The 109952-nt window shown below is 69.3% G+C and carries 110 protein-coding genes, 1 tRNA gene and 3 pseudogenes (2 of these 114 only partly in view); 40 read left to right on the forward strand and 74 right to left on the reverse strand.

Features of this window, described 5'->3' with window-relative positions; all coding sequences use genetic code 11:
- Nucleotides 1-745, forward strand: partial view of a GNAT family N-acetyltransferase gene (locus tag BLW27_RS04780; RefSeq protein WP_089880071.1) — the 3' portion only. The gene continues 146 nt to the left of window position 1, outside the view; 745 of the gene's 891 nt are visible here — the last part of the coding sequence; the start codon falls outside the window, past its left edge; its stop codon occupies nt 743-745.
- Between the two features lie 306 nt (nt 746-1051).
- Here BLW27_RS04780 and BLW27_RS04785 read toward each other — a convergent pair whose 3' ends face one another.
- Both BLW27_RS04785 and BLW27_RS04790 read right to left on the reverse strand, forming a co-directional pair.
- Nucleotides 1052-1615 carry a peptidylprolyl isomerase gene (locus BLW27_RS04785; protein WP_089880073.1) on the reverse strand — a complete coding sequence of 188 codons (564 nt, stop codon included), beginning with the start codon at nt 1613-1615 and terminating at the stop codon, nt 1052-1054.
- A complete protein-coding gene (locus BLW27_RS04790) occupies nt 1608-2117 on the reverse strand; it encodes a peptidylprolyl isomerase (RefSeq protein ID WP_089880076.1) in 510 nt (169 codons plus the stop codon). Before BLW27_RS04790 ends, BLW27_RS04785 begins: the two co-directional genes overlap by 8 nt.
- Nucleotides 2118-2259: 142 nt before the next feature.
- Between BLW27_RS04790 and BLW27_RS04795 the strand changes: the two genes are divergently transcribed.
- Entirely contained in the window at nt 2260-3453 is a 1194-nt protein-coding gene (locus BLW27_RS04795; RefSeq protein ID WP_089880078.1) for a phosphoglycerate kinase, read from the forward strand.
- Between the two features lie 143 nt (nt 3454-3596).
- The gene (locus BLW27_RS04800) at nt 3597-3899 is read left to right on the forward strand and encodes an FtsB family cell division protein (RefSeq protein ID WP_089880081.1); all 303 of its coding nucleotides are present in this window, start codon (nt 3597-3599) and stop codon (nt 3897-3899) included.
- A gap of 13 nt (nt 3900-3912) precedes the next feature.
- On the opposite strand, the gene cysE is transcribed toward BLW27_RS04800, so the two are convergent.
- The 19 genes from cysE to BLW27_RS04895 form a co-directional block, all read right to left on the reverse strand.
- Nucleotides 3913-4722, reverse strand: coding sequence for a serine O-acetyltransferase (gene cysE, locus BLW27_RS04805; RefSeq protein ID WP_089880084.1), 810 nt, complete (start codon nt 4720-4722; stop codon nt 3913-3915).
- 213 nt (nt 4723-4935) lie between these two features.
- Nucleotides 4936-5265 (reverse strand): DUF7742 family protein, encoded by a 330-nt coding sequence (locus tag BLW27_RS04810; RefSeq protein WP_177177822.1) that lies wholly within the window; start codon nt 5263-5265, stop codon nt 4936-4938.
- Nucleotides 5262-9194 (reverse strand): baseplate multidomain protein megatron, encoded by a 3933-nt coding sequence (locus BLW27_RS04815; RefSeq protein ID WP_089880086.1) that lies wholly within the window; start codon nt 9192-9194, stop codon nt 5262-5264. Before BLW27_RS04815 ends, BLW27_RS04810 begins: the two co-directional genes overlap by 4 nt.
- On the reverse strand, nt 9194-9628 hold the full coding sequence (locus BLW27_RS04820) for an NlpC/P60 family protein (protein ID WP_089880089.1): 435 nt from the start codon (nt 9626-9628) through the stop codon (nt 9194-9196). Before BLW27_RS04820 ends, BLW27_RS04815 begins: the two co-directional genes overlap by 1 nt.
- The gene (locus BLW27_RS04825) at nt 9625-10512 is read right to left on the reverse strand and encodes a DUF2163 domain-containing protein (protein WP_089880092.1); all 888 of its coding nucleotides are present in this window, start codon (nt 10510-10512) and stop codon (nt 9625-9627) included. Before BLW27_RS04825 ends, BLW27_RS04820 begins: the two co-directional genes overlap by 4 nt.
- Nucleotides 10512-11144, reverse strand: coding sequence for a DUF2460 domain-containing protein (locus BLW27_RS04830; protein ID WP_089880097.1), 633 nt, complete (start codon nt 11142-11144; stop codon nt 10512-10514). The genes BLW27_RS04825 and BLW27_RS04830 overlap by 1 nt, the downstream gene beginning before the upstream one ends.
- A 12-nt stretch (nt 11145-11156) precedes the next feature.
- A complete protein-coding gene (locus tag BLW27_RS04835) occupies nt 11157-11813 on the reverse strand; it encodes a phage tail tape measure protein (protein ID WP_089880100.1) in 657 nt (218 codons plus the stop codon).
- Nucleotides 11813-12010, reverse strand: a complete 198-nt coding sequence (locus tag BLW27_RS04840) for a rcc01693 family protein (RefSeq protein WP_089880102.1) — start codon at nt 12008-12010, stop codon at nt 11813-11815. Before BLW27_RS04840 ends, BLW27_RS04835 begins: the two co-directional genes overlap by 1 nt.
- Nucleotides 11997-12329 (reverse strand): gene transfer agent family protein, encoded by a 333-nt coding sequence (locus BLW27_RS04845; RefSeq protein WP_089880105.1) that lies wholly within the window; start codon nt 12327-12329, stop codon nt 11997-11999. Before BLW27_RS04845 ends, BLW27_RS04840 begins: the two co-directional genes overlap by 14 nt.
- Nucleotides 12330-12331: 2 nt before the next feature.
- Complete coding sequence (locus BLW27_RS04850) at nt 12332-12751, reverse strand: phage major tail protein, TP901-1 family (RefSeq protein WP_089880107.1); 420 nt, start codon at nt 12749-12751, stop codon at nt 12332-12334.
- Nucleotides 12752-12802: 51 nt separating this feature from the next.
- Nucleotides 12803-13207 carry a DUF3168 domain-containing protein gene (locus BLW27_RS04855; protein ID WP_089880111.1) on the reverse strand — a complete coding sequence of 135 codons (405 nt, stop codon included), beginning with the start codon at nt 13205-13207 and terminating at the stop codon, nt 12803-12805.
- Complete coding sequence (locus BLW27_RS04860) at nt 13204-13545, reverse strand: head-tail adaptor protein (RefSeq protein ID WP_089880114.1); 342 nt, start codon at nt 13543-13545, stop codon at nt 13204-13206. The genes BLW27_RS04855 and BLW27_RS04860 overlap by 4 nt, the downstream gene beginning before the upstream one ends.
- A complete protein-coding gene (locus tag BLW27_RS04865) occupies nt 13542-14138 on the reverse strand; it encodes a head-tail connector protein (RefSeq protein WP_089880755.1) in 597 nt (198 codons plus the stop codon). The genes BLW27_RS04860 and BLW27_RS04865 overlap by 4 nt, the downstream gene beginning before the upstream one ends.
- 162 nt (nt 14139-14300) lie before the next feature.
- Nucleotides 14301-15482, reverse strand: a complete 1182-nt coding sequence (locus BLW27_RS04870) for a phage major capsid protein (protein WP_089880759.1) — start codon at nt 15480-15482, stop codon at nt 14301-14303.
- A gap of 30 nt (nt 15483-15512) precedes the next feature.
- A complete protein-coding gene (locus BLW27_RS04875) occupies nt 15513-16055 on the reverse strand; it encodes an HK97 family phage prohead protease (protein ID WP_089880117.1) in 543 nt (180 codons plus the stop codon).
- Between the two features lie 85 nt (nt 16056-16140).
- Complete coding sequence (locus tag BLW27_RS04880) at nt 16141-16368, reverse strand: GTA head formation protein, RCAP_rcc01685 family (RefSeq protein ID WP_089880119.1); 228 nt, start codon at nt 16366-16368, stop codon at nt 16141-16143.
- Complete coding sequence (locus tag BLW27_RS04885) at nt 16361-17575, reverse strand: phage portal protein (protein WP_089880122.1); 1215 nt, start codon at nt 17573-17575, stop codon at nt 16361-16363. The genes BLW27_RS04880 and BLW27_RS04885 overlap by 8 nt, the downstream gene beginning before the upstream one ends.
- A 168-nt stretch (nt 17576-17743) precedes the next feature.
- Nucleotides 17744-19024, reverse strand: a complete 1281-nt coding sequence (locus BLW27_RS04890) for a DNA-packaging protein (protein WP_089880125.1) — start codon at nt 19022-19024, stop codon at nt 17744-17746.
- A gap of 1 nt (nt 19025) precedes the next feature.
- Nucleotides 19026-19424 carry a hypothetical protein gene (locus BLW27_RS04895; protein ID WP_089880127.1) on the reverse strand — a complete coding sequence of 133 codons (399 nt, stop codon included), beginning with the start codon at nt 19422-19424 and terminating at the stop codon, nt 19026-19028.
- 265 nt (nt 19425-19689) lie between these two features.
- Between BLW27_RS04895 and BLW27_RS04900 the strand changes: the two genes are divergently transcribed.
- From BLW27_RS04900 to BLW27_RS04915, 4 genes are read left to right on the forward strand one after another with little or no spacing between them, the layout of a single operon-like run.
- A complete protein-coding gene (locus BLW27_RS04900) occupies nt 19690-20877 on the forward strand; it encodes a pyridoxal phosphate-dependent aminotransferase (RefSeq protein ID WP_089880130.1) in 1188 nt (395 codons plus the stop codon).
- Nucleotides 20878-20881: 4 nt separating this feature from the next.
- The gene (locus BLW27_RS04905) at nt 20882-21223 is read left to right on the forward strand and encodes a TfoX/Sxy family protein (protein ID WP_089880132.1); all 342 of its coding nucleotides are present in this window, start codon (nt 20882-20884) and stop codon (nt 21221-21223) included.
- 55 nt (nt 21224-21278) lie between these two features.
- A complete protein-coding gene (locus BLW27_RS04910; RefSeq protein ID WP_089880135.1) occupies nt 21279-21458 on the forward strand; it encodes a YqaE/Pmp3 family membrane protein in 180 nt (59 codons plus the stop codon).
- A 3-nt stretch (nt 21459-21461) separates the two neighbouring features.
- Nucleotides 21462-21938: a DUF4112 domain-containing protein gene (locus BLW27_RS04915; protein ID WP_089880138.1), complete on the forward strand. Its 477-nt coding sequence runs from the start codon at nt 21462-21464 to the stop codon at nt 21936-21938.
- A gap of 76 nt (nt 21939-22014) precedes the next feature.
- On the opposite strand, the gene ndk is transcribed toward BLW27_RS04915, so the two are convergent.
- Complete coding sequence (gene ndk / locus BLW27_RS04920; RefSeq protein ID WP_089880140.1) at nt 22015-22437, reverse strand: nucleoside-diphosphate kinase; 423 nt, start codon at nt 22435-22437, stop codon at nt 22015-22017.
- Between the two features lie 277 nt (nt 22438-22714).
- On the opposite strand from ndk, the gene BLW27_RS04925 reads away from it, so the two are divergent.
- The 3 genes from BLW27_RS04925 to BLW27_RS04935 are packed head-to-tail and all read left to right on the forward strand — an operon-like array spanning nt 22715 to nt 25891.
- Nucleotides 22715-24589, forward strand: a complete 1875-nt coding sequence (locus tag BLW27_RS04925; RefSeq protein ID WP_089880143.1) for an ABC-F family ATP-binding cassette domain-containing protein — start codon at nt 22715-22717, stop codon at nt 24587-24589.
- A 38-nt stretch (nt 24590-24627) separates the two neighbouring features.
- Nucleotides 24628-25248, forward strand: a complete 621-nt coding sequence (locus BLW27_RS04930) for a MarC family protein (RefSeq protein ID WP_089880145.1) — start codon at nt 24628-24630, stop codon at nt 25246-25248.
- A 58-nt stretch (nt 25249-25306) separates the two neighbouring features.
- Entirely contained in the window at nt 25307-25891 is a 585-nt protein-coding gene (locus tag BLW27_RS04935) for a retropepsin-like aspartic protease family protein (RefSeq protein WP_089880148.1), read from the forward strand.
- Between the two features lie 4 nt (nt 25892-25895).
- On the opposite strand, the gene BLW27_RS04940 is transcribed toward BLW27_RS04935, so the two are convergent.
- Together BLW27_RS04940 and BLW27_RS04945 are read right to left on the reverse strand one after the other, a co-directional pair.
- Nucleotides 25896-26351: a DNA polymerase III subunit chi gene (locus tag BLW27_RS04940; RefSeq protein WP_089880150.1), complete on the reverse strand. Its 456-nt coding sequence runs from the start codon at nt 26349-26351 to the stop codon at nt 25896-25898.
- Between the two features lies 1 nt (nt 26352).
- Entirely contained in the window at nt 26353-27816 is a 1464-nt protein-coding gene (locus BLW27_RS04945; protein ID WP_089880152.1) for a leucyl aminopeptidase, read from the reverse strand.
- 127 nt (nt 27817-27943) lie between these two features.
- Here BLW27_RS04945 and lptF point away from each other — a divergent pair, with 127 nt between their 5' ends.
- From lptF to rsmA, 6 genes are read left to right on the forward strand one after another with little or no spacing between them, the layout of a single operon-like run.
- Nucleotides 27944-29074, forward strand: a complete 1131-nt coding sequence (gene lptF, locus BLW27_RS04950; RefSeq protein ID WP_089880155.1) for an LPS export ABC transporter permease LptF — start codon at nt 27944-27946, stop codon at nt 29072-29074.
- The gene (gene lptG, locus BLW27_RS04955; RefSeq protein WP_089880157.1) at nt 29071-30165 is read left to right on the forward strand and encodes an LPS export ABC transporter permease LptG; all 1095 of its coding nucleotides are present in this window, start codon (nt 29071-29073) and stop codon (nt 30163-30165) included. Before lptF ends, lptG begins: the two co-directional genes overlap by 4 nt.
- Before the next feature lie 2 nt (nt 30166-30167).
- A complete protein-coding gene (locus tag BLW27_RS04960) occupies nt 30168-32315 on the forward strand; it encodes an LPS-assembly protein LptD (RefSeq protein ID WP_089880160.1) in 2148 nt (715 codons plus the stop codon).
- On the forward strand, nt 32306-33559 hold the full coding sequence (locus BLW27_RS04965; protein WP_089880164.1) for a peptidylprolyl isomerase: 1254 nt from the start codon (nt 32306-32308) through the stop codon (nt 33557-33559). The genes BLW27_RS04960 and BLW27_RS04965 overlap by 10 nt, the downstream gene beginning before the upstream one ends.
- A complete protein-coding gene (gene pdxA, locus BLW27_RS04970) occupies nt 33556-34524 on the forward strand; it encodes a 4-hydroxythreonine-4-phosphate dehydrogenase PdxA (RefSeq protein ID WP_089880167.1) in 969 nt (322 codons plus the stop codon). Before BLW27_RS04965 ends, pdxA begins: the two co-directional genes overlap by 4 nt.
- Before the next feature lie 34 nt (nt 34525-34558).
- Nucleotides 34559-35395: a 16S rRNA (adenine(1518)-N(6)/adenine(1519)-N(6))-dimethyltransferase RsmA gene (gene rsmA / locus BLW27_RS04975; RefSeq protein ID WP_089880171.1), complete on the forward strand. Its 837-nt coding sequence runs from the start codon at nt 34559-34561 to the stop codon at nt 35393-35395.
- Nucleotides 35396-35463: 68 nt separating this feature from the next.
- On the opposite strand, the gene BLW27_RS04980 is transcribed toward rsmA, so the two are convergent.
- The 5 genes from BLW27_RS04980 to speB form a co-directional block, all read right to left on the reverse strand.
- Nucleotides 35464-36273, reverse strand: coding sequence for a DUF4167 domain-containing protein (locus BLW27_RS04980; RefSeq protein ID WP_089880174.1), 810 nt, complete (start codon nt 36271-36273; stop codon nt 35464-35466).
- A gap of 214 nt (nt 36274-36487) precedes the next feature.
- Nucleotides 36488-37336: a peptide chain release factor N(5)-glutamine methyltransferase gene (prmC, locus tag BLW27_RS04985; protein ID WP_089880177.1), complete on the reverse strand. Its 849-nt coding sequence runs from the start codon at nt 37334-37336 to the stop codon at nt 36488-36490.
- Nucleotides 37337-37340: 4 nt separating this feature from the next.
- Nucleotides 37341-38390: a peptide chain release factor 1 gene (prfA, locus tag BLW27_RS04990; RefSeq protein ID WP_089880178.1), complete on the reverse strand. Its 1050-nt coding sequence runs from the start codon at nt 38388-38390 to the stop codon at nt 37341-37343.
- Between the two features lie 31 nt (nt 38391-38421).
- Nucleotides 38422-38901: a DUF1499 domain-containing protein gene (locus BLW27_RS04995; protein ID WP_245710776.1), complete on the reverse strand. Its 480-nt coding sequence runs from the start codon at nt 38899-38901 to the stop codon at nt 38422-38424.
- A 54-nt stretch (nt 38902-38955) separates the two neighbouring features.
- Nucleotides 38956-39915, reverse strand: a complete 960-nt coding sequence (gene speB / locus BLW27_RS05000) for an agmatinase (RefSeq protein ID WP_089880181.1) — start codon at nt 39913-39915, stop codon at nt 38956-38958.
- A 124-nt stretch (nt 39916-40039) separates the two neighbouring features.
- Here speB and mazG point away from each other — a divergent pair, with 124 nt between their 5' ends.
- Nucleotides 40040-40861, forward strand: a complete 822-nt coding sequence (gene mazG, locus BLW27_RS05005; protein WP_089880184.1) for a nucleoside triphosphate pyrophosphohydrolase — start codon at nt 40040-40042, stop codon at nt 40859-40861.
- 236 nt (nt 40862-41097) lie between these two features.
- Here mazG and BLW27_RS05010 read toward each other — a convergent pair whose 3' ends face one another.
- From BLW27_RS05010 to fabD, 3 genes are all read right to left on the reverse strand, one after another.
- On the reverse strand, nt 41098-41331 hold the full coding sequence (locus tag BLW27_RS05010; protein ID WP_089880186.1) for an acyl carrier protein: 234 nt from the start codon (nt 41329-41331) through the stop codon (nt 41098-41100).
- Between the two features lie 203 nt (nt 41332-41534).
- The gene (fabG, locus tag BLW27_RS05015) at nt 41535-42272 is read right to left on the reverse strand and encodes a 3-oxoacyl-ACP reductase FabG (protein ID WP_089880189.1); all 738 of its coding nucleotides are present in this window, start codon (nt 42270-42272) and stop codon (nt 41535-41537) included.
- Nucleotides 42273-42294: 22 nt separating this feature from the next.
- Nucleotides 42295-43236, reverse strand: a complete 942-nt coding sequence (gene fabD / locus BLW27_RS05020; protein ID WP_089880192.1) for an ACP S-malonyltransferase — start codon at nt 43234-43236, stop codon at nt 42295-42297.
- A 235-nt stretch (nt 43237-43471) separates the two neighbouring features.
- Between fabD and rpsF the strand changes: the two genes are divergently transcribed.
- The 3 genes from rpsF to rplI are packed head-to-tail and all read left to right on the forward strand — an operon-like array spanning nt 43472 to nt 44713.
- Nucleotides 43472-43828, forward strand: a complete 357-nt coding sequence (gene rpsF, locus BLW27_RS05025) for a 30S ribosomal protein S6 (protein WP_089880767.1) — start codon at nt 43472-43474, stop codon at nt 43826-43828.
- Nucleotides 43829-43848: 20 nt separating this feature from the next.
- Nucleotides 43849-44076, forward strand: a complete 228-nt coding sequence (rpsR, locus tag BLW27_RS05030; RefSeq protein WP_089880194.1) for a 30S ribosomal protein S18 — start codon at nt 43849-43851, stop codon at nt 44074-44076.
- A gap of 10 nt (nt 44077-44086) precedes the next feature.
- Entirely contained in the window at nt 44087-44713 is a 627-nt protein-coding gene (rplI, locus tag BLW27_RS05035; protein ID WP_089880197.1) for a 50S ribosomal protein L9, read from the forward strand.
- 495 nt (nt 44714-45208) lie between these two features.
- Here rplI and tig read toward each other — a convergent pair whose 3' ends face one another.
- A complete protein-coding gene (gene tig, locus BLW27_RS05040) occupies nt 45209-46540 on the reverse strand; it encodes a trigger factor (protein ID WP_089880200.1) in 1332 nt (443 codons plus the stop codon).
- Between the two features lie 158 nt (nt 46541-46698).
- Nucleotides 46699-46783 (reverse strand) — tRNA-Leu (locus BLW27_RS05045).
- 248 nt (nt 46784-47031) lie between these two features.
- Between BLW27_RS05045 and BLW27_RS05050 the strand changes: the two genes are divergently transcribed.
- On the forward strand, nt 47032-47598 hold the full coding sequence (locus tag BLW27_RS05050; protein ID WP_218141085.1) for a Hint domain-containing protein: 567 nt from the start codon (nt 47032-47034) through the stop codon (nt 47596-47598).
- Here BLW27_RS05050 and BLW27_RS05055 read toward each other — a convergent pair.
- Nucleotides 47534-49093, reverse strand: a complete 1560-nt coding sequence (locus BLW27_RS05055) for an NAD(P)H-hydrate dehydratase (RefSeq protein ID WP_089880206.1) — start codon at nt 49091-49093, stop codon at nt 47534-47536. The two genes, BLW27_RS05050 and BLW27_RS05055, sit on opposite strands and share 65 nt — an antisense overlap.
- Before the next feature lie 171 nt (nt 49094-49264).
- Here BLW27_RS05055 and BLW27_RS05060 point away from each other — a divergent pair, with 171 nt between their 5' ends.
- The 3 genes from BLW27_RS05060 to BLW27_RS05070 all read left to right on the forward strand — a co-directional run bounded on the left by BLW27_RS05060 (nt 49265) and on the right by BLW27_RS05070 (nt 52092).
- A complete protein-coding gene (locus tag BLW27_RS05060; protein WP_089880209.1) occupies nt 49265-49603 on the forward strand; it encodes a P-II family nitrogen regulator in 339 nt (112 codons plus the stop codon).
- Between the two features lie 51 nt (nt 49604-49654).
- Nucleotides 49655-51061: a type I glutamate--ammonia ligase gene (glnA, locus tag BLW27_RS05065; protein ID WP_089880212.1), complete on the forward strand. Its 1407-nt coding sequence runs from the start codon at nt 49655-49657 to the stop codon at nt 51059-51061.
- A gap of 281 nt (nt 51062-51342) precedes the next feature.
- The gene (locus BLW27_RS05070; protein ID WP_089880215.1) at nt 51343-52092 is read left to right on the forward strand and encodes a hypothetical protein; all 750 of its coding nucleotides are present in this window, start codon (nt 51343-51345) and stop codon (nt 52090-52092) included.
- Between the two features lie 70 nt (nt 52093-52162).
- Here the strand turns inward: BLW27_RS05070 and BLW27_RS05075 are convergent, their stop codons facing one another.
- From BLW27_RS05075 to BLW27_RS05100, 6 genes are all read right to left on the reverse strand, one after another.
- A complete protein-coding gene (locus BLW27_RS05075; protein ID WP_089880218.1) occupies nt 52163-52951 on the reverse strand; it encodes a heme-dependent oxidative N-demethylase family protein in 789 nt (262 codons plus the stop codon).
- A 112-nt stretch (nt 52952-53063) separates the two neighbouring features.
- The gene (locus tag BLW27_RS05080; protein WP_089880221.1) at nt 53064-53660 is read right to left on the reverse strand and encodes a biotin transporter BioY; all 597 of its coding nucleotides are present in this window, start codon (nt 53658-53660) and stop codon (nt 53064-53066) included.
- A 164-nt stretch (nt 53661-53824) separates the two neighbouring features.
- Nucleotides 53825-55258, reverse strand: a complete 1434-nt coding sequence (locus BLW27_RS05085) for an NAD(P)(+) transhydrogenase (Re/Si-specific) subunit beta (RefSeq protein ID WP_089880224.1) — start codon at nt 55256-55258, stop codon at nt 53825-53827.
- Nucleotides 55259-55273: 15 nt separating this feature from the next.
- A complete protein-coding gene (locus BLW27_RS05090) occupies nt 55274-56848 on the reverse strand; it encodes a Re/Si-specific NAD(P)(+) transhydrogenase subunit alpha (protein ID WP_089880227.1) in 1575 nt (524 codons plus the stop codon).
- A 130-nt stretch (nt 56849-56978) separates the two neighbouring features.
- Nucleotides 56979-57428, reverse strand: coding sequence for a methyltransferase family protein (locus tag BLW27_RS05095; protein ID WP_177177823.1), 450 nt, complete (start codon nt 57426-57428; stop codon nt 56979-56981).
- A gap of 46 nt (nt 57429-57474) precedes the next feature.
- Complete coding sequence (locus BLW27_RS05100) at nt 57475-58419, reverse strand: MBL fold metallo-hydrolase (RefSeq protein WP_089880232.1); 945 nt, start codon at nt 58417-58419, stop codon at nt 57475-57477.
- A gap of 146 nt (nt 58420-58565) precedes the next feature.
- On the opposite strand from BLW27_RS05100, the gene kynU reads away from it, so the two are divergent.
- From kynU to BLW27_RS05120, 4 genes are all read left to right on the forward strand, one after another.
- Nucleotides 58566-59759 carry a kynureninase gene (gene kynU, locus BLW27_RS05105; RefSeq protein ID WP_089880235.1) on the forward strand — a complete coding sequence of 398 codons (1194 nt, stop codon included), beginning with the start codon at nt 58566-58568 and terminating at the stop codon, nt 59757-59759.
- 91 nt (nt 59760-59850) lie between these two features.
- Nucleotides 59851-60306 carry a (2Fe-2S)-binding protein gene (locus BLW27_RS05110; protein ID WP_089880238.1) on the forward strand — a complete coding sequence of 152 codons (456 nt, stop codon included), beginning with the start codon at nt 59851-59853 and terminating at the stop codon, nt 60304-60306.
- A 3-nt stretch (nt 60307-60309) separates the two neighbouring features.
- Nucleotides 60310-62550 (forward strand): xanthine dehydrogenase family protein molybdopterin-binding subunit, encoded by a 2241-nt coding sequence (locus tag BLW27_RS05115; RefSeq protein WP_089880241.1) that lies wholly within the window; start codon nt 60310-60312, stop codon nt 62548-62550.
- Between the two features lie 49 nt (nt 62551-62599).
- Nucleotides 62600-63490 (forward strand): DMT family transporter, encoded by an 891-nt coding sequence (locus BLW27_RS05120; RefSeq protein WP_089880246.1) that lies wholly within the window; start codon nt 62600-62602, stop codon nt 63488-63490.
- Between the two features lie 165 nt (nt 63491-63655).
- Here BLW27_RS05120 and BLW27_RS05125 read toward each other — a convergent pair whose 3' ends face one another.
- The 4 genes from BLW27_RS05125 to BLW27_RS21645 all read right to left on the reverse strand — a co-directional run bounded on the left by BLW27_RS05125 (nt 63656) and on the right by BLW27_RS21645 (nt 71176).
- A complete protein-coding gene (locus BLW27_RS05125) occupies nt 63656-64432 on the reverse strand; it encodes a gamma-glutamyl-gamma-aminobutyrate hydrolase family protein (protein ID WP_089880249.1) in 777 nt (258 codons plus the stop codon).
- A 273-nt stretch (nt 64433-64705) separates the two neighbouring features.
- Nucleotides 64706-66859 carry a malate synthase G gene (locus BLW27_RS05130; RefSeq protein WP_089880253.1) on the reverse strand — a complete coding sequence of 718 codons (2154 nt, stop codon included), beginning with the start codon at nt 66857-66859 and terminating at the stop codon, nt 64706-64708.
- A 160-nt stretch (nt 66860-67019) separates the two neighbouring features.
- Nucleotides 67020-68930: an ABCB family ABC transporter ATP-binding protein/permease gene (locus tag BLW27_RS05135; protein WP_089880256.1), complete on the reverse strand. Its 1911-nt coding sequence runs from the start codon at nt 68928-68930 to the stop codon at nt 67020-67022.
- Nucleotides 68931-69001: 71 nt separating this feature from the next.
- Nucleotides 69002-71176 (reverse strand): LysM peptidoglycan-binding domain-containing protein, encoded by a 2175-nt coding sequence (locus BLW27_RS21645; RefSeq protein WP_245710777.1) that lies wholly within the window; start codon nt 71174-71176, stop codon nt 69002-69004.
- 126 nt (nt 71177-71302) lie between these two features.
- Here BLW27_RS21645 and BLW27_RS05150 point away from each other — a divergent pair, with 126 nt between their 5' ends.
- Nucleotides 71303-71875 (forward strand): LOG family protein, encoded by a 573-nt coding sequence (locus tag BLW27_RS05150; RefSeq protein WP_089880264.1) that lies wholly within the window; start codon nt 71303-71305, stop codon nt 71873-71875.
- Between the two features lie 77 nt (nt 71876-71952).
- Here the strand turns inward: BLW27_RS05150 and rarD are convergent.
- The 7 genes and pseudogenes from rarD to BLW27_RS05185 all read right to left on the reverse strand — a co-directional run.
- Nucleotides 71953-72711: pseudogene (gene rarD / locus BLW27_RS05155) on the reverse strand (EamA family transporter RarD); the annotation flags it as partial.
- 183 nt (nt 72712-72894) lie between these two features.
- Complete coding sequence (locus tag BLW27_RS05160; RefSeq protein WP_089880267.1) at nt 72895-73503, reverse strand: superoxide dismutase; 609 nt, start codon at nt 73501-73503, stop codon at nt 72895-72897.
- 276 nt (nt 73504-73779) lie between these two features.
- Complete coding sequence (locus tag BLW27_RS05165) at nt 73780-74349, reverse strand: sarcosine oxidase subunit gamma (protein ID WP_089880269.1); 570 nt, start codon at nt 74347-74349, stop codon at nt 73780-73782.
- Nucleotides 74342-77362 carry a sarcosine oxidase subunit alpha family protein gene (locus BLW27_RS05170; protein ID WP_089880272.1) on the reverse strand — a complete coding sequence of 1007 codons (3021 nt, stop codon included), beginning with the start codon at nt 77360-77362 and terminating at the stop codon, nt 74342-74344. Before BLW27_RS05170 ends, BLW27_RS05165 begins: the two co-directional genes overlap by 8 nt.
- Nucleotides 77359-77688, reverse strand: coding sequence for a sarcosine oxidase subunit delta (locus BLW27_RS05175; RefSeq protein WP_089880275.1), 330 nt, complete (start codon nt 77686-77688; stop codon nt 77359-77361). Before BLW27_RS05175 ends, BLW27_RS05170 begins: the two co-directional genes overlap by 4 nt.
- 96 nt (nt 77689-77784) lie before the next feature.
- The gene (locus BLW27_RS05180; protein WP_089880277.1) at nt 77785-77979 is read right to left on the reverse strand and encodes a hypothetical protein; all 195 of its coding nucleotides are present in this window, start codon (nt 77977-77979) and stop codon (nt 77785-77787) included.
- A 157-nt stretch (nt 77980-78136) separates the two neighbouring features.
- The gene (locus BLW27_RS05185; RefSeq protein WP_089880280.1) at nt 78137-79381 is read right to left on the reverse strand and encodes a sarcosine oxidase subunit beta family protein; all 1245 of its coding nucleotides are present in this window, start codon (nt 79379-79381) and stop codon (nt 78137-78139) included.
- Between the two features lie 202 nt (nt 79382-79583).
- Here BLW27_RS05185 and ccmI point away from each other — a divergent pair, with 202 nt between their 5' ends.
- The 3 genes from ccmI (at nt 79584) to BLW27_RS05200 (ending at nt 81689) form a co-directional block, all read left to right on the forward strand.
- On the forward strand, nt 79584-80837 hold the full coding sequence (gene ccmI / locus BLW27_RS05190) for a c-type cytochrome biogenesis protein CcmI (RefSeq protein ID WP_089880284.1): 1254 nt from the start codon (nt 79584-79586) through the stop codon (nt 80835-80837).
- 112 nt (nt 80838-80949) lie between these two features.
- Nucleotides 80950-81435 (forward strand): Holliday junction resolvase RuvX, encoded by a 486-nt coding sequence (gene ruvX, locus BLW27_RS05195; RefSeq protein WP_089880287.1) that lies wholly within the window; start codon nt 80950-80952, stop codon nt 81433-81435.
- The gene (locus tag BLW27_RS05200; protein WP_089880290.1) at nt 81432-81689 is read left to right on the forward strand and encodes a DUF1289 domain-containing protein; all 258 of its coding nucleotides are present in this window, start codon (nt 81432-81434) and stop codon (nt 81687-81689) included. Before ruvX ends, BLW27_RS05200 begins: the two co-directional genes overlap by 4 nt.
- Before the next feature lie 30 nt (nt 81690-81719).
- On the opposite strand, the gene BLW27_RS05205 is transcribed toward BLW27_RS05200, so the two are convergent.
- The 17 genes and pseudogenes from BLW27_RS05205 to BLW27_RS05275 form a co-directional block, all read right to left on the reverse strand.
- Nucleotides 81720-82538 carry a sulfite exporter TauE/SafE family protein gene (locus tag BLW27_RS05205; RefSeq protein WP_425429277.1) on the reverse strand — a complete coding sequence of 273 codons (819 nt, stop codon included), beginning with the start codon at nt 82536-82538 and terminating at the stop codon, nt 81720-81722.
- Nucleotides 82538-83560 (reverse strand): tRNA dihydrouridine(20/20a) synthase DusA, encoded by a 1023-nt coding sequence (gene dusA, locus BLW27_RS05210; RefSeq protein ID WP_089880296.1) that lies wholly within the window; start codon nt 83558-83560, stop codon nt 82538-82540. The genes BLW27_RS05205 and dusA overlap by 1 nt, the downstream gene beginning before the upstream one ends.
- 266 nt (nt 83561-83826) lie before the next feature.
- Nucleotides 83827-84615, reverse strand: coding sequence for an SDR family NAD(P)-dependent oxidoreductase (locus BLW27_RS05215; RefSeq protein WP_089880299.1), 789 nt, complete (start codon nt 84613-84615; stop codon nt 83827-83829).
- A complete protein-coding gene (locus BLW27_RS05220) occupies nt 84608-85399 on the reverse strand; it encodes an SDR family NAD(P)-dependent oxidoreductase (protein WP_089880301.1) in 792 nt (263 codons plus the stop codon). Before BLW27_RS05220 ends, BLW27_RS05215 begins: the two co-directional genes overlap by 8 nt.
- 89 nt (nt 85400-85488) lie before the next feature.
- The gene (locus tag BLW27_RS05225; RefSeq protein WP_089880305.1) at nt 85489-86124 is read right to left on the reverse strand and encodes a flavodoxin family protein; all 636 of its coding nucleotides are present in this window, start codon (nt 86122-86124) and stop codon (nt 85489-85491) included.
- 78 nt (nt 86125-86202) lie between these two features.
- Nucleotides 86203-86799, reverse strand: a complete 597-nt coding sequence (locus BLW27_RS21140) for a hemerythrin domain-containing protein (RefSeq protein ID WP_245710793.1) — start codon at nt 86797-86799, stop codon at nt 86203-86205.
- 81 nt (nt 86800-86880) lie between these two features.
- A pseudogene (locus tag BLW27_RS22065) lies at nt 86881-87195 on the reverse strand (Rieske (2Fe-2S) protein); the annotation flags it as partial.
- Nucleotides 87156-87677, reverse strand: a pseudogene (locus BLW27_RS22070) (DUF2231 domain-containing protein); the annotation flags it as partial. The pseudogenes BLW27_RS22065 and BLW27_RS22070, both read right to left, overlap by 40 nt.
- Before the next feature lie 315 nt (nt 87678-87992).
- A complete protein-coding gene (soxA, locus tag BLW27_RS05235; RefSeq protein ID WP_089880311.1) occupies nt 87993-88745 on the reverse strand; it encodes a sulfur oxidation c-type cytochrome SoxA in 753 nt (250 codons plus the stop codon).
- Nucleotides 88742-89059, reverse strand: coding sequence for a thiosulfate oxidation carrier complex protein SoxZ (soxZ, locus tag BLW27_RS05240; protein ID WP_089880314.1), 318 nt, complete (start codon nt 89057-89059; stop codon nt 88742-88744). The genes soxA and soxZ overlap by 4 nt, the downstream gene beginning before the upstream one ends.
- Complete coding sequence (locus BLW27_RS05245; protein ID WP_218141087.1) at nt 89060-89506, reverse strand: thiosulfate oxidation carrier protein SoxY; 447 nt, start codon at nt 89504-89506, stop codon at nt 89060-89062. It lies immediately after the preceding gene.
- A complete protein-coding gene (gene soxX / locus BLW27_RS05250) occupies nt 89503-89877 on the reverse strand; it encodes a sulfur oxidation c-type cytochrome SoxX (protein WP_245710779.1) in 375 nt (124 codons plus the stop codon). Before soxX ends, BLW27_RS05245 begins: the two co-directional genes overlap by 4 nt.
- A gap of 25 nt (nt 89878-89902) precedes the next feature.
- Nucleotides 89903-91057, reverse strand: coding sequence for an NAD(P)/FAD-dependent oxidoreductase (locus tag BLW27_RS05255; protein ID WP_245710780.1), 1155 nt, complete (start codon nt 91055-91057; stop codon nt 89903-89905).
- Nucleotides 91058-91152: 95 nt separating this feature from the next.
- Complete coding sequence (locus BLW27_RS05260; RefSeq protein WP_089880324.1) at nt 91153-91446, reverse strand: c-type cytochrome; 294 nt, start codon at nt 91444-91446, stop codon at nt 91153-91155.
- 56 nt (nt 91447-91502) lie between these two features.
- Nucleotides 91503-93680 (reverse strand): xanthine dehydrogenase family protein molybdopterin-binding subunit, encoded by a 2178-nt coding sequence (locus BLW27_RS05265; protein WP_089880328.1) that lies wholly within the window; start codon nt 93678-93680, stop codon nt 91503-91505.
- 14 nt (nt 93681-93694) lie between these two features.
- Nucleotides 93695-94147 (reverse strand): (2Fe-2S)-binding protein, encoded by a 453-nt coding sequence (locus tag BLW27_RS05270; RefSeq protein ID WP_089880331.1) that lies wholly within the window; start codon nt 94145-94147, stop codon nt 93695-93697.
- A gap of 298 nt (nt 94148-94445) precedes the next feature.
- The gene (locus tag BLW27_RS05275) at nt 94446-96113 is read right to left on the reverse strand and encodes a phospholipase D-like domain-containing protein (RefSeq protein WP_089880335.1); all 1668 of its coding nucleotides are present in this window, start codon (nt 96111-96113) and stop codon (nt 94446-94448) included.
- A gap of 253 nt (nt 96114-96366) precedes the next feature.
- Between BLW27_RS05275 and BLW27_RS05280 the strand changes: the two genes are divergently transcribed.
- From BLW27_RS05280 to BLW27_RS21930, 3 genes are read left to right on the forward strand one after another with little or no spacing between them, the layout of a single operon-like run.
- Nucleotides 96367-97077 (forward strand): nitroreductase family protein, encoded by a 711-nt coding sequence (locus tag BLW27_RS05280; protein WP_089880338.1) that lies wholly within the window; start codon nt 96367-96369, stop codon nt 97075-97077.
- 47 nt (nt 97078-97124) lie between these two features.
- A complete protein-coding gene (locus BLW27_RS21420) occupies nt 97125-97349 on the forward strand; it encodes a hypothetical protein (protein ID WP_089880341.1) in 225 nt (74 codons plus the stop codon).
- A gap of 21 nt (nt 97350-97370) precedes the next feature.
- Complete coding sequence (locus tag BLW27_RS21930; RefSeq protein WP_281242718.1) at nt 97371-97502, forward strand: hypothetical protein; 132 nt, start codon at nt 97371-97373, stop codon at nt 97500-97502.
- Between the two features lie 142 nt (nt 97503-97644).
- On the opposite strand, the gene BLW27_RS05290 is transcribed toward BLW27_RS21930, so the two are convergent.
- The 5 genes from BLW27_RS05290 to BLW27_RS05310 all read right to left on the reverse strand — a co-directional run bounded on the left by BLW27_RS05290 (nt 97645) and on the right by BLW27_RS05310 (nt 103374).
- Nucleotides 97645-99531, reverse strand: a complete 1887-nt coding sequence (locus BLW27_RS05290; protein ID WP_089880344.1) for a bifunctional sugar phosphate isomerase/epimerase/4-hydroxyphenylpyruvate dioxygenase family protein — start codon at nt 99529-99531, stop codon at nt 97645-97647.
- Between the two features lie 27 nt (nt 99532-99558).
- The gene (locus BLW27_RS05295; protein WP_089880346.1) at nt 99559-100833 is read right to left on the reverse strand and encodes a TRAP transporter large permease; all 1275 of its coding nucleotides are present in this window, start codon (nt 100831-100833) and stop codon (nt 99559-99561) included.
- A gap of 1 nt (nt 100834) precedes the next feature.
- Nucleotides 100835-101353: a TRAP transporter small permease gene (locus BLW27_RS05300; protein WP_245710781.1), complete on the reverse strand. Its 519-nt coding sequence runs from the start codon at nt 101351-101353 to the stop codon at nt 100835-100837.
- Between the two features lie 100 nt (nt 101354-101453).
- Nucleotides 101454-102461: a DctP family TRAP transporter solute-binding subunit gene (locus BLW27_RS05305; RefSeq protein WP_089880352.1), complete on the reverse strand. Its 1008-nt coding sequence runs from the start codon at nt 102459-102461 to the stop codon at nt 101454-101456.
- A gap of 43 nt (nt 102462-102504) precedes the next feature.
- Nucleotides 102505-103374 carry a shikimate dehydrogenase gene (locus tag BLW27_RS05310; protein ID WP_089880357.1) on the reverse strand — a complete coding sequence of 290 codons (870 nt, stop codon included), beginning with the start codon at nt 103372-103374 and terminating at the stop codon, nt 102505-102507.
- A gap of 138 nt (nt 103375-103512) precedes the next feature.
- On the opposite strand from BLW27_RS05310, the gene BLW27_RS05315 reads away from it, so the two are divergent.
- The 5 genes from BLW27_RS05315 to BLW27_RS05335 all read left to right on the forward strand — a co-directional run.
- Nucleotides 103513-104217: a TetR/AcrR family transcriptional regulator gene (locus BLW27_RS05315; RefSeq protein ID WP_089880360.1), complete on the forward strand. Its 705-nt coding sequence runs from the start codon at nt 103513-103515 to the stop codon at nt 104215-104217.
- 85 nt (nt 104218-104302) lie between these two features.
- The gene (locus tag BLW27_RS05320; RefSeq protein ID WP_089880363.1) at nt 104303-105727 is read left to right on the forward strand and encodes a multicopper oxidase family protein; all 1425 of its coding nucleotides are present in this window, start codon (nt 104303-104305) and stop codon (nt 105725-105727) included.
- A 164-nt stretch (nt 105728-105891) separates the two neighbouring features.
- Entirely contained in the window at nt 105892-106596 is a 705-nt protein-coding gene (locus BLW27_RS05325; RefSeq protein WP_089880367.1) for a paraquat-inducible protein A, read from the forward strand.
- Nucleotides 106593-107210 (forward strand): paraquat-inducible protein A, encoded by a 618-nt coding sequence (locus BLW27_RS05330; protein WP_089880371.1) that lies wholly within the window; start codon nt 106593-106595, stop codon nt 107208-107210. Before BLW27_RS05325 ends, BLW27_RS05330 begins: the two co-directional genes overlap by 4 nt.
- A protein-coding gene (locus tag BLW27_RS05335; protein WP_177177825.1) for an MlaD family protein crosses the window boundary here: on the forward strand, nt 107207-109952 show its 5' portion. The gene runs 368 nt beyond the window's last position; 2746 of the gene's 3114 nt are visible here — the first part of the coding sequence; the start codon lies at nt 107207-107209; its stop codon lies beyond the right edge, outside the window. Before BLW27_RS05330 ends, BLW27_RS05335 begins: the two co-directional genes overlap by 4 nt.

Here is a 109952-nt window from a genome sequence, read left to right on the forward strand (position 1 = left end):
CGAGCGGCGCGCTGGTATTGCCGTCATCTCGCGCGGGCCCGTGGGGGCCGAAGCGGACCGCCACGCGTGGCTTGCGTCGATCGCGCGGCACCAGCCGGGGACGGTGCTGCTGGAGGCGGACGGCTTCGGGCCCGAGGCCCTGCGGCAGGCCGGGTTCTGGCCGCTGGTCACGCCGGCGAGCCTGGCGATGCTGCCCTTGGGTGACAACGGCGCGATGCGCGCCGCGATGCACCAGAAGTGGCGCAACCGGCTGGTCCGGGCCGAGCGCGCGGGGCTTCAGATCATCCGCAAACCGTTGGAACGCGGCCACTGGCTGTTGGGCGCCGACGCGGCGCAGGCGCGCGCGCGGGGTTACCGGCCGCTGCCGCACGCGGTCTCGGTGGCATTCGCGCAGGCCAATCCCGGCGGCGCGGTCGTGTTCGAGGCCCGAAAGGCCGGCCTGCCGGTGGCGGCGATCCTGGTCCTGCGGCACGGGGCGATGGCGACGTGGCAGACCGGGCATGCGACACCCTCAGGCCGGCGCTTGAACGCGATGAACCTGCTGCTGTGGCACGCGATGACCGCGTTGGCCGAGGACTGCCACGCGATGCTGGACCTCGGGCTGGTCAACGGCGACGACGCGCCGGGCATCGCGCGGTTCAAGCTGGGGACCGGGGCGCGGCTGCACCGGCTATCGGGAAGCTGGCTGCGCTTCAGCGCGCTGGCGCCGGTGGCGCGGCGTCTGCCGTTGCGGTTGGCGGGGTGAGGACGGACGCGAGCGGGTCGCGTACAGCCCTAGGCGGGTGCGGCCAAGGACTTCTGCCCCAGCGCCGCGGATGTTCCCCGGGGCATTTTTTGAACGAAAGAAGCATCTGCGGCGGCGTGCCGGAGGGACTGTCATGCGTGCTTAAAGGCAGCGGGGAAGCGGCCTGTTTTCCCTTGGCGCGTCGGCGACTGCGGAACGGCGAAAGACGGTGACGGCGGAAACGCGAAGGCCGGGCGCTTCGGGGCGCTTTCAAGCGCGCCCGGAGCGGGCCCGGCCTTCGATCCGACGGGGCGTGCGCCCGCGCCGCTACTCTTCGGTGACGCGGACGTCGGTCATGACGTCGGGCTCACCGGTGACGGCGCCGTTGGGGCCGTCACCGCGCTTGATCGCGTCGACCACGTCCATTCCTTGCGTCACTTCGCCGACGACGGTGTACTCGCCGTTCAGGAAGGGGCCGGGCTCGAACATGATAAAGAACTGCGAGTTCGCGCTGTCGGGGCTACCACCGCGGGCCATGCCGACGACGCCACGCTCGAAGGCGAGGTCGCTGAACTCGGCCGGCAGGTCGGGCAGGTCGGACGCGCCGCGCCCGGCCATGCGCATGTCGAAGTCCTCGGCCGAGGAATCGCCGAACTGCACGTCGCCGGTCTGGGCCATGAAGCCGTCGATCACGCGGTGGAAGACGACGCCGTCATAGGCGCCTTCCTCGGCCAGGGTGGTGATGCGCTCGACATGCTGGGGCGCCACGTCCTCGAACAGGTCGATGGTGACGGTGCCGTTGGCCTCGCCGGCGACGTCGATCTCGATCTCGGTGGCGAAGGCGGGGGCTGCGAGCAGCGCGAGCGGGGCGATGAGGCTGAGTTTAAGCATCGGCGGCCACCTTCACGGAAATCATGCGGTCGGGGTTGGCGGGCGGCTCGCCCTTGGTGATGGCATCCACGTGCTCCATCCCGGAGACGACGCGGCCATAGACCGTGTACTGCCCGTTGAGGAAGTGGTTGTCCTTGAAGTTGATGAAGAACTGCGAGTTCGCCGAGTTCGGGTTCTGGCTGCGCGCGGCGCCCAGCGTGCCCCGGTCGTGCGGCAGCTTCGAGAACTCCGCCGGCAAGTCGGGCTTGTCCGAGCCGCCGGTGCCGGCGCGGCGGAGGTTGAAGCCGTCGCTTTCTGCGTTGCCGTGCTCGACGTCGCCGGTCTGGGCCATGAAGCCGTCGATCACGCGGTGGAAGACGACGCCGTCATAGGCGCCCTCGCGCGCGAGCTCCTTCATGCGCGCGGCATGCTGGGGGGCCACGTCGGGCAGCAGCTCGATCGTGACGGTGCCGCCCTTGAGTTCGAGCAGAATGGTGTTTTCCGGGTCCTTGATCTCGGCCATCGGTCTCTCCTGTCTGTGTCGCATCACACCTAGTGTCCGGCGGCGGCGATGCCAAGCGGGCGTTGACGCAAGGCCCCGGACGCGGCAGACACCCGCCAGAACGCCGGAAACGGGACGCCCGCAACGCGAGAGAGGACACCACATGGCCTGGAAGACGCTGGACGACATGGATCTGCGCGGCAAGCGCGTGCTGACGCGGGTCGACATCAACGTGCCGGTGCGCGACGGCGAGGTGACCGACGCCACCCGGATTGAGCGCATCGCGGCGACCGTGCAGGACATCCTCGAGCGTGGCGGCAAGCCGGTTCTGCTGGCGCATTTCGGCCGCCCCAAGGGCGAGCGGCGCGACGACATGAGCCTGCAGCCGCTGATCCCCGCGCTGGAGCGCGTGCTGGGAACGCGGGTGGTCTTCGCCGCCGATTGCGTCGGCGCGGGCGCGCAGGCGGTGGTGGACAACCTCGGCGAGGACGAGGTGGCGCTGCTGGAGAACACGCGCTTCCACCCGGGCGAGGAGAAGAACGACGACGCGCTGGCCGAGCAGATGGCGCAGCTGGGCGACGTCTACTGCAACGACGCGTTCTCGGCCGCGCACCGGGCGCATGCCTCGACCGAGGCGCTGGCGCGCAAGCTGCCGGCCTGCGCCGGTCGGCTGATGCAGGCGGAACTGCAGGCGCTGGACAGCGCGTTGGGCAACCCGGAGCGCCCGGTGCTGGCGGTGGTGGGCGGGGCCAAGGTTTCGACCAAGCTGGACCTACTGTCGAACCTGGTCGAGAAGGTCGACATCCTGGTGATCGGCGGCGGCATGGCCAACACGTTCCTGGCCGCGCAGGGCATCGACGTGGGCAAGTCGCTGGCCGAGCACGACATGGCGCAGACCGCGCGCGACATCGCCGAGAAGGCCGCCGCGAAGGGCTGCGAGCTGCTGCTGCCGCGCGACGTGGTGGTGGCGCGCGAGTTCAAGGAAGGCGCCGACAGCCAGGTCGTGCCGGTCGAGGACTGCCCCGCCGACGCGATGATCCTGGATGCCGGCCCCGACAGCGTGGCGCACGTGAAGGGTGCGATCGAGCGGGCGAAGACGCTGATCTGGAACGGGCCCCTGGGGGCGTTCGAGATCCCGCCCTTCGACGCGGCCACCAACGCCGCCGCCGCCTTTGCCGCCGAGCGCAGCGCCGAGGGCAGGCTCGTGTCGGTCGCGGGCGGCGGCGACACGGTCTCGGCCCTGAACAAGGCGGGCGCGGCGGAAGATTTCAGCTACGTCTCGACCGCCGGGGGCGCGTTCCTGGAATGGATGGAGGGCAAGACCCTGCCGGGGGTCGCGGCGCTGGATCAGGGCTGAGGCGGCGTGGCGGCCGTGCAGGAATGCCACGGTCGGCGGGCCGGTTCGCGCCGCCACGCGGTCAACGCTTTTTCCGCCGCGCGCGGTCTGGCACTTCTGGGTGAGCGCCCGGACAAGAGGCGCGTGGACGAGGTCGCAGCAGAATGAGCAACCGCAAGGCCAGCCCGGCGATCGGAGTGCTGATCTTCTTCGCCGTCGCCCTGTCGTTGTCTTCCTATTTCATCTTCGCCGCGGTGCAGGGCGATTACGGCCTGTTCCGTCGCGCCGAGATCGCGACCGAGGCCGCCCGCCTGGAGGTCGAGCTGGCCCGACTGAGCGCGGACGTCAAACGGATGGAGAACCTCACCCACCGGCTGTCGGACGAGGCACTGGATCTCGACCTGCTGGACCAGCAGGCGCGCGATGTTCTGGGGCTGGTGCGGACCGACGAGATCGTCGTCCACTGACCCGTACGCCCGCCTAGGGCTCGTTGCGCAAAAGTTGATCCATGTTGACCGCGGGCTGAGAGCATCCGGCTTCTCCCACAATGCGCGCGGGCACGCCGGCGACCGTCTTGCACGGCGGCACCGGGTCGAGCACGACCGAACCGGCCGCGATGCGCGAGCAATGGCCGACGGTGATGTTGCCCAGAACCTTGGCCCCCGCACCGATCAGCACTCCGTCACCGATCTTGGGATGGCGGTCTTCCTCTTCCTTGCCGGTGCCGCCCAGCGTCACCGAATGCAGCATCGAGACGTTGTCGCCCACCACGGCCGTCTCGCCGATGACGATGGAATGGGCGTGGTCGATCATGATCCCCTTGCCGAGCCGGGCGGCCGGATGGATGTCGACGCCGAAGACTTCGGAACTGCGCATCTGGAAGAAGTAGGCAAGGTCCCGGCGTCCCTCGCGCCACAGCCAGTTGGCGAGGCGGTAGGCCTGCACGGCCTGAAAGCCCTTGAAGAACAGCATCGGCTGCAGGAAGCGGTGGCAGGCGGGATCACGTTCGTAAGTGGCGGCGATGTCCGCGCGCGCGGCCAGGCTCAGGTCCGGGTCGGATGCGTAGGCTTCCTCGCAGATCTCGCGCAGGATCTGTTCGCTCATTTCGCCGTTGGCGAGTTTCAACGAGGTCCGGAAGCTGAGCGCGCGTTCTATCGTGGGGTGGTGCAGGATCGAGTAATGCACCATGCCGCCCAGCAGCGGCTCGTCGGCGACCGCTTCGCGCGCCTCACGCGTGATGCGCGCCCAGACCGGATCGGCTTCTGCGAGGTTCGTGCGTGTGACTGCCATCCGATTGCTCCTTCCGCGCGCATTCCTAGCAGATAGGACGCGAAAACCGAAACGGCAATTCGGAACTGGATCGCCTGCGGAACGTGGCGCGCGCGGAAGGGCGTGGTCCGGCCGGTGCGCAAACGGCACCCGATCGCCAAGGGCAGGCATATGAAAAACGCCGCGCGAGGGCGCGGCGTTTCCGGGACGGCTGCGTGCCGCCATGCGTTGCGGTCAGGCGACTCTCGCCCGAAGCCGATGGGACGCCGCAGGTTGCGCGGACCGCGCCGTGTCCGCCAGAAGCGCGTCGATCATCAGCCCCAGACACGACAGGTAGTCGCGGTTGTCCAGCATGGGCTCGGGCGCAGGGCCATGTGCCAGCGCGGCCGACATCAAGGTCCCGTTCCCCAGCTTCGGATGCGCGCGGCCGGTGAGCAGGCGGTAGGCGTCTGCGCACGCTGCCTCGTGGATCATGCGTGCGGCCAGCGCGTGCCGGCATTGCGGCGGCACGGTCAGCAGCACGCGCGCGGCGGTCGTCACGTCGCCGTGAACCAGCGGTCTCATGCCGCCAGCCTTGCGAACGGGCCCGGCCCGTACCGGTCCGAGATCTGCGCCACGGCGATCTCGACCGAACCGCCCTCGCCGTCCCGCGCGCGGTCCGACGCGCGGTAGGTCCAGTGCGGCGCCGCGGTGGCGACCTCTCGCAGGACCGATCCGCCGCGCATGACGCGCACCAGGTAGGCCTCGCGCTCTTCGCCCAGCGGAACGTCGTAGCCATCCCACCCGTCGCCGTCGACCCGGGTGCGGCGTACCCAGCTGACCAGAAGGTCCGCACCGTCGGCCCGCGCGCGCAGGTGCGCCGGGCGGTATGGCCGCAAGCCGTTGCCGTCGAAGGTGCCCCTCAGGTGCGTGAAGCTCGGATCGTCGTAGCCACGCTGAGCGGGACCGATGCGGAAATGCCGCTGGACGCGCCGCTGCGCCGACGACAGCGCGATCTGCCGCGGTGCCCCGTTCAGGACGACGACAAGCGAACCGGCCGGCCAGACCTCGGGCATCAGGCCATCGCTGCCTGCCTGCCCGCGCAGGCGGTGCGACAGCGACCAGCGATCCTGCGCCAGCAGGCTGGCGTCGCGGAACTGCAGCAGCTCCCAGTTGCCGGGCGAACCGTCGCCGATCGCCAGCAGGTTGCCGCCCGCCAATAGCTGCGTATCCGAAATCGACTGCAGGGCGCCCGAGAACAGCCGCACCTCGAGCGGCGCACCGCGGTCGATCAGCCCCGATCGCGCAGCTAAAAGGGCCGTCTCGGTTACGCCGATCACGGACTGCGCAGGGACGATCCCGTTCAGCGCATAACCTTCGTCCTGCGCCGCATCATATAGCGCGACTGATCCCGGCCACGGCGTCGCCGTCACCGCGATGTGGGGCGCATGGGGCAGCTCGTCCCCGGTCATCAGCGGCAGGTCCAGAAACACCGGCGACACGGGTACGGCGGGTGTGAAGGGCCGCAGCGGCGCGCTGTCCTCGGGGAAATCCGAGGGCCGGAACACGTCCGGTTCGATCCGCACCGCGTCGATGATCTGCCGGTCAGTGACCTCGACCCGGTCGACGCGCGCCAGCACTGGCCCGGAGGTCGCCTGGACCCGGATCACGTCGCCCGCACCGATCGCAAGCTGCGAGGGCGGCAGCGCGAAGCGCATCGTGTCGCGGGCGATGCGAGCCTCGGACAGCCAACGTTCAACCGTCTGGCGGCCTTCTGCACGCGTCAGCGCAAGTGGAAGCTCGCTTTGCGAGACCGCGTGGGTGCGCTCGTCGGGCAGGATGGCCTCTTCGGCCGCCACCTGGTGGTCGGCGTCGGCCAGCACGAACTTCAGCCTGACCCGCCCGGTCATTTCCGCTTCACCCTCGCGCGACTCGAGGATCGCGCCGTCGATCTCGTCGAGGTCGGCCATCTCGTCCGGCGACAGGTCGATGGCGCCGGCGCCGGACCGCATGCGGAACACCAGTGCGCCGTCGCGCTCGATCGCGTCGAACCCATAGGCCAGCATCAGCGGTTGCAGCGCCTGGCGCGCATCCGCGAGATCGGGGATCACGTAGCCGCGGATGAAGCCGTGCAGCGCCGTCGTATCAATCCGCATGAGGCCCGCGCGCGCGCAGATCTCGGTCACGACCGAGGCCAGCGTACGGCCGGACGCCCGACCGTTGAGCCAGTGACCGCGGCAATAGTTCGGGCCGTCGGTCCATAGCGTCTCGCTGCTCGGGAACCACGGATAGGGGCGCGCGTCCCATGCCCACACGAAGGCGCGCTCGATGTCCAGCATCGAGCCGCCGTAGAGGTCGGACACCGGATTGTTGTCCGGGTCGCTCCAGTATTCGAGCGTCGCCGCCAGATACTGGTGCTGGATCAGCTCGTCCCGCAACCCGTTCGAATGATGCGGCAGATCGCTTTCCGAGCTTTTCGCGTCGAGGAACTTGTTGGGCTGGTTGGCGCCCTTGTCGATCGCGGCGCAGCCGAACTCGGTGAACCAGAACGGCTTGGACCGCGGAATCCACGCAGTCGGCTCGGACTGGCGAATGCCGCCGATGCGCTCGTGATGGTGGTTGTCCCACCAGCCGCGAAGGTCCTTGTAGCGCCAGATCCACGGCTCGTCATGCGCGCCGTCCTCGATCGGGATACGACGCTGGGCCGCACGAGACTCGGGGCCGGAATAGTACCAGTCGTATCCCTCGCCGCCCTCGATGTTCGATTTCAGATAGGCGAGGTTGTAGATCGACCCCCACTCGGCATCGGCATGATCGTCGCCGTCGCGCCAATCGGACAGCGGCATGTAATTGTCGATCCCTACGAAATCGATATTGCCGTCACCCCAGAGAGGGTCGAGGTGAAAGTAGACGTCGCCGCTACCGTCCTGCAGATGGTAGCCGAAGTATTCCGTCCAATCCGCGGCGTAGCCGATCTTCACCTCAGGCCCGAGAAGCTTGCGGCATTCGGCCGCCAGCGTGCGAAGCGCGTCCACCGCGGGAAAGCCCGACGCGCCGCGGATCTGCGTCAGACCGCGCATTTCCGAGCCGATGCAGAACGAGTCGACGCCGCCGGCGGCCGCGCACAGCGCCGCCTGGTGCAGGACGAAGCGCGAATAGCCCCACTCGTCGGGACCGGAATATGTGACTTCACCATTCTCGACGCCGAAGTCTTTGGCGGTGGCTGCGCCGAAGAACGCCGACACCTCTGCCGCGGCGTCGATCGTGCCGTCCGGCGTGCCGGCCCGCCCGGGCGCGATGCTCGTCGTGATGCGCCCCCGCCACGGCAAGGCAGGCTGATCCGCATTCCCGCTCCAGGGATCGGTCCGCGCGTTCGTTTCCAGCTGGTCCATCAGGATGAACGGGTAGTACATGACCGCGAGCCCCTGATCGCGCATTCGCCCGATCGCCTGAACGACCGACTGATCGGCCGGGGTGCCGCCATAGACCGGGCTGCCGTCCAGAACGGGAACGGTCGACGCCGCCGCCCGCGTCAGGCCGCCGACCCGCCACGGCATCGAAGCCGCGTCATGCGCAGTCTGCACGACCTTGGGCCGGATGGAACACGAACCGCAACGCAGGTCGTCGCCGAACCAGCTTACGATCAGAGAGACGGCGCCGCACTCGGGCATTTCGGCACGCAGTTGTTCGAGCGCGACGTTGAAGTCGGGTTTTCCGCCGGGGTTGTTGACGTTGACCACGGCGCGTCTTGCACCCATATCCGAGAAAGGTGCAGACGCGTCCGCGTAATGCATATGAACAGGGCTGGCCGCGAGCGCATATTCGCCCGTTCCGGGAATCATCGCGACAGCGCGGATCTTCTTCGGCACTGCGGACTCGTCGCTCAGGTCGGATCGGGTGACTTCAAAGCTGAACTGCGGCACGCGGTTGCCGAAACGGCCAAGATCGAGGTCCTCCAGCACGACATAGGCGGTGCCGCGGTAGGCGGGCACCTGCCCCACCCCCTCGACGGCCTCGATCTTGGGGTCGGGCAATTGATCGACGGTGCCGGGATAGACGCGCATGTTCAGATCGCCCGGGGCGATCTCTGCGCCGTCGGCCCAGACACGGCCGACAGAAGTGATCTCGCCTTCGCACAGGGCGAGAGCGAGGCTGACGGAATAGCTGCATTCACGCACCCGGGGACCTGCCGGTGCGCCCTTGCCTCCGCCAGTGCCACCGCGTTTGCGCGCATGCTCGGTGAACTCGCTCGCCCAGATCACATGCCCGCCGACCCGCATGCGACCGAGAACCTGCGCGATGGGCGCACCCTCGCCCGCGCCTGTCAGGCGGAAACGGTCGATGCGCCCCGTCTCCACCGCGTCAGAGCCCTGGCCGAGCAGGCTCTGGTTCAGGCGGCGCCCGAGCGCTGCTCCGGCGAATCTGCCGACGGCTGTCATGGAAAGCCCCAGCACGCTACCGCCGAAGGAGCTGCCGATCGCGGCACCGGCCGCGGAAAGAAGGATCGTCGCCATCACTCAATCTCCAGGGGAAGGGCAAACCGGGCGACGACGCGACGCGCCCAGGCGTGACTAAGGGGGCTTTCGATGACACCGTGCCCGGAATAGGCATGGATGAAGCTGGCCTCGACCCCGGTGCGCGCTTGGATGCCGACATGCTTCGCAATCGCGCCGTCCCGCATCCGGAAAAGCAGGACGTCTCCAGGCGCGGGTCGGTCCAGCGCCCTGCTGCGCAAATGGGCCTGACCGGCGGACATAAGCAGTTCATCCCCCTGCGGCTCGCCCCAGTCGTGCGTATAGGCGGGCAGCGCGGCGGGCTCTGCGCCTATCAGCTCGCGCCAGACGCCGCGCAGCAGTCCCAGGCAATCGGTTCCCGCCCCCTTCGCCGAGGCCTGATGCACGTAGGGCGTGCCGATCCAGCTGCGGGCCGCGTCCAGAACCACGCTCATCTCCGGCTGCCTCCGCCGAGGCGCTTAGCCTGCGCCGGGCTTACGACCATCCAGTCTTCCTCGGGAAGATCCGGGAAGCCGCGGAAGTTGACCTGGTTCGCGAACTTCAGACAGCAGGTTTCGAACCGCTTGTCGCACCCCGCCTCGATGACGATCCGATCACCAGGTTTCGTCTGCGCGCGCAGCGGCGAGGAAATCTCGATCAGTCTTTTGCCCGAATCGTCGATCCGGTCGCGTTTGATGCCCGCACCGAGGCCCGCCGCATCCCCGTCGACGACGCGCAGGCACCCTCGCTGAAACCAGCCTAGTTCGAACATCGGCAGCATTCCGAAGTCGAAAACGCGGTTCTCCGTAACCGACGCGATCACGCCTTCGAAGCGGTAGCCGGTCTTCGACATGTCGAACCGGCAGTCGGCGTTCCCCAGTACAGCCGAGCACGGCTTCTGATAGGCGCGGCCCATCGGCCGGTTCAACGCGTCGGTCAGACCGCGCAACTCGGCGTGGAAGGCGCCGGCACCGCGCCGGATCTCGCCGATATGGCCGCGAAACATGACCCGGCGCGCCGACACGTCCGCCCAGTTCACCAGCCATGCCGTGACCTCGGCGCCGTCAAAGCGCCCTGCGGCAATGTCCGCCTCGCGAATCGCCGAGTCGGAGAGCGCACCCATGGCCTCGGTGTTGTCGACCGACAGCCCCGTCGCTTGTTGAAGTGCACGCGCCGAAAGGCCCGTATCGGCGCGAAAGACCAGACCGTCAAAGGCAAGGTCCATATCGTGATCGGTGAACCCGAAGCGCACACCGTCGGTGCGTGTGACGGCCCAGGCTCGCGCGACGGACGTCGAGCCGGTTGCGAGATGGCGATGAAGAGCATCGACGCCCGGCATCACACCCGAACCTCGACGACCGGCACGTCGGGAACCTGTCCCGCGTGGAAACTGGCGACGCTGACATGGATGCGATCGATGTCGAAGCGCACCGGGACGTCGAACTCGAAGCCGGCGCTGACCTCGGCGCCGGACAGCGGCGGCTCGACGAATGTCACGATGCCCGTCGCGCCGTCGACCTCGAAGTCCACCCCCTCGTATTGCGGCACGTCCTGGACGGCCGCGGTGACCGTGCCGGAAACCGGCTTGGTGATCGGTCGGGCATAGCTTTCCGAACCGGACCGGTAGGTCTTGATCAGCTGGAAGCTTCTCGTCGCCCCGTCGCCGCGCGCGATGACCTGGTCCGTCGGCGCGGTCGCCCGCGACGGCGTGCAGGATTTGTAATCCGCCCAGTCCTTCCAGCGAAACGCGTGCAGCTGCCCTTGGCGCGCTTCGAAGAAGCCGATCAACTTCTCGACGTCATCGAGCGAGCGCAGGCCCAACCCGGCATCATAGCGCCGCCGCGAATGCGCCCACGGCGTGTTGCGCTCCTCGAATCCGCTCGTCAGTTGCACGATATCGGTGCGTCGCTCCGGTCCGCCGACGGAGCCGAAGCTGAGGTCGGCGGGAAATCTCACGTCATGGAAGGCCATGTGTTCCTCCGGTTACCTGTTGCGTCCGCCACGGCTGAGCGCGCGGCTCATCTGGGCGGCGATCTGGCTCTGGCTGCGCTGGAAGCCCTGGACGTCGGGCGTCGAGATGTTCATCACCACCGTGACCGGCCGCGACCCGCCCTGCGCACGCACGCCAAGCTTGCCGTCGGGCCCGCGGCTCAGCGGCATGATTGCCTCGGGGCCGGCCTCGCCCATCAGACCGGTACCGCCCCGCATCGGGAAGGTCGTGGGCCCGTTCACGACGCCGCCCGTCGCAAAGGGCATCACGCGTCCCTGCGAGAAGCTGCCGCCGTCGGCGAAAGCGCCCCCGAAGATCGTCGAGATACCATTGGCCAGCATGCCGCCCACGTGGCTTGCCACCGGCTTCACCGCGGCGCGCCAGGCGGTGTTGATCATCGAATCCGCCACGGTCTTCAGCGCGTCGGACAGCTTCATGCCATCCAGTACGACGCCGTCGATCGCCCGCGTCACGCCGCGCGACAGCGTAGCCTCCAACCGGGCTGCATTGCGGCCCGTTGCGGAAAAGGTCTCGTTGATGCGACGCAGCTCGGCGTCGAACGACGACGCCATGCCGACCGCCCCGGATAGGGACCGCTCCAGCACATCGACCTCGTCGCCGAGGTCCGACAGCTTCTCGTAATCGCTCATCACGACGCTCCTTCATTGCGGTCGGGAAAGGCCGCCATCAGTTCGGACAGCCGGTCCCGGCTCATTGCGGGGCGACCTGCATCTTGGCCCAGCAGCAGCTGCAACTCGGCCGGGGTCAGGTCCCAAAATTCCGCCGGGCGCAGGCCAAGTCCGTGCATCCCGGCGCGCATCAGGGCGGGCCAGTCAAACGCCGCCATCGGCCTGGTCCGGCAGCATGAATGCGCGCGCCAGCAATTCGGCGGCCGCGCGTGCCGCGGCCATCGGTCCGCCCTCGATCTCGACCGACAGCAGGTCCTGCGCCCGCCCCGCCCAGCCACCGCCTCGCAATCCGGCCACGATCAGCGCCAGCACGTCCCGCGTCGAGAAGGCGCTGCGTTCGAAGCGTTGAACCAGATCGACAAGCGACCCGCTTTCGAGCCCGGCCTCCAGTTCCGCCAGCGCGCCCAGGGTCAGACGCATCCGGTGACGCTCGCCATCAATGACAAGCGCCACCTCGCCCCTCCACGGATTGGCCATGATCAGACGGGCTGCGCGGTGAACTGCAAAGCGCCCGCCGAGGCCAGCGAGACCTCGTAGGTCGCCTCGCCGTTATGCGAACCGGCGTATTCGATCGCCGTGACCTGAAACGCGCCCTGGACCGTGCCGAAGTCCGGTATGATGACCTGAAAGTCGGGCGTCTCGCCGTCGAAGAAGATCTGGCGCGCGCGCTCGTCGGTCCCAGCGTCCTTGAACACGCCCGAGCCGGAAATGTTCGCCGACTTCACGCCGGCGCCTGCCAGCAGCTCTCGCCATCCGCCTTGCGATTCCAGCGTTGTGACGTCCACCTGTTCGGCGTTGAAGCTGACGCGCGTCGCGCGCAGGCCCGCCATCGTCTCGAACTGGCCGCTTCCGGTCAGGTCGACCTTGACCAGCAGGTCCTTGCCGTTTTGTGCACCCATCGTAACTCTCCGTCGTGTGGTTGCGCGGCGAAAACCGCGCGGGTTTCGGGGTCAGACGTCTTCCACGCGTGCGCGGAACGTCAGGTCAATGCGGCGCAACCCGCTGTCCCGTGCGGCCGTCGCCCGGCGGAACCAGAGACCCACGAGCCGGCCGCGCGTCAGCGCAAGATCAGCCCGGTCGAGCGCATCGCTGATCGCCGCCGCGGCCTCCTTCGCGGTCTGGAAGCCTTCATTCTCGGTCACCACCGAGATGACGAGTTCGTGCCAGGCGCCGGCGCCGCTCGCGTCGCTGGCGTCCTTGGCCGTCTCGGCGCCCAAGGCGACGTAGAGGCGCGGAAGCGTACCCTGCGGCATGGCATCGAAGATGTTGCCCGCGACAAGCGCGTTCAGCGCGTCGTCCGAAGCAAGCCGTTGATACACGGCCATCTGCAGGGGTGCGGCAAGCGCATAGCTCATGACGCGATCTCCTCGACGCATTGGCAAAGAAGGTAGCGGATCGCCGGCTCGTCCTCGGTCACCGCGTCGATCCGGAAGACGCGTTCGCCCATGCGGAACCGGTGACCGGCCACCGGACGCGCGCTGTGCCCTTCGGGCGCGGCCCGCACGATCACCTGGAACCGCGCCACCGAGAGCGAACCCGCATCGCTGTCCGAAGTCATGCGGCCGGTGCGCGGTCGGACCTCGGCCCAGAGGGTGCCGAGCGGTGCCCAGCTGTGCACGAACCCGCCAGCGCCATCCTCAAGGCGCGTTCCCGCTTCCAGCACCAGGGGTCGGTTCAGGAGGACCCTGCTCATGCGCTGAACCCCAGACGTATCGGCGCGTAGCGCGCGATCAGGCTCGTCACGCCGAACGGCATGCAACCCTGGCCTAAGGCCGTTTCGTCGCGATATTCGTAGTAGTGCGCCGCCAGAAGCAGCACCGCCTGCCGCAGATCCGCCGGGATGGCGTCGAACCTGTCCCCGTAGCCCGAGTCGAAGCGGATCTCCGCGCGCCCGTGGCTCGGCACGCTCGGCAGACTCGCTCCCCGTGCCTTCAGAACGGGCGCATAGGCGTCCTCTTCCAGCCGCCACCGTTCGGCGGGAACGACCGACACGGTCGCGCCGTCGGCATCGATCAGGGTCACGCTTTCGATCCGGGTGACGGGGGCCACCGGAAGCGGCTGCGCATGGTGGTCGCGCCAGGCGCTCAGCCGCAGCACGAAGCGGCGGGACAACAGCGCCTTGCCGACACGCCCTTCGATCGCGGCCATCGCCGCACGCAGGAACGAGCCGAGCACGGGATCCTGCAGACTGTCCTCGGCAAAGCCGGTGCCCAGCCGCAGGTGCTGCCGCAAATCGGCAATCGGAAGACCCGCGTCCTCGACCTGAGTTTCTTCCAGCAAGATCATGTTCATTCTCCGAAATCCCGTCCCGCGTTCCGCAGGCAAGCAGAGGTGGACGCGCGCCGCCCACGCCGCTCGTGCGGAGGGGAGCTGCTGGCCGACGTGACCGTTGATGCGCGCGCCCGGGCCGGCCGGAACCTTCAGGTCCGGCCGACCGTCTCAGGCGCTTCAGACGGCGCAGCGCAGCAGCTTGATCGCCGCAAAGTCACTGACATCGCCGCCGACGCGCTTGGTCGCATAGAACAGGACATGCGGCTTGGCGCTGAACGGGTCGCGCAGGATGCGCAGGTCGGGTCGCTCGGCGATGGTGTAGCCGGCGCCGAAATCACCGAATGCAATCGGAGTGGCATCGAGACCGATGTCGGGCATGTCCTCTGCGATGAGCACGGGATAGCCGAGCAGACGGGCCGGCTCTCCGGTCGAGAAGCCGTCGGACCACAGGTGACGCCCGTCCGCGTCCTTGAGCTTGCGCAGCGCGCCGGCGGTACGCGAGTTCATCACGAAGCTCGCCTTTGCGCGGTAGACCGCACCCAGCGCGTAGACCAGGTCGATCAGCGCATCGCCGCTGCCGATGTGGTCCGCGACGCCGGTGGCGATGTAGCCGAGGCGGCCCCACGACCAGCTGCCCTCGACGACGGCGGTGTGGTTCAGGAAGCCGCGTGGCTTGTCGATGCCGTCGCCGTTCACAAAGGCCGACGCTTCCGAGCGCGCGAACTTGTCGGCGATACGCGTCGCCAGCCAGGTCTCGACGTCGAAGGCGGTGTCGTCCAGCAGGCGCTGGGATACCTTCGGCATGGCGTTCAGCTCGTAGAGCGGGATCGAGATGCGGTCGATCGTCGGCGTGTTGGTCTCGGCCGTGGCACCGGTCTCGTTCGCCCATCCGGCGCCGGTGTCGTTCTGGTCGATCAAGACGTCGAAGGACGACGACTCGACGTTCACGATGTTGGCGATCGCCCGGATCGACGCGGTGGATGCCAGAGTCGACTTGATGATCGCCGAGGTCTGCGGATCGACCAGGAAGCCGCCGTCGGAATTGACCGCCGCTGACAGCGCCTTGCTCTCGAACTCCAGACCGCGCAGGCCGTCGTCGTCGCCCGAGCGAAGGTAGGCGTCGAACGCCTTCTGGTGCGGCGCGTCGAGTTCGGCGGCCGAAGTGGACAGCGCCGGGCGGGCCGCGCGGGCGTTCTTGTGATCAAGCATGGTCAGTCGCTCTTCCTGTTTGTGAAGCTTCTGTTGAAGGTCGGCCTGGAGGGCCTTGAAATCCCCGATCAGTCCCGCCATCGCGGCACTCACCCGGGCGACCGGAGACACATCTTCCCCGGTCCGAGACGAAATCTCGGATGCGCTCATGGACATTGCTTCCCTCATGAGTGGCGCGCGTCAGACGCCCGCCAGGTTGCGGCGCGCGTCCTCGAGGACTTGCGCCAGTTCGCGCCAGCTGGGATCCGAAGGGTCCTCGCCCTTGGATGCCACGCGGGCACTGGGCAGCATCGGGAAGGTCACCAGCGACACCTCCCAAAGCTCCAGTTCGCTGAGGACCCGCAGGCCCTTCTCGTTCTTGCGCGCCCTGACCGTGCGGTAGCCGATCGACAGCCCGTCGATCGCGCCGGCCTCGATCAGCGCGGCGGCCTCTCGGCCACGTTCCACCGTGTCCAGCAGCCGGCCCTTCACGTAAAGACCGCGCTCGTCCTCGCGGACCTCGTCCCAGATGCCGATGGGCTGCGCAGGATCGTGCTGCCACAACATCTTCACCGCGCGGTTCTCGGCCGACAGGCGCTTGAGGCTGGCGGCATAGGCGCCGCGCGCCACCACGTCGCCGCCCTGGTCGCAGGCCCCGAAAAGCGAGGCATAGCCTTCGATCCTGAAACCCTCGACGACGGTGACCTCGGTGTCGAAGCGGCAGAACTTGTGTTCGAGATCCATCCCAGATCCTTCTCATGACGTGCGGGCGGCAGGCCTCCCGCGGATTTGGTGCTTTTCCGGCTGCGCCGGGCATGGGGCTTTCGCTTCAGGGCACGGCCATCGCGATCTCGCGGACCACGTCGGCCAGGATCACGGCGACGACGCCGTAGACGGTCACCCACAGCCGCTTCTCCAGCCGCTCGACAAGCGCGTCGAACCGCTCCAGCCGCGCTTCCAGGGCGTCGATCTGCAGCTTGCTGACGCGCTCATGCGCTTCCAGCCGCAGGCCCGGCGCACAGGCGAAGGGCTCGGATGTACGGCGCAGCTCATTCATCTTCGCGCTCCCCGGTCTCGAGCACCGGCAGGCCAAGCAGAGCACGCTTCTCGGCGGTGGTCAGGAAATCGGTCTGCGCCACGCGGCTCCACTGCGCGTCGCGTTCGGTCGCCAGCGCCGGCACCTGGTCGAGATCGGGCTTCAGCGTCACCGCCTCTCCCGCGAAACCCGACAGCCAACGCCCCACCGCGTCGGCAACCCGCGTGGCCAGCGGCAGCACCGTCAGGCGGTAGAAGGCGCGATGCGCCTCGGCGTAGTTGGCGTAGGTCGCCTCGCCGGGGATCCCGAGCAGCATCGGCGGCACGCCGAAGGCGACGGCAATCTCGCGCGCGGCGGCTTCCTTGGTCTTCTGGAACTCCATGTCCGAGGGCGAGAAACCCATCGGCTTCCAATCCAGCCCGCCCTCAAGCAGCATCGGCCGCCCGGCGTTGCGCGCGCCCTGGTGGTTGCTCTCCATCTCCGAGACCAGCCGATCGTATTGCTCGGACGTCATGTGGCCCTGCCCGTCCGTGCCGCGCCACACGATGGCGCCCGAGGGCCGCGCCGCGTTGTCCAGCAGACCCTTGGACCAGCGCGACGCGGCGTTGTGAACGTCGATCGCCTGGGCGGCGGCCTGAAGCGGGCTCAGGCCATAATGATCGTCCTGCGGATGGAAATTCCGGATATGGCAGATCGCCTGAAGGTCTCCGGACACGTCGAAGCGCACCTTCCGCGCGCCGACGGTGTAATCGTAGGCCACTGGCCAGCCATCCTTGCCCGGCACCACTGACATCCGGTCCGACCGTAGCACGTGCAGCTCCAGCGGCAGGCCGGTCGCTTCGCCCACCACCGTCTCGAGGTACCCGTCGCCCGACAGCAGCAGCTGGCCGTACAGTGCCTCGAACAATTCGGCCCGGCCCTGTGCCGGGTTCGGCGCGGTGATCAGGCGCAGCAGCGGATGCGCGGCATAGCGCGTCTGGTCGTCCTGCAGCACCAGCGGCAGTGCCGCGGCCGCCTCGGCGATCAGCTTGACCGCGCGAAACCCCACCGGGTTGCCGGTGAAGGCCTGTTTCGTCAGCGTCACGGTGTCCCGCGGCGACCAGGCAACGCGACCGCTCGTCATGTGCGCAACCACCGGCCCGGTGGCCGAGGCCTTGACACCGGCCGGCCGGGCCGGGGCCATCTCGGTGGCCTGCGCACCGCGCCGCGAGAGAAAATCGAATACCATCGCGCCTTGCTCCTTTTGTCCGCCTTCAGGCAGCATCGCTGCGTTCGGTCGCGCGCCTGCGCACGTCCGGCTGTCGGCTCGATCGGGTCGGATCGGTTCGTCGTGGGTGGCGTGGACCTTGTTCCGCGCCGTTGAAAATCACCCTAGGCTTGGGAAATTAACGCCGCTTCACGGCAGCGTACGCACGTTCGGCAACTGCCATCTCCGCGCCGGTTCGATCATCAGATCGGTCAGCGCCCAAACCAGGGCATCGACGCGGTCAGGGCTGCCGCTGCCGGCGAACCCGGTCTGCGTCATCAGGCACATCTGCGATTCCAGCGTGGCGAGCCCGGCGCAATGCGCCACGCGCCCCTGTTCGTAAAGCGCGGCCACCGGCTCGGCGCGCGTGGTCTTGTCGCGGGTCGCGTGCACTTTGCGCACGGGCAGCAACGGCGCGACCTGACGCAGCACGGTCTCGACCATCTCGCCACCCTGGTTGACCTCGGCCACCACGCGGTCGGCCTTCCAGCGCTCGTGCGCCTGCACCGCCGCCTGAGCCCACCCCGTGGGCGAGACGCCTTGCACGCTCGAATCCTCCAGCACGACCGCGCGCCACTCTTGCGGCGCCCCACGCTGCACAACCCCGACGACGACGATGCCGCAGGCATCGGACTTCCTGCCCGAGCCGGCCGGCGGATCGACTGCAACGACAATGCGCGTGAATTCGGGCAGCCGTCCGGCGCGCGCGCCCTCCAGCATTTCGCTGGTCCACAGCGCGCCGTCGACCTCGTCGACCAGCACGCCGTCCAGTTCCTGCATGCCCAGCCGCGTGCCCTCGTAGCGGGCGCGCACCTCGGCCAGGAACGACGACGCGAGATGCGCGCGGTTCGCCTCGGTCGGAGCGCGCGTCACAACGGTCGACGGCAGCGCCAGCAATTCCTTGACCACGTCCACGTTGCGCGGCGTGGTGGTCACGCAGGCGCGCGGGTCGGCGCCCAGGCGCAGGCCGAACTGCAGCATGTCCCAGGTCTCGCGCGCCTTGGGCCACTTGGCCAGTTCGTCCACCCACGCACCGTCGAATTGCGGCCCGCGCAGCGATTCCGGATCGAAGGCGGAAAAACACATTGCCTCGGCGCCGTTGGGCCACACAAGGCACCGGCGCGACGCCACCCATTTCGGTTTCCTGTCCGGGGGCGAGCATGCCATGATCCCGCTGTCGCCGTAGATCATCACCTCGCGCACCTGATCGAAGGTCTCGCCGATCAGCGCCAGTCGTTTGCACTTGCCGGGATCGCGCGGGCGCGCGCCCTCGACCATCGACCGCACCCACTCGGCGCCCGCACGCGTCTTGCCCGCGCCGCGTCCGCCCAGGATCACCCAGGTCCGCCAGTCTCCCTCGGGCGGCAACTGGTGGTCGTGCGCCCAGAAATCGAACAGGAAGGGGAGCGCAAGGCGCTCCCCCGGTTGCATGCTATCCAGGAACCTCTTCTGCACCGCAGCAGGCGCGGAGGCTATCCAGGCGGCACCGGACCGCAACGCATGCCTGGTCGAGGTCAAGTCCGTATTCCCCGACGATTCCGGTGTCGCGTCTTCTGAGATCGTCAATTTCGGCCTCCGTTTCCCGTGCGGCCCTCAGCCAGTAGCGGATGTCCGCCAGAAGCTTGCCGTCTTCCGTGGTCTTTCCGTACTCACCCGCGCGCAGCTTCCGGCTCAGCGCGCCCACCTGCTCGCGCAGATCGGTCAGCGTGTCGGCAATCGCCTCGCGTTCCTCCTCCAGCTTCTTCAGCCGGCTATCGGCGCGGATCAGAGTCTTGTCTTCGTTGGCGTTGTCATTGTTGTTGTTGGTTTGGTCGTCATACTGCTCGGTCATGCTCGACACCTTTTTTGCCTGTAGGTCTCCCCCCCAGAGAGCATCGGGCGACGGTGGAACTTCTGCCCCGACCCGTCGCCCTCAGGTCCAGCACAGCCACGACCCTACCCCCGCGAACCTTTCCAGGCTTCCCTGGCGCCGCTCGGGAAATTCACCACCCGTCAACCTTCGTTGACCAAGGGCGAACGCCAGGGCTGGCCGCGCTTGCCGCCGTTCCGCGGCTCTGGCATGCACGGCAGCAACCACCACGAACTCCGGAGCCCCCATGCCGCAGCTGTCGACCCGCATCACCTCGCTCAACGAAGGCGGCTCCGACGGGTGGGAGGTGTTCTACCGCGCCCGCGCCATGGTCGCCGCCGGCAGGCCGGTGACTCAGCTGACCATCGGCGAGCACGACATCGGCACCGACCCGACGATTCTCGACGCGATGCACGCGGCGGCGCTGGCCGGCCATACCGGCTATGCGATGGTGCCCGGCACGACCGCGCTGCGCGAGGCCATCGCCGCCCGCGTCACGGCGCGCACCGGCATCGACACCGCGCGCGAGAACGTCGTCGTCACCGCTGGCGGACAGGCGGGACTCTTCGCGACGCACATGGCGGTCTGCGCGCCCGGCGACACAGCTCTGTACATCGATCCCTACTACGCGACCTATCCCGGCACGATCCGCGGCGCCTCGGCCAGGGCGGTCGCGATCGAGACCGACGCAGCCGACGGTTTCCTGCCCGACCCCGACCGCATCGACCGGATCGCCCGCGAAACCGGCGCGCGTTCGCTGCTGCTCAACACGCCGAACAACCCCACCGGCGCGATCTACCCGCCCGAGACGCTGCAGGCGATCGCCCGCGTCGCGCAGGCGCGCGACCTTTGGGTGATCTCGGACGAGGTCTACGACACCCAGGTCTGGGAAGGCACGCACCTGTCGCCCCGCGCCCTGCCCGGCATGGCCGAGCGCACGCTGGTCATCGGCTCGATGTCGAAAAGCCACGCCATGACCGGCTCGCGCGTGGGCTGGATCGTCGGGCCTCGCAGCGCCGTCGCCGCGCTGATCGACCTGTCGACCGCCACCACCTACGGCGTGGCCGGCTTCATCCAGGACGCCGCGGCCTTCGCGCTGGCGCAGGGCGAAGCCCCTGAACAGGCGGTCGCCGAGCCTTTCCGCCGGCGCCGCGCGCGGGTGCTGGACGCGCTGGCGCGCCAGGACCTCGTCCGCGCGATCCCGTCGCAGGGCGCGATGTACCTGATGCTCGACATCCGCGCGACGGGCCTTTCGGGCCGCGACTTCGCCGAATCCTTGCTGGACGCCCACGGAATCGCCGTCATGCCGGGCGAAAGCTTCGGCCGCTCGGCTGCGGGCCACGTTCGCGTCGCGCTGACGGTCGAGGATTCGCGCCTGGTCGAGGCGGTGAACACGCTGTGCGGCTTCGCGGCCCGCCGCGCCGAGGCAGCCTGACGCCATGCCCGCCGGCGGCACGCCCGTCTCGAGCATCCGCAATCTCGGCCCGGCCTTCGAGCAGGCCTGTGTCCGCGCCGGCATACCCGATGCCGAGACGCTGCGCGCCCTGGGTGCCGACGCCGCCTATGCTCGACTGCTCGCCGCCGGGGAGCGGCCTCATTTCATCGCCTATTACGTGCTGCACATGGCGCTGCAGGGCCGGCCATGGAACGATTGCAAGGGCGCCGAAAAAGCCGCGCTGCGCCGCGACTTCGACGCGATCAAGGCTAGGCAGGCGCCGACGCCGGACGCCATTCCGCCCGACCTCTCACGGTTCCTGCGCGACATCGGCCTGACGCGCTAGCGGAACCCGATGCCCCATGCCGGGTTGCCTTCTCGAACCAAGAGGAGAATTCCCGATGGACGTTATCCGAATCATCTTCGCTATCATCCTGCCGCCGCTGGGCGTCTTCCTTCAGGTGGGGCTGGGCAAACATTTCTGGCTCAACATCCTGCTGACGATCCTCGGCTACATCCCAGGCATCGTGCACGCGATCTGGATCATCGCGAAGACCGGCCCGGATACCCGCAGTATCTGACCGATGGAGATGCATCCCGATTTCCAGCGACTGGCACGGGCCGAGCGCGTCGCGCGCCGGATGGACAACGCCGTCCGCATCCCGTTCACGCGCGTGACCTTCGGAGTGGACGCGGTGCTGGGCCTCGTGCCCGGCATCGGCGACGCGATGGCGATGCTGCCGTCGCTCTACATCCTGCAGGTGGCCAACATGGCCGGCGCGCCGCGGCGCCTGCTGGGGCGAATGGCTTGGAATATCGGGATGGACTTCGTGATCGGCCTGGTGCCCCTCGTGGGCGACGTGCTCGACATCGCCTACAAGGCGAACCTGCGCAACGTGGCGCTACTGAAGGCGCACGTGGAATCGCGTCACGCGGTTTTGCGGGACGTGGCGCACGGCGCCGGCGACAACGTGGTGCCGCTGTTTCCCCCGCAGGCCGCAGCCGGTGTCCCGGGCGCACCGCGTGGCCCCGAGCCAGCCGTGCGGGCCCCCGGCAACTGAGTCTCCTTGTAGTCGAACCGCAAATGAAAAAGGCGCCCCGCGGGGCGCCTTCGTCGCGTTAAAGCAGATCTCCCGATCAGCCGACCAGTTCGAGGCCCGAGAAGAAGTAAGCAATCTCCTGCGCCGCGGTATCGGCCGCGTCCGAGCCGTGGACCGAGTTCTCGCCCACGGATTCGGCGAACTCGGCGCGGATCGTGCCGGCCGCCGCGTCCTTGGGGTTGGTCGCGCCCATCACTTCGCGGTTCTTCGCGATCGCGCCTTCGCCTTCCAGCACCTGCACGACGACCGGCTCGGACGCCATGAACTCGCACAGCTCGTCGTAGAACGGACGCTCCTTGTGCACGGCATAGAATTCGCCGGCCTGCGCCTTGGTCAGCTGGATGCGCTTCTGCGCGACGATGCGCAGGCCGGCATCCTCGAACTTGGCGTTGATCTTGCCGGTCAGGTTGCGGCGGGTCGCGTCGGGCTTGATGATCGAAAGGGTGCGTTCGGTCGCCATGGAATTCGCTCCGTCTGTTGAGGCGCCGGCAGCGCCGGCGGTGTGGATTGGGCGCGGCGTTAGCATGGGGTTTCCCGATTGGGAAGGGCCGTAGCCCGGTTTCGACCGCGCGTCGCCGGCCGGCGCGGGCGGGGGCGCTGCCTGCGTTTTCGCGCGGCGCCTCCCCCGGCGCATTTCCCGCCCGAAGAAGCGGCGGGCGGAAAGCCCGGTGAAGATGGCGCCAACCGCGCGCGTTTCGCCCGTTTTCCTTCCCCCGGGAAGGTGCTAGAGGCCGCCCATGCTGCAAATCACAGACATCGCCTATTCGGTCGAGGGCCGGCCGCTGTTCGACGGCGCCACCGCGACGATCCCCGACGGCCACAAGGTTGGCCTCGTCGGGCCCAACGGCGCGGGCAAGACCACGCTCTTCCGCCTGATCCGGGGCGAGCTGACGCTGGACCGGGGCGAGATCGCCCTGCCCTCGCGCGCCCGCATCGGCGGCGTGGCGCAAGAGGCGCCCTCGTCGGACATCTCGCTGATCGAGACCGTTCTGGCCGCCGACACCGAGCGCGCGGGTCTCATGGCCGAAGCGGAAACCGCCACCGATCCGCACCGCATCGCCGAGGTGCAGACCCGGCTTGCGGATATCGACGCCTGGTCGGCCGAGGGGCGCGCGGCCAGCATTCTCAAGGGTCTGGGCTTCGACGCCGAGGCGCAGCAGCAGCCCTGTTCCGCCTTTTCGGGCGGCTGGCGGATGCGCGTGGCGCTGGCCGGCGTGCTGTTCGCCCAGCCCGACCTGCTGCTGCTGGACGAACCGACCAACTACCTCGACCTCGAGGGCGCGCTGTGGCTCGAAGGCTACCTCACGCGGTATCCGCACACGGTGATCGTGATTTCGCACGACCGCGGCCTGCTGAACCGCGCGGTGGGCGGAATCCTGCACCTCGAAGACCGCAAGCTGACCTACTACCAGGGCCCCTACGACCAGTTCGCCCGCCAGCGTGCGGAAAAGCGCGCCCAGGCCGCCGCCTTCGCCAAGAAGCAGGAGGCACGCCGTGCCCACCTGCAAAGCTTCGTCGACCGCTTCCGCGCCAAGGCCAGCAAGGCCAAGCAGGCCCAGTCGCGCCTGAAGATGATCGAGCGGATGGACACCGTCACCACGCCCGAGGAAGCGGCCAAGAGCGTCTTCACCTTTCCCCAGCCCGAGGCACTTTCGCCGCCCATCGTGGCGCTGGAAGGGGGCGAAACCGGATATGGCGACACTGTCGTGCTGGCAAAGCTGAACCTGCGCATCGACCAGGACGACCGCATCGCGCTGCTGGGCCGCAACGGCCAGGGCAAGTCGACCCTGTCGAAGCTGCTGGCCGACCGCCTGCCGCTGATGTCGGGCAAGATGACCCGGTCGTCCAAGCTGCGCGTGGGCTACTTTGCCCAGCACCAGGTCGACGAGCTGCGCATCGAGGAAACGCCGTTGCAGCACATGCTGCGCGCGCGTCCCGGCGTGCTGCAATCGAAGCTGCGCGCGCAGCTGGCCGGCTTCGGCCTGATGGCCGCGCAGGCGGATACCGAGGTCGGGCGCCTGTCGGGCGGACAGAAGGCGCGGCTGTCGCTGCTGCTGGCCACGCTCGACGCGCCGCACATGCTGATCCTCGACGAGCCGACCAACCACCTCGACATCGAAAGCCGCGAGGCGCTGGTCGAGGCGCTGAACGCCTACGAGGGCGCGGTGATCCTGGTCAGCCACGACATGCACCTGCTGGGCATGGTGGCCGACCGACTGTGGATGGTCGCGGACGGCACCGTCCGGCCCTACGACGAGGATCTCGACGCCTACCGCGCGATGCTGCTGAGCGACACGGACAAGCCCGCCAAGCCCGGGCGCAAGAAGGCGAAACCGGGAAAACCCAAGCCCACGAAGGACGAGGTCGCCGCCCTGCGCGCCGATCTGCGCAAGTGCGAGGACCGCGTCGCCAAGCTCGAGGACATGCGCGGCAAGCTGCAGACCAAGCTGGCGGACCCCGCTCTCTATGGCGAAGATCGCGCCGGTGACCTCGAGGTCTGGAATCGCAAGTACGCCGAGGTGCAGGACGGCCTGGCCAAGGCCGAAGGGCTGTGGGAACAGGCTCAGGCGCGGCTGGACGCGGCCGAGGAGCGGATGAACGCCCCCGCCTGAGGCTTGCGCGGGCGCGCGCGCCGCGCTAGGCGCTGGACATGGACTCGGCCTTCCTGATCTCCGCCTTCGCCACGCTGTTCGTGGTCATGGACCCGATCGGGCTGACGCCGATCTTCATCGCCCTCACGCAGGACACCGACGCCGCGCATCGCCGCGCGGTGGCGATCCGCGCCACCGTCACCGCCGCCGGCATCCTGATGCTGTTCGCCTTCTTCGGCGAGGCGGTGCTGGGCTTCATCGGCATCTCGATGCCCGCCTTCCGCATCGCGGGCGGCATCCTGCTGTTCCTGACCGCGCTGGACATGCTGTTCGAACGCCGCACCAAGCGGCGCGAGGACCAGGCCGAGGACGAACCCTACCCCGACCCCTCGGTCTTTCCCATGGCGATCCCCCTGCTGGCGGGACCCGGCGCCATCGCGACGATCATCCTGCTGACCGGTCAGGCCGGCGACGCGACCGGAGTGGCGGCGGTGCTGGGCGTGATGCTGGCCGTCCTCGCCATCGCGCTGACGCTGTTCCTATCAGCCGGCTTCATCGAACGCGCGCTGGGCCGCACCGGCATCACAGTGGTGACGCGCCTGCTGGGCATGCTTCTGGCGGCTTTGTCGGTGCAGTTCGTGCTCGAGGGCCTGCGCGATTTCGGGCTGGTCGCTGCCTGAGACCACTCCAAATCGGTGCCGGGGATGCCCATATCCCTCGTATCCAACGGGAGCACGCATGAACGGCATCAACATCGAAAGCCTGGTCTACCTGTCCCTGCTGGGCACCGCGCTGGTCGTCATGGTCTTCGTGCGCGGCCGCCAATCCATCGGGAAGAGTCTTCAGCACCTGGCGATCTGGGCCCTGATCTTCTTGGGCGCGCTGGCGGCCGTGGGTCTCTGGTCGGACATCCGCAACACGGTCGCGCCCCGGCAGGCGGTCTTTGCCGAGGCGGGCCGCATCGTGCTGCCGCGCGCGCCCGACGGGCATTACTACGCCACGCTCGGCATCAACGGCGTGCCGACGCGGTTCGTGGTGGATACCGGCGCCACCTCGATGGTGCTCAGCCGCGACGACGCGGCCCGCACCGGCCTGCTGAGCGACGACCTGCCATTCTTCGGCGAGGCGCAAACCGCCAACGGCCTCGTGCGCACGGCCCCGGTGCGCATCGACACCGTCGATTTCGGCCCCTTCGCCGACCGCCACGTGCCCGCGCATGTCAACGACGGCGAGATGTTCGGCTCGCTCCTGGGGATGAGTTACCTGCAACGCTTCGACCGAGTCCAGATCGAGGGCGGCCAGATGGTGCTGGAACGCGACTGAGGCGTCAGGCCTCGGCCATCTTCTCCCAGCGGCCCGATTCCTCGGACCAGTATTGCGCGGCACAGCCCGCCCCGGTCAGCGCCTTCCACTGCGCGCGCGCCGCCTGCTTCTCGGCCTCGTCGTCCTCGAACAGGATGCAGACGCGGTCCAGCCGCTTGACCTCGTCCGGGTCCACCGCCGCGCCGTCCACCGCCATCACGCAGGCCGGTTCGTTCGCGGCCCGCGCGGTCAGCGTCAGCAGGATCGGCTGATCGGCGTCGTGCGGCCCGCCCGCCAGCCCATGCGGCAGGAACGACTCCTGCGGCCCGTCCCACAGTTTCGCATCCAGCCAGGCCAGCCGCTCGGCGTCGGTGCCGCGCACCGCGACGCGCCAGCCCTGCTGAAGCGACCGCTCCAGCAGGGCCTGCAGGGTCGCGTCCAGCGACCGCCGCGTCAGGTGGTAGAAATACGCGGCGCCCAACTCAGCCCTCGAACCGGTCCCGCACCAGCCGGTCCAGCGCCATGACGCCCCAACCGGTCGCGCCTTTGGGCGCCAACGCAGTGTCCTTCGACACCTGCGCCACGCCGGCGATGTCCAGGTGCACCCAGGGCATGTCGTCCTTGACGAACCGCTTGAGGAACTGCGCCGCGGTGATCGTGCCCGCGGGCCGCCCGCCGGTGTTCTTCATGTCGGCCTTCATCGACTTCAGCTGCTCGTCATAAGCCTTGCCCAGCGGCAGGCGCCACGCGCCCTCGCCCTCGGTCCCCGCGGCCTTCAGGAAGGCGCCCGCCAAGTCGTCGTCATTGGCCAGAACGCCCGCGTTCTCGTGCCCCAGAGCGATGATCGCGGCGCCGGTCAGCGTTGCCAGGTCGACGATCGCGGCCGGCTTCTCGTGCTCCTGCGCGTACCAAAGGACATCCGCCAGAACCAGCCGCCCCTCGGCGTCGGTGTTGATCACCTCGATCGTGTCGCCCTTCATCGAAGTGACGATGTCGCCCGGCCGCACCGCGTTGCCCGAAGGCATGTTCTCGACCAGCCCCACCAGGCCCACGACGTTCGCCTTCGCCTTGCGCAGCGCCAGCGTCTTCATCACGCCCGCGACGACGCCAGCGCCGCCCATGTCCATGGTCATATCCTCCATGCCGTGCGCTGGCTTGAGGCTGATGCCGCCGGTGTCGAAAACGACGCCCTTGCCGACAAGCGCCAGCGGGTCGCCCTGCCCGCCCTTCCAGCGCATGATCACGGTCTTCGACGGGCTGTGCGAGCCCTGGCCCACGCAGAGCAGCGCGCCCATGCCCAGCTCGGCCATGCGGTCCTCGTCCAACACCTCGACCTCGACGCCCAGCTCCTTCAGCGCCAGCAGGCGGTCGGCGAACTCGGTCGTGGTCAGCACGTTGGCCGGCTCTGAGATCAGGTCGCGGGTGAAGAACACGCCCTCGGCCACCGCGCGCGAGACTTCCCAAGCCGCCTGCGCCGCCTCGGCGTCCTTGACCATCACGCGCGCGGCGCCGCGCGCCTTGGGCGCCTCGGACTTGCGGGCGCCGAACGCGTAGCCGCGCAGGGCCAGACCCAGCGCGATTTCCTCGGGCCGCGCGGTGGACTCGGTCACCAGCAGCACGGCGGCGTCGCCCGCCCGCGCCGCCACCGACGCCCCGGCCTTGCGCGCATTGGCGACGTCGGGCCGGCGCGACAGCTTGACCAGATCGACGCCCTCGGCCGCCATGCCGGCGGGAAAGCCCAACGCCATCGCGTCGCCCTCGGCCAGCTTCTCCCAGCCGTCGCTTTCCAGCGCGCGCGCCACCGCGCCCTTGGTCAGCCGGTTCAGCCGCCGCGCCCCGGGCGACATCGTGCCGTCGGGGGCGACCGTCACCGCGACGCGCCCCTCGGCCTCCGCCAATGCGTCCAGATCCACGGGTTCGAAAGCGATTGCGCGCAGCTCGGTCATGCTGTCCCTCCTGAAGATGACGCGACAACAGGTAATCCGCCCCGCCCCGGATGGCCAGAGCCGCCTTTCCCTGCCCCGCCCGATCCGGTAGCGTCGCCGCAGATCCGGGCTTCGGGGGGCGTGCCGCTTGCAGAGATTCGACAGATACGTCCTGTCGCAACTGATGGTCCTGTTCGGCTTCTTCGCCCTGGTGCTGGTCGCGGTCTACTGGGTGAACCGGGCCGTGATCCTGTTCGACCGGCTGATTGCCGACGGCCATTCCGCAGGCATCTTCCTGGAATTCACCGCGCTGTCGCTGCCGCAGGTGGTGGCGCTGGTGCTGCCCATGGCGGCCTTCGCCGCGGCCGTCTACGTCGCCAACCGCCTGTCCAACGAATCCGAGCTGACCGTGGTGCAGGCCGCGGGGCTGTCGCCGTGGCGGCTGGCGCGGCCCGTGATGGTCTTCGGCGTGCTGGTCATGCTGATGACGGCGGTGCTGACCCACGCGCTGATCCCGGCCGCGCGCGAACAGCTGCGCGAGCGCGAGGCCGAGATCTCGGGCTCGGTCAGCGCGCGGCTCCTGCGCGAGGGCACCTTCCTGCACCCGATCCGCGGTGTCACCCTCTACATGCGCGAGATCTCGCCCGAGGGAGAGCTGTCCGACGTCCTGCTGGCCGACCGCCGCAATCCGGCGCGCGAGGTCACCTACACCGCCGAGCGCGCCTACGTGGTGCGCGACGACGAGGGGCCGAAGCTGCTGATGGTCGCCGGGCTGGCACAGACGCTGGACGTGGCGGCGCGCCGCCTGTCGACCACCACCTTCACCGATCTCACCTACGACGTCTCCGGGCTGGTCGAGCGCGAAGCCTCCGGCCGGCGCCGGATCGAGTTCATTCCCACCTGGGAATTGCTGACCCATCCCGAGCGCTCGGCCGAACAGGGCCGAAAATCCGTCGGCGAGGTGCTGGAAGAGGCGCACATGCGCTTCCAGCAGCCGATCCTGGCGCTGGTCGCCGCGCTGGTGGGCTTCGCGGCGCTGAACTCGGGCACGTTCTCGCGGTTCGGCGTGGGGCGGCGGATCGTGGGCGCCATCCTTCTGCTGGTCATCATCAAGCTGGTGGAAAGCGTGGTGACCGACCCGGTGCGCACGGATGCGCGGCTGTGGCCGCTGATCTACCTGCCGTCCGTGGTGGGCCTGCTCATGGTCGTCGTGCTGCTGGCGCGCGCCTCCAACCCCTTCGCAGGGGCGCGCCGCCGCGCGGCACGGGCGCCCGCATGATCCTGCACTCCTACTTCGCCCGCCGCTTCCTGTGGACCTTCCTGTCGGTGCTGGCGATCTTCGGCCTGTTCCAGTTCCTGCTGGACCTGATCGAGGAACTGCGCGCGGCCGAGCCGGACATGGTCTTCGCGCAGGTGGCACTGCTGTCGCTGCTGAAGCTGCCCGCCGGCCTCTACCAGATCATGCCGCTGGTGATGATCCTGTCGACCATCGCGCTGTTCCTGGCGCTGGCGCGGTCGTCCGAACTGGTGGTCGCGCGGGCGTCGGGGCGGTCGGGGCTGGTCGTGCTGGCGGCCCCCGTACTGGTCGCGGCGGTGATCGGCGGGCTGACCGTGGCGATGATGAACCCCATCGTCGCGGCGACCTCGCAGCGCTACGCGAACCTGAGCGAGGAGATGCGCTCGGGCGAGGTGCCGACCCTGTCGATCGGGGCCGAGGGGCTGTGGCTGCGCCAGGGCGGCGACGACGGCCGCGCGGTGATCCGTGCCGCCCGCGCCAATCCCGAGGCGACGGTGCTCTACGACGTCGACGTCGTCACCTACGCGCCCGGCGGCGGCCCCGACCGGCGCATCGTCGCGCGTGAGGCCGCGCTGGAACCCGGCGCGTGGCTCTTGCGCGACGCGACCGTCTGGCCGCTGACCGCGGGCCTGAACCCGCAGCTCGGCGCGCGCGACCACGAAACGCTGACCCTGCCCTCGACCCTCACGCAGGAGAACATACGCGACCGCTTCGGCCGGCCCGAGGACGTGGCCATCTGGGACCTGCCGGCCTTCATCGCCGACCTTCAGTCCGCCGGCTTCTCGGCCCGCCGGCACCTGGTCTGGCTGCAGATGGAGCTCGCGCGCCCGATCTTCCTGGTCGCCATGGTGCTGATCGGCGCGGCCTTCACCATGCGCCCCGCCCGCGGTGCGCGCACCGGTCTTGCGGTCCTCTCGGCGGTGCTGCTGGGTTTCGGTCTCTATTACGTGCGCAACTTCGCGCAGATCATGGGCGAGAACGGCCAGCTTGCCCCGACGCTCGCCGCCTGGGTGCCGCCGGTGGCGTCGCTGCTGCTGGCGCTGGGCCTCGTCCTTCAGATGGAGGATGGCTGACCATGCGGCTGATCCTGGCTTTTGCAGCGCTTCTCGCGCTCGGCCTGCCCGCGCGCGCGCAGCAGGACCGGGCGGTCGACGCGGCCATCCTGGTCGCCGACACCGTGCTGGTCGAGAACGACAGCCGGCTGATCGCCAGCGGCAACGTCGAGGCGCTGTCCGACGGCACGCGCCTTCAGGCCAGCCGCGTCGTGTACGATCAGGAGGCCGGGCTCCTGTCGATCGAGGGGCCCATCCGCATCACCGACGAAAGCGGCCGCGTCACCATCCTGGCCTCGGCGGCCGAGCTGGACGAGGGCTTCCGCAACGGGCTGCTGGCCGGCGCGCGCATCGTCCTCGACGACCAGCTTCAGCTTGCCGCGGTCGAGGCGCGGCGCGTCGACGGCCGCTACAACGCCCTGTCGCGCGTCGCCGTGACCTCGTGCCAGATCTGCGCCGGGCGCGCGCCGCTGTGGTCGATCCGCGCCTCTCGCGTCGTCCACGACCAGCTCGAACAGCAGATCTACTTCGACGACGCGCAGCTGCGCGTGCTCGACGTGCCGGTCTTCTACCTGCCGCGACTGCGCGTGCCCGACCCCACGCTGGAGCGCGCGCGCGGCTTCCTGTTCCCGACGCTGCGCAGTTCGACCCTGCTGGGCTTCGGCATCAAGATCCCCTATTTCATTCCCATCGGCGACCACCAGGACGTCACCCTGACGCCCTACCTGTCGTCCAAGACGAGGACGCTGGAATTCCGCTACCGGCGCGCCTTCGTCAACGGCGACCTTCTTGTCAACGGCGCCGTGTCGCGCGACACGCGTGAAACAGACGAGGCGCGCGGTTACCTGTTCGCCGAGGGCGCATTCACCCTGCCGCGGGGCTTCACGCTGGACTTCGATGCGAAACTGGTCACGGATGCCGCCTACCTGAACGATTACGGCATCACCGGCACGGACCGGCTGGACAGCACCGTCACGCTGACGCGCGCCCGCCGCGACAGCCTGTTCCAGTCCGCGCTGGTCCATTACCAGTCCCTGCGCGAGGCCGAGGACAACGACACCCAGCCCACCATCGTCGGCGACATCCGCTACCAGCGGCGGTACTTCCCCGCCCTGATCGGCGGTGAGATCCGCGTCGACGGGATCGCGCACGGGCATTACCGTTACTCCTCGACCGACATCGACACCGGCGATTCCGACGATGTCGTCGACGGCCGCGACCTTGCCCGCCTCAACGCCGCGATCAGCTGGCGCGACCGCTGGACGTTGCCTCTGGGCCTGCGCGCGGGAGTCTCGACGCATCTCTGGCTCGACCATTTCGAGATCCGGCAGGATGCCACCTCGCCGGAACGCGTCAGCGCCGCCACCCCCGGCGTCGCCGTCGATCTGCGCTGGCCCTTCGCGCGCGGCGGTGCGGGCGGGTCGCGCACGCTGGTCGAACCGGTGGTCCAGCTGGGCTGGGTCGGCGGAACGCGCCCCGAGAACCCCAACGACGAAAGCACCCGGGTCGAGTTCGACGAGGCAAACCTGCTGAGCCTCTCGCGCTTTCCCGCCGCCGACCGGCGCGAACACGGCGCTACGCTGGCCGCCGGGCTGCGCATGATGCACCGCGCCCCCGCCGGCTGGACCGCCGCGCTGACGATCGGCCAGGTCTGGCGCGACGAGGCCGACGAGGCGTTCACGCGTTCCTCGGGCCTGCAGGGCGAAACCTCGGACACGCTGATCGCCGGGCGCTTCGCCAGCACCAACGGGCTGTCGATCTCGGCGCGCGGCCTGCTGGACGACACGGCGCGCATCTCCAAGGCCGAGGCCCGCGCCGCCTGGTCGAACGACCGCATCGAGCTCGGCGCGTCCTACGTTCTGCTGGTCACCGACACCGACGAGGAACGCGACGAGGCGCAGTCCGAATGGACGCTCGACGCGGCCTACCAGGTGACGCCGAACTGGCTCGGCTCGACCGAGTGGCGTTACGATCTGGCCGGCCAGCGCCTTGACCGTGTGGGGCTGGGGCTGCAATACCGGACCCGATGCGTCGAGGTGGGGCTTTCGGCCACCCGCCGCTACGCCTCCTCCGCCAACGTGGAGCCGTCCACCGATTTCGACCTGTCCGTCGCCCTGCTGGGCTTTTCCACGGGCGGTCCCGCCAAGGAGATCCGACCTTCATGCTCGTAGCCACCCGTTTCCTCGCCCGGCTGGCCGTGGCCGGTGCGCTTGCCCCGCTGGCCCTGGCCGGCACGCTTGCCCTGGCGCCCGTGACGGCGGTTGCGCAGCAGGGGCTCTTCGCCCCCGCCCTCACCGTCAACGACCAGGTCATCACCGGCTACGAACTGCAGCAGCGCGCCCTGATGCTGGGCGTGCTGAACGCCCCCGGCGACCTGCAGGCGCTCGCGCGCGAGCAGCTGATCGATGACCGCCTGCGGCTCGAGGCCGCCGCGCAGGCCGGCATCCGCCCCGAGGAACAGGACGTGCTGGAGGGCATGGAGGAGTTCGCCGGCCGCGCCAACCTGTCGCGCGAGGAGTTCACCGCCGCACTCGCGCAGCGCGGCGTCGCCGAGGAGACCTTCCGCGATTTCGTGCGCGCCGGCGTCGCCTGGCGCGAGTTGGTGCGCCAGCGCTTCGCCCGTCAATCCGCCGTCTCCGAGGACGAGATCGACCGCGCCCTGTCGAGCGGCGGCGGCGGCAGCAACGTCCGCGTCCTGCTGTCCGAGATCATCATGCCGATCACGCCGCAGACCGCCGACGAGGTCCGCGCCCGCGCCGAGCGCATCTCCGAACTCGACTCCGAGGCCGCCTTCTCGGCCCAGGCCCGGCGCTTCTCGGCCACCGCCACGCGCGACCAGGGCGGCCGTCTGCCCTGGCGCGCGCTCGAGGAACTGCCCCCCGCGCTGCGGCCGCTGGTGCTGGCGCTGAAGCCCGGCGAAGTCACCGATCCGCTGCCGATCGAGGGCGCCGTGGCGCTGTTCCAGCTGCGCGACATCGAGGAAGCCGGCTATGACGCGCCCGAGATCGGCGCCGTGGAATACGCGGCCTACTACATGCCCGGCGGCCGCTCGGCCGAAACGCTGGCCCGCGCCCGCGCGCTGGCCGCCCGCGTCGACCGCTGCGACGACCTCTACGGCGTCGCCCAGGGCCAGCCGGCCGAGGTGCTGGACCGCCAGACCTTGCCGCCGGAACAGCTGCCCACCGACATCGCGCTGGAACTGTCCAAGCTCGACGCGGGCGAGGTCTCGACCGCGCTGACGCGCGCGGACGGGCAGACGCTGGTCTTCCTGATGCTCTGCGGCCGCACGCCGGCGGTGAACGCCGACGTGGACCGGCAGCAATTCGGCGTGAACCTGCGCAACCAGCGCCTGCAGGAACAGGCCGAAGGCTACCTCGCGCAGCTGCGCGCCGACGCCCGCATCGTCGAGCGATGACCGCGCCGGTCGCGGTCAGCTGCGGCGAACCCGCCGGTATCGGCGTCGAACTGGCCGAGGCCGCCCGCCGCGTGCTGGGCGGCTCGGTGCCGTTCTTCCTGATCGGCGACCCCGACCACCTGCCCGGCACCATCGAGCACGCCGCCATCGACGGCCCCGCGCAGGCCGCGGGCATTCCCGCCGACACGCTGCCGGTCCTGCCGCTGCGCCTCGTCGGCCCCCGCGTGCCCGGCCGCGCGCAGCCTGCCCACGCCGCCGGCGTGGTCGAGGCGATCACCCGCGGCGTGGCCGAGGTCCGCTCCGGGCGGGCCTCGGCGCTGTGCACGCTGCCGATCCACAAGCAGGCGCTGGCCGAGGGCGCCGGTTTCGCCTTTCCCGGCCATACCGAGTTCCTCGCCGATCTCGCCGGCGCCGACGAGGTGGTGATGATGCTCGCCTCGGACCAGCTGCGCGTGGTGCCGGCGACGATCCACGTGGCGCTGCGCGACGTCTTCGCCGCCCTCACGCCCGAGCGGCTGGAAAAGCGCATCCGCATCACCCACGAGGCGCTGCGCGCGCAATTCCGCGTGCCCGAGCCGCGCATCGCGGTCGCCGGCCTCAACCCCCATGCGGGCGAAGGCGGCCGCATGGGCCGCGAGGAGATCGAGATCATCACCCCCGTGCTCGACCGCCTGCGCGCCGAGGGCTTCGACATCGCCGGGCCGCTTTCGGCCGACACGATGTTCCACGCGAGCGCCCGCGCGCGCTACGACGCGGCGGTGGCGATGTACCACGACCAAGCGCTGATCCCGATCAAGACGCTGGATTTCGACCGCGGCGTGAACGTGACGCTGGGCCTGCCCTTCGTGCGCACCTCGCCCGATCACGGCACCGCCTTCGACATCGCCGGCACCGGCCGGGCCAACCCTTCCTCGACGGTCGAGGCGCTGCGGATGGCGTGGCGCATGGCCGGGGGAAGCGCATGAAGGCCCGTCGCCCTGACGCGGCCCAGGCGCACGCATGAGCGGCATCGATTCCCTGCCGCCCCTGCGCGATGTCATCGCGCAGCACGGCCTTTCGGCGCGCAAGTCGCTGGGGCAGAACTTCCTGCTGGACCTGAACCTGACGGCGCGAATCGCGCGCATCGCGGGCGACCTGTCGGACACGGACGTGCTCGAGGTCGGCCCCGGCCCCGGCGGGTTGACCCGCGGGCTTCTGGCCGAGGGCGCGCGCAAGGTTCTGGCGGTCGAGAAGGACAGCCGCTGCCTGCCCGCGCTGGCCGAGATCGCCGAGGCCTACCCGGGACGGCTCGAGGTGATCGAGGCCGACGCGCTGGAGATCGATCCGGCCGAGCACCTGCGCCCGCCTTACGCGATCTGCGCCAACCTGCCCTACAACGTCGGCACCGAGCTTCTGGTGCGCTGGCTGACGCCGCGCGAATGGCCGCCGAAATGGCGCTCGCTGACGCTGATGTTCCAGCAGGAAGTGGCCGAGCGGATCGTTGCGCAGCCCGGCGGCAAGGCCTATGGCCGGCTCGCGGTGCTGGCCCAGTGGCGTTGCGACGCGCGCATCGCCCTGCGCCTGCCGCCGGGGGCGTTCTCACCCCCGCCCAAGGTCAGCTCGGCCGTGGTGCACCTGACCGCGCTCGACGCGCCGCGCTATCCTGCGGACCCGCAGGTGTTGCAACGGGTGGTGGCGACGGCATTCAACCAGCGGCGCAAGATGCTGCGCGCCGCGTTGAAGGGGCTCGCCCCGGATATCGAGGATCGCCTGCGCGCCGTCGGGATTCCGCCGACAGAACGCGCCGAGCAGGTTTCGATCGAGGCGTTCTGCGCGCTGGCGCGCACTTTCGAATAGGTCTGGAATGGGTTTGGAAAAGGTGATGGCCACCGTCCCGGGATCGACCGATCACCGGGACGGCAGGATCACTCCGCCGCGTCCGAGGCCGCGTTGTCGGCCGGAGCGCGCGTCTGCTCGTCGCCATCCTTGCGGGCCGCGGGCTTGCGCGTGCGGCGCGGCTTGGGGCGGGGCGCCTCGTCGTCGCCACGGCCCTGATCGGCCTGGTCCTGACCGGCGCGTTCCTGGTCGCCCTGGCCCTGGTCCGATTGGCCCTGGTCCGGCTGGTTCTGGCCGCCCTCGTCGGGCTTGCGGCGCGGCTTGCGCGGGGCGCGCGGCTTGCGCGGCTTGTCCTCGGTCGAGGCGCTTTCCGGCGTCTCGACCAGTCCGCCCTCGGTCTCCTCCCCCCGGACCTCGAAGGACTCGTCGCCGCGTCGATTGCCCTGGCGCGCGTCCTGGTCGGAAGGCTGACCGCCCTGGTCCTGCCGGCCGCCGTCATTTCCGTCGAACGGCTGGCGGTCTCCCTGCTGGGCCTCGCGCTCGGCGCGCTCGCGGTCGCGCTGCGCCTGGCGCTCGCGGTTCTCGCGTTCCTGCTGGGCCTGGCGCTCGCGGTTCTCACGTTCCTGCTGCTCGCGCTTGGCGTCCTGCTCGCGCTGCGCCTCGGCCAGCATTCGCAGGTAGTGTTCGGCGTGCTGCTGGAAGTTCTCGGCCGCGACGCGGTCGTTGGCCAACCAGGCGTCACGCGCCAGCTGGTTGTACTTGTCGATGATCTGCTGCGGCGTGCCGCGCACCTTGCCCTCGGGGCCGCTGCTGTCGAACACGCGGTTGACGACGTTGCCCAGCGTATTGCTGCGGTTGCGGTTGTTCTTCGACCGCGAGCGGGATTTGGATGAACGCATACGTGTGTAATTCCAGTCCGGGTTTCGACTGTGCGGCGATCGCGAAGGCGCATCGGGCGCCAAGGTCTGCGATCACGGGCTGTTCGGCTTGCCGTCCGACGGGAGGCCTGAGACAGGCGATCCACCGTGCGAACATCTTGGGTAAATCACACGTGGCAGGCGGAAACAAGTGCAGAACGGCGCGTTGCACGGCTTTGTGCGTATTTTTCACGCCTTAGCGGGGTGCCGTGGCCACGACGACGCGGTCGCGGCCGTCCATGTCGGGCAGAACCGCCACGTCGGCCAGCCCCGCGCCGCCGAAAAGCGCCGCGACCGCGCCCGCCTGCGTCGGGCCGATCTCGACCATCAGCCGCCCGCCCGGCACCAGCCACGCCCCCGCGCCGGCGGCGATCGTGCGGTAGGCGGCCAGCCCGTCGCCCTCGTCGGTCAGCGCGCCGCGCGGCTCGTGATCGCGCGTCTCGGGCGCCAGCGCGGGCATTTCCGACGCCGCGATGTAGGGCGGGTTCGACACGATCAGGTCGAAGCGCGCGGTGCCTGCCTCCAGCGCCGCGAACCAGTCCCCGGCACGCAGCGTCGCGCGGTCGCCGAGCCCGAGCGCCTCCCGGTTGCGCGCCGCGACCGCCAGTGCCGCCTCGGACAGGTCGCAGCCGGCGCCGCGCGCCACGGGCCGTTCGGCCAGCAATGTCAGCAGGATGCAACCCGACCCGGTGCCAAGGTCCAGCACGCGCGCGAACGGCGCCTGCAAGGCCGCGGCGACAAGGGTCTCGGTCTCGGGGCGCGGGTCGAGCACGTCCGGCGTCACGATGAAGTCCCGCCCCCAGAAGGTACGCGTGCCGGTCAGGTGGCTGACGGGCTCGCGCGCCGAACGGCGCGCCACCAGCGCGTCGAACCGCGCCGCGCCATCCGCAGTCACCGGGTCGCCCAGCACCAGCGTCAGCCGCCCCTGCGCCACCCCCAGCGCGTGCGCCAGCAGGCGGCGCGCGTCGCGCGCGGCGTCGGGCACGCCCGCCGCCTGCAGCCGGGCCGTGGCCTCGGCCAGCAGGCTTTGCGCCCGCGCGGTCACCGCCTCAGTCCTGCATCTCGGCCAGTTGCGCCGCCTGGTGTTCCGAGATCAGCGCGTCGATCACCTCGTCCAGATCGCCCCCGATGATCTGGTCGAGCCGGTAGAGCGTCAGCCCGATCCGGTGATCCGTCAGGCGCCCCTGCGGGAAGTTGTAGGTGCGGATGCGTTCCGAGCGGTCCCCGGTCCCCACCTGCGCCTTGCGCGCATCGGCGCGTTCCGTGGCGGCGCGCTGCCGCTCGGCGTCGAACAGCCGCGCGCGCAGCACCTGCATGGCGATCTCGCGATTGCGGTGCTGCGACTTCTCGGAGCTGGTGACGACGATCCCGCTGGGAATGTGGGTGATCCGGACTGCGGAATCGGTCGTGTTCACGTGCTGCCCGCCCGCGCCGGAACTGCGCATCGTATCGATCCGCAGGTCGTTCGGGTCGATCGAGATGTCGACCTCGGCCGCCTCGGGCAGGACCGCGACCGTCGCGGCCGAGGTGTGAATGCGCCCGCCGCTCTCGGTCTCGGGCACGCGCTGCACCCGGTGCACGCCGGACTCGAACTTCAGCCGGGCGAACACGCCGTCGCCGGCGATGCGCACCACCAGCTCGCGCAGCCCCCCCAGCTCGGAATGCACCTCTTCGACCACGTCCCAGACCCAGCCCTTCGCCTCGGCGTAGCGCTGGTACATGCGGGCGAGGTCACCCGCGAACAGCGCCGCCTCCTCGCCGCCGGTGCCGGGACGGATCTCCAGCATCGCGGGCCGCGCATCGGCCGCGTCGCGCGGCAGCAGCGCCAGCTGCACCGCGTGCTCGACCTCGGGCAGGCGCGCGCGCAGCGCGGGCAGCTCGTCCTCGGCCAGTTCGCGCATCTCGGGGTCGGACAGCATCGCCTCGGCCTCGGCGATGTCCGCCTGCAGGCGCTCCCACTCGGCGATCCGGTCGACCACCGGGCGCAGCTCGGCATATTCGCGGCCAAGCGTCGCGATGTCGCCACCACCCTGCGACATGCGCGCCTCGACGTATTCGAGCCGTTCGCGGATCTGCTGAAGTCGGTCCTGCGGGATCATGGCGCGTGGATGGCCCGGCGGCGCGAGGCGGTCAACCCTGCTCTGCCTGGTCGCGCAGCTGGTTCAGCCAGCCCTGCACCCGGGTCCGATTCACGTCCATGTCGCTTCTGCCGAAGCGCGAGCGCGCGTACAGCTCGACCTGGCCGTCGCCGCGCTGGATCGTGGTGTAGTCGGGGAATCCCATCCACTTGCTGCGGGTGACGTAGGTGGCGCGCTCCTGGTCCGGGCCGCCGGCCAGCAGTTCGGTGCGGGGCGTTGTCAGGATGATGTCGTGCAGCGCCCGAAAGGTCACCTCGCCGCCCGGGATGCGGCGTCGGACGCCGTTCGCCAGATCCTGGTCGGCGGTCACCTGAGGGTCCACGTTCCACGTGTCCGGGTCCGACGGCGCGAGCCGGATCCACGCCAGGCCGCCGATGATCACGATAACGATGATGTAGAAGATCATGCGCAAGACAGGGTCCACCGGGTTCAGGGGCAAGAGCCGCGACCGCGTCGCGACCATCGTCGGCATGGCACGAAACGCGCGTCTTTGGAAGCCCCGGCACGGCGCCGGGCGCCGCCCCGCTCAGCGGCGCGTCCAGCTCCACAGGCACAGCTGCTCGGTCATCACGTGCGCCGCGGCGGTCGCGGTGACGCCCGCGTGGTCATAGGGTGGAGAGACCTCGACCACGTCCCCGCCCTTCAGGTCGATCCCCGCGAGGCCACGCAGGATCGCCGCCGCCTGATGGCTGGCCAGCCCGCCCCAGACCGGCGTGCCGGTGCCCGGCGCGAAGGCCGGGTCCAGCGCGTCGATGTCGAAGGTCAGGTAACACGGCGCGTCGCCCACCACCGCGCGGGCCTGCGCCGCGGTCTCGGCGAGGGTCTGCGCGTGGACCCGCGGCGCGTCGATGATGTGGAACCCCAGCGTGTCCGGGTTGTCCGTGCGGATGCCGATCTGGACCGAGCGCGTCGGGTCGACGATGCCTTCCTTCACGGCCGTGTACATGAACGTGCCGTGATCGACGCGCGCCGGGTCGTCGTCGACCCAGGTGTCGGTATGCGCGTCGAACTGGATCACCGACAGGGGCCCGTGCTTCGCCGCGTGCGCCCGCAGGCAGCCCAGCGTCACGGAATGGTCGCCGCCGATGGCGAAGCAGGCCGCGCCGGCGTCGAGGATGCCGCCCACATGCGCCTCGATCTGCGCGGGCACCTTCGACGGCATCGCGTAGTCGAAGGCCATGTCCCCGTGATCGGCGATGGCGAACTCGCTCAGCACGTCGTAGCCCCAGCCGTAGGGCGCGTCGCAGGGCTGCAGCAGCGACGCCTCGCGCACCGCGCGGGGGCCAAGCCGGGCGCCGGGCCGGTTGGTCACCGCCTGGTCGAAGGGCAGGCCCGTCACCGCGACGTCGACCCCGCGCAGGTCCTTGGTGTAGCGGCGGCGCAGGAAGGACGGCGCGCCGGCAAAGACGTTCTCGAAGGACGGCCCCTTCAGGTCGTCGCGGGTAAAGGCGTGGTCGATCTGTGTCTTCGCGTCTTCAAGCGCCATGGCGGGCCTCCGGAATTGTCGCGCCCGTGGTAGGCGGCGCCACGGCCCAGGTCCAGAGGCCGCGCGCTGGACTCCGCGGCCCCGGTGGCCCATCCCTTGGCGCGCGAGACGAGCAGAGGCCCGAATGACCGATCCGAAATCAGACGACCTGATCCACGACCCCGACGGCGGCCTGCCCCGGCTGCTCGAGATCATGCGGCGCCTGCGCGACCCCGAAACCGGCTGCCCGTGGGACCTGGAACAGGATTTCGCCTCCATCGCCCCCTACACGATCGAGGAAGCCTACGAGGTCGCCGACGCGATCGAACGCGAGGCCTGGGACGAGCTGCGCAGAGAGCTGGGCGACCTGCTGTTCCAGTCGGTGTTCCACGCGCAGATGGCCTCGGAACGCGGGCTTTTCGACTTCCACGACGTGGCCAACACCATGGCCGACAAGATGGTCGCGCGGCACCCCCACGTCTTCGGCGACGAGTCGCGCGACAAGTCCGCCGAGCAGCAGACCGCCGACTGGGAGGCGATCAAGGCCGCCGAGCGCGCGGACAAGGCCCAGAAGGGCGTGCTCGACGGCGTGGCACATGGCCTGCCGGCGCTGATGCGCGCGGTCAAGCTGCAGAAACGCGCCGCGCGCGTGGGGTTCGACTGGCCCGAGACGGACCAGGTGATCGACAAGATCGTGGAAGAGGCGCAGGAGCTGCGCGAGGCCACCGACCCCGATCACCGCGAAGAGGAGTTCGGCGACCTGCTGTTCGTGATGGCGAACCTCGCCCGGCACCTCGACATCGACCCCGAGGCCGCGTTGCGCCGCGCCAATGCCAAGTTCACGCGCCGCTTCGGCGCGATCGAGGCCGCGCTGGCCCGGCAGGGCCGCCGCCCCGAGGACAGCGACCACGCCGAGATGGACGCGCTGTGGGACGCGGCGAAGATGCGGGAAAAGGCCGAAGGCTGAGCCCGACGGCCGGCCCTGCGACCGCAAACACGCCCCCGCCCGTCTCCCCGCCGGCAACCGTCCGGAAGTATCCCGCGGGTGCGGCGCCAAGCCCCCCGTCCTCCCGCCGTGCGGGCCCGGTCCCGCGTCCCGGCCGGGCCCGCGCGGGCGGCATCGCGGCGGCTCGGGTCTCCGCCAAACGAAAACGGCGCGCCCGAAGGGGCGCGCCGCTTGAAAACCGGTCTTCGGAAAGGCGCTTACTGCGCTTCCTTGATGAACTTGACCGCGTCGCCGACCGTCTGGATGGTCTCTGCCGCGTCGTCGGGGATCTCGATGCCGAACTCTTCCTCGAAGGCCATGACCAGCTCGACGGTGTCGAGGCTGTCCGCGCCCAGGTCGTCGATGAAGGATGCACCCTCGGTGACCTTCTCTTCTTCGACGTTCAGGTGCTCGACCACAATCTTCTTAACGCGATCCGCGATGTCGCTCATGTCTCTTCCTCGCTCGTTGGGTCATTCGGACCCGGTTTTCCTCGCCTCGCCCGGGCGGGATATCTAGCCCTTGCGGGCGGCTTCGTTCCCGTCCGACGGGAGCGGCACGGAACGGTATCCCGTTCCGGCCGGAAAGCTGCGGCGCCTATAGCACAGGCGACGGGGATGGCAAACGCTTTCCCGCCCGCGCCTTGCGCCGTCGATTACAGCATCGCCATACCGCCGTTCACATGCAAGGTGGTGCCTGTGACATAGGCGGCTTCCGCGCTTGCGAGGTACAGGACCGCCGCCGCGATCTCTTCGGGGCGGCCCATCCGGCCGGACGGAATCTGCCCCAGGATCTGCGCCTTCTGGTCGTCCGTCAGCTTGTCGGTCATCGCCGTCTCGATGAAGCCGGGCGCCACCGCGTTCACGGTGATCCCGCGCCCCGCCACCTCGTAGGCCAGCGACTTGGACATGCCGATCACGCCGGCCTTGGCGGCGGCGTAGTTGCCCTGCCCCGGGTTGCCCGTGGCGCCGACGACCGAGCTGATGTTCACGATGCGGCCCCAGCGCGCCTTCATCATGCCGCGCAGCACGCCCTTCGACAGCCGGTAGGTCGCGGTCAAGTTAACCTCGAGCACGCTGGACCACTCGTCCTCGGACATGCGCATGAACAGGTTGTCGCGGGTGATGCCGGCGTTGTTGATCAGGATGTCGACGCCGCCCATCGCCTCGGCCGCCTGCTTGGGCAGCGCGTTGACCGCCTCGGCGTCCGATAGGTTGCAGGGCAGCACGTGCGCGCGGGCACCCAGTGTCTCGGCCAGTTCCTGCAGCGGCGCCTCGCGCGTGCCCGAAAGGGCCACCGTCGCGCCCGCGCCGTGCAGCACCGTGGCGATCGCGCCGCCGATGCCACCCGAGGCGCCGGTGATCAGCGCCGTCTTTCCCGTCAGATCGAACATCCCTGCTCTCCTCCTTGTGCGTTCAGCCAGCCAGCGCTTCTGCGGCGGCCCTGACCTCGTCGGCGGTGCCGATGGTGCGCGTCGCCGCAGTCTTCTCGATCCGGCGGACCATGCCCGACAAGGCCTTTCCGGCGCCGATCTCCCAGAACTCGGTCACGCCCTGCCCGGCCATCCACGTCACGGATTCGCGCCAGCGCACGGCGCTGCACACCTGCTCGACAAGCAGGTCGCGGATGCGCGCGGGGTGCGACACGGCCTCGGCGGTGACGTTGGCCACCACCGGCACGCGCGGCGCGCGGATTTCGACCGCGCCCAGGGCCTCGGCCATCGCGTCGGCGGCGGGCGCCATCAGCGCGCAATGGAACGGCGCGCTCACCGGAAGCATCAGCGCGCGCTTGGCGCCCGCGCCCTTGGCCGCCTCGACCGCGCGTTCCACCGCCGCCGCGTCGCCCGAGATCACCACCTGCGCGGGATCGTTGTCGTTGGCCGCCTCGCAGACGTCGCCCTGCGCCGCGTCGGCGGCAAGCTTGCGCACCGCGTCCAGGTCCAGCCCCAGGATCGCCGCCATGGCGCCCTCGCCCGGCGCGACCGCGTCCTGCATCGCGGTGCCGCGCAGCCGCAGCAGGCGCGCGGCATCCGCAACCGTGAAGGCGCCCGCCGCCGTCAGCGCGGAATACTCGCCCAGCGAATGCCCCGCCACGAAGGCCGCCGCGTCCACCGTCAGACCCTCGGCTTCGAGCGCGCGCAAGGCCGCGATCGACGTCGCCATCAGCGCCGGCTGCGCGTTGCGGGTCAGCGTCAGCTGGTCGATCTCGCCGTCCCAGATCAGTGCGGACAGCTTCTCGCCCAGGGCCTCGTCGACCTCGTCGAAGACCGCGCGCGCGGCGGGGTACGCCTGCGCCAGGTCGCGGCCCATGCCGATCGTCTGCGCCCCCTGCCCGGGAAAGAGGAATGCAAGGCTCATGACGCCTCCCTGTCGTGGCTTACGTTGACCCAAGGGCTTACAATCGCCCGCGCAGGGGTGCAATGACCCCGCGCGCCCCGACGCGGCCGGCGCAGCGCTTGCATCGCGCCGCGATCCGCACTATGCCCGCGCAACCTTCCGCGACAATCTTTCAATCGCGCAGCCTCTCGTGGATCCGGGGCGGAAGGGCTGGCCCGGACCCTATGAAATGCGCCTGAACATGAACGGAGTGCACATGCCGCTTTACGAGCATGTCTTCATCTCGCGTCAGGATCTGTCCAACGCGCAGGCCGAAGGTCTCATCGAACATTTCGGAACCGTCCTCGCCGACAACGGCGGCAAGCTCGTCGACAGCGAGTACTGGGGCGTCAAGACGATGGCCTACAAGATCAACAAGAACCGCAAGGGCCACTACGCCTTCCTGCGCACCGACGCCCCGTCGGACGCCGTGCAGGAGATGGAGCGCCTGATGCGCCTGCACGACGACGTCATGCGCGTCATGACCATCAAGGTCGACGAGCACGAGGAAGGCCCGTCCATCCAGATGCAGAAACGCGACGAGCGCGACGACCGCCGCCGCGAACGCCGCTGAGCGCAGAGGAGAGCAAAACCATGGGTGCAAAACCGTTTTTCCGCCGCCGCAAGGTCTGCCCGTTCTCGGGCGACAACGCGCCGAAGATCGACTACAAGGACACCAAGCTGCTTCAGCGCTACGTGTCCGAGCGCGGCAAGATCGTGCCGTCGCGCATCACCGCCGTCTCGTCGAAGAAGCAGCGCGAGCTGTCCCGCGCGATCAAGCGCGCGCGCTTCCTCGCCCTTCTGCCCTACGCCGTGAAGTAAGGAGCGTCCCATGCAAGTCATTCTTCTGGAACGCGTGGCCAAGCTGGGCCAGATGGGCGACGTCGTCGACGTCAAGCCCGGCTTCGCGCGCAACTACCTGCTGCTTCAGGGCAAGGCCCTGACCGCGTCGCAGGCCAACATCGACAAGTTCGAAGGCCAGAAAGCCGATCTCGAGGCGCATAACCTCGAGACCCGCAAAGAGGCCGAGGCGATGAGCGAAAAGCTCGACGGCGAGACCTTCGTCGTGATTCGCCAGGCGTCCGACGGCGGCAACCTCTACGGCTCGGTCACCACCCGTGACGCGGCCAACGTCGCGTCCGAGGCCGGCTTCAAGGTCGACCGCAAGCAGGTCATCATCCGCGAGCCGATCAAGGTCCTGGGCCTGCACGAGGTCGAGATCCACCTGCACCCCGAAGTGGTTGCGGTGATCCAGCTGAACGTCGCCCGCTCGCCCGAAGAGGCCGAGATCCAGGCCTCCGGCAAGTCCATCCAGGACGCCGCGGCCGAGGAAGAGGCACAGGCCGAGTTCGAGGTCAGCCAGCTGTTCGACGACATCGGCGGCGCCGCCAACGATGAAGACGAAGACGACCGCGACTCGGGCCTCGTCGAGACCCCCGAGAACCGCTCGAACGACTGAACGACCCAAGCACGGCGCCCACCCGGCACCGAGCACCGGTAACACGAACGCCGCGCGGATCCCGCGCGGCGTTTTTCGTCGTGCGCCCTCGTTTCCCGTGGCGCCGGCTCCTGCGACCATGTCGCGAACCCGGATCCTCCAGAAGCTCTGAAGCTCTGAAGCTCTGAAGCAGGCTGGATCGCGGGCATCACCGGGTGCAAGCGTCGTTCGAGCCCGGCCGCCGCGAAAAGCCGCATCACCTCTTGGACCGGCCGTTGACCCCTCCTCCTGACCCGAATGACGGGACGTCCGCGCATCCGAGACGCCGCCCGACATGCGGCCGGTGCCCGCTTCCGAAGGCGCGAATTCCTAGCAGAAGGTTAATGCGTCTCTGTAACCCCTTGATTTCACATTGTCGCCTGAGTGTCCCACCGTGGGACACCTCGAAACGAAAACGGCGCCGCCCGGAAGGACGACGCCGCTGATCTCGTACCGGGGGCGTGAGGCCCGCCCGGATTATTCCTCGTCGAGCGCCTCGACCGCCTTCTGAAGGTCCTCCTTCGAGACCTCCTTCTCGGTCACGTCCGCCTGCTCGGCAATGTGGTCGATCACCTTGTCCTCGAAGATCGGCGCGCGCATCTGCTGCTGCATCTGCTGGTTCTGGCGCACGAAGTCGAAGAACTGGCGCTCCTGACCCGGGTACTGGCGCGCCTGCGCCATGATCGCCTGGGTCATCTCGGCATCGGTCACCTGGATCTCGGCCTTCTGGCCGATATCCGCCAGCAGCAGGCCCAGGCGCACGCGGCGCTCGGCCAGCTTGCGGTGCTCGTCCGTGGGCGTGATCTCGGGGTGATCGTGGCCCTTCACGTCGGGGTTTTCCTCGTGCCACAGCTGGTGCGCGATCTGGTTCGCCTCGGCGTCGACCAAGCTCGGCGGCAGCTCGAAGCTGACCATCTCGTCGAGCTTGTCCAGCATGTTGCGCTTCATCACCGCGCGCGACGCGCCGGCATACTCGGCCTCCAGCCGCTCGCGGATCTGGCCCTTCAGCGCCTCGAGATCCTCGGCGCCGAACTTCTTGGCCATCTCGTCGTCGACCTCGGCCGCGACGGGCTTCTTCACCGCCTTGACGGTCACGTCGAAGATCGCGTCCTTGCCAGCCAGGTTCTCGGCGCCGTATTCCTCGGGGAACTTGACCTCGACGGCCTTCTCCTCGCCGGCCTTCACGCCGACCAGTTGCTCCTCGAAGCCGGGGATGAAGCTGTTGGAACCCAGCGTCAGCGGGTAATCCTCGGCCGAGCCGCCCTCGAACGCCTCGCCGTCGAGCTTGCCGACGAAGTCGATCACGACCTGGTCACCGTTCTCGGCCGCCTCGCCCTCGGGCTTGTCCTCGAAGTTCTGCGCGGTTTCGGCCAGCGATTTCAGCGCCTCGTCTACGGAGTCTTCGTCCGCCTTGGCCACCAGCTTCTCGACCGAGATCTGCGTGAAGTCGACCTCGGGCACGTCGGGCAGCGCCTCGTAGGTCATCTCGACCTGGATGTCGTCGCCTTCCTTCCAGTCGTCGTTGGTCATCTTGACCTCGGGCTGGGCGGCGGGACGGTCGCCCGTCTTCTCGAAATGCTCGTTCATCGCGCCGTCGATGGTTTCCTGCATCGACTCGCCCAGCAGACGCTGACCGAACTGCTTGCGAAGAAGCGCCATCGGCACCTTGCCCTTGCGAAAGCCCTTCATCTCGATCTCGGGCTGGGCCTCGGCAAGCTTCTCGTTGACCTTCGCGTCAAGCTCGTCGGCGGTGACGGTGATCGCGTAGCCGCGCTTGAGCCCGTCATTCAGCGTCTCGGTGACCTGCATGTGTTCCTCATAGTCCAGGGGCACGGAGGCCCGCGTTCGAATGTTTCGCGGACTTCTAGGCATTGCGGTCAAGGCGTGCAAGGCGGATTCGGGCCGCACGGTCCACGACGGTCGCGTCCTCCCGCGACAGGGCGATGCCAGCCCCTCCGGGGGCGCGATGGTGCGGGTGAAGGGACTTGAACCCCCACGCCTTGCGGCGCCAGAACCTAAATCTGGTGCGTCTACCAATTCCGCCACACCCGCATTGCGCCGAAGCGCGCCCGATTGCTACGCCAAGAGGCGCGCGGTCGCAAGCCGGGCAGACCACCGACGACGACAAGGCACCTTGTCGCGGCGGCTGCGCCGCGCCCGGAGCGGCCTTCGGCCCGGTCGGCAAAATCCCGCAATAGAAGACAAAGGTGTCTTGTGTTACACTTATGGGTGAGTCACGTGGATCTCGCGACCATCGGTTTCCGTAACGTCATCTTTCACGGCGCGAGCGGGGGGCCATAGTGAACGGGTTGGTGGACATGGCGTGGACGTTTTCATGGCTCGGCGCGCGGCGCAGGCGCGATCCCTTCGCGCCCGTTCATGCCGAGGCCTTCGGTTTGCCGTCGGACGTCGAGATCGCCACGCGGGACGGCATCCTGCCGATCTGGTCGCTGTCCGCCGGCGACCGCATCATAACGCGCACGGGCTGGGCACCGCTGCGCGCCATCCGCATGACCCACGGCACGGTGCAGGCGGTGACGGTGCCGCCCGCGACGCTGGGCAGCGACGCTCCCGATCACGCGGTGACGCTGCCGGCGGGCCAGCCACTGCTGCTGCGCGGCGAGCCGGCGCTTCGGCTGACCGGGCGCGACCACGCCGTCGTCCCGGCGGCGCGACTGGCGCGCGCGATGGGACTGGCGCCGCCCTGCGCGGTGCGGATGACGGTCTTGCTGCTGGGCTTCGACACGCCGCAGATCCTGTACGCCAGCGGTTTGGAACTCGCGGCCCCCGACACCGCCACCCTCAGGGCGCTGCCGCTAGATCCCGGAGACACGCAGGCAGGGCCTCGGGAAGGTCTTCCGAGATAAGGCCGGGGCCAAAGCGGCGCGCGGCCTCGACATGCAGCCAGGCGGCGATGCGGGCCGCGTCGAACGCCTCCATCCCCTGCGCCAGCAGGCCGGTGACAAAGCCGGCCAGCACGTCGCCCGTGCCCGCGGTGGCCAGCCACGGCGCCGCGCGGTCGTAATGCGCGGAATTGACGGTGCAGCGCCCGTCGGGTGCCGCGATGACCGTGTCCGGACCCTTCAGCAGGATCGTGCATCCCGCGTGCTTCGCCGCCTCGCGCACGGCATCTATCTTCGAAAAGGCAGGCCCGTGGTCGGGCGTCGCGGCCAGCCGCTCGGCGATGTCGGGGAAGACGCGCCCGAACTCGCCCGCATGGGGCGTCAGCACCGCGTTCTCGTGCAGCAGCCCGAACAGCGCACCGGGATCGCCCGCGAAGGCCGTCAGCGCGTCGGCGTCCAGCACTGTCGCGCGGCCCGCCTTCAGCGCCACCGGCACCAGGTCGCGCGCGCCCTGCCCCAGCCCAGGGCCCAGGCACAGCGCGTTCAGCCGCGAATCCTCGAGCAGGCGCGCCAGCCCGTCCGCACCGTTCGCGCGCTTGATCATCACCGCGTCCAGCCGCGCCGCGTGTTCGGGCACCGCCGCATCCTCGCAGCAGACCGAGACGAGGCCCGCGCCGATCCGCAGCGCCCCGCGCGCCGCCAGCCGCGCCGCACCGCCCGTGCCCGGCGGGCCGGACAGGACGATCGCGTGGCCGTGGGCGTACTTGTGCGCGCCTTCGCCCTTGTCGAAGGCCTCCGGCCGTTCGTTCAGCGTGACCGGCGAATCTTCCGCCGCGATGTCCGCCCGCGGCGGCAACCCGATGGGCGCGACCTGGATCGCGCCGCAGGCATCGGGGCCGTCGGCTAGCCGGTGGCCCTGCTTCTCGGCATGGAAGCTCACCGTCAGGTCGGCGCGGACCGGAGGCTCGGCCGGCGCGCCCTCGCGGTGCAGCACCCGGCCCGAATCCGAGCAAAGGCCGCTGGGCACGTCCACCGCCACGACCTTCGGCCGCCCGCCGCCGCGCTGCGCGGCCGCCCGGAACGCCTCGAACCCGTCCACCGGCCGCGTCAGTCCCGTGCCAAAGAGCGCGTCCAGAATCAGGTCCTGGGGTCCCAGCGGCCCGGCCTCGCGGGCAAAGGCGGTGTCTTCGTACGGCGTGACCGCGCCGTCCCACCGGTCGTGGTTCGCCCGCGCATCCGGCGGCAGCCTGTCCGCGTCGCCCGCCAGGAACAGCGCCACTGTCCAGCCCCGCCCGCGCAGCAGCCGCGCCACGACGAAGCCGTCGCCGCCGTTGTTGCCCGGCCCGCACAGCACCAGCGCGCGATGCGGCGCGGCGGCCATCCCCGGCCAGCGCGCCAGAATCGCCGCCAGGACACACTCGCCCGCGCTCTCCATCAACTGCGCGCCGGTCACGGAACCGGCCTTTATCGCGGCATTCTCGATCGCGCGCATCCGCGCGGCGGTCAGCAGGTCGGCCATGCGATCTCCCGTCGTTTCAACTCTGCCGCCTTTTTGTGCGACATGCCCTAAGTTTAGCCGGACGCCTCATTTGTCCGCATTCCGGCGCAACGGCTGCATCCTATCCGATTGTGGCCCGAAACCGGAAATGATCTGCACGGGACGCAACGACCGACAGGAGGCAGGCGCGCCATGAAGAAGATCGAAGCGATCATCAAGCCGTTCAAGCTCGACGAGGTGAAGGAAGCCCTGCAGGAAGCGGGCATCCAGGGCCTCAGCGTGGTCGAGGTCAAGGGCTTCGGGCGCCAGAAGGGTCACACCGAACTGTATCGCGGCGCCGAATACGTCGTCGATTTCCTGCCCAAGGTGAAGATCGAGGTGGTGCTGGACGACGACCAGGTCGACGCAGCCATCGAGGCCATCGTGGACGCCGCCAAGACCGACAAGATCGGCGACGGCAAGATATTCGTGTCGCCGGTCGAGCAGGCGATCCGCATCCGCACCGGCGAAAGCGGCTCGGACGCGCTGTGACGCGCAACCGCCGCGCCTGATAGAGATAAAGACAGAAAGGAAGACAAGGGAATGAGCAAGGACGCAGTTCTCAAGACCATCAAGGACGAGGACGTCGCCTATGTCGACATCCGCTTCACCGACCCGCGCGGCAAGCTGCAGCACGTGACGGTCGTGGCGGATCTGGTCGACGAGGATTTCCTCGACGAGGGATTCATGTTCGACGGCTCGTCGATCGCCGGCTGGAAGAGCATCGAGGCCTCGGACATGAAGCTCATGCCCGACACCGAAAGCGCCTATATCGACCCGTTCTACGCCGAGAAGACGCTGTGCCTGCACTGCACCGTAGTCGAGCCCGACACCGGCGAGCCCTACAACCGCGACCCGCGCGGCACCGCCCTGCTGGCCGAGGCCTACCTGAAGTCGTCCGGCATCGGCGACGTGTCCTACTGGGGCCCCGAGGCCGAGTTCTTCCTGTTCGACGACGTGCGTTTCTCGAACAAGATCAATAAGGTGTCCTACGAGGTCGACGCGCTGGACGCGTCCTGGAACACCGACACCGAGTACGAGATGGGCAACACCGGCCACCGTCCGGGCGTCAAGGGCGGCTACTTCCCCGTCAACCCGATCGACGACGGCATGGACATCCGTTCGGAAATGCTCTCGACCATGAAGCGCATGGGCATGAAGGTCGACAAGCACCACCACGAGGTGGCGTCGTGCCAGCACGAGCTTGGCCTGATCTTCGGCACGCTGACCAAGCAGGCCGACGAGATCCAGAAGTACAAGTACGTCATCCACAACGTCGCGCAAGCCTACGGCAAGTCGGCGACGTTCATGCCCAAGCCGATCTACGGCGACAACGGCACCGGCATGCACTGCAACATGTCGATCTGGAAGGACGGCAAGCCGCTCTTCGCCGGTGACAAGTATGCCGACCTGTCGGACGAGGCGCTGTGGTTCATCGGCGGCATCCTCAAGCATGCCAAGGCGTTGAACGCCTTCACCAACCCGTCGACCAACAGCTACAAGCGTCTGATCCCGGGCTTCGAGGCCCCCGTTCTGCGCGCCTATTCGGCCCGCAACCGCTCGGGCTGCGTGCGCATCCCGTGGACCGAAAGCCCGAAGGCCAAGCGCGTCGAGGCCCGCTTCCCCGACCCGTCGGCGAACCCCTACCTGTGCTTCGCGGCGCTGCTGATGGCCGGCCTCGATGGTATCAAGAACAAGATCCATCCGGGCGACGCGATGGACAAGAACCTCTACGACCTGCCCGCCGAAGAGCTGGAAGGCATCCCCACCGTCTGCGGCAGCCTGCGCGAGGCGATGACCGAGCTTGAGGCCGATCACGAGTTCCTGCTGGCCGGCGACGTGTTCACCCGCGACCAGATCGACGGCTACATCGCGCTGAAGATGGAAGAGATCGAGCTTTACGAACACACGCCGCACCCGGTCGAGTTCGGCATGTACTACAGCTGCTGATCGCGCTCGGATCGGCATCACGCGGGCGCCCTTCGGGGCGCCCGTCTTCGTTTCGGGGCGCAGGGTCCGACGGTCCTTTCGCGGCGCGTCCCCGCGCCGCGAAATGCGCTTGTGCGAAACGGTCACCGCAACCTGCGGGGGATTGGCCACGCCCCGTGCGATTGCGGCGGCAGGGCCTTCGGCAATCCGGCAAATGGGCGCGCTTCGGTCCAAATTCGTCCTCAATTGAAGGCGATGAGGCAGGCGAGCCCGCAGCCGACCCCGACGCGCCGAGGATCGCCATGACCGCCAGCAGAACGCTTTACGCCGCCATCGCTATTCCCGATGCGGGCGGGCTGTGGCTGAAGACCGGCCTCGACGCCGCGGCGACGGCCCTGGCGCTGCACGACCCGCGCGACGGCGCGCCGCTGCGCCACCCGCGCAAGCCCGCGGTCCACGGCGGCGCTTTGTCGCTGCGCGTCACGTCGCAGGAAGGCGGCGCTCGCGGCCACCGCCTGCTGTTCGAGATCTTCGGCCCCGACGCCACGCCGGTTGGCCGGGAACCGGCCACGCCACGCGATCGCGTCGCCGTGGCGGTGCTGGCCGACGTCGTGGCGACGACGCTGCGCCTTTCGGGCGCGCCGGACGTCGAATGGGCGGCGCCGCGCGCCACGATCGGGCGGGACGAATTCCTGTCCCTGCACGATTACGTCTCGCCGCGCCGGGCGCGCCGGACGGCGCGTGCCGCGCTGCGCACGGGCGGGGCGGCGCTTCACGCCGAAAGCAGCCTCAGGCGCGCCTTCGCGCGCTGGCGCCCCCGCCGAGGCGATGCACCTTCACCGCACGAGGCGCGTCTCGGCGCGGCCGGCTGGGCGCTGACGGCGTTGCTGGCGACCGTGTCTCTGCCGGTGGCGGCACTGATCTCGGTCGTGGGCCTGACCCGGGGCATGAATTTCCGCATGACCGCCCATGCCCTGGTGGTGACGCTGCTGGTGATGGCGCTGCTGGACGACTGGCCCGGATTCGTCCATGCGGCGACGCTTCTGAACTAGGCCGGGTTCGGGTGTCCCGCGATGGGACACGAATTCGCCCCAATGAAATCAATGCCTTGCCCAGACGGATTTACCCTTCATTCACCAATGCACCCGCGTTCCGGTCGCGCAGCGCCAGCGCCACGTCCCGCGCCATCACGCAGGTGTGGATCGAGAACACGACCGCGCCGCTGCGCGGCAAGCGCAGGATGGCCTGCCGTTCGGTGCGCAGGTACGCGCCCGAGCGTGTGTCCTTGTCGGCGGGACGCGGGGCGCCTTCGCGGCGCGCCTGGAACAGGGCCGGATCGTCGTACCACAGCAGGTTCGACCGCCAGAGCGGCCGACCGTCGCGCACCCCGTCGAACAGCCGTTGCACCCGCGCGGCGATACCGTCGTCGTAGGACGGCACCGGCACGTGAATCGCGGTCAGCGGGCGGTCGGCCTTCTCGGCCAGGCGCCATCCCGCGGGGAAGCACAGGACCGCCGCCTTCAGCACGTGCTCGGCCGCGCCGTCGGGCTTGACCAGCAGGCACAGGTCCTCCTGCACCAGCCGCCCCAGCGTGGCCAGCGGGTCGGTGCGGTCCAGAGTCACGCGCACGCCGTCGGGACGCACCGCGATCCCGTCGCCGACCACGTACCCGTCCGGCAGCGCCGCGATCACCGTGTCCAGCAGTTCGTCCAGCATCGCCGCGGTTCCCGGCGCCTGCCAGATCACCGCGTCGCGGGCCTGCGCGATCAGGCGCTCGCGCTCGGCCATCTGTCCGGCATGCGCATCGGTGACCGCCAGCCAATCGGCCGGGTCCAGCGGCGCCACGCCCGGCAGGCGCGGGCGCGGGAAGGGATCGTGCGGCAATGCCCGGTTCAGGATCGGCTGGCTCATGCCGGCATCGTGGGCGCGGATGCGGCGATGATCAAGCACCCCCAGCGCGCTGAAACGAAAACGGCGCCGGAGTGACCTCCGACGCCGTCCGTTGCAGTTCGGTCCGGCCGGCTCAGCCGCGGGTGCGGCCCAGCAGCGCCCAGAGTGACGGCAGCAGGAAGGCCGCCAGCGCCAGCTTCAGCGCGTCGCCGAGAAGGAAGTTGCCCATGCCCCACTGGAACACCCAGGCCGCGCCCTTGGATTCGACGAAAAGGTAGGCCATCCACGGCAGGCCGATCGCGTAGATCACCGCGTTGCCCAGCATCAGCGCGCCCACCATCGAGAACACGCCCCGGTCCCAGCCGCGCCGTGCCAGCGCGCCCATCAGCGCCGCCGCTGCGACGTAGCCGACGAGGTAGCCGCCCGTCGGGCCGGCGATGTAGGCAAGGCCCGCATTCTCGCCCGCGAAGACCGCGACGCCCGCGGCGCCGAGGGCGACGTAGCCCAGCAGCGTGATCAGGCTCAGCCGCAGCCCGTAGGCGGCGCCGATCGTCAGCACCGCGAAGGTGCCCATGGTGATCGGCACCGGCCACAGCGGCACGCGGATCTTCGCCGCCGCGGTCAGGACGGCGATCCCGACGATTACCAGAAGCGCCTGTTTCGCCAGCGCCGCGCGGCCGCTTTCGGCCCAGAGTTCGGCCAGCACCGGCCGGCGTGTCGCAAGGTTCATGTCGTCACCCTTGTCCCTGTCATGTTCCGGATTCCGTTCTGCCCGATGCGCCCGCGCGGCACAAGCACCGTCGCGCCGCAGCGCGGCACATGCCCCCGAAAACGCGAACCGCCCCCCGGCGCGGTGTCCGGGGGGCGGTTCAGGTGGTGCGATGGTGCAGAGGCCTAGTTCAGCCGGGTCAGCAGTTCCTCGAGGCTCTTCTTGGCGTCGCCGAAGAACATCCGCGTGTTGTCCTTGAAGAACAGTGGGTTCTCGATCCCGGAATAGCCGGTGCCCTTGCCGCGCTTGGACACGAAGACCTGCTTGGCCTTCCAGACCTCCAGCACCGGCATCCCGGCGATGGGCGAGTTCGGGTCGTCCTGCGCCGAGGGGTTCACGATGTCGTTCGAGCCGATGACGATCACCACGTCGGTGTCGGGGAAGTCGTCGTTGATCTCCTCCATTTCCAGCACGATGTCGTAGGGCACCTTGGCCTCGGCCAGCAGCACGTTCATGTGCCCCGGCAGACGGCCGGCGACGGGGTGGATGGCGAAGCGGACGGTCTTGCCCTTCTCGCGCAGCCGGCGGGTCAGCTCGGCCACGTTGCCCTGCGCCTGCGCCACTGCCATGCCGTAGCCCGGCACGATGACCACGCTGTCGGCCTCGTCCAGCGCGCTCGCCACGCCGTCGGCGTCTATCGAGACCTGCTCGCCCTCGACTGCCGCGGCCTCGCCGGTGGTGCCGCCCCAGCCGCCAAGGATCACGCTGACGAAGGACCGGTTCATGCCCTTGCACATGATGTAGGACAGGATCGCACCCGAGCTGCCCACCAGCGCGCCGACCACGATCAGCAGGTCGTTGCCGAGGCTGAAGCCGATCGCCGCCGCCGCCCAGCCGGAATAGCTGTTCAGCATCGACACCACGACCGGCATGTCGGCGCCGCCGATGCCCATGATCAGGTGGTAGCCGATGAAGAAGGCCAGCAGCGCCATGACGAACAGCGTCCAGCTGCCCGCGCCGCCGAGATACAGCACCAGCATCAGCGCCGAGCCGATCACCGCCGCGAGGTTCAGCATGTGACCGCCGGGAAGCTGCTTGGCGCCCGTGTCGACCTTACCGGCCAGCTTGCCGTAGGCGATGATCGAGCCGGTGAAGGTGATCGCACCGATGAAGATGCCCAAGGACAGCTCGACCATCAGGATGCCGATCTCGACCGGGGTCTTCTTGGCCACCAGCATGGCGAAGTCGCCGCTGATCGCCTCGCCGGTCATCTTGGCCTCGCCGACCATGTTGATGGTGAAATCGGCATTGAAGCCGACGAAGACCGCCGCAAGACCGACGAGGCTGTGCATCGCCGCGACCAGTTCGGGCATCTGCGTCATCTGCACCCGGTTGGCCAGCTGCCAGCCAACCGCGCCGCCAAGCCCGATCAGCACGACCGAGACGACCCACAGCCCGGAGCCGGGGCCGATCAACGTCGCCACCACCGCCAGCGCCATGCCGACGATGCCGTACCAGATGGCGCGTTTCGCGCTTTCCTGCCCGCTGAGCCCGCCGAGCGACAGGATGAAGAGCACTGCCGCGACCACGTAGGCCGCCGTCGTGAATCCGTATTCCATGATCCTGTCTCCGCCTTACGATTTCTGGAACATGGCGAGCATGCGCCGGGTGACGAGGAAGCCGCCGAAGATGTTGATCCCGGCCATGAAGACCGAGATCGCGGCCAGCAGGATCACCAGGAACGAGGACGACCCGATCTGGATCAGTGCGCCCAGGATGATGATCGACGAGATTGCGTTGGTCACGGCCATCAGCGGCGTGTGCAGCGAGTGGCTGACACCCCAGATGACGTTGAAGCCCACGAAGATCGACAGCACGAAGACGATGAAGTGCTGCATGAAGCTGGCCGGCGCGATCAGCCCCAGCGCGAGGATCAGCACCGCGCCCACGGTCAGCAGCGTGACCTGGCTCTTGGTCTGCGCCTTGAAGGCGGCGACCTCCTCGGCGCGCTTCTCCTCGGGGGTCTTTTCCTTGACCTTCGGCTTCGGCTTCTGCGCCGCGATCGCCTTCACCTTGGGCGGCGGCGGCGGGAACGTGACCTCCTTGGCGTGCGCGATGGTCGCGCCCCGGATCACGTCGTCTTCCATGTTGTGGTTGGTCTGACCGTCCTTCTCGGGGGTCAGGTCGGTCATCAGGTGACGGATGTTGGTCGCGTAGAGCGTCGAGCTCTGCGTCGCCATCCGGCTGGGGAAGTCGGTGTAGCCGATGATCGTGACGCCGTTGTCGGTGACGATCTTCTCGTCCATCACGGTCAGCTTGCAGTTGCCGCCCTTCTCCGCCGCGAGGTCGACGATGACCGAGCCGGGCTTCATGGCCTTGACCATGTCCTCGGTCCACAGCTCGGGCGCCTCGCGGTTGGGGATCAGCGCCGTGGTGATGACGATGTCAATGTCGGGCGCAAGCTCGCGGAACTTGGCCAGCTGCGCCTCGCGGAACTCGGGGCTGGAAGGCTTGGCGTAGCCGCCGGATTCCGCGCCGTCCTCGGCCGCTTCCTCGAAATCGAGATAGACGAATTCGGCGCCCATGGACTCGACCTGCTCGGCCACTTCGGGGCGCACGTCGAAGGCGTAGGTGACCGCGCCCAGCGACGTCGACGTGCCGATCGCGGCAAGACCCGCGACGCCCGCGCCGACCACCAGAACGCGCGCCGGGGGAACCTTGCCGGCGGCGGTGATCTGGCCGGTGAAGAAGCGGCCGAAGTTGTTGCCGGCCTCGATCACCGCGCGGTAGCCGGCGATGTTGGCCATCGACGACAGCGCGTCCATCTTCTGCGCGCGGCTGATGCGCGGCACCATGTCCATCGCGATGACCGACGCGCCGCTGTCTGCGGCCTGCTTCATCAGCTCTTCGTTCTGGGCGGGCCAGAAGAACGAGATCAGCAGCTTGCCCTCGGTCAGCTTCTTCACCTCGGTCTCGCGCGGGGGGCGGACCTTGGCGATGATGTCCGCGTTCTTCCACAGCGTGTCGGCCGTCTTGACGACGGTGACGCCGGCCTCTTCGTAGGCGCTGTCGGCGAAACCGGCGGCATCGCCCGCTCCGGACTGGATCATGCACTCGTAGCCCAGCTTCTGCAGGGCGCGGGCTGAATCGGGCGTCATGGCAACGCGCGCTTCTCCCTTTTCGACTTCCTTCGGTGTCCCGATCTTCACGTCTCGAGTCCCCCTCGTTCATGACTGAGACGCATCCCGCGCTGCGGAATGCGGTCGGCAATTCGTTCGGCTTGGCGGCCCGAAGGGCCGGCCAAAATCTTGCGGTCATAGAGCATAGCGTGGTCCGGAGTTAAAGCCATCTCCGGGTTTCTTGCGCGTATCGGGCAAAATCGGCACGAAACTTGCGCTTCAACCGATCCTCTTCGGGAAGGATGAAGCGTTGCTGGATGATCCACATGAAGACCGGCACCAGCGGCAGCGCAAGCACCGCGTCCCAGAACAGGATCAACCCCAGCAGGATCATCGAATCGCCCAGGTAGATCGGGTTGCGCGTGCGCGCGAAGATGCCCGTCGTCACCAGCCGGTCGGCCTCGCGGTGGGGGATGATCGTGGTGCGCGCGCGCCGCATCTCGGTCGCCGCAAGCACGAGCAGAAGGATGCCGCCGCCCACCAGCAGGCCGCCCAGGAGGTCGGCCCAGACCGGGCCGAAATCCAGCCCCAGGGACGCATGGCGCGCCTGCAGCCAGGCGAGCACCAGGAACAGGCCCAGCCAGACCGGCGGAAGATCGATCCATTTCACCACGTGCGCTCCTTCGGCTGCCAGACGACGCAAGGCGCGGCCGGGGTCATTCCCACTCCATCTCCTCGAAGACGCGGCCGGCGTTCTTGGTCGCCAGTTCCTCGAACGTGTCGAGCTGCGCCCATTGGCTCTGGTCGACGTAGTAGGACGACGCAAGATCCCCGCCCTCGTCCAGATGCGCGCCGATCTTCTCGCGCAGGTCGCGCAGGTATTCCGACGTGTAGCGCGTCACCTGCGCCATGTTCGTCGGGTGGCCGTGGCCGGGAATGACGTAGGTCGCGCCCAGCTCGGTGAACGGCCCTTCGAAGGTCTCGATCCAGGCGTCGGTGTCGGTATCGGGAAAGATCGGCAGCATCCGCTCGTGGAAGGCGATGTCGCCGGCGATGACGATGCCCCATTGCGGAATCCAGACCTGCGTGTCGCCCGGCCCGTGCGCCGGGCCCAGGTGCAGCACCTCCAGCGTCACGTCCCCCATCTCGATCACCTCGCGGTCGGAAAACGACCGGTTCGGCACGACGACCTCGGTGCCCTCGGCGCGGTCGCGGTTGTAGCGCTGCATCCCCTGCAGGATGAAGTCGCCGTTCTCCTCGATCTCGTGGATGGCGTCCTCGTGCGCGAGGATGTCAACGCCGAGGCCCGCCCAGTACGAATTGCCGAGCATGGCGTGCCCCTGCCCGTTCTCGTTGATCACCAGCTTCACGGGCTGGTCGGTGATCGCCTCGATCTCGTCGTGCAGCGCCTCGGCCAGACGCGCGCTGGCGCCGCCGTTGATCACGATGACACCGTCGCCGGTGACCACGAAGGACAGGTTGTTGTTGTGGCCCGCGTTCTCGTAGGTCGGCGGCGCGGTCGCGCCGATGGCGCTGAAGACGTGCGGGATGACCTCGACCGGCTTGTCGTACAGCTCGGACTGGGGGTACTTGTCGGCGATGTCCTCGGACGCGGCGGCGGCACCGGCAGCCAGGCTCAGCGCGAGCAGTGTGAAACGCATGATGAATCCTCCCTCTCCTGCAAGCATTCACATATTCGAATGGTTCTGCCAAGCGGTCCCGCGCGGCCACTGAAACCGGCCTTGCCAAGGACCGGCCAGCCATTAGGGTGCGCGGCCAGCCCGATCCATACCGCCGGAGGCGAGACATGACCGATTTCAGCGCGACCCACGCCAAGTTCCACATCCCCGACGGGGTCATCTACCTCGACGGAAACTCGCTGGGTCCGCTGCCGGTCGCCGCGCCCGAGCGGATGCAGAAGATGATGACGGCGGAATGGGGCCAGAGCCTGATCGGCGGCTGGAACGAGCATGGCTGGATGGCGATGCCGCGCAGCCTGGGCGACCGCATCGGCCGCCTGATCGGGGCCGAGCCGGGACACACGGTGCTGGGCGACACGCTGTCGATCAAGGTGTTCCAGGCGCTGGCGGCGGCGATCCGGATGCGGCCCGACCGGCGGGTGATCCTGTCGGATACCGGCAACTTCCCCTCGGACCTGTACATCGCCGAGGGGCTCGTGGACCTGCTGGGCGACGGCTACACGCTCAAGACCGTGGCGCCCGAAGAGGTCGAGGGCGCCATCGACGACACCGTCGCCGCGATCCTCATCACCGAGGTCGATTACCGCACCGGCCGGCGCCACGACATGGCGCGGCTGACACGCGCGGCGCACGACGCGGGCGCGCTGGCGATCTGGGACCTGGCGCATTCCGCCGGCGCGTTGCCCGTGCGCGTGGCGGCCGAGGGCGCCGACTTCGCCGTCGGCTGCACCTACAAGTACCTCAATTCCGGCCCCGGCGGCCCGGCCTTCATCTACGTCGCCCCGCGCCACGCCGAGCAGGCGAAGCCCGCGCTCGCCGGCTGGCTGGGCCACGACAGGCCCTTCGACTTCGACCTGCGCTACACCCCCGGCGCGGGGATCGAACGGATGCGCGTCGGCACCCCGCCGGTGCTGCAGATGGCAGCACTCGAGGCCGCGCTGGACGTGTGGGACGGCGTCGACATGGACGACCTGCGTGCCCGCGCGCTGGAACTGGGCGACCGCTTCATCGCGGGTGTCGAGGCCGCCTGCCCCGACCTGGTCCTCGCGACCCCGCGCGACCACGCCAGCCGCGGCAGCCAGGTCTCGTTCCGCCACCCCGACGCCTACGCGATCATGCAGGCGCTGATCGCCCGCGGCGTGGTGGGCGATTTCCGCGCGCCCGACATCCTGCGCTTCGGCATCACGCCGCTCTACATCGGCGAGGCCGAGATCGACGCAGCTGGGGACACGCTGGCCGCGATCCTGCGCGAGGGCGCCTGGGACGATCCGGCCTTCCGCACGCGCAAGGCCGTCACCTGACGCGAAGCGCCTGCGCGGCGCCGCCGCGTCCGGTTTGACTTCGGCTCCGGCAGGCGCAACATCCCCTCATCCCGAACCCCGGAGAGCGCCGATGCCGACCTCGATCACCGTCAATGGCACCGAACACGCCGTCGACCTGCCCGGCGACGTGCCGCTGCTGTGGGTCCTGCGCGACGCGCTCGGCCTGACCGGCACCAAGTACGGCTGCGGCGTCGCCGCCTGCGGCGCCTGCACCGTCCACATCGACGGAGAGGCCACCCGTTCGTGCCAGGTGCGGCTGGCGGACGTCTGGGGCGAGATCACCACGATCGAGGGGCTGGGCAATCCCGACGCCCTGCACCGCCTGCAAGCGGCCTGGATCGAGCACCAGGTCGCGCAATGCGGCTATTGCCAGTCCGGCCAGCTCATGCAGGCCGCCGACCTGCTGGCCCGCACGCCCGACCCGTCGGACGACGAGATCGACGCCGCCATGTCGGGCAACCTGTGCCGCTGCGGCACCTATCCCCGCATCCGCGCCGCGATCCGCGCCGCCGCGCAGGGGGCATAAAGCATGGCCAGCATCGGCAAGATCGCCCGCCGCACGTTCCTGTTCGGCTCGGTCGCCATCCTCGGCGGCGCGGCCTTCGGCGCCTGGTACGTCGCCCAGCCTCCCGCCAACCCGCTGGACCCGCCCGAAGGCGAGACCGCGATGAACCCCTTTGTGGTGATCGGCGATGGCGGCATCACGCTCGTCGCGCCGCGCGCCGAGATGGGCCAGGGCACCCGGACCACCTGGGCCGCGCTGCTGGCCGAGGAACTGGACGTCGATCTCGCCCACGTCCGCGTCATCCACGGCCCGCCGGCGCAGGCCTATTACAACACCGCCATGCTGGCCGAGGCGCTGCCCGGCAAGGGCTACGATGCGTCGGAGATGCGCAACAACTTTGCCGAACTCGTCGGCCGCGCCGGCAAGTTGCTGGACCTGCAGGTCACCGGCGGCTCGACCGCCATGCGCGACGGGTTCGAGCGCCTGCGCGTGCTGGGCGCGGCCACCCGCGAGGCGCTGAAAGAGGCCGCCGCCCGCCGGCTGGACGTCGACCGCGTCGACCTGACCACCGAGGCCGGCGCCGTCATCGCGCCCGACGGCACACGCATCGCTTACGCCGACCTCGCCGCCGAGGCGGCGGGCATCGATCCGGGCGAGGTGGTGCTGCGCGAACCCGCGGAATGGCGCCTGCTCGGCAGGACCCAGCCGCGCCTCGACGTGCCCGCGAAATCCACCGGCACCGCCCAATTCGCCATCGACGTGCGCCTGCCCGACATGCGCTTCGCCGCCCTGCGCCGCGCGCCGCACCGGGGCGGCATGGCGGCCTATGACGACCGGCAGGCCGCCCGCATGCCGGGGGTCGAGCGCATCGTCGACGTGGGCGACGGCATCGCCGTCATCGCGACCAACACCTGGCTGGCCCAGCAGGCCGCCGACGCCGTGCGGATCGACTGGGCGGAAATCCCGCCCGGCCCCGCCACGACGGACGAGATGTTCGCCGCGATCGAGGCGGGGTTCGACAGCGACCCCAACTCGACCATGCGCGACGACGGCGACGCCGACAGCCTGCCCGACGGCGCTGTCGAGATCACCGCCGAGTACCGCACGCCCTTCCTCGCCCACGCCACGATGGAGCCGATGACCGCCACCGCGTGGATCACGCCGGACGGCCTGCGCCTGTGGTGCGGCAACCAGGCGCCGATCTTCACGCGCGACGCCTGCGCCAACGAGGCGGGGATCGACCCCGAGCAGGTCGAGGTCAACACCACGCTCATGGGCGGCGGCTTCGGCCGGCGGGGCGAGCTCGACTTTTCCGTCTACGCGACCCGCGTGGCCAAGGCCGTGCCCGGCACCCCGGTGCAGCTGACCTGGTCGCGCGAAGAGGACATGACCCACGACTTCTACCGCCCCGCCAGCATCGCGCGGATGCGCGGCGCGGTGAAGGACGGCCGCCCGGTGCTGATCGACGCCGCCGTGTCGGGCCCGTCGGTGTCGCGCCAGGCGCTGGACCGCTGGACGGGCTTTGCGCCCGGCGGGGCCGACAAGGGCCACGTCGACGCGTTGTTCAACCAGCCCTACGCCGTGCCGAACTACCGCGTGCGCGGGTATCTGGCCGATCTCGACGTGCCGATCGGGTTCTGGCGCTCGGTCGGCGCCTCGCATAACGGCTTCTACCACGAAAGCTTCGTCGACGAGCTGGCCCACGCCGCCGGCGCCGACCCGCTGCAATTCCGCATGGACGCCACCTACGACGAGTGGGAGCCCGCCTGGCGCGTCCTCGAAGCCGTTCGCGACCTGTCCGGCTGGGACGCAGGCAAGCCCGAGGGCACAGGGCGCGGCGTCGCGATGGTCTATTCCTTCGGCACCCCCGTCGCCATCGTGATCGAAGTGCAGGACCAGGACGCCGCGATCCGCCTGACCCGCGCCTGGATCGCCGCCGATCCCGGCGTGGCGCTGGACCCCGGCATCATAGAGGCGCAGTTGACCGGCGGCATGGTCTACGGCTTGTCCGCGGCCATCGGCGAGGAAATCACCTTCGACGGGCGCGTGGCCCAGCAGAAGAACTTCCCCGACTACGAACCGCTGCGCATGACGCAGATGCCGAAGGTCGAGACCCGCATCCTGCAGGTGCAGGACCGGATCGGCGGCATCGGAGAGGTCGGCACGCCCCCCGCCGCCCCGGCGCTCGCGAACGCGATCTTCGACCTGACCGGCGAGCGGGCCCGCGAGCTGCCCTTGCGCAAGCGGTTCGATTTCGTCATCTGAGCGGAGGGTGCCCCGGCACCCGCTCTCTCAACCAGACGCCCGAGGCTCGATGACGCAGATCGGCGAAATCCGTGTGGCAACCGCGCTGGTTCTCGTCAGCGGCGTGCTCTGGGGCTTCTACTGGATACCCGTGCGCGCGCTGGCCGGGATGGGCCTTGGCGGCGCATGGGGCACCGCGGCGATCGCGGGCGCCGCGACCCTGCTGCTGGTGCCCTTCGCCCTGCGCGGCCTGGGCGCCGCCGCGCGCGCGGGCCTTGCCGGCGCCGTGCCGGTGGCGCTCGGCGGCGCGGCCTTCGCGCTCTACTCGATCGGGTTCCTCTATGGCCGCGTGGCGCTGGTGGCGCTGCTCTACTTCCTGACCCCGGTCTGGAGCGTGCTGATCGCGCGCGTCGTCTTCGGCCTGCGCACGCCCCCGCTGCGGCTGGTCGCGGTCGGGGTGGGCCTCGCCGGCCTCGCGATCATGCTGGGCGCCGGGGGCCAGGTGCCGCTGCCGCGCGGCGCGGGCGAATGGATGGGCCTGATCGCAGGCGTCCTGTGGTCGGTGTCGTCCATCGGCATCCGCAACGGGCCAGCACTGCCGCCGCCGACCTCGGCCTGCGTCTTCACGCTGGGCGCGACCTTCACGGCGCTGGCCTGCGTGCCGCTGCTGTCGGGGCCATCGGCCGGCCTGCCGGCGGACATGCTGCCCGCGATCGCCCTCGCGCTCGGCACCGGCGCGCTGTGGTGGTCGGGCGCCATCGCGCTGCTGATCTGGGCGACCGCGCGGCTCGATCCCGCGCGCGTCGGCATCCTGCTGATGTCCGAGGTCCTGGTCGGCGCCACCTCGGCCGCCGCCTTCGCCGGAGAGCACCTCTCTCCGTTCGAGCTCGCCGGCGGCGCGCTCGTGCTGCTGGCCGGCGCGCTCGAGATCTGGCCCCAGCACCGCGCCGTGCCGATCTGAGCCCGGTGCGAGTCGAGTTTCCGGCGTCCCGCCGGCGTGGCAAACGGCACCAATTCCTGACGAAAGGTTAATTCGTCCCTGCAAGCCATTGATTTCGCTTGCGCGAATCCGTGTCCCATCGTGGGACACGCGGCCGGGCCCCGTTCCGATCGGTCCTCGCGCCCCTCAGGCCGAGCGTTGCAACGGCGCCCGCTTCCCCTCGGCCCAGGCCCGCGCGGCATCCCCGAAGGCCCGGAACAGCGGCCGCGACACCGGATCGTTCGCCGCGTCCCATTCCGGGTGCCATTGCACCGACAGGGTGAAGCCCGGCGCGCCGTCGATCCGGATCGCCTCGGGCGTCCCGTCCGGCGCGTGCCCCTCGATCACGACGCGGCTGCCCGGTCGGTTGATTCCCTGCCCGTGCAGCGTGTTGGTCATCACCTCGGTCGCGCCGAACAGCCGATGGAACACGCCGCCCTCGACCAGCCGGACGATGTGGCGCAGCGCGAACTTCTCCTCCAGCGTGCCGTCGGGCGGCATCCGGTGGTTCAGCCGCCCCGGCAGGTCGCGGATCTCGGGGTAGAGCGAGCCGCCCATTGCCACGTTGACCTCCTGAAACCCGCGGCAGATGCCGAAGACCGGCTGCCCGCGCTCGACGCAGGCCCGCACCAGCGGCAGCGTGACCGCGTCGCGGGCGCGGTCATGGGCGCCGTGCGCCTCGGTCCATTCCTCGCCGTATTCCTCGGGATGCACGTTGGGCCGACCGCCGGTCAGCAGGAACCCATCGCAGATCTCGAGCAGCTCGTTCACCGAGACGAAGGCCGGATCGGCGGGGATCAGCATCGGCACGCAATCCGAGACCTGCGCCACCGCCTCGGAGTTCATCACGCCGCCCGCATGGGTCGGGTACTGGTCGTTGACCAGGTGCTGGTTGCCGATGATGCCGATGACGGGTCTGGACATGTGCGCGCTCCTTTCGTCGGAACATAACCTTCCAGTGCGGCGGGCAAAAGGCCGACGTCGCAGTCGGCCCGCCCCGACCACGGCCGTCTGCCCGTTTTCAAGCAACGCGGGCGCCGGCTCCATCTTCGCGATCAGCCGTGAAGACTCCGTTCATCGCAACGCGCCGACTGGTCCTCGGCGCGGGATCGGGAACCGGCCGAGTGGCAAAGCCAGGGCGGGCGCGCGAAGCGCGCCCGCCCCCCGTGGCGACCCGCGCAAGCGGGGCGCAAACCCTCAGCCCGCCGCCTGCGCCTTCAGCTCCAGCCGTCGGGCGTGCAGCACCGGCTCGGTATAGCCCGAGGGCTGAACACGCCCCTCGAACACCAGGTCGCAGGCTGCGCGGAAGGCGACGCCGTCGAAACCGGGCGCCATCGGGCGATAGTGCGGATCGTCGGCGTTCTGGCGGTCGACCACCTCGGCCATGCGCTGCATGATCGCCATGGTGTCGTCGCGCGAGATCACGCCGTGGTGCAGCCAGTTGGCGATGTGCTGGGAACTGATCCGGCAGGTGGCGCGGTCCTCCATCAGGCCCACGTCGCGGATGTCGGGCACCTTCGAGCATCCGACGCCTTGGTCGATCCAGCGCACCACGTAGCCGAGAATGCCTTGTGCGTTGTTCTCGACCTCGCGGGTGATCTGCTCTTTCGACCACTTGCGGAAGCGGGCCAGCGGGATGTCCAGCACCGTGTCCACGTGCGCGCGCCGCCCGCCCGAGCGCAGGGCCTCCTGCACCGCGAAGACGTCGACCTGGTGGTAGTGCAGCGCGTGCAGCGTGGCGGCGGTCGGCGACGGCACCCAGGCGCAGTTCGCCCCCGCCTTCGGGTGCTCGATCTTCGCCTCGAGCATCGCGGCCATCTTGTCGGGCATGGCCCACATGCCCTTGCCGATCTGCGCGCGGCCCGACAGCCCGCATTCGAGGCCAATATCGACGTTGCGATCCTCGTAGCCGCCGATCCAGGCCTTGCGCTTGATGAAGTCCTTGCGGCTGAACGGCCCCGCCTCCATCGAGGTGTGGATCTCGTCCCCCGTGCGGTCGAGGAAGCCGGTGTTGATGAAGGCGACGCGGTGCTTCGCGGCGCGGATGCACTGCTTGAGGTTCACCGTCGTGCGGCGTTCCTCGTCCATGATGCCCAGCTTGACGGTGTATCGCGGCAGGCCCAGTACCTGTTCGACGTGTGTCATGATCTCGTCGGTGAAGGCGACCTCGTCGGGGCCGTGCATCTTGGGCTTCACCACGTACACGCTGCCCGCGTGGCTGTTTCGCAGCCCTTCGATCTTGGCGAGGTCGTGCTTGGCGATGGCGACGGTGACCATGGCGTCCATCAGCCCTTCGAAGATCTCCTCTCCGTCGCGGGTCAGGATCGCGGGGTTGGTCATCAGGTGGCCGACGTTGCGCACCAGCATCAGCGCGCGGCCGTTGACCGCCATTTCGCCACCGCCTGCCGCGATGTAGACTGGGTCCTCGTTCAGCTCGCGGGTGACCGTCTCGCCACCCTTGTCGAAGCTGTCGGTCAGGTCGCCCTTCATCAGGCCCAGCCAGTTGCGATAGGCCAGCACCTTGTCCTCGGCATCGACGCAGGCGACGGAATCCTCGCAATCCATGATCGCGCTGACGGCCGATTCCAGCCGCACGTCGGCAAGGCCCGCCTGGTCGCGCGACCCGATCGGGTGGGTGCGGTCGAAGCGCAGTTCCACGTGCAACCCGTTGTTGCGCAGCAGCACCGCCTGCGGTGCCTTGGGGTGGCCGAGGAAGCCCACGAACTTGGTCGGCTCTTCGAGCGGGCGGTCGTCGACCAGCAGCTGACCCTTGCTGACGTGATAGCGGCGGGCATCTGCGTGGCTGCCGCCGTCGATCGGGAACGCGGTGTCGAGGAAGACGCGCGCCCGCGCCACGACGCGCGCGCCGCGGCCCTTGTCGTAGCCGCCCGCGGGCGGTTTCGAGCCCGTCGCGTCGGTGCCGTAGAACCCGTCGTAGAGGCTGCCCCAGCGGGCGTTGGCGGCGTTGAGCGCGTAACGCGCGTTGGTGATCGGCACCACCAGCTGCGGCCCGGCGACGCTGGCGATCTCGGGGTCCACGTTGACGGTATCGATCTCGAAATCCTCGCCCTCGGGCAGCAGGTAGCCGATTTCTTCCAGGAAAGCCTTGTAGGCTTCGTGGTCGTGCGGCTGGTTGACGCGCGCCTTGTGCCACTGGTCGATCTGGCGCTGCAGGTCCTCCCGAATGGCAAGAAATTGCGCGTTGCGAGGACCGAAATCATGGGCAAGGTCGCTCAGCCCCTTCCAGAAGGCGTCGGCGGCGACATCCGTGCCCGGCAGCGCCTCGTCCTCGATAAAACGCGCAAGCTGCGCGTCGACCTGCAATCCGTGGCGGTCCACTCGATCGGCCATGTCTCTTCCCCGTGTAAATGCGATACGCGGCTGTGCGTCCCGATCCGGTCTAGAAAGAAAGTTTCCGATACGCAACGGATGCGGTCAGAAATGTGGACCGGTTCTGCCGTTCACGCGCGGCCTAGACGCCTTGCCCGGATGCTTGCCGGCGGCGCGGCGATCAGGCCGTCTCTTCCCCGGCCTGCTGGCGCGCCCAGAGCGATGCGTAGCGGCCGCCGCGGGCGAGCAGGTCGGCATGCGTTCCCTGCTCGGCCACCTCGCCGTCCTGCAGCACGACGATGCGGTCGGCGTCCGCGATTGTCGAGAGGCGGTGCGCGATGGTCAGCACGGTGCGCCCCTCGGCCGCGCGGCGCAGGGCGGTCTGGATCGAGGATTCGGTCTCGGAGTCCAGCGCCGACGTCGCCTCGTCCAGCAGCAGGATCGGCGGGTCCTTCAGCAGCGTGCGGGCAATGCCGACGCGTTGCTTCTCGCCGCCGGACAGCTTCAGTCCGCGTTCGCCCACCTGGGTGTCGTAGCCTTCGGGCAGGGACAGGACGAAGTCGTGGATCTGGGCTGCGCGGGCGGCCGCTTCGATCTGCGCGTCGGTGGCGTTGTCGCGCCCGTAGGCGATGTTGTAACGGATCGTGTCGTTGAACAGCACCGTGTCCTGCGGCACGACCCCGATGACGGCGTGCAGGCTGTCCTGCGTCACGTCGCGGATGTCCTGCCCGTCGATGGTGATGGCGCCGCCGCCCACGTCGTAGAAGCGGAACAGCAGCCGGCCGATCGTGGACTTGCCCGATCCCGACGGCCCCACCAACGCCACGCTTTCGCCTGCGCCGACGGCCAGGTCGACGCCCTTGAGGATGGGCCGCGCCGGATCGTAGCCGAAGCGCACGTTCTCGAACCGCACCACGCCGCGCGTCACGTCGATGGCTTTCGCCCCGGGGCGGTCGTCGACGTCGCGCGGCTGTTCGAGCAGGTCGAACATCTCGCCCATGTCGGTCAGCGCCTGCCGGATCTCGCGGTAGACGGTGCCCAGGAACCCCAGCGGCATCGTCAGCTGGATCATGTAGGCGTTGACCATGACGAAATCGCCCACGGTCAGCGCGCCCGACTGCACGCCGAGCGAGGCCATGACCATCACGATCACGAGGCCGGCCGTGATGATGAAGCTTTGCCCGAAATTCAGGAAGGCGAGCGAGGTCGCCGTCTTGATCGCCGCCGCCTGGTAGTTTTCCATCGCGCGGTCATAGCGGGCGGCCTCGCGCGCCTCGGCGCCGAAATACTTGACCGTCTCGAAGTTCAGAAGGCTGTCGATCGCCTTCTGGTTGGCGTCGGTGTCCTGCCTGTTCATCTCGCGCCGCAGCTTCACCCGCCACTCGGTGACCTTGAAGGTGAACTGCACGTAGGCGCCGATGGTCACCACGACCACCGCGAGGTACCAGACGTCGAAGGCGAAGAAGAGGATCACCGCCACCAGCAGCAGTTCCAGGGCGAGCGGCACGATCGAGAACAGCAGGAAGCGCAGCAGGAATTCGACGCCCTTGACCCCGCGCTCGATAATCCGGCTGAGCCCGCCGGTGCGCCGAGTGAGGTGGTAGCTGAGCGACAGGCGGTGGATGTGCGAGAACGTCTCGAGCGCGAGCTGGCGCAGGGCGGTCTGGCCCACCCTGGCGAAGACCGCGTCGCGCAATTGCTGGAACCCGCCCGACATCAGCCGCGCCAGACCATAGGCGACGGTCAGACCGACCGCGCCCAGCAGCAGGTCCGACGCCTCGCCAGACAGCGTGTCGACGGCGTACTTGTAGAGGATCGGCGTTACGGCAGAGATGGCCTTGGCCAGCGTCAGCAGTCCCAGCGCGATCACCACGCGGCGTTTCACCCACGGCTTGTCGGCGGGCCATAGATAAGGGCCGACCTTGCGGATCGTGCGCAGCCCCGAGCGGCGCTCTTCGGCGGCGATGGCGGCGGCGTCGCGTCGCTCGTCGATCACGGCGTCGCGCCGCCCTGCCTTTGCCGCCTCGCGGTCCCGCGCGGCGCGGGCGGCGTTTCGGGACGAGTTGGAACCCTGCGGGGTGTCGGTGGCCATGGCGATCCTTTCCTGCCCTGACTAACGGCTGGCCGCGGCGCTTGGAAGAGGGCGCGCCCGAGCCGGCGCGATCACTCCGGCAGGTCGAAGATCTGCCCGGGATAGATCAGGTCGGGATCGCGGATCTGGTCGCGGTTGGCGTCGAAGATGCGGACATAGTCGATGCCCTCGCCGTAGCGGACGCGCGAGATCCCCCACAGCGTGTTGCCGGGCTGGACCGTGACGCTGACCGCGGCACCGTCGGCACGGGCGCTGGCTAGCACGGCAGGATCGACCCGCCGGAACGGGCTTTCGGCGCGCGCGGTGACCGCGCCGCTTTCGTCGATCCGGTCCACGCGCAGCGTGTAGGTTCCGGTATCGACCTGCGGCAGCGTGGTCCGCCAGCGGCCGTCGGCGGCGATCCGCGCGGTGCCGACCGGCGCATTGTCGAGATAGAGCCGCACGAAGCCGCCGCCGTCGCCCCGCCCGGCAAACTGCACCGCGCCCGCATCGTCGTAGGTCACCTGGTCAAGCGCGACCTGCCCCGGGGCAAGCGGGGCGTCGGGCATGACCTCGACGCCCTGAGGCGTGGATCGCAGCACCATCGGCCGCGCCGGACCGGCCGGTTCGGGCGCGGGCGCGGCGGCGATGTCGACCGGTGCGCCCGCCGAGGGCGTTTGCGGCAGAGTGATTTCCGCCGGCGCAGACAGGGTTCGCGGCGCGGCGCTTTCGGCGGCGGGGGCGTCTTCGCCGGTGGTCGTTACAGCGCCCCCCGTGTCATCTTCGGCCGCGAGGTCCGCCACCTTGGCCAAGGTGGACAGAGTAGGCGCGTCGCCGCCTGCGCCGGAGGGCGCCATCGCGTCGGAGCCGGCGACGACGTCGCCGAGATCCGCGCCCGTGCTGTCCGGTGCGGCGCGGCCTTCGCCATCGGTCGCAACCGTGTCCGCACCGTCGCCCGCCGCACCAACCGTACCAGAAGCAGTGGCCCCGGCATCCGCGACGAACCGCGACGGGGCACCGCGCGCGGGCGGCTCGGCGCCCGTTGCCGCGCGATCCCGCGTATCGGACGCTGGCTCCGCCGTGTCCAAGTCCGCAGCGGGCGCCGCTTCCTTGCCCGCCTCGGTGATGGACCGGGCCTGAGGTCCCGGCGCGTCGGGTGGCGTGGCAACCCCTGCCGAGGACAGGCCCGAACGTAGCATGGCCGTCGCCGCGTCCGCAGCTTCGGGCGCATCCGGCCAGGCAACGTCCCGTCCGCCGTCCGCCTCCGAGACGGCTGGTCCCGCGCCGACCCGTTCGCCAAGGCTGCGCAAGGCGGCAGCGGAAGGCATGGCCCCTGGCATCGCCGGTGCGTCTGCCGCAGGCGGGACCGCGGTCGCCAACGCGGAGTGTTCGGTGCGGCCGTCCGGATCGTCAGCCGCCGGTTGGCCCTGCGGCTCGACTCCCCGCGGCGCACCGGCTTGACGGTCGCGCTCCTCGGGATGCGGAGCGGCGGCGGCCAACGCCGTGGGCGGCGCTACGATGACCTCGTCAAGCGAGACAATGACGCTGTCCCCCGCGCTCTGCCGCAATGCCAGCACATGCGCCCGGCCGTCATCCGGCATGTCGAGGAAAAGGACGAAGCGGCCGTCGCCTGCCACGTCGGTGCGCGCCGCGACCTCTCCGTCGAGCAGAAGCTCGACCGCGGCGCCCGGCTCGGCCGAGCCGGCGACCAGCGCGCTGCCGTCGCTTTCGGCCCGGACGAGGTCGAAGGCAGGCATCGCGACACCCGTTGCGGGCATCGCGGGCTCGGCTGTGACGCCACCGGGCGCTTCGGGCGCAGCGGCCGGTGCGGAGATGTCGCCGCCCTCGCGGAGTGCCACGCCTGGCGCGTCGGGTGTCGTTGCGTCGGGCATCGGTACGATGGGGTCGGCGTCCGCGACCGCAGGGGCCTCGCTGGCCGGCGGGACAGGTGCCGGAGAGCCCGTCGCGGCACCATCATCCGTGGGCGAGCCGCCTGCCGCTTCCAAGGGGTCGGGCACGGGCGTCGGGTCCGGCGCGGGCGGCGTTTCGTCCGGTGTCGCTGTCACCGGTGTCGTTGTCTTTGGGCCGCCGGCGGCCGGTTTCGCCGGAGCCGGGGATGCGTCCACATCCGTAGGGGGCATGGGACCCGCGCCATCCTCTTGCAGCGGCGCGACGTCCGGCCGAAGCCATCCGTCGCCCACCGCCACAGCCACGACCACCGCTGCCGCGCCTGCCGCCAGCCCGCCGAACAGCGCAGCCCTGCTCATGCGCCGATCCCTGCGCTGGACATGCCCGAAATCCCCCGAGAAGCCGCCCCAAACGGCGGTTGAGCCCGTATATCAGCCGGATTATCACCGGTCAAAATCGAGATTTCCTTTACGCCGGAGCGTGCCATGTCCACCACATCCATCTGCGTCTACTGCGGCTCGCGCATGGGCGGCGACCCCGCCCACGCCGACGAGGCCACCGCGCTGGGTCGCGCCATCGCCGACGCGGGCTGGCAGCTGGTCTACGGCGCCGGCGACGTGGGCCTCATGGGCGCGGTGGCGCGCGCGGCGCAGGAGGCGGGCGGGCGCACCTTCGGCGTGATCCCCAAGCACCTGATGGATCTCGAGGTGGGCAAGCGGGATCTCACGTCCTTCGTCGTCACCGAGACGATGCACGAGCGCAAGAAGGTCATGCTGATGAACGCCGACGCCATCGTCGTGATGCCCGGCGGCGCGGGCTCGCTGGACGAATTCTTCGAGGCGCTGACCTGGCGCCAGCTGGGCCTGCACGGCAAGCCGATCGTGCTGCTGGACGTGAACGGCTTCTGGGCGCCGCTGCACGGGCTGCTGGATCACGTGGTGCGCGCGGGCTTTGCCGATGCGTCGCTGCTGGACTTCGTACGCTCGGGCGGCTCGGCCACAGAGGTGATGGGCCTTCTGCGCCGCGCCCTGTCGGATGCGAAGGCCGACGCCGAATAAAGCGCCAGCGCCGCCCAGATCAGGCCGAAGACGGCGGCGTGCACCGTGGTGAACGGCTCGGCGAAGATGATGACCGCGCAGAAGAACTGCAGTGTCGGGTTGAGGTACTGGATCAGCCCGACGGTGGCATAGCGCACCCGCACGGCCGCCCGCGAGAACAGCACCAGCGGCACGGCCGTCAGCGGGCCGGACACCATCAGCAGTGCCGTGGTGGCCGGGTCCGCGGCATATGCTCCGCCGCCTTCGAGGTGCGTCCAGACCAGCCAGCCCATCGCCAGCGGCGCCAGCACCGTGACCTCGGCCGTGACCGAAACGACGGGGCCGACGGAAAGACCCTTCTTCACAAGCCCGTATATCCCGAAGGTGAAGGCGATCATCAGCGAGATCAACGGCGTCACCCCCTCGCCCAGCGTCATCACCACCACCGCGGCCGCGGCGAGTGCCACAGCCGCCCACTGCAGTTTCGCCAGGCGTTCGCCGAAGGCCAGTACGCCCAGCAGGACCGCCACCAGCGGAAAGATGTAGTAGCCGAGGCTGGCTTCTGTCGTCCGGCCGGTCTGGACCGACATGATGAACAGGAACCAGTTGCACGAGATCGCCACCGCCGCGGCGGTGGTCAGGCCGGCTGCGCGGGCGGTTCCCAGCGCGGCCCCCAACATGCGCAGACGGCCCTGCATGCCGAGGAAGATCGCGAAGGTGACCAGCGACCACAGCGTGCGATGGGCCAGCACCTCGAGCGGGGGGACGTGGGACAGCAGCTTGTAGTAGAGCGGCGAGAGCCCCCAGATGACGCAGGCGGCGACCATGGCTATGACGCCGCTGCGTGCGCTGTCCATTGCAGGCTCCGGGGTTGGCGAAGTCGGGGCGCGGCCCCGCCGCCCCCTCGGGGCGATGCCCTTGGGATATTTTCACCGGATCGAAGATGCAAGGCGATGGCCGCGTCGCGGCCGCGGAAATAGAAACGCCCCGGTCGCGGGGACGGGGGCGCTGCTGTCACGCGTCGGAACAGGGATTGGCGATCAGGCCTTGGACAGGCGCTCGGCCACGTTCTCCCAGTTGACGAGGTTGTCGAGGAAGTTCTGCAGGTAGGCAGGACGCTTGTTGCGGAAGTCGATGTAGTAGGAATGCTCCCACACGTCGCAGCCCAGCAGCGCGGTCTGGTCGAAGCACAGCGGGTTCACGCCGTTCTCGGTCTTGGTGACCTTCAGGCTGCCGTCCTTGTCGACCACCAGCCAAGCCCAGCCCGAGCCGAACTGACCGGCACCGGCGGCGGCGAATTCCTTCTTGAAATCGTCGACCGAGCCGAAGGCGTCCGTCAAGCGGCTTTCCAGCTCGGAGGGCATGGCGTTGGCGCCGGGGCCCATCATCTCCCAGAAATGGGTGTGGTTCCAGTGCTGGCTGGCGTTGTTGAAGACGCCGGACTGCGCGACGGCGTTCGGGTCGTAGGTGCCCTTGACGATCTCCTCGACCGTCTTGTTCTCCCACTCGGTCCCCGAAATGGCCTTGTTGCCGTTGTCGACATAGGCCTTGTGGTGGATGTCGTGGTGGTATTCGAGCGTTTCCTGGCACATGCCCTTGGATGCAAGCGCGTCGTGGGCATAGGGAAGGTCGGGAAGTTCGAAAGCCATGGTGTCACCCCTCGTTGGTTGTTTGCGTTGCCCCTTACCTGTGCCGCGCGCCGCGTGAGGTCAAGTGCCGCTGCGTCATACGTCGGCGTCGCACGGTTGGCGGACGGCCTGATCGCCCGCCGACGCGACCTGGCCGACGATGCCGCGGATGCTCGGGGCGCAGAAGGAATGGCGCCTGAGGCGCGGCGAAAAAGCCTGGTGACCGGAAAACTGATTTACTGGCAAACCGCGCGGACTATAGCACGCGAACGAAGGGCACGACTGCCGCGGACGACGTCAGAGAACTTCCACCGCGCTTCCCTCGCGGCCGGCTTCGCTCAGAAGATCGAAGGCGTAGCGGGCCACCGACCGGAAGCACAGGACGCGCGCGACGCCGGGCTCGGTCAGCCACAGCGCGGCCGGGATCTGCGCCAGTCGGGTGCGCCGGACGGTGCCGGGCGCGAAGGCGCCGGGGGACAGGTCGGCCGACGTGAGCTTGGCCAGCGTCTCGCGCAGGCGCCCGTCGTCGCCGCTCAGCGCGAAGACCGCGCGCGCGTCCGAGACATCCGTCACCAGCGCGTGTTCACCGGACAGCGTGTCAGCAAGGTCCCGCGCCGCCTGCGGGCCGTCCGCGCGGGGCAGCAGGATCAGCAGCTCGTCCGGCGCCATCCACAGCAGCGCGTGGTCACCCTGCCGCGTGGCCCGCAGCGGATCGGGCATGGCGGCGCCGGTCAGCTCGGTGACGGCAGCCTTGACGGCCTCCGCGTCCAGCGAGCCGCGCAGGGCGACCATGCCTTGGGGCACTTCCTCGACCGCGATCAGACCGTCGAAACGCGCGCCGCCCAGCGGCAGGACCGGATCAGACATTCTGCTTTGCCCCCTCGGGATCGAAGAACACCGGGTCGACGATGCGCGCCTCGATCGCGGTCTTGCCGTCGTCGCGCATGAAGGTCAGCACCTCGCCCATCCGCTCGGGACCGCGATGCGCCAGCCCCATCGCGATGCCGTGGCCCAGCGTGGGCGAGTGGTAGCTGGAGGTCACGCGTCCTTCGGTGTTGCGCTGGCCGTTGACGTTGGTGCCTTCGGTCACGGCGTAGGCGCCGTCGGGCAGAACCGAGCCGTCGAGCGTCTTCAGGCCGACCAGCTTCCACCGGTCGGGGTCGGTCATGTGGCTTCGGGCCTGCGCGCGCTTGCCCAGGTAGTCGTCCTTCTTCTTCGAGATCGCCCAGTCGAGGCCCAGGTCCTGCGGGATGACCGTGCCGTCGGTCTCGTCCCCGATCATGATGAAGCCCTTCTCGGCGCGCATCACGTGCAGCGCCTCGGTGCCGTAGGGGGTGATCTGCCACTCGGCGCCGGCGTCCACGATCCTGTCCCACAGCGCGCGCGCCTGCCCCGCCGGCACGGCGATCTCGTAGCTGAGTTCGCCCGAGAACGAGATGCGGAAGACGCGCACCGGGTGGCCGGCAAGCTGGCCCTCGGCAAAGGCCATGAAGGGCAGCGTTTCGGCCGAAACGTCTATGCCGCCCAGCTTTTCCAGCAGCTTGCGCGCGTTCGGGCCGACCACGGCGATCTGCGCGAATTGTTCGGTCAGGTTGGCGGTGTAGACCTTCCAGTCCCACCATTCGGTCTGCAGCCAGTCCTCCATGTGGGCATGGATGCGGTCGGCGCCGCCGGTGGTGGTGTGGCACAGGAACGTGTCGTCATCCAGCCGCGCGACCACGCCGTCGTCGATCAGGAAGCCGTTCTCGGAGCACATCAACCCGTAGCGGCAGCGGCCGGGTTTCAGCGTGCTCATCATGTTGGTGTAGAGCATGTCGAGGAAGCGGCCCGCATCCGGCCCCTTCACCACGATCTTGCCCAGCGTCGAGGCGTCGAGCAGCCCGAGGCTGCCGCGGGTCGCGTCGATCTCGCGCGCGACGGCGGCGTGCTTGTCCTCGCCCGCGCGAGGGTAGCAGTAGGGCCGGCGCCATTGGCCCACCGGCTCCCACTTGGCGCCGTGGGTTTCGTGCCAGTCGTGCAGCGGCGTGCGGCGGATCGGCTGGAACAGCGGACCGCGCGCCTCGCCCGCGATGGCGCCCATCGACACCGGCGTGTAGGGCGGCCGGAAGGTGGTGGTGCCGACCTGCGGGATCGGTGCGTTCAACGCCCGAGAAAGTACGGCCAGTCCATTGATGTTGCTCATCTTTCCCTGGTCGGTGGCCATACCCAGCGTGGTGTAGCGCTTGGTGTGCTCGACCGACTCGAAGCCCTCCTGCGCGGCGAGATGCACGTCCGAGACCTTCACGTCGTTCTGGAAGTCGAGGAACGCTTTGGCGCGCAGCGCGTGGGGTGCCCCCTGCGGCATCATCCAGACCGGGGCGAGCGGCGCCTCGGCCGGTTGTTCCGCGTCGGGCGCGGACGCGTCGGACGGGGTGCCGCCGAGATCGCGCGCGGCGGTTTTTCCGGCCTTTTCAGCATCTTTCAGGATGGAGCTCAGGTCCCCCTGCCCGTTCGCGGCGCCTGCGGCGATGACGTTGGATGCGCCATCCTGACCGATCGGCGCGCGGTCGGGATCGGGGCGGAAGGCTGCCGCGGCCTCGTCCCAGACCAGCTTGCCGCCGCAATGCGACCACAGGTGCACGACCGGCGACCATCCGCCCGACATGGCGACCGCGTCGCAGGCGATGGTCTCGAGCGGCGTGCCCTCACCCGCCTGGGCGCAGATTTCGACGCCGGTGAGGGCGCGCGTGCCGTTGACCTGTGCGATGCCGCGGCCGGTCAGCACGCGGATGCCGGCGGCCTGCGCCTCGGCCATCAGGGCGCCGCCACCCTCGGGTCGTGCGTCCAGCACCGCCGGGACCGTCAGCCCCGCGCGGTGATGCGCCAGCGCCGTGCGGTAGGCGTCGTCGTTGTTGGTCACCACCACCAGCCGGTCGCCGGCCGAGACGCCCCAGTTGACGATGTAGTCGCGCACGGCCGAGGCCAGCATCACGCCGGGACGGTCGTTGCCCGCGAAGGGCAGCGGACGCTCGATCGCGCCGGTGGCGGTCACGATGCGCCCCGCGCGGATGCGCCACAGCCGGTGGCGCGGGCCGGGCGCGTCGGGCGCATGATCCGCCAGACGCTCGTAACCCAGGACGTAGCCGTGGTCGTACAGCCCCGCCCCCTGGAGGCGCAGGCGCAGCGTGACGTTCGGCATGTTGTCGAGCGCCTGCAGCGTGTCGCCGATCCAGTCCTCGGGCGTCTTGCCGTCGATCGTGCCGCCGTCGACCGGCGCGCGGCCGCCCCAATGGCCCGTCTGCTCGACCAGCAGCACGCGCAGCCCGGATTCGCCCGCCGTCTTCGCCGCCTGCAGGCCGGCCACGCCGCCTCCGACCACCAGTACGTCGGTGTGGTGGTGGAAATGCTCATAGCGGTCGGGATCGCGCGCCTCGACCGCAGGCGCGCGGCCAAGACCGGCCGAATGGCGGATGAACGGTTCGTAGACGTGTTTCCAGAAGGCGCGGGGATGGATGAACATCTTGTAGTAGAAGCCAGCGGGCAGGAACCGCGACAGCGCCGCGTTCACCGCGCCCACGTCGTAGTCGAGGCTGGGCCAGCAATTCTGCGAGGCGGCCTGCAGCCCGTCGAACAGTTCTGTCGTGGTGGCGCGGGCGTTGGGCTCGAACCGGTCGCCCTGCCCCAGCCCGACCAGCGCGTTCGGCTCCTCGGCGCCCGAGGCGATCACCCCGCGCGGGCGGTGATACTTGAAGCTGCGCCCGACCAGTGTGCGGCCCGAGGCAAGCAGCGCCGAGGCGAGCGTGTCGCCCGGATGGCCGCGCAACGTGGTCCCGTCGAAGGTGAAGCTGACCTGGCGGCTGCGGTCGATCAGCCGGCCGCCTGTGGCGAGACGGGTGCTCATGCGCGGGAATCTTTCGGCTGGTCGGTTCGGCGTTCGGCGATCCGGTCGCGGATCTCCTGCGGCGGCTCGGTCGTCTGCGCGGGATAGGTGCCGAAGACCTCGTTCGTGGCGGTGCAGCGCGCGGCGTGGAACCACTTGCCGCAGCCCATCGCATGGCGCCAGCGCTCGAAATGCACGCCGCGCGGGTTGTCGCGCAGGAACAGGTATTCCTCGAACGCGGCGTCGGTGCTGTCGGGGCCACGCCGGGCGATGTGCGCTTGCCCGCCGGGGGCAAGCTCGATCTCGTCCGCGGCGACGCCGCAGCATGGGCAGGTCAGGATCAGCATGACGCACCCCGCTGTTGCGGGATGCGTTTGCAAGCAGAGGCGATGCGCGCCGTTACATGGCCGCACGCATCGCCCTGCCGGAATGCGTGTTCGACCTCAGTCGACTTCGAGCGGTTCCGGCTCGGTGGCCTCTTCGAGCGGCTCGGGCTCGACAACGGTGCCTTCCTCGATCTCGGCGCCGGGCGTGGTGGCTTCAAGCGCCTCGTCGCCGGCCTCGAAGACGCCCCAGGCGAACAGCACGACCAGCAGGATGATGATGGCGATGACGATGAGAATGATGTTACGCAGCATGACGGGTCCTTTTCGCGTTGGTGGTCTGCGCGATCAACCTTTCGTGCGCGCCCCGAGTTCCCGACGCGTGCGGCACGCCGCCGATGCGATGCCCGCGTGCAACACCGCCGCGCGACGACCGGCCCCGCCACGTCCGCGCGCGTTTCCGCCGCGCGGGTCAATGTGCCACCCCGGCGGCGACGGATTCGTCGATGAAGCGCCCCTCGCGGAATCGGTCGAGCGAGAACGAGTCCGTCAGCGGCGCGTGCCCCTTGGCCATCAGCTCGGCGAAGCCCCAGCCCGAGCCGGGGATCGCCTTGAACCCGCCAGTGCCCCAGCCGCAATTGACGAAACAGTTCTGAAGCGGCGTCTTCGACAGGATGGGCGAGCGGTCACCCGTCATGTCGACGATCCCGCCCCACCAGCGCAGCATCTTGAGCCGCGAGAGCATCGGGAAGGTCTCGATCAGCGCGCGCACGGTTTCCTCGACATGGTGGAAGCTTCCCCGCTGGGTGTAGTTGTTGTAGCCGTCCGCGCCGCCGCCGATGACCATCTCGCCCTTGTCGGACTGGCTCATGTAGCCGTGCACGGTGTTGGCCATGACGACGCAGTCCATGATCGGCTTGATCGGCTCGGAGACCAGCGCCTGCAGCGCCACGGATTCGATCGGCAGCCGGAACCCGGCCATCTGCGCCAGCACGCCGGAATGGCCCGCGACCACCAGCCCCAGCTTGTCGCAGGCGATGGCGCCCTTGGTGGTGTCGACGCCGGTCACGCGGTCGCCGTCGCGGCGGATGCCGGTGACCTCGCATTGCTGGATGATGTCCATGCCCATCGCCGAGCACGCCCGCGCGTAGCCCCAGGCCACTGCGTCGTGCCGCGCGGTGCCACCCCGCGCCTGCCACAGCGCGCCCAGCACCGGGTAGCGCGGCCCTTCGAGGCGGATGATCGGCACGATCTTCTTCACTTCGGCGGGGGTGATGAACCGCGTCTCGACCCCCTGAAGCGCGTTGGCATGCGCGGTGCGCCGGTAGCCGCGCACCTCGTGTTCGGTCTGGGCCAGCATCATGACGCCGCGCGGGCTGAACATGACGTTGTAGTTCAGGTCCTGGCTCAGCGTCTCGTAGAGGGCGCGCGACTTCTCGTAGATCGCGGCCGACGGGTCCTGGAGATAGTTCGACCGGATGATCGTCGTGTTGCGCCCGGTATTGCCGCCGCCCAGCCAGCCCTTTTCCAACACCGCCACGTTGGTGATGCCGAACCGCTTGCCGAGGTAGTAGGCGGTCGCAAGGCCGTGCCCGCCCGCGCCGACGATGATCACGTCGTAGCGCGCCTTGGGCTGCGCACGGCGCCAGGCCCGCTCCCAGCCGCGATGGCCGGTCAACGCCTCACGGGCGACGGCGAAGGCGGAATAACGTTTCATGGCATCCGAATCCCGGGGCATCCTGCCCTTCCCAGTAGCAAGGCGTATCACCGCGTCCGCCGCCCGCAAGCGGCGCAATGCGACGCAGAAGCGACATGGGCGTTCCGCATATACGACGGGGGCGATCTGCCGCGCCCCGACAACCCTTTCGCCCGAGGCCGCGCGGGGTTACATCTGCGCGGCGCAACGAGGCGGAGACGACATGACGCTGTTCTGGGGAGTGACGGGCGCGATGGCGCTGGCCGTGGCCGCGCTGCTGGCGCTCGCGGTGCTGCGAGGGCGGCGCGACGACGCCCCGGCGCAGGCATCCGACCTGCGGGTCTACCGGGACCAGCTGGCCGAGATAGACCGCGATCTGGCGCGCGGCACCATCCCCGCGGACGAGGCCGAGCGGCTGCGCACCGAGGTGTCGCGCCGGATCCTGGCGGCCGACAGCGCCGCCCGCACCGACACCGCCGGCCCCGAGCAGCCGCGCACGGCTTCCCGCGCAGTGGCGGCACTGACGGTGGCGCTGGTGGTGATCGGCGGCTTCGCGCTCTACACCCGGCTTGGTGCGCCGGGCTATCCCGACCTGCCGCGCCAGAGCCGCATCGCGGCGGCCGAGGACGCGCGCCAGACCCGCCCGACCCAGGCCGAGGCCGAGGCCGGCCTGCCGGCCACGCAGGCGCCCGACATCGATCCCGCTTACCTCGAACTGGTGCAGAAGCTGCGCGGCGCCGTTGCCGAGCGACCCGGCGACATCGAGGGCCTGACCCTGCTCGCCCGGTCCGAAGCCGCCTTGGGCAATTTCGTCGCGGCCTACGAGGCGCAACAGGCGATCATCGAAGCCAAGGGCGACGCGGCGACCGCGCGTGACTACGCCGACCTGGCGGACATGATGATCCTCGCCGCAGGCGGCTATGTCAGCCCCCAGGCCGAGGCCGCGCTCGACGCCGCGCTGACGCGCGATCCGACCAACGGCGTGGCGCGCTACTACGCGGGGCTGATGATGGCCCAGACCGGCCGGCCCGACATAGCCTTCAATGCTTGGGACCGCCTGCTGCGCGAAAGCCCGCCGGACGCGCCTTGGCTGCCGCCCCTGCGCGCCCAGATCAAGGACCTCGCCTGGCGCGCCGGCGTCTCGGACTATACTCTGCCAGAACCGCAAGATCCCGCTGCAACGCCGCCCGGCCCGGCCCCCGGCCCAACGGCCGAGGACATGGAAAGTGCCGCACAGATGACGCCCGAGCAGCGGATGGAAATGATCCGCGGCATGGTCTCGGGCCTCTCCGACCGCCTGTCCACCCAAGGCGGCCCGCCCGAGGAATGGGCCCGGCTGATCACCGCGCTTGGCGTGCTGGGCGAGACCGACCGCGCCCGCGCCATCTGGACCGAGGCGCAGACCGCTTTCGCCGGTTCGCAAGAGGCGCTCGACACCCTGGCCGCGGCCGCGGCCAGGGTGGGGATCGACCAGTGACCGCACGGCGCCGCCTCACGGTTGTCCCGGCCGGCGTGTGTCGCGCTGGCGGCGCCCGGCACCCGCGACGGCAGCAGCGCGTCCAGCCCCGCCAGACCCGGGGTCCCATGCCATGATCCACGAGGACATTGCCGATTTCGCCGCCGCGCTGCGCCCGATGCAGGCGCTGGCCGGGCTCGACCTCGGCGACAAGACCATCGGCGTGGCAGTGTCGGATTCGATGCGCTCGGTCGCCTCGCCGCTGCAGACGATCCGCCGCCGCAAGTTCACCCTCGACGCCGAAGCGCTGCTGTCGGTTCTGCAGCAACGCGTCATCGGGGGCCTCGTGCTAGGCCTGCCGCGCAACATGGACGGCAGCGAAGGCCCGCGCTGCCAGTCCACCCGCGCCTTCGCGCGCAACGTCTCGCGGCTCTGGGACGGGCCCATCGGCTTCTGGGACGAGCGCCTGTCCACGGTCGCCGCGGAACGCGCGTTGCTCGAGGCCGACACGTCGCGGCGCCGCCGGGCCGAGGTGATCGACCACGTGGCCGCCGCCTACATCCTGCAAGGCGCACTCGACCGGCTTGCGCACCTCTCGGCGTCGCAGGACCGCCCATGACCGACCGCCCCTCGGACACCGACAAGCTCTGGCGGCGGGACGAGATCGAAAGCCCCTGCGTCAAGACATGCGTGATCCACCCCGAGACGCGCCTCTGCACCGGCTGCCATCGCAGCATCGACGAGATCACGCGCTGGTCGAAGATGACGCCCGAGGAGCGCCGCGCCGTCATGGCCGAGCTGCCCGAGCGCGGCGGCGCATTGCGCGAGCGCCGGGGCGGCCGCGCCGCGCGGCTTGCGCGACGCGACGGCTAGTGCGCAGTCCGGTCGCGAACTTTCCCGGCCTTATCCCTCGAAGGCGGTGAACAGCATGTTGACCGCGACGATCAGGATGAACACCGCGAAGGAGCGCCGCAGCGTCAACGCGTCGAGCCGGTGGGCGATCTTCGCGCCGATCGGCGCCGTGAACAGCGTCATCGACACCGCCACCACGAAGGCCGGCAGGTTGACCGCGCCGAAGGTCAGCGGCGGCGGCGCCGCGACGTCGACCATCAGGAAGCCGATCACCGACGGCACCGCGATCAGCGCGCCGAAACCCGCGGCGGTCGCCACGGCGGCATGGATCGCCACGTTGAACAGCGTCATCAGCGGAACGCCGAAGGTGCCCCCACCGATACCCATCAACACCGAAAGAAGGCCGACCAGCGGCGACAGGATCGACCGCCCCAGAACCCCGGGCATCTGCTGGCCCAGCCGCCAGTCCTGCCGCCCGAAGGCCAGGTACAGGCCCACCAGCAGCGCCACGATGCCGAACAGCGCCTCGAGCGCCTCGGAGCGCACCTTTGCGGCAACGAACACGCCCGCGATCGCGCCGATGACGATGCCCGGCGCCCAGGTCTTCAGGATGTGCCAGTTGACCGCGCCGCGCTTGTTGTGCGCCGCCACCGACCTCAGCGAGGTGATCACGATCGCGGCCAACGACGTGGCGAGGCAGATCTGCATCAGCTGCGGCCCGCCGAAGCCCAGCGTGGAGAAGACGAAGAAGAACGCCGGCACGTGCACGATGCCGCCGCCGACGCCCAGCATGCCGGCCAAGAGACCCGCGAAGGCGCCGGACACGAGAAGAAGCCCCACCAGGGGCGCGAGCGTCGCGAAATCGGGGATCATGCGGCGCGCGCCTCTTCCATGTGCGAAAGCGCCGTCTCGATAAGCCGCGCATCGGCACCGGGGCGCACCGCGTGCTCGGACAGCGTGCGGCGCCAGGCGCGTGCCCCGGGACGCCCGGCGAACAGGCCCAGCATGTGGCGCGTGACCTGCGACAGCTTGCCGCCCGCGTCGACATGCGCCTGCGCGTAGGGCATCATCGCGTGCGCCACGTCTTCGGGTGCGCGCGCGCGGGGCACGTCGCCCCATATCGCCGCGTCGGCGTTCGACAGGATGTCCCAGGGCTGGTGGTAGGCGGCGCGGCCGATCATCACCCCGTCAAGCCCCTGGTCCAGCAACGAGACGGCCGCATCGAGGCCGTCGACTCCGCCGTTGATCGAGATGTGCAGGTTGGGGAACAGCTGCTTCATGCGCATGACGAGGTCGTAGTCGAGCGGCGGGACGTCGCGGTTCTCCTTCGGGCTGAGCCCCTGCAGCCAGGCCTTGCGCGCGTGGATGGTCACGCGCTCGCAGCCGGCCGCGACAATGCGGGCGAGGAATTCGGGCAGGACCGTTTCGGGATCCTGGTCGTCGACGCCGATCCGGCATTTCACCGTGACGGGCACATCCGTGGCGTCGCGCATCGCCATGACGCAGCGCGCGACCAGCCCGGGGTCGCGCATGAGCACCGCTCCGAACGTGCCCGATTGCACCCTGTCCGACGGGCAGCCGCAATTGAGGTTGATCTCGGCATATCCCGCCCGCGCCCCCATCCGCGCCGCCTGCGCCAGCTCAAAGGGGTCCGAGCCGCCGAGTTGCAGCGCCACGGGCTGTTCCGCGGCGTCGAAGTCCAGCAGGTGCAGCGCCCCGCCCCGCACCAGCGCCGGCGCCGTCACCATCTCGGTGTACAGCAGTGCCCTCGCCGAAATCAGGCGGTGGAAGTACCTGCAGCTTCGGTCGGTCCAGTCCATCATCGGGGCCACGCTTAGCCGCGCGGCGCGCTCGATGTCCGAAGCGCTGTGTCTTGCTGGCTCTGCGTTCATGGTCACCCGACCGCTGCTCCTCGATTTCCGGGCCTTTTGCCCCCGTTTCTTGTGGCAGTGCAACAAGTCGTTGCAGCGGGCCCGAGTTCTCGCACCTCTCTCGGGCGTGCCGGGGGTCCGGGACGACTTAAAGCTATACGCGATGAGCGCCGGTCCGACGGCCGATCAGGCCATCGTCCGAGCGTCCGCCCGGCAACGTCTTCCGCCGAACAGGAGGAATGGCAGACCGAGAGCCTGCGGCGCGTCCGCCCGCGGGCACCCCGACGTCACGCCGGGTCGTCGGACGACGGTTTGGCGCCGCGCTTGTGGACGGCAGCGGGCAGGTCCTGCGGCACGAGCTCCGCGAGCATCGTGGCGAGCTTGCTGCCCCACCCCGGAACCACGCCCCGCTTGCCTTTCATCAGCGCCTTGTAGCCGGCACGCGCGACCTTCTCTGGATCGTCCTTGGAATCGCTGTCGGCAATCGGCGTGTCCTCGAGGTCGTTGCTCTCGCGGTGGAAGATCGGCGTTTCGGTGGGGCCGGGCATCAGGCAGGTCAGCGTCACCGGGCTGTCCCGCCACTCGTCCTGAAGCGCATAGACAAGACTGTCGAGGTAGGCCTTCGTCGCGTTGTAGACGGCGTCGTAGGGTCCGGGCACGAAGCCGCCGATGGACCCGGTAACAAGGATGCGGCCTGCGCCGCGGGCGTGCATCTTCCGGCCCATCCGGTGCAGAAGCATGGTCGTCTGAAGCACGTTGAGATCGATGCGGTGCCGCACCGCATCCCAGTCCTGGTCGTGGAAGGCGTGGCCAAGCGCGCGACCGGCATTGGCGAAGAACAGGTCGATCTCACGGTCGGCGATCGCCCGCCAGAACGTCTCGATGCCGTCGCGCGTGGCAAGATCGGCCACGTGGCTTTCGACGCTCACACCGATGCCCTTTAACTCGCGCGCCGCGGCGATCTCCGCCTCGTCGGCGCAGATGACCAGGTCGTGGCCGTCCTCGGCGGCAAGCCGTGCAAGGATGCGGCCAAGGCCGGTCGATGCGCCCGTGACGACTGCGAGCTTTTCAGCCATTGTCGTTCTCCTGCGGCTGGGCCATCTGGCGGTGCATGCGCGCCAGCACGCTGTCGGGCACGATCCCCGACAGGGCGGACTGCAGCTTGGTCATCGTGGCGGGCGCCACGCCGGACGCGCCTTTCAGCATCGCCGCGTAACCCTTTCGCGCGACCATGCCCGGGTCGGACTTGCTGTCGCTCTGGCCCACATTCGTATCTTCCATGTCGGCGCGGTGGAAGAACTCGGTGTCGGTCGGCCCGGGCATCAGGCAGGTCACCGTCACGTCGCTGTCCCCCAGTTCGTTCCGCACGCCCCAGGACAGGGTGTCGAGATACGCCTTCGTCGCGTTGTAGACGGCCTGGTAGCTGCCGGGTATCTCGCCCGCGAGCGAGCCGGTGATCAGGATGCGGCCCTCGCCGCGCCTGCGCATCGCCTGCAGCGCGCGGTGCAGCAGGTCGGTCGTCCCGCTCACGTTGAGGCGGATGACCTCTTCGATCCGGTCCCAGTCCTGTTCGAGGAAGGCATGGCCGAGCCCCCTGCCCGCGTTGGCCATGAGGTAGTCGACCGGCCGGTCCCGCATGGCCGACCACAGCAGGTCGACGCCCTCGGCGGTCGAAAGATCGGCCCGGACCGGTTCGACCGATGCGCCCGTGTCGCGTAGCCGGGAAGCGACCGTCTCGATCGCGGCCTCATCGGCCGTCACGACGAGATCGCAGCCGTCCTGCGCCGCACATCTGGCCAGTTCATAGCCAATGCCGGTCGAGGCTCCGGTGACGACGGCGAGCGGTCTTTCGGCAGGCATGGGACCTCCTTCGGTCGGCAAGAGAGTTGCGGCACTCGGCCCGAGGATGAGCCCGGCACCGTGCCCGGTTTCCGGTGGGCGTGTCGCAGTCAGCCCTGCGGCAGCCCCGGATAGTTCTGCCGCTTCAAAAGCCGCGCGAGATGCGCCGCGTTCGAGGCCGCGGTCGCCAGCGCCGACTGCACCGCGTCCGGCACGCCGTCGAGATCGACGTAGTCGGTGCCATGCATGGCCTCTCCGACCCAGTAGACGCCGGAATTGGCAGGGATGGTGAACCCCACGTCGTTCAGCCCCTGGAAACAGGACGCGTGGCTGGCATGGGCGCCGTCCTCGTTGCCCACGACGGCCACCAGCGCCACCTTCCCCGCGGCGGGCATCCGGCCGCGATCGTCGGTCTCGCCCAGGAAGGCGTCCATGCGTTCCAGAACCCGTCGTGCGACGCTGGACGGATGGCCAAGCCAGATCGGCGTGCCGAGGATGAAGATGTCCGCCGCCAGGACGCGCGCCCGCAGCGCCGGCCATTCGTCGCCTTCGCCCATGTCCGACAAGACGCCGGGCTTCACGTTGTGGTCGACGACGCGCTCGGTCCCGCCGGTCACGCCGTGCGGCTTCATCGCCGCCAGAAGGTCCGAGATCATCTTGTCGGTCGAACTGGGGCTGTCGGAGTCCGACTGGCGAAGCGAGCAGTTCAGCGCGAATGCTGTCAGTGGCTCGGCAGCATCGGGCATGGCAGGGCCTCCTTCGAAGCGTGGACGATTCATGCGCCAACGACCGGTGACGCCCGAGTGTTCCGCGGAACGGGCCGGTCATTGATCGATCCCGGGTCCCTCCAGCAAGCGGATCTTCACGTCCCGCCAGGTCTTCCGCGCGAGCGCGGTGCGCTCGTGGTCGAGCATCTCCTCGATCCGCGCTCCCATCTCGCGAAGTCGCGCGTCGCCGAGCCGCCGGGCCTCGACGAACATCGAGCTCTCCTCGGAGCTTGCATGGTGATCCATCGCGGCGTGCAGGTTGCGCAGCTGCGTCTCGAAGTCCGGGCTCGACGGCGAAAGCCGCAGCACGACGGCGAGCATGTCCGCCAGTTGCTGGTGCTCGGCATGGGCGACGGGGACGTCCTCGCTTACCGGGCGCACCTCGGGATAGAAGATCTCGTCCTCCACATGCTCGTGGATCTGCAACTCTCCGGCCAGCAGGCGCATCATGTCACGCCGCTCAGGGTCTTCCGGCGGCATCGCCTCGATCTCCTCGAACAGCCTGCGCATCAACTGGTGATGCTCGAACAGCACCTCGTCGGCCCGGCGGGCGCCCGGCGGCGGCGCGGGCTGCGGCTGCTCCTGCTCGGCCGCGATCTCACCGGGCGTCAGCGCCTCGTCGCCGGGGTCGGGGACGTGCCGGATCTCGACCATGCCGTCCACGATGCGCGTCTCGTAGCGCGGTTGGGGCGCGGTCGCCGGTCCATCCAGAACGCGACCATCGGCGAGGCAGAAGCGAGAGCCGTGCCAAGGGCAGACGAGACCACCATCCTGAACCCAGCCTTCGTCAAGCGGCCCGCCCATGTGCCCGCACCGCGATCCCAGCGCACGGACGGCGCCGCGATGCCGCACGAGGACCACGCCGACGCCGACGCACGCCACGTCGTCCCAGGCCTCCACGCGGTGTGGCTTGTCTTCCTCGAGCACATCCAGTCGTGCGACGGGCCGGAAGCTGCGTGGCTCCGGCGAGCGGTCATCGCGCGCGACGCCGATCCGCCTGCGGTAACGAGATGACCGCCAAGGTAGGCGCCCGCCATCATGCTTGCCCATCCCGCGGCGCTGGCCGCGCGTCCGGCGCCGCGGTGGCCGCGCCTGCGCAGGGCAAGCGAGCCCGCGGACAACACTAGAGCAGTGGTGTTCAGCACCGCGTGGACCAGCCCGGTGCGCCGATCGCGCCCGTGCACCTTGCGGTAATCGGCAAGGCCGGCCGCAGCCGCCGCCACGGCCGCCGCGGTGCCCGCCCCGAGCGCGACGTCGGCGGTCCGGTCCGTCGATCCGGAACGGCCGAGGCGCAGCGTTTCGGAGGTGTCCAGCGCGAAGGCGAGCGTCCAGGCGCCGATAGGCAGGGTCGCCAGCGCCGGGTGCAGCGGGTGGCCGAGCCACGTGCCGTGAAGCGCATTCTGGATCGGCTTCGCCGCCGTGCCCGTCGGGTGCAGCGCCAGCGAGGTCGCGTGCGCGACGTCGTAGGACGGCCGGTCGAGCGCTTCGTTCGCCTCGATGGCTGCCGTCCATCGCTCCGTCGCCCTGGTCATGGCGCAACTCCATCATCGATGCGAAACCTGCCGGATGTGCCCGTCGGCGCAGGCACGGTCCGATGGCCTGCCGGTATGATCAATCCGGAACAACGTGCCGCACCCCGCGCGGTTCCCCGAGCCGCCGCCGGTTTCGTGGACTCTAAGACAAATCGTGACCGAGGACGTGGAGAATGGTCAGATCGCTCCGCGTGGCGCATCCAGCGCATCGAACCCGAGGGCGATCGGCAAAAGCCCTCGCAGCGAATGGCCAGCCGATACGGCTTCGTCACGTGAGCTGGTTCCTCCGGCAGCCGCCATCTGCTGCGCTGGCCCTCAGGGTCGAATGGCCGGGGACTCGATGGTAAGGCCGGCTGCGCGCGACTTGAGGTACAGTTCTAGAGAGACGTAGTCTTCGGACCCGGCCTCGTAAGGCTCGGCGCGGACGCCGAAGATGCAGTTGTCGAACCGTCGCGCCAGAGAACCCATCGTCTCCCACTCGAGGCGGTACTGAGGGTAGCCCGTCGGGTGCGCCTGAGGGATCAGCGCCGAGCCGAGGTGACCGCCAGCCAGTCGGTCGTGGCACTGCGCGCAGGACAGGTTGAGCTGCCCGATCCGCCGCGCGAACAGGTCCTCGCCCCTCTCCCGCCACGGATCGGTCCGGGGATCGTCGTCGGGCGTGATCGGCATGCCTTTCGACTGGTGCGTGAGGTAGGCTGCAAGCGAGAGCAGCTCGTCGCTCACGCGCTCGAACGGCTCGGCGTCCTGGTGCCGCGTCCGGCAGAGATTGATGCGTCCGGCAAGGTCGACCGGGCGGCCGCTCTCCTCGTCCCAGGCCGGATAGCTGGCGGCGACCCCCGCCATGCTGTCCGAGGCATCGCCGTGACACCCCTTGCAGCTGTCCGCGCCGGTTCCGGGGTCTTCGCTCCAGAGCGTCTCGCCGTCAGCGATCCAGAAGAGGCCGGGATTGGCGACAGGATCGTTCTGCATGGCCTGGAGGTCTTCCGACATCTGTTCGAAACCCGTCACCCGCTCCTCTGCGACAGCGGGCAAGGCAAGCGCCAGCGCGAGGAGTGCGGCCAGTCTCATCCGACGGTGAGCGTCTGCGACTGGCGCTGCTCTTCCCCCGCGTCGTCGGCCCACAGGATCTCTACCTCGCCGGTGGTTTCGGCCACGAGGGTGAAGGCGAAGAACGGGTTCGCCGTGACGGCGGGAAAAAGCTCGGCGGCAAAGACTTCCTCGCTGAGGTAGAGGCAGCGCAACGAGTGAATGATGTTGCGCGGCACGAGCTTGCCGTCAGGGCCGGTGCGAAACCCGGTCTCCATCGGGTGCTGCAGCAGCACCTTGATGTCGACGATCTCTCCGGGCGCGGCGGTTTCCGGGATGTTCACGAGCGCGGACATTCAGCTCTCCCGGCAGGCCGGTGCGGTGACAATGACGTTCACCTGCGCCGAGTGGAAGGTGCCGTCGCTCTTGCGCGCGATGGCCGTGACGTGCTGCGTCCCGTTCAGGCGGATGCGCGTCTGCGCGGTCGCGCGGCCGGATCGGGGCGTGAAGTGGAACCGCACGGTGTCGGGCAGCGGGTTGACCTCGTTGAAGATCGCGATCTCTTCCACGTGATCCTCGTCCGTCATCGGACTTTCGGCGGATACCGAAAGGGGAACCGAGTTGCCGTTCTCCACGAGCGCCGGGATCTTGAGTTCGACGCCGCCTTCCGTAACCGCGGCGCCGCCGGTGAACGCGTCGATCGCGGCCTGCATGGTCTCGGGCGTGGCCTGTGCGGGCCGCACCCGCAGGGCAAGCGGCATGGCGAGGCCCATCGCGATCGCCTGTCGGCGTGTGGCTTTCATCTCGGCTCCTCCGTCAGCGTGGCAAGGTAGGCGACTACGTCCTCGACCTCTTGCGCGGTCAGGATGGTAGTGCCCTGCCACCGCTCGCCCACCCGGGTCAGTCCGGACGTGGAGTGGTAGGGCGGCATGATGGTGCCGGGGTTCAACACCCGGCTGTCGACGATCCGTTGCCTCAGTTCGGGCTCGGACAACCGCGCGCCCACCCCCGTCAGATCGGGGGCGAGATCGCCAGTGAAGGCCACGTCGGGGAACGGCCCGCCGTGGCAAAGGATGCAAAGCCCGCGTTCGCGGGTCGTGACGATGGCGCGACCCTCCTCCGGATTCCCGGGCCGGTCCGTCAGCGCCTCGGGCAGGCCCTGCGCCTGCGCCATTTGCGCAGACAGGGCCAGCAAAAGGCTAAGCAAAAGCTTCGGTCGTGATCGTCGCATACCAGGACCGGGCATAATCCGCTTCCGCCGAGCGGACGCTTTCGGGCGCATCCAGTGGGCTGACACCGCCTGCCCCCTCGATCTCGAAGAGCTTTCCATCAGCCTCGCCATAGGCCCCGGCAACGGTGAAGCCGTAACCGGGCGCGGCGAGGCTGTAGCAGGTGTTGAGCAGCTTCGGCGACGTCGCGCTCTCGCCCCGTAAAAGCGCGTCGATCGCCACCGCGGCGACCTTGGCCTGCGCGTTCGCAGAGAAAGCCGATTTCGGCATCGCACCCGCCATGCACGCGTCACCGATGACGTGGATGCCGGGAACAAGGTCGCTTTCGAAGGTCAGGCCCGAAACGGGGCACCATCCGGTCTGGTCGGCGACGCCGGCCACTTGCGCGATGGAAGCGGCCCGTTGCGGCGGTATGATGTTCGCGACAGCCGCGTCGTAGCGGCCGAAATCCGTCACCACCGTCATCGTGGACGGGTCCACCTCGGCGACGCGTCCACCCCCCGAGGGCGGAATCCATTCGATCATGCCCGGATACAGCGTCGCCCATGCCTCCTCGAAGAGCGCCTGCTTGGAGAACGCCTCCTTCGCGTCGAGGATCAGGATCTTCGACGCCGGTTTCGCGGCCGAGAGGTAATGCGCGATCAGGGATGCCCGCTCGTAAGGGCCGGGGGGGCAGCGATATGGGTTGGCGGGGGGCGCGATGACGACGAGGCCGCCGTCCTCCATATTGGTCAGCTGCGACCGCAGGAGCTCCGTTTGTGGCCCGCCCTTCCAGGCGTGGGGCATCTTCTGCGCCGCGTCCTCGGAATACCCGGGCAACGCGTCGTAGCGCAGTTCCACCCCCGGCGACAGCAGCAGCCGATCGAAAGGCAACGCATCGCCGGAGGCGAGCGTGACCGTCCCGTCCGCGACACCGACCGCCTCTCCCTGCACGACCTGCACGCCTTCCGCCGCCAGACCATCGTAGCCGAAGGTGATGTCGCTCATCCGGGCGAAGCCCCCGAGGACGGTGTTGCTGAAGGGACAGGTGACATAGGACGCGTCCCGCTCGACCAGCGTCACATCGTGTCCGGCACGGGCGAGGAAGCGCGCCGCGGTCGCGCCACCGAAGCCGCCGCCGACCACGACGACCCGTCCCCGATCCTGCGCCGAGGCGGGACGCGCGAAGGTCAGCGCGGCCGTGGCGCCGATGCCCCTCAGAACCGTTCGTCTGTCAGTGGTCATTCCGTGCCTCCGTCTTCCGCGATCCATGCTGCGATCAGCGCGATTTCGGCACTGTCGAAGCCTGCCGCGAGGCGCCCCATCAGGGTCCCCTCCCGCGTGCCGTCCTTGAAGGCGTGCATCGCGCTTTCGATTTCCGCCGCCGAAAGACCGCTCAACGTCATGTCGGACCCGGCCCCATGACAGCCGGAACAGGACAGCGCCCCGGGCGGTGCGGTCCGGAAGTCGGGCGCCTCCTGTGCGGAAAGGCTACCCGCGATGCAGAGAACGGCGACGGCAAGGGTGGCGCGCATGGAGTTCTCCAACTGGTGAGATGGCCCGGGGCGGCAACGCGCCGCCCCGCGAAGTGTCAGGACAGCCTCAGCCCGCTGCGATAGAGCGGCAGTTCCCGCACGCGCTTTCCCGTAAGCCGCGCGACGGCGTTCAGGACCGCGGGCGTCGCCACGAAGATCGTCGGTTCCCCGACGCCCCCCCAGAATCCGCCCGAGGGGATGATGTGCTTCTCGACATCCGGCATCTCCCACATGGAGACGATGGGATAGGTATCGAAGTTCTCCTCCTGCACCCGCCCGTCTTGCATCGTGATCTCGCTCATCATCGAGGCCGAAAGGCCCATCGCGAACGAACCCTCGATCTGCGCCTCGACCTGCTGGGGATTGACCACGTGGCCCGGATCGGTCGCCGCGACGATGCGATGGATCTTCACCGCGTCGTTTTCGACCGACACCTCGGCCGCGGCCGCAACGTAGGACCCGTAGCCCATGTGCTGGCAAAGCCCGAAGGCGCGGCCCTCGGGGGCGCCGTTCTCCCAACCGATCCCCTCGGCCACCTTGTTCAGCACGGCGAGGTGCTTGGGATGGTCCTGCATCAACGCGCGCCGGAACTCGAGCGGATCGCGATCCGCGGCGAGGGCAAGCTCGTCGATGAAGCTTTCGAGGTAGAACGAGTTCTGGTTGTTGTTCACGCCGCGCCAGAAGCCGGGCCGCAAGGGCGGATTGCGCATCGCGTGGTCGATCAGCAGGTTGGGAATCGTGTAGCCAAGCTGCCCTTCCTGACCGTCGGCCTGAAGGCCCTGGAACACCAGCGGGTCCTTGCCGTCCTCCAGCGCGAAGGGCATCAGCCCGGCAAAGATCGACTGCCCCGAGATCCGCATGTGCATCCCGGTCAGGTTCCCGTCGGCGTCCAGTCCGCCGCGGAAGCGGGCCTTGGTCGCGGGGTGGTAGGCGCCGTGGGTCATGTCCTCTTCACGGGACCAGATGACCTTTACCGCCGTGCCCTTCATCTGCATCGCGATCTTCACCCCGATGGTCGTGTAGTCGGTGGAGGACGCGCCCCGCCGTCCAAAGCCGCCGCCGAGGTTCATCCGGTGGATGTCGCATTGCGGAATCTCCAGCCCGGACGCTTCCGAGGCCGCGGCAAGATCGGATTCCGCGTTCTGGGTCGACGTCCAGACCGTGCAGCTGTCGTCGGTGACAAGCGCCGTGGCGTTCATCGGCTCCATCGTGACGTGGTGCTGCCAAGGATAGGAATAGGTGGCCTCGACCACCTGTGCCGCTTTCCCGAGAGCTTCGGCGACGTCGCCCGCCTCGTTGCCGATGAACGCCTCCTCCGCCGTGAGGCCTTCGGTCAGCATCGCCTCGAGGTCCTCGGTCCCGAACGATGCGTTCTCCTCGGGGAAGTCCCACTCGATCTCCAGCGCGTCGAGCGCCTTCTTCGCCCGCCACCACGTGTCGGCGACCACGGCAACGGTCGAGTCGTCCACCTGCAGCACACGCTGGACGCCGGGCATGCCCTCGACCGAAGACGCGTCAAAGCCTGCCACCGTGCCGCCCTGGACCGGGGTCTGGCGGATCGCGGCGTTGACCATCCCGTCGACCTTGAAGTCGATGGAAAAGACGCGGCTGCCATCGGTCTTGTCGGCCGTGTCGAGCCGAAGCAGCGATTTGCCGGCGATCGTCCACTCGGACGGGTCCTTCAGCGTCACGCTCTCGGGAACGTCGAGTCGGGCGGCATCCTCGGCCACGTCGCCATAGGTCAGCGTCTCGCCGCCGGGGCCCGTGATCACGCCCCGCTCGACGGAAAACTCGCCCGGATCGACGTTCCAGCGGTTCGCGGCGGCCTGAAGCAGCATCGCCCGCGCCGCTGCGCCGCCCTGCCGGACCATTTCCTGGCTGGTGCGGATGCCCTGGCTGCCGAAGGTGCCGAAGGATCCCCAGACCCGTTCGCGCGCGACGTTCTCGCCCGGCGTCGGGTAGGACCAGCTGACGGTGTCCCAATCGGCGTCCATCTCTTCGGCCACGAGCTGCACGAGGCCGGTCAGCGTCCCCTGCCCCATCTCGATCTTCGCCACGCGGACGATGACGGTGTTGTCCGGCTGGACGACGACCCAGGCGTTGATCTCGGGCTGGGCCAGCTTGTCGAGCTGCTCGGCGCCCGCGCCGAGCGGAAAACCGAGGGCCAGCCCCCCGGTGGTCGCGGCCGCAGAGGCGAGGAAGCCCCGGCGCGACAATGTGAAGTGTTCGGTCATACTCGCTCTCCCTTTCACGACAGCTCGGAGGCGCGCTTGATGCCCGCGCGGATCCGGTTGTAGGTGCCGCAGCGGCAGAGGTTCGACATGCTGGCGCGAATGTCCTCGTCCGTCGGTTCGGGCACGTCCCGCAGAAGCGCGGCCGCCGCCATGATCTGGCCGGACTGGCAATAGCCGCATTGGGGCACGTCGAGCTCGATCCAGGCCTGCTGGATCGGGTGCGACCGGTCGGGCGACAGGCCCTCGATCGTGGTGATCTCTTCGCCCTCGCGGATGTCCTGAAGCTGGATCTGGCAGGATCGCATGGGCTGTCCGTCGATCTGGACGGTGCAGGCGCCACAGGCCGCGATGCCGCAGCCGTATTTCGTGCCGGTCAGCCCGAGTTGCTCGCGCAGGACCCAGAGAAGCGGCGTATCCGGCTCTGCGTCCACCTCGTGGCGGGTTCCGTTGACGGTAAGTGCTGGCATTGCGTTTCTCCCTCGGTTCGGTACCCACGATGGAGCGTCCGCGGGCGGATTATCCTATCCACGCTACGCCCGAGGGTCGGCTCAAGGCAACTGCTACTTCCGTCAGGGTTGTAAGTTCCCGCTGGCTTCCAGGCGGCGGCTTCGACCCGGACCCGCCGTTTCGGCGACAGTGTGGCCTGACACACCAACGCCTCGAATGACTCAGGGAGGCTGGTCGGCTCCGCAGTTGAAGCGACGCCCGGCGCGGGCGAAGTGTCCCCTTTCAGGGAGGGACGCCCAGGAAGCGTGCGGACGGCGCTCAGCCGCGCGGCTTGCGCGGCGCCGATGGGCGGAAGGTCCGGTGCGTGATGATGGCGGGCGTCGCCAACGGCTTCCGACGCGAGCGCCGCCAGATCCGGTGTCCGGCCCAGATCCCGAGGGCCGCCACGCCCGTCGCCAGAAGGATCGTGCCAAGGCCGGCCGCCTCCAGTTGATAGGGTTCGGCGGCGCGTTTGGCGGCATGCTTGACGCGGTCCTTCCGGCGGACGCGGTTGCGCGGCCAGTACCGCGGATCGAAAATGCGGGAATCCGCCAGCACGCGCTCCAGCGGATCGAGCGGTTGCGACTCGATCGGATGCAGGCCTCGGCCCTCGGGTCTGCGCAGCATGTCAATCGCGGCGACGAGCGAGCCTCGCTCCTGCCAGGCCGCACGCACCGCGTCCGGACTGCAGCCCAGGTGTTCGGCCAGCAGCGAGAGCGTGAAGTTCCGGATCAGGGCGCGTTCCGCCTCCAACGTGGCCTCGATGGCGATGTCGGCTTCGGTGTCGAAACCCATCGAGCGGTTGTCGATGTTGCTCGACCCGATCTTCAGAAGGCGATCGTCGACGACGAAGATCTTGGCGTGGACGTAGATCGGCGTCCCCTCGCCGTTCACCGGGTGGAAGATCGAAAAGCGCCCGCCGCCACCGCGCTCGTCGGCCTCCCGCAGACGCTCCATCATGCGCGAGCGGACGGAATGCATCGCCTCGTCCTCCAGGAAGCTCTGCGCCGATTGCGGATTGATGATCACGATCTCCGGCCCGCCCGGTTCCGCAAGCCGCGCCTCCATCGCTTCGCACAGCGAGCCGGCGGCGAGATACTGGCTTTCGACGTAGATCGTGCGGCGGGCGGCCCGGATGGCGGCGAGGTAGAGTTGCTCGATCTCGTCCACCAGCTCCTCGCGGTGGTAGCGCGGCTCGGTGCGGGCGATGCCGATGTCGACGTCGCGGATGTCCGGCGCCAGATCATCCGGCCACAGCGGACGTCCGACCCCTTGCGGAACGGGCAGTTCGTCGCCGGTGGCCGAAAGCCAGCGCTTCCGCGCCAGATCGCCCAAGGCTTCGGCGATCGGTCCCTCGAGCGCGGTGGTGACATCGTGCCAGGGCTGGTGCAACGAGCCGTCCGGGTCGGTCCGGCGGTCGTCGTCCGGCGAGTGGTTGCGCGTATCCCAGCGCCCCGTCGTCACGTCGATCCCGCCGCAGAAGGCCAAACGATCGTCGATCACCACGATCTTCTGGTGATGGCAGGCGCCCGCGGGATGGTGGCTGTCGAGCGCGAAGTGGATGCGTTCGGAGGCCATCTTGAGTCTCAGCGTTTCCCAAGCCTGCGTCGCGATCTCGGCAATCATCGCGGCGTCCCACTTGAGGATATGCAGGCGCAACTCGGGGCGGCGCTCGACCAGTGCCTCGAGGAACTTCCCGAGCCGGTTGGGCCAGCCGTCGGGCGCGTTGCCGTCCTCGTCGCTGCGGCCCGGCACCATCTCGATGCGCAGGTCGAAATCCCACCCGATCAGGTAGGCCGTCTCCTCGGCGCTGGTCAGGGCCGAACGGAGGTGCACGAAGTAATCGGCCGCGTCGACGATCAGCGCGGCCCGTCTGGCATGCGCGATCCGCCAGCAGGTCTCGCCCGGTCGAAGCAGGGTGTCGGTCTCGTCAGTCGTCGTCGGCATGGCTGTCCCCCGGCGTCTACCAGACCGGCTGTTCCGATCGCCGGTCCTGAAACCAACGGCGGCGGCGCGAATTCGATCCCGGAAGCGAGGATGACCGGCCGCGCCGGAGAGCCTGGAGCCTTGGCCGCGCTGCCGACCCCTTCGGCTGGTCCGACCATCACCCGGACCTTGCGAGCCAGGGAGGAGGATGCTTTGTTGCCGCCTGCAGATCCGCCGGCGCGGCGACGGCGGGCGCGGCTCGAAAGGACAACGGATGTATCGCAAGGGTGAAGCCAGCTACGAACCGCTGCCCCTCCCGGACAAGGTCCAGCTGGCGGAGGCCGACGCCCTCGCGGCCGCCGAAGCGTTTCGCGACTACATGCGCAAGCGCCACTCGGTCCGGCATTACGACACGCGCCCCGTTCCCGAGGCGGTCATCACCGCCTGCATCGAGGCAGCAGCCACCGCGCCTTCGGGGGCGAACCACCAGCCCTGGCACTTCGTCGCGATTTCCGATCCGGATATGAAGGCACGCATCCGTGCCTCCGCCGAGGAGGAGGAAAAGGACTTCTACGCCGGTGGCGGCGGTGACGAATGGCTGTCCGCCCTGGAGCCGATCGGGACCGGGGCCAGCAAGCCGCACCTGACCGACGCCCCCTGGCTGATCGTCGTGTTCGCCCAGCGCTATGGCGTCACGCAGGACGGCTCCCGTTACAAGAACTATTACGTCCCCGAAAGCGTCGGCATCGCCACCGGGTTCCTGATCGCGGCGCTGCATCATGCGGGGCTCGTCTGCCTGGAGCACACGCCGAATCCGATGAAGTTCCTGCCCGAACTCTGCGGCAGACCGGCGCACGAGAAGGCGGTGATGATCCTTCCGGTGGGATACCCTGCCCCTGACGCAACCGTTCCGGCCGTCGCAAAGCGAAAGAAGCCCCGGCACGACGTCCTGACGGTGATCCGCGCAACCGAAAAACCTGCTTGAGGGGCCGAACGGGCGCGCTTTGCCTCTGCCGTTCTGGAGGCGCGACCATGGTGGTCCGAGCCGGCAACCGTGCGAACAACTTCCAAGCTCGCCGGACGGCGCGTTCGCTGGCGCTCGGCCGGCTGGCGTTCTCGAACAGCGTGGGCGGCATCGCGGCGCAGACGCTGTTCCTGGCCGTCGCCGATATGTTCTACCGCAAGAACGATCTCGAACACGCCGCGGCCTACCGCGGCGGGTCGCTTTACCATGCGGTGGGCGATGCCGGTTTCTAATGGATCGCGACCGCGCTCGTGATGACGCGCTTCCTGATCGGCGGCCTGATCATGCGGCAAAGGCAGGGGCCCGGGAAGATCGGCGCGGAGAGCATGCTTCTGCCGGGGATCTACGCGACAGCGGTCGCCATTCAGTTTCTTTTGGGATCGTGAAGCGCCTCCATCGGCGCTCTTCGATGGCCGGCGGCACGATGCGGAGTGCGCGCTGCAGAATGCCGCGGAGGGAACGAGGTGGCGCCGGACCATCGCGGACCTCCGTTCCGTTGCCTCCTGCGCGCCCTCGCACGACGCCGTGTCAGGCCGCGGGCATGCCCTTGGGCCGCATCAGCCGTTTCTGCGCGGCGATACGGAAGGGCGCGTTGGGCGCACCGTAACCCGCATAGCCGCCGCGCCGCTCGACGATCTCCAGGAACAGCCCGGCGTGGAAGGGGCGCGAATACAATTGGAAGAAGGCGCCGGCGGCGTCCTCGTCATAGAGGATGTTTGCGCCGCGCAGGCTGTCCAGCAGGTCGGGGGCCAAGTCGAAGCGCGCGGCGAGGTCGTCGTAGTAGTTCGCCGGGATTGGCAGCGGGTCGAAGCCCAGCCCGCGCAACGCCTTGGCTGTCGCGAAGATGTCGTCGGTGGCGAAGGCGATGTGCTGGACCGCGGCGCCGAGGTTTTCGACGAGGAAACCGCCAGCCAGGGTGCGGTGGCTCTCGGCGCCGTTGAGGGTCAGGCGCAGCGCGCCATCGGAGGCGGCCAGCGCCTGGCTGCGCACCAGCCCGTCCGGGTCGATCACGTCGACCATCGGCGCCTTGTCCATCGCCAGCAGGGTGGTCCAGAACAGCGACCACGACAGCATCTCGTCGTAGTTCATGGTCTGGGCAATGTGGTCGATGGCGTTTAGACCGGCATCCACGGTCGCGGCGGCTTCGGTCTCGAATTCGACCTGCCAGACGTCGTCCAGCCCCGAGGCGGTGTCGAGGAAATGCAGCACCGAGCCGCGCAGGCCGCGGATCGCGGGAATGTCGAGTTCTCCCGGGCCCAGCGGCTGGTGGAAGGGTTCGGCGCCCAGCGCAGTCGCGCGGGCCAAGGCGCCGGAAGCGTCGCCGACCGAGATGCCCAGATCGCAGACCGACGTGCCGCGCGCGTTGAAGGCGGCGCCGGCATGGCCCGTGGTTTCGGCATTCAGGACGATGCGGATGTCGCCCTGCTGCCACAGCGTCAGCCGCTTGGCGATGTGGCGTCCGCGGCGGGTGAAACCGAGGGAAGACAGCAGCGCCTCCAGCTGGGCCTGCTCCTCGCCGCGGGTGGCGAATTCGACGAAGGACACGCCGCGCACCTCGGCGCGGGCGGGGAAGTCGGGCAGGTCGACGCTGGTCTCGGGCTCGGCCCGGCGGACATCGTCGGCCAGCGCGATCAGCGAGCGGTAGCCATCGCGCGCCACGGTCAACGGGCTGCCGCCGCGGAACTGGTCGTTGAAGATCTCGAGGCTTGCCGGCCCCGCATAACCCGTCGCCGCGACCGCGCGCATGAAGCCCGTGACGTCCAGATCACCCTCGCCCGGCATATTGCGGAAGTGGCGCGACCAATAGAGCAGGTCCATCTCGATCAGCGGCGCGTCGGCCAGCTGCACGAAGAAGATCCGGTCGCCGGGGATCGAGCGGATCGTGTCGCTGTCGATCTTGCGCGCCAGCGAGTGGAAGCTGTCGAGGATCAGGCCCACCGATCGATGATCGGCGCGGCGCACCACCTCCCAGGCGTCGCGGTGGTCATGGATGTGGCGCCCCCACGCCAGCGCCTCGAAGCCCACGCGCAGGCCGCGCGCGCCGGCACGCTCGCCCAGCTCGGCGAAATCGTCGGCGGCGCGGTCGATTCCGCCCAACGAGGCGGGATGTACCGAAGAGCAGACCAGCACCAGGTCGGTGCCCAGTTCCTGCATCAGGTCGAACTTGCGCTCGGCCCGGTCGAAGGCCTTGCGGCGCAGGTCGCCGGGCAGCCCCTCGAAGTCGCGGAAAGGCTGGAACAGCGTGATCTCCAGCCCACGCTCGCGGATCATGGCTCCGACTTCGCGCGGCGGGCCGTCATGGGCGATGAAATCCTGCTCGAAGATCTCGATCCCGTCGAATCCCGCCTTCGCGATGGCATCGAGTTTTTCGGGCAGGCTGCCCGAGATCGAGACGGTGGCGATCGAGGTTTTCATGGCGACATCCGTTTCGAAGAAGGTGCGTCAGTAGCCCAGCGCGCTCGGCAGGAAGGTGACGAGATCGGGCACGAAGGTGAGGATCAGCAGGACCGCCACCTCGACCGCGAAGAAGGGCAGGATCGCGCGCACAAGCCGCGCCATGCCGACCTTGGCGATGTCCTCGGCCACGAAAAGGCACAGGCCCAGCGGCGGCGTGATCAGCCCGATCATCAGGTTGAAGATGACGATGATGCCGAAATGCACCGGATCGACGCCCAGCGACACGGCGATCGGATGGACGATCGGCACCAGCACCAGCATCGCGGCGATGCCTTCGAGGAACAGGCCGACGAACAGGAACAGCACGATCACCGCCAGAAGGAAGGCCACCTGGCTGTCGACGTTACCCAGCACCCAATCGGTCAGCATGTTGGGCACGCGGTTGTAGGTCAGCAACCAGTTCGCGGCGGCGACGGCGGCGATGATCACGAGGATGACAGCGCTGTCACGCATCGCGCCCGAGAACAGGCCCGGCAGCGCGCGCCATGTCAGGTTGCGATACACGAGCAATCCCAGCACCAGCGCGTAGGCAACGGCGAAGCTGGCCGCCTCGGTCGGGGTCACGACCCCCAGCAGGATCGAGCCGACCACGAAGACCGGCATCAGCAGCGGCAGGATGCCGCCCAGCAGCGCGGCGCGGCGCGGGCGGGTCGTCAGGTCCGGATCCGGGGTGATGTCCGCCTCCTTCACCGTGAGCGCGACGTAGACCGACAGGAACACCGCCAGCAGCAGCCCCGGCACGATGCCGGCCAGGAACAGCGCCGGTACCGACACGCCCGACACAATCAGCGCATAGATGATCACCGGGATCGACGGCGGGATGATCGGGCCGATGACCGAGGACGCGGCCGTCAGCGCGGCAGCGAAGGCGCGATCATAGCCATGCTTTTCCATCTCCGGGATGAAGACGCGGCCCAGCGCAGACGTGTCCGCCACGGCCGAGCCCGAAAGCCCGGCGAAGATCACGCTGGCCCAGATGTTCACCTGCGCAAGCCCGGCGCGGAAGCCGCCGACCAGTGCGTTGGCGAAAGCGATGATGCGCTGCGTGATGCCGCTGGCGTTCATCACCTCTCCGGCCAGGATGAACAGCGGGATCGCCAGCAACGGGAACGAGTTCAGGCCCTTGAACATCTCGGTCGCGACGATGCGGATGTGGTAGGGCGCATCGCCCGTGGCCATGAACAGCGACAGCGCCGCGAGGATCGCGAAGGCGATGGGAAGCCCGGCCAGCAGCCCGACGAGAAGGACGATCCATGCCATCTCAGATCTCCTTCGCGCGGGTGGACAGGCGCAGCGCGGCGGCCAGCGCGAGCGCGACGCCGCCATAGACGATGGCGAACTGCCATGTGCCCATGCGGCCCAGCCAGACCAGCGCCTCGATGCCGGTTGCCGCGGCGAGATCCTGCGCCGAGCCGATCAGCCCCGAAGCCTCGACCTGCGGGCGGCGCGACACGAAGACCAGGCCGGACCACGCCAGCGCGACGCCGACGATGCAGGTCACAGCGTCCATCGCCAGCAGCAAGCGGCCGCGCGCATGGTCGGAGAGCGCGTCAAGCAGCACGGCGAAGCGGATGTGCCGGTCCTGCAGGCAGGCCAGCGCCACGCCCGACATGACGCCGTAGATCGTCACGTAGACCGGCAGCTCGTCCCCCCAGGGCAGCGACTGCCCGCTGACGTAGCGGCGCAGCGAGTTGACGAAGATCACGCCGAAGACCAGCGCCATGCAGGCCCCCGCCACAATGGCCAGGACGTGTGCGTAAAGCCGGGAGAGACGGGTCACGGAAGGATCCTCGTGATGGGCGCGAGCAGAGCGCGTGGGGTGGCACGCGCCGCCATAGCCGGCCGGCCGAAAGACCGGCCGGCCGTATGGTCAGGTCAGGTCACTCGGACGCTGCGCCGATTGCCGAGTCGAGGCGGTCGATCCACTGGGCGTCGTCGCCGAGCTCGCCGGCAAGCCATTCCTTGACCGCCGGCTGGGCCGCGTCGCGGAACTGCGCGATTTCCTCGTCGGTGGGGGAATAGACCTGCATCCCCTCGTCCTGCACCGCATTGATGCCAACGGCGGTCGAGTATTGCTGGATCGACCGACCCATGTTGCCCGCGACCTTGGCCGCCTTCTCGACCACTGCCTGCTCGGCCGGGTCGAGCGACTGGAAGAACTCGTCCGAGATCAGCAGGAAATCGGCCGCGTAGACGTGGCCATCGAGCGTCATGTATTTCTGCAGCTTGTGCAGGCCGTTGTTGTAGATCACGCCGACCGGGTTCTCCTGCCCGTCGACGACGCCGGTGGACAGCGCGTTGGGCAGTTCCGTCCAGGCGATGGGGGTCGGCTCTCCGCCCAGCCCCTTGACCATCTCGACGTAAAGCGGGATCGGCTGGACGCGGAACTTCAGCCCCTCCATGTCGGCGGGGGTGCGGATCTCGCGGACGTTGTTGGTGAAGTTGCGAAAGCCCGTCTCGCCATAGGCCAGCGTGCGCAGGCCGGTCTCGTCCAGGCAGTGCTGCGCCAGCGCGTCGCCGAACTCGCCGTCCAGCACCTTCCAGGCCAGCGGAGCGGACGAGAACGTGTAGGGGATGTCCAGCACGCCCGCGGCCGGGCAGATCTTGGACATCGCGCCCGAGACCATGACGACCTGCGTCAGCCCGTCCTGCGCCTGGCCGACCAGTTCGTCCTCGTTTCCGAGGCTGCCCGCGGGGAACAACTCGACCGTCAGGTCGGTCTCGCCCTCGACGATCTGCTTGAAGATCTCGCCCGCGGCGCCCTTCTTCGAGGTCTGCCAGTCGGCCGGGTCGACATGCGCGAAGCGCAGGGTCTGCGCCTGCGCGGCGGCCGCGCCCAGCGCCAGGATGGCGGCGGTGGCGGCAGCGGTGAAGGTGGTAAGGCGCATTGTGGTTCCTCCCTTTATGCGTTTGTCGGCGGCGCCCGGCCCCTCAGTTCCCGAGCGCGTCGAAGGTGGCGCGCATCCGATCGGGATCGGGAACGCGGCCGGTGAAAAGCTCGTAGGCGCGGGCGGCTTGGAAGACCGCCATGCCCGCACCGGGCAGAACCCGGCAGCCCGCGGCGCGCGCGGCGGCCAGAAGCTCGGTCTCGAGCGGGAAATAGACGATGTCGGCGACCCAGAGGCCGGGATGCAGCAGGTCCGTGGGGAACGGGCAGCCGGGCAGCTTCGCCATGCCCACCGGCGTGGCGTTGATGATTCCGGCCAGGTCCTGCGCGACTGCCTCGGGCGACGGCGCGACGGCCGCGCGCCCCTGCCCGAACCTGTCGTTCAGCGCGCCCGCCACCGACATGGCGCGGGTTTCGTCGGTGTCGTGGATCCACAGCCTCGCGGTGCCAAGCTGCAGCACCGCATGCGCCACGGCGGCGCCCGCCCCGCCCGCGCCGACCAGCAGCACCTGATCCAGCGGCACGCCGTCCATGCCGCGCCGAAAGCTTTCGGCGAACCCCCACAGGTCGGTGTTGTGGCCCCGACGGCGGCCGTCGCGGAACACCACCGTGTTCACCGCCCCAAGCGCGCGGGCGTTGTCCGAGAGTTCGTGCAGGTGATCCAGCACGGCGACCTTGTAGGGATAGGTGACGTTCAGCCCGGCCAGGCCCTCGGAATCGGCCCGGCCGAGGACCTCGGCCAGATCGCGCCCCGCGGGCGCCTCGTCCATGTCGATGATGTGGTAGTCGTAGTCGAGGCCCTGCGCGCGGCCTTCTGCCATGTGCATCGCGGGTGTGCGCGACGCGCCGATTCCCCGCCCGACCAGCCCGGCGCGCAGCGTGAGCGTGTTCGTCTGGCCCGTCTCGACCGGCATCGGCGTCCTCCCATTCCAGACCGCGGGCCACGCCGCGAATCCGCTCCTGCTGCCCACAATGTTCTTGGCGGTTAAATATGTCAATCAAATTGAACCGCCCGGTTAAATCGGTATGGTTTCACCAAGAGGGAGACGCCGATGAGCGACGAGACGACGCAGCAGAAACGGTCCGGCTGGAAGCAGAACCCCGAGGCGGTGCAGGCCAACATCCTGCGCGTGGCGCACGCGGTCTTCGCGGCACAGGGCCTGTCAGGCGCGCGCGTCGCCGAGATCGCCGAGCGGACCGAGACGTCGAAGCGGATGATCTACTACTATTTCGGCGACAAGGAGGGGCTGTACCTGCGCACCCTCGAAGAGGCCTACCGCGAGGTCCGCGAACGCGAGCGCGCGCTGGACCTGGGCGGGCTCGCGCCGCTCGAAGCGCTGCGCCGGCTGATCGGCTTCACCTTCGATCACCACCGGAGCAACCCGGATTTCATTCGCCTGGTGATGATCGAGAACGTTCACGGCGCGCGCTACCTCGAACGCTCCGAAGCCATCGGCAAGGTCAACGAGGACGCGATCCGGACGTTGGCCGACATCGTCGCGCGCGGTCGCGCCGACGGCACGTTCCGGCCCGACACCGACCCGCTGGTGCTGCACTGGCAGATCAGCGCGCAAAGCTTCTTCAACGTCTCGAACCGGCACACCTTCACGCGCAGCTTCGGCGATGCCCTGGTGACCGATGCCGGCCAGGACCGGGTACGGCGCGCGGTGGTGCGCAGCATCCTGGCCGGCGTGGTCAGTGATCCACAGGCGCTGGACCAGGCCGAGGCGGCGCAGGCGGCCTGCCGCTCGACATGACGTGAGGCCGGCGCCCTCACAGGGTCTTTCCGGATGCCCCGCGCGGCGCTATGCAGACGCAACGTCACCAGACCGGAGCGCCCCCATGACCCTGAGCCGCCGCAGCTTCCTTGCCGCCTCGGGGGCGGGGCTATGTGCGCTGGGCGTGCCCTCGCTGGCGCGGGCGCGGGCGATGCCGGTGCTTCAGGCCGGGCCGTCGAGTGCGCAGATCGCGCCACTGCCCTACCCCGTCACCCCGGTCTGGGCCTACGGCGCCGAAGGCGTGCGCGGCACCATCCCCGGCCCCGAGATCCGCGTGCGCGCCGGCGACCGGGTGCGGCGGCGCCTGTCGAACGGCCTCAGCCAGCCGACGGCGGTGCACTGGCACGGCATCCGGATCGACAACGCGATGGACGGCGCGGCCGGGCTCACCCAGGACGCGGTCGAGCCGGGCGGCGTGTTCGACTACGATTTCGTCGCGCCCGATGCGGGCACCTACTGGTACCATTCGCACAACCGCGGCTGGGAGCAGGTGGCGCGCGGCCTCGCCGGTCCGCTGATCGTCGAAGAGGCCGAGCCTTGGACCGGTCTCGAAGGCGCCACCACGCGCGAGATCACCTGCATGCTGGACGACTGGCGCATGGTCGAGACCGGCGCGATCCACGAGGACAGCTTCGGCGCGCTGCACGACGCGGCGCATGGCGGCCGGCTGGGCAACACGGTGACGCTGAACGGCACCTCGGACACCGCGCTGCCGGTGCGCGCGGGCGAGCGACTTCGGCTGCGGCTGATCAACGCCGCGACCGCCCGGGTCATGCCGCTGCGCATCAAGGGCCATGCGATGACGATCATCGCGCGCGACGGGTTCGCCACCGTGCCCGAGGCGGCCGAGCAGGTCGTGCTGGCGCCCGCGCAGCGCGCCGACATCGTGATCGACTGCACCGGCGCGCCGGGCTCGCGCGCCGACATCCTGCTGGACGCGGGGCGCGGCGACTGGGTGCGGATCGCCACGTTGGCCTATTCCGGCGAGGCGTCGCTGCCGCCGGTCGAGGCTCCGGTGCGCCCCCTGCCAGAGCCCGCCTGGCGCGCGCCCGATCTCGACGGAGCACAGCGCGAGGAGCTGCTGATGGAAGGTGGCGCCATGGGCGGCATGGCGGGCGCGATGCTGGACGGCGCGCGGCTGGACGCGCGCGCGCTGGCGGAGAAAGGCAAGGTCTGGGCGTTCAACGGCATCGCGGGCGGCATGGACACGCGCCTGTTCCGCATCGACCGCCACCGGACGATGCACCTGACCCTGCGCAACGACACCGCTTGGCCGCACGGCATCCACCTGCACGGACACCACTTCCAGGTCGTCGCCCGCGACGGCGTGGCGCAACCGGGCCGGGTGCTGCACGACACGGTGCTGGCCGCCCCGCGCGAGGTGGTCGAGATCGCCTTCGTGGCGGACAATCCCGGCAAATGGATGATCCACTGCCACATGCTCGAGCACCAGGCGAGCGGCATGATGGGGTGGTTCGAGGTCGCCTGACGCGCCGACGGCCGCATCTTGTGCAACGGATGCGCCTCGCGGTCCGGTGCGGCCGAGGATCAGGCTTGCACCCGTCGCGGCACTGGGCGACGATGGCGCCCCGCCCCACGGACCGCGAGGGGCATCGTTCGCCGCCACGCCGGCCCGCCGCGAGAGCCATGCCGATGCAGCCGCCCTCTGCCCCCGCCTCGAACGACCGTGGCGCCGCGACGCCCACGGCCGGCGGCGTGCTGCCCGTGGACCCGCCGGAGGGACTGCCGCCCCCCGAGGACCTGATCGCCTGCCCGGGCTGCGACGCGCTATACGTGGCCCAGATGCCCGAACCGACCGGCCGCGCCGTGTGCGAACGTTGCCACCGCGTGCTGATCGCGCCGCGGCTGGACGCCGGCCTGCGCATCATCGCGCTGACGCTGGCGATCACGATCCTGGTGACGGCGGCGGTGTTCTTTCCCTTCCTGCAGATCGAGGCGGCGGGCATGGGCAACAGGGCATCGATCATGGACGTGGCGACGTCGTTCCGGTCGGGCGTCCTGGTGCTGGTGTCGGTCGCGACCATCGCCGTGATCGTGCTGGTGCCGCTGATGCGCACGTTGCTGCTGCTCTACGTGCTGGTGCCGCTGACGGCCGGGCGCAGGCCCGCCCGCCACGCCCGCGGCGCCTTCCGCCTTGCGCAGGAGATGAAGCCCTGGGCGATGACCGAGATCTTCGCCATCGGCTGCGCGGTGGCGCTGGTCAAGGTGGCCTCGCTCGCGCATCTGGAATTCGGCGCGGCCTTCTGGATGTTCGCGGTGCTGGTGATCATCGTGATCGCCAACGACATCTACATGTGCTCCTGGTCGATCTGGAAATCCATCGAGGACGCCGAATGATCACCGCGCGCGAGGCCGGGCTGATCGCCTGCCGGCGCTGCGCCCGCGCCTGGCCGATGGGCACGAAGGTCTGCGGTCGCTGCGGGTCGCGGCTGATGTCGCGCGACACGACCTCGCTGAGCCGGGTCTGGGCGTGGTGGGTGGCGGGCGTGATCTGCTACATCCCGGCCAACCTGTCGCCCATGCTGGTCACCACGACGCTGCTGCAACGGCAGGAAAACACCATCGTCGGCGGTGCTGTCGAGATCGCGGAAAGCGGCGATTGGGGTGTCGCGGCGATCGTGCTGATCGCGTCCGTCGTCATACCCATCGGCAAATTCATCGCCATCGCCTACCTCGCGATCTCGGTTGCCCGACGCAGCGCACGCAGCCCGCTGGCGCGATACCGGCTGTACGAGGTGGTCGAATTCATCGGCCGCTGGTCGATGATCGACGTCTTCGTGGTGGCCATTCTGTCGGCGTTGGTGCAGCTTTCGGTCGTGGCCACGATCCGGCCCGGCCCGGCCGCGCTGACCTTCGCGCTGTCGGTGATCTTCACGATGCTGTCCGCGCAGTCCTTCGACACGCGCATGATATGGGACCCGCCCCGGCGGCGGGACAGAGACGACGCATGACGAAAACCCCCGATCCCGTGCCCATCCGCTCCGAGGGACGCGGCTACGCCTTCTCGTTCGTCTGGCTGGTGCCGATCGCGGCGCTGGCCGTGGCGCTGGGGGCCGCGTGGCGGAACTACTCCCAGAGGGGGCCGATAATCACTGTCACTTTCGGCAATGCCGCGGGCGTCACACCGGACGAGACCGCGCTGCGGTTCCGCGACATCACCGTAGGCTTGGTCGAAGAGGTCGGATTCTCCGAGGATCTCGACCGGGTCGAGGTGATGATCCGCCTCGACCAGGAGATCGCACCCTACGTGGACGAGGAGGCGCGGTTCTGGGTGGTGCGCCCCGAGGTGACGGCGCAGGGGGTCACCGGTCTCGATACCGTGCTGTCGGGCGTCTACATCCAGGGCGCCTGGGACGGCACGATCGGGCCTCCCGCGGAGACGTTCGAGGGTTTCGATACCGCACCGCTTCTGCGCGCCGGCGAAGAGGGAGTGCCCTTCCTGCTGCGCTCGGACGAGGGCCTGCCGGCAGCAGAGACGCCGATCCTGTTCAAGGGCGTGCCCGTCGGCCGCATCGCAGGTGCCGAGATCATGCCCGACGGGCTGACCGCGCAATCGGACGCGGTGATCTTCGCCCCCTACGATACGCTTGTCACGTCGTCGTCGCGGTTCTGGGACATTTCGGGCTTCGAACTGTCGCTCGGAGCCGAGGGCGCCGCGCTGGACTTCACCTCGCTGTCGTCGCTGATCAGCGGCGGCGTCACCTTCGAGACGCTTGGCTCGGGCGGGCGACCGCTTTCCGAGGGGATGGTCTTCGAGCTGCACCCAGATGCCGAGGCCGCGCGCGAGGATTTCTTCCTCGAGGGCGAGGGCAGCGCCGTCGAGATGATGATGGTGTTCGACGACAACATGGCAGGCCTTCGCGCCGGCGCGCCGGTCGAACTTGGCGGCCTGCGCATCGGCGAGGTGGTCACGATCTCGGGGCTGGTCGATCCGGAACGCTTCGGTGACAGCGATGCGCGGCTGCTGGCGACGATGCGTATCAATCCCGCGCGGATTGGCCTGCAGGACGATGCCGACCAGGAGGCGCTGATTGACTTCCTGAACACCCGCGCCGCCGACGGGCTGCGCGGCCGGCTGACCAATGCCTCGCTGCTGACCGGCGGGCTGAAGGTCGAACTGGTCGAGATTCCCGGTGCCCCGCCGGCGCAGGTCGACGTGACGGCCGAGCCCTACCCCGCGATCCCCACCGCGCCCGCCGCCGTAACCAACGTGGCGGCCAGCGCACAGGGCCTGCTGTCGCGGGTCGACGCACTGCCTGTCGAGGAGCTGATGGAGAACGCCATCGGCCTGATGACCGACGCGCGCGCGGTCATCGGTTCGGACGAGGTGCGCGCCCTGCCCGCCGAGGTGTCGGACATCCTCGAGCAGCTGCAATCGGCCTCGGCCCGCGTGGACGGACTGCTGGAGACGCTGGAACAGGAGCAGGCCGCGCAGGCGCTGGTGGGCGCGATCGAGACGCTGTCGGGAACCGCCGATGCCTTGCCGCCGCTGGTCGACGAAGCGCGTAGCGTGCTGGAAACGGTTCGGACCCTGCCGCTGGAGGATCTGGTGACGCAGGTCAACGACGTGCTGACGGCGGCCGAAACGCTGCTGTCCTCGGACGACACACGCGCCATTCCCGAAGCGGTCACCGCCGCGCTGGACGAGTTGCAGGGCACGCTGTCGGCCATCCGTGCCATCGCCGACGCCGCCGAGACGCAGGCCCTGCCGGGCGAGGCGCAGGCGTTGCTGGCCGAGTTGCAAAGCGCCAGCGGGCGTATCGACACGCTGCTGGCGCAGGTCGAGGAGCAGGATACCGTAGGCGCAGTGACCGCCGCGGTGCGCGACGTGGCCGACGCCGCGTCAGGGCTGCCTGCGCTGACCGAGGAGGCCCGCGCGCTGCTGGCCGACGCCCGCGCGCTGCCGCTCGAGGATATCGTGACGCGCGCCGACGGGCTGCTGAACGCCGCCGAGGCGCTGCTGGCCTCGGACGCCACGCGCGCCATCCCGGCCGAGGTCAACGCCGCGCTGACCGAGGTGCAGGCGACGCTGGCGGCGGTCCGCCGCATCGCGCAATCCGAAGAGACGCAGTCCCTGCCGGGCGAGGCGCAGGCGCTTCTGGACCGGTTGCAGAGCGCAAGCGGCCGCATCGACGGCCTGCTGGCGCAGATCGAGGAACAGGACACCGTCGGCACAGTCACCGCCGCCGTGCGCGACCTGGGCGACGCGGCCTCTGGCCTGCCCGCGCTGTCGGAGCAGGCCCGTGCCCTGCTGGAGGAGGCCCGCGCTCTGCCGCTGCAGGACCTGGTGCGCCGCGCCGAGGCGGTGCTGGCCTCGGCCGATACGTTGATCTCGGCCGAAAGCACGCGGGCCGTGCCCGCCGAGGTCAACGCCGCGTTGGCCGAGTTGCGGCAGACGCTGGCCTCGGTCCGCGCGATCACCTCGGATCCGCAGACGCAGGCGCTGCCGGGGCAGGTCTCGGCGCTGACCACCGACCTGCAGGACGCCGCCGCCCGGCTGGACGCGCTGCTGGCCGACGCGCAGGAGCGCGACGTGGTGGGCAGCGTGATCGCCGCAGTCGAGGACGTGGAACAGGCGGCCGCCGGCCTGCCGGAACTCACCACGCAGGCCAACGCCCTGCTGCGCAGCGCGCGCGCGCTGCCGCTGGACGCGCTGACGCAACGCGCCTCGACGCTGATCGCCTCGGCGAATT

Source organism: Citreimonas salinaria, from assembly GCF_900107235.1.
Lineage (GTDB): Bacteria > Pseudomonadota > Alphaproteobacteria > Rhodobacterales > Rhodobacteraceae > Citreimonas > Citreimonas salinaria.

Coding starts and splice junctions, on each gene's coding strand:
- BLW27_RS04785 (WP_089880073.1), bottom strand. CDS start 1,615: ATGCTTAAACTCAGCCTCATCGCCCCGCTCGCGCTGCTCGCAGCCCCC.
- BLW27_RS04790 (WP_089880076.1), bottom strand. CDS start 2,117: ATGGCCGAGATCAAGGACCCGGAAAACACCATTCTGCTCGAACTCAAG.
- BLW27_RS04795 (WP_089880078.1), top strand. CDS start 2,260: ATGGCCTGGAAGACGCTGGACGACATGGATCTGCGCGGCAAGCGCGTG.
- BLW27_RS04800 (WP_089880081.1), top strand. CDS start 3,597: ATGAGCAACCGCAAGGCCAGCCCGGCGATCGGAGTGCTGATCTTCTTC.
- cysE (WP_089880084.1), bottom strand. CDS start 4,722: ATGGCAGTCACACGCACGAACCTCGCAGAAGCCGATCCGGTCTGGGCG.
- BLW27_RS04810 (WP_177177822.1), bottom strand. CDS start 5,265: ATGAGACCGCTGGTTCACGGCGACGTGACGACCGCCGCGCGCGTGCTG.
- BLW27_RS04815 (WP_089880086.1), bottom strand. CDS start 9,194: ATGGCGACGATCCTTCTTTCCGCGGCCGGTGCCGCGATCGGCAGCTCC.
- BLW27_RS04820 (WP_089880089.1), bottom strand. CDS start 9,628: ATGAGCGTGGTTCTGGACGCGGCCCGCAGCTGGATCGGCACGCCCTAC.
- BLW27_RS04825 (WP_089880092.1), bottom strand. CDS start 10,512: ATGCCGGGCGTCGATGCTCTTCATCGCCATCTCGCAACCGGCTCGACG.
- BLW27_RS04830 (WP_089880097.1), bottom strand. CDS start 11,144: ATGGCCTTCCATGACGTGAGATTTCCCGCCGACCTCAGCTTCGGCTCC.
- BLW27_RS04835 (WP_089880100.1), bottom strand. CDS start 11,813: ATGAGCGATTACGAGAAGCTGTCGGACCTCGGCGACGAGGTCGATGTG.
- BLW27_RS04840 (WP_089880102.1), bottom strand. CDS start 12,010: ATGGCGGCGTTTGACTGGCCCGCCCTGATGCGCGCCGGGATGCACGGA.
- BLW27_RS04845 (WP_089880105.1), bottom strand. CDS start 12,329: ATGGCCAATCCGTGGAGGGGCGAGGTGGCGCTTGTCATTGATGGCGAG.
- BLW27_RS04850 (WP_089880107.1), bottom strand. CDS start 12,751: ATGGGTGCACAAAACGGCAAGGACCTGCTGGTCAAGGTCGACCTGACC.
- BLW27_RS04855 (WP_089880111.1), bottom strand. CDS start 13,207: ATGAGCTATGCGCTTGCCGCACCCCTGCAGATGGCCGTGTATCAACGG.
- BLW27_RS04860 (WP_089880114.1), bottom strand. CDS start 13,545: ATGAGCAGGGTCCTCCTGAACCGACCCCTGGTGCTGGAAGCGGGAACG.
- BLW27_RS04865 (WP_089880755.1), bottom strand. CDS start 14,138: ATGATCTTGCTGGAAGAAACTCAGGTCGAGGACGCGGGTCTTCCGATT.
- BLW27_RS04870 (WP_089880759.1), bottom strand. CDS start 15,482: ATGAGCGCATCCGAGATTTCGTCTCGGACCGGGGAAGATGTGTCTCCG.
- BLW27_RS04875 (WP_089880117.1), bottom strand. CDS start 16,055: ATGGATCTCGAACACAAGTTCTGCCGCTTCGACACCGAGGTCACCGTC.
- BLW27_RS04880 (WP_089880119.1), bottom strand. CDS start 16,368: ATGAATGAGCTGCGCCGTACATCCGAGCCCTTCGCCTGTGCGCCGGGC.
- BLW27_RS04885 (WP_089880122.1), bottom strand. CDS start 17,575: ATGGTATTCGATTTTCTCTCGCGGCGCGGTGCGCAGGCCACCGAGATG.
- BLW27_RS04890 (WP_089880125.1), bottom strand. CDS start 19,024: ATGCAACCGGGGGAGCGCCTTGCGCTCCCCTTCCTGTTCGATTTCTGG.
- BLW27_RS04895 (WP_089880127.1), bottom strand. CDS start 19,424: ATGACCGAGCAGTATGACGACCAAACCAACAACAACAATGACAACGCC.
- BLW27_RS04900 (WP_089880130.1), top strand. CDS start 19,690: ATGCCGCAGCTGTCGACCCGCATCACCTCGCTCAACGAAGGCGGCTCC.
- BLW27_RS04905 (WP_089880132.1), top strand. CDS start 20,882: ATGCCCGCCGGCGGCACGCCCGTCTCGAGCATCCGCAATCTCGGCCCG.
- BLW27_RS04910 (WP_089880135.1), top strand. CDS start 21,279: ATGGACGTTATCCGAATCATCTTCGCTATCATCCTGCCGCCGCTGGGC.
- BLW27_RS04915 (WP_089880138.1), top strand. CDS start 21,462: ATGGAGATGCATCCCGATTTCCAGCGACTGGCACGGGCCGAGCGCGTC.
- ndk (WP_089880140.1), bottom strand. CDS start 22,437: ATGGCGACCGAACGCACCCTTTCGATCATCAAGCCCGACGCGACCCGC.
- BLW27_RS04925 (WP_089880143.1), top strand. CDS start 22,715: ATGCTGCAAATCACAGACATCGCCTATTCGGTCGAGGGCCGGCCGCTG.
- BLW27_RS04930 (WP_089880145.1), top strand. CDS start 24,628: ATGGACTCGGCCTTCCTGATCTCCGCCTTCGCCACGCTGTTCGTGGTC.
- BLW27_RS04935 (WP_089880148.1), top strand. CDS start 25,307: ATGAACGGCATCAACATCGAAAGCCTGGTCTACCTGTCCCTGCTGGGC.
- BLW27_RS04945 (WP_089880152.1), bottom strand. CDS start 27,816: ATGACCGAGCTGCGCGCAATCGCTTTCGAACCCGTGGATCTGGACGCA.
- lptG (WP_089880157.1), top strand. CDS start 29,071: ATGATCCTGCACTCCTACTTCGCCCGCCGCTTCCTGTGGACCTTCCTG.
- BLW27_RS04960 (WP_089880160.1), top strand. CDS start 30,168: ATGCGGCTGATCCTGGCTTTTGCAGCGCTTCTCGCGCTCGGCCTGCCC.
- BLW27_RS04965 (WP_089880164.1), top strand. CDS start 32,306: ATGCTCGTAGCCACCCGTTTCCTCGCCCGGCTGGCCGTGGCCGGTGCG.
- pdxA (WP_089880167.1), top strand. CDS start 33,556: ATGACCGCGCCGGTCGCGGTCAGCTGCGGCGAACCCGCCGGTATCGGC.
- rsmA (WP_089880171.1), top strand. CDS start 34,559: ATGAGCGGCATCGATTCCCTGCCGCCCCTGCGCGATGTCATCGCGCAG.
- BLW27_RS04980 (WP_089880174.1), bottom strand. CDS start 36,273: ATGCGTTCATCCAAATCCCGCTCGCGGTCGAAGAACAACCGCAACCGC.
- prfA (WP_089880178.1), bottom strand. CDS start 38,390: ATGATCCCGCAGGACCGACTTCAGCAGATCCGCGAACGGCTCGAATAC.
- BLW27_RS04995 (WP_245710776.1), bottom strand. CDS start 38,901: ATGCCGACGATGGTCGCGACGCGGTCGCGGCTCTTGCCCCTGAACCCG.
- speB (WP_089880181.1), bottom strand. CDS start 39,915: ATGGCGCTTGAAGACGCGAAGACACAGATCGACCACGCCTTTACCCGC.
- mazG (WP_089880184.1), top strand. CDS start 40,040: ATGACCGATCCGAAATCAGACGACCTGATCCACGACCCCGACGGCGGC.
- BLW27_RS05010 (WP_089880186.1), bottom strand. CDS start 41,331: ATGAGCGACATCGCGGATCGCGTTAAGAAGATTGTGGTCGAGCACCTG.
- fabG (WP_089880189.1), bottom strand. CDS start 42,272: ATGTTCGATCTGACGGGAAAGACGGCGCTGATCACCGGCGCCTCGGGT.
- fabD (WP_089880192.1), bottom strand. CDS start 43,236: ATGAGCCTTGCATTCCTCTTTCCCGGGCAGGGGGCGCAGACGATCGGC.
- rpsF (WP_089880767.1), top strand. CDS start 43,472: ATGCCGCTTTACGAGCATGTCTTCATCTCGCGTCAGGATCTGTCCAAC.
- rpsR (WP_089880194.1), top strand. CDS start 43,849: ATGGGTGCAAAACCGTTTTTCCGCCGCCGCAAGGTCTGCCCGTTCTCG.
- rplI (WP_089880197.1), top strand. CDS start 44,087: ATGCAAGTCATTCTTCTGGAACGCGTGGCCAAGCTGGGCCAGATGGGC.
- tig (WP_089880200.1), bottom strand. CDS start 46,540: ATGCAGGTCACCGAGACGCTGAATGACGGGCTCAAGCGCGGCTACGCG.
- BLW27_RS05055 (WP_089880206.1), bottom strand. CDS start 49,093: ATGGCCGACCTGCTGACCGCCGCGCGGATGCGCGCGATCGAGAATGCC.
- BLW27_RS05060 (WP_089880209.1), top strand. CDS start 49,265: ATGAAGAAGATCGAAGCGATCATCAAGCCGTTCAAGCTCGACGAGGTG.
- glnA (WP_089880212.1), top strand. CDS start 49,655: ATGAGCAAGGACGCAGTTCTCAAGACCATCAAGGACGAGGACGTCGCC.
- BLW27_RS05070 (WP_089880215.1), top strand. CDS start 51,343: ATGACCGCCAGCAGAACGCTTTACGCCGCCATCGCTATTCCCGATGCG.
- BLW27_RS05075 (WP_089880218.1), bottom strand. CDS start 52,951: ATGAGCCAGCCGATCCTGAACCGGGCATTGCCGCACGATCCCTTCCCG.
- BLW27_RS05080 (WP_089880221.1), bottom strand. CDS start 53,660: ATGAACCTTGCGACACGCCGGCCGGTGCTGGCCGAACTCTGGGCCGAA.
- BLW27_RS05085 (WP_089880224.1), bottom strand. CDS start 55,258: ATGGAATACGGATTCACGACGGCGGCCTACGTGGTCGCGGCAGTGCTC.
- BLW27_RS05100 (WP_089880232.1), bottom strand. CDS start 58,419: ATGCGTTTCACACTGCTCGCGCTGAGCCTGGCTGCCGGTGCCGCCGCC.
- kynU (WP_089880235.1), top strand. CDS start 58,566: ATGACCGATTTCAGCGCGACCCACGCCAAGTTCCACATCCCCGACGGG.
- BLW27_RS05110 (WP_089880238.1), top strand. CDS start 59,851: ATGCCGACCTCGATCACCGTCAATGGCACCGAACACGCCGTCGACCTG.
- BLW27_RS05115 (WP_089880241.1), top strand. CDS start 60,310: ATGGCCAGCATCGGCAAGATCGCCCGCCGCACGTTCCTGTTCGGCTCG.
- BLW27_RS05120 (WP_089880246.1), top strand. CDS start 62,600: ATGACGCAGATCGGCGAAATCCGTGTGGCAACCGCGCTGGTTCTCGTC.
- BLW27_RS05125 (WP_089880249.1), bottom strand. CDS start 64,432: ATGTCCAGACCCGTCATCGGCATCATCGGCAACCAGCACCTGGTCAAC.
- BLW27_RS05130 (WP_089880253.1), bottom strand. CDS start 66,859: ATGGCCGATCGAGTGGACCGCCACGGATTGCAGGTCGACGCGCAGCTT.
- BLW27_RS05135 (WP_089880256.1), bottom strand. CDS start 68,930: ATGGCCACCGACACCCCGCAGGGTTCCAACTCGTCCCGAAACGCCGCC.
- BLW27_RS21645 (WP_245710777.1), bottom strand. CDS start 71,176: ATGAGCAGGGCTGCGCTGTTCGGCGGGCTGGCGGCAGGCGCGGCAGCG.
- BLW27_RS05150 (WP_089880264.1), top strand. CDS start 71,303: ATGTCCACCACATCCATCTGCGTCTACTGCGGCTCGCGCATGGGCGGC.
- BLW27_RS05160 (WP_089880267.1), bottom strand. CDS start 73,503: ATGGCTTTCGAACTTCCCGACCTTCCCTATGCCCACGACGCGCTTGCA.
- BLW27_RS05165 (WP_089880269.1), bottom strand. CDS start 74,349: ATGTCTGATCCGGTCCTGCCGCTGGGCGGCGCGCGTTTCGACGGTCTG.
- BLW27_RS05170 (WP_089880272.1), bottom strand. CDS start 77,362: ATGAGCACCCGTCTCGCCACAGGCGGCCGGCTGATCGACCGCAGCCGC.
- BLW27_RS05175 (WP_089880275.1), bottom strand. CDS start 77,688: ATGCTGATCCTGACCTGCCCATGCTGCGGCGTCGCCGCGGACGAGATC.
- BLW27_RS05180 (WP_089880277.1), bottom strand. CDS start 77,979: ATGCTGCGTAACATCATTCTCATCGTCATCGCCATCATCATCCTGCTG.
- BLW27_RS05185 (WP_089880280.1), bottom strand. CDS start 79,381: ATGAAACGTTATTCCGCCTTCGCCGTCGCCCGTGAGGCGTTGACCGGC.
- ccmI (WP_089880284.1), top strand. CDS start 79,584: ATGACGCTGTTCTGGGGAGTGACGGGCGCGATGGCGCTGGCCGTGGCC.
- ruvX (WP_089880287.1), top strand. CDS start 80,950: ATGATCCACGAGGACATTGCCGATTTCGCCGCCGCGCTGCGCCCGATG.
- BLW27_RS05200 (WP_089880290.1), top strand. CDS start 81,432: ATGACCGACCGCCCCTCGGACACCGACAAGCTCTGGCGGCGGGACGAG.
- dusA (WP_089880296.1), bottom strand. CDS start 83,560: ATGAACGCAGAGCCAGCAAGACACAGCGCTTCGGACATCGAGCGCGCC.
- BLW27_RS05215 (WP_089880299.1), bottom strand. CDS start 84,615: ATGGCTGAAAAGCTCGCAGTCGTCACGGGCGCATCGACCGGCCTTGGC.
- BLW27_RS05220 (WP_089880301.1), bottom strand. CDS start 85,399: ATGCCTGCCGAAAGACCGCTCGCCGTCGTCACCGGAGCCTCGACCGGC.
- BLW27_RS05225 (WP_089880305.1), bottom strand. CDS start 86,124: ATGCCCGATGCTGCCGAGCCACTGACAGCATTCGCGCTGAACTGCTCG.
- BLW27_RS21140 (WP_245710793.1), bottom strand. CDS start 86,799: ATGGTCGAGATCCGGCACGTCCCCGACCCCGGCGACGAGGCGCTGACG.
- soxA (WP_089880311.1), bottom strand. CDS start 88,745: ATGAGACTGGCCGCACTCCTCGCGCTGGCGCTTGCCTTGCCCGCTGTC.
- soxZ (WP_089880314.1), bottom strand. CDS start 89,059: ATGTCCGCGCTCGTGAACATCCCGGAAACCGCCGCGCCCGGAGAGATC.
- BLW27_RS05245 (WP_218141087.1), bottom strand. CDS start 89,506: ATGAAAGCCACACGCCGACAGGCGATCGCGATGGGCCTCGCCATGCCG.
- soxX (WP_245710779.1), bottom strand. CDS start 89,877: ATGGCGCAGGCGCAGGGCCTGCCCGAGGCGCTGACGGACCGGCCCGGG.
- BLW27_RS05260 (WP_089880324.1), bottom strand. CDS start 91,446: ATGCGCGCCACCCTTGCCGTCGCCGTTCTCTGCATCGCGGGTAGCCTT.
- BLW27_RS05265 (WP_089880328.1), bottom strand. CDS start 93,680: ATGACCGAACACTTCACATTGTCGCGCCGGGGCTTCCTCGCCTCTGCG.
- BLW27_RS05270 (WP_089880331.1), bottom strand. CDS start 94,147: ATGCCAGCACTTACCGTCAACGGAACCCGCCACGAGGTGGACGCAGAG.
- BLW27_RS05275 (WP_089880335.1), bottom strand. CDS start 96,113: ATGCCGACGACGACTGACGAGACCGACACCCTGCTTCGACCGGGCGAG.
- BLW27_RS05280 (WP_089880338.1), top strand. CDS start 96,367: ATGTATCGCAAGGGTGAAGCCAGCTACGAACCGCTGCCCCTCCCGGAC.
- BLW27_RS21420 (WP_089880341.1), top strand. CDS start 97,125: ATGGTGGTCCGAGCCGGCAACCGTGCGAACAACTTCCAAGCTCGCCGG.
- BLW27_RS21930 (WP_281242718.1), top strand. CDS start 97,371: ATGACGCGCTTCCTGATCGGCGGCCTGATCATGCGGCAAAGGCAGGGG.
- BLW27_RS05290 (WP_089880344.1), bottom strand. CDS start 99,531: ATGAAAACCTCGATCGCCACCGTCTCGATCTCGGGCAGCCTGCCCGAA.
- BLW27_RS05295 (WP_089880346.1), bottom strand. CDS start 100,833: ATGGCATGGATCGTCCTTCTCGTCGGGCTGCTGGCCGGGCTTCCCATC.
- BLW27_RS05305 (WP_089880352.1), bottom strand. CDS start 102,461: ATGCGCCTTACCACCTTCACCGCTGCCGCCACCGCCGCCATCCTGGCG.
- BLW27_RS05310 (WP_089880357.1), bottom strand. CDS start 103,374: ATGCCGGTCGAGACGGGCCAGACGAACACGCTCACGCTGCGCGCCGGG.
- BLW27_RS05315 (WP_089880360.1), top strand. CDS start 103,513: ATGAGCGACGAGACGACGCAGCAGAAACGGTCCGGCTGGAAGCAGAAC.
- BLW27_RS05320 (WP_089880363.1), top strand. CDS start 104,303: ATGACCCTGAGCCGCCGCAGCTTCCTTGCCGCCTCGGGGGCGGGGCTA.
- BLW27_RS05325 (WP_089880367.1), top strand. CDS start 105,892: ATGCAGCCGCCCTCTGCCCCCGCCTCGAACGACCGTGGCGCCGCGACG.
- BLW27_RS05330 (WP_089880371.1), top strand. CDS start 106,593: ATGATCACCGCGCGCGAGGCCGGGCTGATCGCCTGCCGGCGCTGCGCC.